Origin of the sequence: Pseudomonas putida, from assembly GCF_028682475.1 — a bacterium.
Lineage (GTDB): Bacteria > Pseudomonadota > Gammaproteobacteria > Pseudomonadales > Pseudomonadaceae > Aquipseudomonas > Aquipseudomonas putida_AG.
In genome coordinates this window covers 1-111,278 of sequence record NZ_JANHLE010000016.1, presented here as the reverse complement: position 1 = coordinate 111,278, position 111,278 = coordinate 1, and the positions used below count along the sequence as shown (strand labels likewise).

The 111,278-nt window shown below is 61.2% G+C and carries 105 protein-coding genes and 2 tRNA genes; 47 read left to right on the top strand and 60 right to left on the bottom strand.

Translation table 11 applies throughout. The features are described 5' to 3' along the window. Positions 1-63: 63 nt before the first annotated feature. The gene (gene betT / locus NPS47_RS15235; RefSeq protein WP_274295693.1) at positions 64-2,064 is read left to right on the top strand and encodes a choline transporter BetT; all 2,001 of its coding nucleotides are present in this window, start codon (positions 64-66) and stop codon (positions 2,062-2,064) included. 99 nt (positions 2,065-2,163) lie between these two features. Here the strand turns inward: betT and tauD are convergent, their stop codons facing one another. Genes tauD through tauA form a run of 4 tightly spaced genes read right to left on the bottom strand, consistent with a single transcriptional unit; the run spans position 2,164 to position 5,637 of the window. Then, positions 2,164-2,997 (bottom strand): taurine dioxygenase, encoded by an 834-nt coding sequence (gene tauD / locus NPS47_RS15230; RefSeq protein WP_274295692.1) that lies wholly within the window; start codon positions 2,995-2,997, stop codon positions 2,164-2,166. Between the two features lie 19 nt (positions 2,998-3,016). Then, positions 3,017-3,856, bottom strand: a complete 840-nt coding sequence (gene tauC, locus NPS47_RS15225) for a taurine ABC transporter permease TauC (protein WP_274295691.1) — start codon at positions 3,854-3,856, stop codon at positions 3,017-3,019. After that, positions 3,853-4,647 (bottom strand): taurine ABC transporter ATP-binding subunit, encoded by a 795-nt coding sequence (gene tauB / locus NPS47_RS15220; protein ID WP_274295690.1) that lies wholly within the window; start codon positions 4,645-4,647, stop codon positions 3,853-3,855. Before tauB ends, tauC begins: the two co-directional genes overlap by 4 nt. Positions 4,648-4,659: 12 nt before the next feature. Next, complete coding sequence (tauA, locus tag NPS47_RS15215) at positions 4,660-5,637, bottom strand: taurine ABC transporter substrate-binding protein (protein WP_038605585.1); 978 nt, start codon at positions 5,635-5,637, stop codon at positions 4,660-4,662. 518 nt (positions 5,638-6,155) lie between these two features. Between tauA and NPS47_RS15210 the strand changes: the two genes are divergently transcribed. The 8 genes from NPS47_RS15210 (at position 6,156) to NPS47_RS15175 (ending at position 13,199) form a co-directional block, all read left to right on the top strand. Further along, complete coding sequence (locus tag NPS47_RS15210; RefSeq protein ID WP_274295689.1) at positions 6,156-7,493, top strand: OprD family porin; 1,338 nt, start codon at positions 6,156-6,158, stop codon at positions 7,491-7,493. A 158-nt stretch (positions 7,494-7,651) separates the two neighbouring features. After that, positions 7,652-8,290 (top strand): peroxiredoxin, encoded by a 639-nt coding sequence (locus NPS47_RS15205; RefSeq protein WP_274295688.1) that lies wholly within the window; start codon positions 7,652-7,654, stop codon positions 8,288-8,290. A 201-nt stretch (positions 8,291-8,491) separates the two neighbouring features. Continuing rightward, positions 8,492-9,085: an NADPH-dependent FMN reductase gene (ssuE, locus tag NPS47_RS15200; protein ID WP_274295687.1), complete on the top strand. Its 594-nt coding sequence runs from the start codon at positions 8,492-8,494 to the stop codon at positions 9,083-9,085. Positions 9,086-9,178: 93 nt separating this feature from the next. Next, a complete protein-coding gene (locus tag NPS47_RS15195) occupies positions 9,179-10,144 on the top strand; it encodes a sulfonate ABC transporter substrate-binding protein (protein ID WP_274295686.1) in 966 nt (321 codons plus the stop codon). A gap of 58 nt (positions 10,145-10,202) precedes the next feature. After that, positions 10,203-11,351 (top strand): FMNH2-dependent alkanesulfonate monooxygenase, encoded by a 1,149-nt coding sequence (ssuD, locus tag NPS47_RS15190; protein ID WP_274295685.1) that lies wholly within the window; start codon positions 10,203-10,205, stop codon positions 11,349-11,351. Positions 11,352-11,361: 10 nt separating this feature from the next. After that, positions 11,362-12,156, top strand: coding sequence for an aliphatic sulfonate ABC transporter permease SsuC (ssuC, locus tag NPS47_RS15185; protein ID WP_274295684.1), 795 nt, complete (start codon positions 11,362-11,364; stop codon positions 12,154-12,156). After that, positions 12,153-12,965, top strand: a complete 813-nt coding sequence (ssuB, locus tag NPS47_RS15180; protein ID WP_274295683.1) for an aliphatic sulfonates ABC transporter ATP-binding protein — start codon at positions 12,153-12,155, stop codon at positions 12,963-12,965. The genes ssuC and ssuB overlap by 4 nt, the downstream gene beginning before the upstream one ends. Positions 12,966-12,983: 18 nt before the next feature. Beyond that, complete coding sequence (locus NPS47_RS15175) at positions 12,984-13,199, top strand: TOBE domain-containing protein (protein WP_010221227.1); 216 nt, start codon at positions 12,984-12,986, stop codon at positions 13,197-13,199. 46 nt (positions 13,200-13,245) lie between these two features. On the opposite strand, the gene NPS47_RS15170 is transcribed toward NPS47_RS15175, so the two are convergent. The 5 genes from NPS47_RS15170 to NPS47_RS15150 all read right to left on the bottom strand — a co-directional run bounded on the left by NPS47_RS15170 (position 13,246) and on the right by NPS47_RS15150 (position 23,913). Next, a complete protein-coding gene (locus NPS47_RS15170; RefSeq protein WP_274295682.1) occupies positions 13,246-18,747 on the bottom strand; it encodes a hypothetical protein in 5,502 nt (1,833 codons plus the stop codon). Between the two features lie 87 nt (positions 18,748-18,834). After that, positions 18,835-19,470 carry a TetR/AcrR family transcriptional regulator gene (locus tag NPS47_RS15165; protein WP_274295681.1) on the bottom strand — a complete coding sequence of 212 codons (636 nt, stop codon included), beginning with the start codon at positions 19,468-19,470 and terminating at the stop codon, positions 18,835-18,837. Position 19,471: 1 nt separating this feature from the next. Next, positions 19,472-21,058 (bottom strand): glutamate--cysteine ligase, encoded by a 1,587-nt coding sequence (gene gshA, locus NPS47_RS15160; protein ID WP_274295680.1) that lies wholly within the window; start codon positions 21,056-21,058, stop codon positions 19,472-19,474. 153 nt (positions 21,059-21,211) lie between these two features. After that, positions 21,212-21,595, bottom strand: coding sequence for a PaaI family thioesterase (locus NPS47_RS15155; protein ID WP_274295679.1), 384 nt, complete (start codon positions 21,593-21,595; stop codon positions 21,212-21,214). Further along, the gene (locus NPS47_RS15150; RefSeq protein ID WP_274295678.1) at positions 21,595-23,913 is read right to left on the bottom strand and encodes a Tex family protein; all 2,319 of its coding nucleotides are present in this window, start codon (positions 23,911-23,913) and stop codon (positions 21,595-21,597) included. Before NPS47_RS15150 ends, NPS47_RS15155 begins: the two co-directional genes overlap by 1 nt. A 240-nt stretch (positions 23,914-24,153) precedes the next feature. Here NPS47_RS15150 and ompR point away from each other — a divergent pair, with 240 nt between their 5' ends. Together ompR and NPS47_RS15140 are read left to right on the top strand one after the other, a co-directional pair. Further along, positions 24,154-24,894 (top strand): two-component system response regulator OmpR, encoded by a 741-nt coding sequence (gene ompR / locus NPS47_RS15145; RefSeq protein ID WP_045180947.1) that lies wholly within the window; start codon positions 24,154-24,156, stop codon positions 24,892-24,894. Positions 24,895-25,021: 127 nt separating this feature from the next. After that, positions 25,022-26,335 (top strand): ATP-binding protein, encoded by a 1,314-nt coding sequence (locus tag NPS47_RS15140; RefSeq protein WP_274295677.1) that lies wholly within the window; start codon positions 25,022-25,024, stop codon positions 26,333-26,335. Here NPS47_RS15140 and rimK read toward each other — a convergent pair. Then, positions 26,332-27,237: a 30S ribosomal protein S6--L-glutamate ligase gene (rimK, locus tag NPS47_RS15135; RefSeq protein ID WP_038605625.1), complete on the bottom strand. Its 906-nt coding sequence runs from the start codon at positions 27,235-27,237 to the stop codon at positions 26,332-26,334. The two genes, NPS47_RS15140 and rimK, sit on opposite strands and share 4 nt — an antisense overlap. Next, positions 27,234-27,716: an ATP-dependent zinc protease family protein gene (locus NPS47_RS15130; RefSeq protein ID WP_107025861.1), complete on the bottom strand. Its 483-nt coding sequence runs from the start codon at positions 27,714-27,716 to the stop codon at positions 27,234-27,236. The genes rimK and NPS47_RS15130 overlap by 4 nt, the downstream gene beginning before the upstream one ends. 141 nt (positions 27,717-27,857) lie before the next feature. Between NPS47_RS15130 and NPS47_RS15125 the strand changes: the two genes are divergently transcribed. The 3 genes from NPS47_RS15125 to NPS47_RS15115 all read left to right on the top strand — a co-directional run bounded on the left by NPS47_RS15125 (position 27,858) and on the right by NPS47_RS15115 (position 30,945). Further along, entirely contained in the window at positions 27,858-28,259 is a 402-nt protein-coding gene (locus tag NPS47_RS15125; RefSeq protein WP_274295676.1) for an RNA-binding S4 domain-containing protein, read from the top strand. 62 nt (positions 28,260-28,321) lie between these two features. Then, positions 28,322-29,224, top strand: a complete 903-nt coding sequence (hslO, locus tag NPS47_RS15120; RefSeq protein ID WP_274295675.1) for an Hsp33 family molecular chaperone HslO — start codon at positions 28,322-28,324, stop codon at positions 29,222-29,224. 179 nt (positions 29,225-29,403) lie between these two features. Then, positions 29,404-30,945, top strand: a complete 1,542-nt coding sequence (locus NPS47_RS15115) for a phosphoenolpyruvate carboxykinase (RefSeq protein ID WP_274295674.1) — start codon at positions 29,404-29,406, stop codon at positions 30,943-30,945. 255 nt (positions 30,946-31,200) lie between these two features. On the opposite strand, the gene NPS47_RS15110 is transcribed toward NPS47_RS15115, so the two are convergent. Next, positions 31,201-31,644, bottom strand: coding sequence for a hypothetical protein (locus NPS47_RS15110; RefSeq protein WP_274295673.1), 444 nt, complete (start codon positions 31,642-31,644; stop codon positions 31,201-31,203). Positions 31,645-31,768: 124 nt separating this feature from the next. On the opposite strand from NPS47_RS15110, the gene NPS47_RS15105 reads away from it, so the two are divergent. After that, the gene (locus tag NPS47_RS15105; RefSeq protein ID WP_274295672.1) at positions 31,769-32,197 is read left to right on the top strand and encodes an acyl-CoA thioesterase; all 429 of its coding nucleotides are present in this window, start codon (positions 31,769-31,771) and stop codon (positions 32,195-32,197) included. Positions 32,198-32,206: 9 nt separating this feature from the next. Here NPS47_RS15105 and NPS47_RS15100 read toward each other — a convergent pair whose 3' ends face one another. From NPS47_RS15100 to NPS47_RS15075, 6 genes are all read right to left on the bottom strand, one after another. After that, positions 32,207-32,863, bottom strand: a complete 657-nt coding sequence (locus NPS47_RS15100; RefSeq protein ID WP_274295671.1) for a response regulator — start codon at positions 32,861-32,863, stop codon at positions 32,207-32,209. 118 nt (positions 32,864-32,981) lie between these two features. Beyond that, a complete protein-coding gene (locus NPS47_RS15095; RefSeq protein ID WP_274295670.1) occupies positions 32,982-33,797 on the bottom strand; it encodes a CheR family methyltransferase in 816 nt (271 codons plus the stop codon). 289 nt (positions 33,798-34,086) lie between these two features. Then, positions 34,087-34,563 carry a glycine zipper domain-containing protein gene (locus tag NPS47_RS15090; RefSeq protein WP_274295669.1) on the bottom strand — a complete coding sequence of 159 codons (477 nt, stop codon included), beginning with the start codon at positions 34,561-34,563 and terminating at the stop codon, positions 34,087-34,089. Between the two features lie 211 nt (positions 34,564-34,774). Continuing rightward, positions 34,775-37,111: an FdhF/YdeP family oxidoreductase gene (locus NPS47_RS15085; protein WP_274295668.1), complete on the bottom strand. Its 2,337-nt coding sequence runs from the start codon at positions 37,109-37,111 to the stop codon at positions 34,775-34,777. 2 nt (positions 37,112-37,113) lie between these two features. Continuing rightward, positions 37,114-37,944, bottom strand: coding sequence for a formate dehydrogenase accessory sulfurtransferase FdhD (gene fdhD, locus NPS47_RS15080; protein ID WP_274295667.1), 831 nt, complete (start codon positions 37,942-37,944; stop codon positions 37,114-37,116). A 92-nt stretch (positions 37,945-38,036) separates the two neighbouring features. Further along, positions 38,037-38,924 (bottom strand): LysR family transcriptional regulator, encoded by an 888-nt coding sequence (locus tag NPS47_RS15075; protein WP_038605654.1) that lies wholly within the window; start codon positions 38,922-38,924, stop codon positions 38,037-38,039. An 84-nt stretch (positions 38,925-39,008) separates the two neighbouring features. Here NPS47_RS15075 and lysM point away from each other — a divergent pair, with 84 nt between their 5' ends. Continuing rightward, positions 39,009-39,449 (top strand): peptidoglycan-binding protein LysM, encoded by a 441-nt coding sequence (gene lysM / locus NPS47_RS15070; protein ID WP_274295666.1) that lies wholly within the window; start codon positions 39,009-39,011, stop codon positions 39,447-39,449. Here the strand turns inward: lysM and yrfG are convergent, their stop codons facing one another. Beyond that, positions 39,450-40,112, bottom strand: coding sequence for a GMP/IMP nucleotidase (yrfG, locus tag NPS47_RS15065; RefSeq protein WP_274295665.1), 663 nt, complete (start codon positions 40,110-40,112; stop codon positions 39,450-39,452). Between the two features lie 80 nt (positions 40,113-40,192). On the opposite strand from yrfG, the gene nudE reads away from it, so the two are divergent. Beyond that, positions 40,193-40,759 (top strand): ADP compounds hydrolase NudE, encoded by a 567-nt coding sequence (nudE, locus tag NPS47_RS15060; protein ID WP_157190814.1) that lies wholly within the window; start codon positions 40,193-40,195, stop codon positions 40,757-40,759. Continuing rightward, complete coding sequence (cysQ, locus tag NPS47_RS15055) at positions 40,756-41,583, top strand: 3'(2'),5'-bisphosphate nucleotidase CysQ (RefSeq protein WP_274295664.1); 828 nt, start codon at positions 40,756-40,758, stop codon at positions 41,581-41,583. The genes nudE and cysQ overlap by 4 nt, the downstream gene beginning before the upstream one ends. Here cysQ and NPS47_RS15050 read toward each other — a convergent pair. From NPS47_RS15050 to rfbB, 7 genes are read right to left on the bottom strand one after another with little or no spacing between them, the layout of a single operon-like run. After that, positions 41,572-42,027 carry a YiiD C-terminal domain-containing protein gene (locus tag NPS47_RS15050; RefSeq protein ID WP_274295663.1) on the bottom strand — a complete coding sequence of 152 codons (456 nt, stop codon included), beginning with the start codon at positions 42,025-42,027 and terminating at the stop codon, positions 41,572-41,574. The two genes, cysQ and NPS47_RS15050, sit on opposite strands and share 12 nt — an antisense overlap. After that, on the bottom strand, positions 42,027-43,436 hold the full coding sequence (locus NPS47_RS15045; RefSeq protein ID WP_274295662.1) for a sigma-54-dependent transcriptional regulator: 1,410 nt from the start codon (positions 43,434-43,436) through the stop codon (positions 42,027-42,029). Before NPS47_RS15045 ends, NPS47_RS15050 begins: the two co-directional genes overlap by 1 nt. Beyond that, positions 43,433-45,247, bottom strand: a complete 1,815-nt coding sequence (locus NPS47_RS15040) for a sensor histidine kinase (protein WP_274295661.1) — start codon at positions 45,245-45,247, stop codon at positions 43,433-43,435. Before NPS47_RS15040 ends, NPS47_RS15045 begins: the two co-directional genes overlap by 4 nt. 35 nt (positions 45,248-45,282) lie before the next feature. Further along, positions 45,283-46,143 (bottom strand): dTDP-4-dehydrorhamnose reductase, encoded by an 861-nt coding sequence (gene rfbD / locus NPS47_RS15035; protein ID WP_274295709.1) that lies wholly within the window; start codon positions 46,141-46,143, stop codon positions 45,283-45,285. 11 nt (positions 46,144-46,154) lie between these two features. Then, a complete protein-coding gene (rfbC, locus tag NPS47_RS15030; protein WP_274295660.1) occupies positions 46,155-46,700 on the bottom strand; it encodes a dTDP-4-dehydrorhamnose 3,5-epimerase in 546 nt (181 codons plus the stop codon). After that, positions 46,700-47,572: a glucose-1-phosphate thymidylyltransferase RfbA gene (rfbA, locus tag NPS47_RS15025; protein WP_274295659.1), complete on the bottom strand. Its 873-nt coding sequence runs from the start codon at positions 47,570-47,572 to the stop codon at positions 46,700-46,702. Before rfbA ends, rfbC begins: the two co-directional genes overlap by 1 nt. Continuing rightward, on the bottom strand, positions 47,569-48,651 hold the full coding sequence (gene rfbB / locus NPS47_RS15020) for a dTDP-glucose 4,6-dehydratase (protein ID WP_274295658.1): 1,083 nt from the start codon (positions 48,649-48,651) through the stop codon (positions 47,569-47,571). Before rfbB ends, rfbA begins: the two co-directional genes overlap by 4 nt. 190 nt (positions 48,652-48,841) lie before the next feature. Between rfbB and NPS47_RS15015 the strand changes: the two genes are divergently transcribed. The 4 genes from NPS47_RS15015 to NPS47_RS15000 all read left to right on the top strand — a co-directional run bounded on the left by NPS47_RS15015 (position 48,842) and on the right by NPS47_RS15000 (position 54,353). Further along, positions 48,842-51,748 (top strand): aminotransferase, encoded by a 2,907-nt coding sequence (locus NPS47_RS15015; protein WP_274295657.1) that lies wholly within the window; start codon positions 48,842-48,844, stop codon positions 51,746-51,748. A gap of 184 nt (positions 51,749-51,932) precedes the next feature. After that, the gene (gene aguB / locus NPS47_RS15010) at positions 51,933-52,811 is read left to right on the top strand and encodes an N-carbamoylputrescine amidase (RefSeq protein ID WP_274295656.1); all 879 of its coding nucleotides are present in this window, start codon (positions 51,933-51,935) and stop codon (positions 52,809-52,811) included. A gap of 60 nt (positions 52,812-52,871) precedes the next feature. Then, a complete protein-coding gene (gene aguA, locus NPS47_RS15005; RefSeq protein WP_274295655.1) occupies positions 52,872-53,978 on the top strand; it encodes an agmatine deiminase in 1,107 nt (368 codons plus the stop codon). 183 nt (positions 53,979-54,161) lie between these two features. Further along, complete coding sequence (locus NPS47_RS15000; RefSeq protein ID WP_274295654.1) at positions 54,162-54,353, top strand: hypothetical protein; 192 nt, start codon at positions 54,162-54,164, stop codon at positions 54,351-54,353. 12 nt (positions 54,354-54,365) lie between these two features. On the opposite strand, the gene NPS47_RS14995 is transcribed toward NPS47_RS15000, so the two are convergent. Further along, positions 54,366-56,450: a TonB-dependent receptor gene (locus NPS47_RS14995; protein ID WP_274295653.1), complete on the bottom strand. Its 2,085-nt coding sequence runs from the start codon at positions 56,448-56,450 to the stop codon at positions 54,366-54,368. Positions 56,451-56,837: 387 nt separating this feature from the next. On the opposite strand from NPS47_RS14995, the gene NPS47_RS14990 reads away from it, so the two are divergent. Next, the gene (locus NPS47_RS14990) at positions 56,838-58,130 is read left to right on the top strand and encodes an OprD family porin (protein ID WP_274295652.1); all 1,293 of its coding nucleotides are present in this window, start codon (positions 56,838-56,840) and stop codon (positions 58,128-58,130) included. A gap of 29 nt (positions 58,131-58,159) precedes the next feature. Here the strand turns inward: NPS47_RS14990 and NPS47_RS14985 are convergent, their stop codons facing one another. Beyond that, positions 58,160-59,824 (bottom strand): FMN-binding glutamate synthase family protein, encoded by a 1,665-nt coding sequence (locus tag NPS47_RS14985; RefSeq protein ID WP_274295651.1) that lies wholly within the window; start codon positions 59,822-59,824, stop codon positions 58,160-58,162. A gap of 222 nt (positions 59,825-60,046) precedes the next feature. Here NPS47_RS14985 and NPS47_RS14980 point away from each other — a divergent pair, with 222 nt between their 5' ends. Next, positions 60,047-61,237, top strand: coding sequence for an MFS transporter (locus NPS47_RS14980; protein ID WP_274295650.1), 1,191 nt, complete (start codon positions 60,047-60,049; stop codon positions 61,235-61,237). Between the two features lie 4 nt (positions 61,238-61,241). On the opposite strand, the gene NPS47_RS14975 is transcribed toward NPS47_RS14980, so the two are convergent. Continuing rightward, positions 61,242-62,393 (bottom strand): lysozyme inhibitor LprI family protein, encoded by a 1,152-nt coding sequence (locus NPS47_RS14975; protein ID WP_274295649.1) that lies wholly within the window; start codon positions 62,391-62,393, stop codon positions 61,242-61,244. A 174-nt stretch (positions 62,394-62,567) separates the two neighbouring features. Here NPS47_RS14975 and rfaD point away from each other — a divergent pair, with 174 nt between their 5' ends. The 3 genes from rfaD (at position 62,568) to NPS47_RS14960 (ending at position 64,191) form a co-directional block, all read left to right on the top strand. After that, entirely contained in the window at positions 62,568-63,581 is a 1,014-nt protein-coding gene (gene rfaD / locus NPS47_RS14970) for an ADP-glyceromanno-heptose 6-epimerase (RefSeq protein WP_274295648.1), read from the top strand. Between the two features lie 90 nt (positions 63,582-63,671). Then, on the top strand, positions 63,672-63,911 hold the full coding sequence (locus tag NPS47_RS14965) for a type II toxin-antitoxin system RelB/DinJ family antitoxin (protein WP_038605715.1): 240 nt from the start codon (positions 63,672-63,674) through the stop codon (positions 63,909-63,911). After that, positions 63,901-64,191 (top strand): type II toxin-antitoxin system RelE family toxin, encoded by a 291-nt coding sequence (locus NPS47_RS14960; protein WP_274295647.1) that lies wholly within the window; start codon positions 63,901-63,903, stop codon positions 64,189-64,191. Before NPS47_RS14965 ends, NPS47_RS14960 begins: the two co-directional genes overlap by 11 nt. 107 nt (positions 64,192-64,298) lie before the next feature. On the opposite strand, the gene NPS47_RS14955 is transcribed toward NPS47_RS14960, so the two are convergent. The 7 genes from NPS47_RS14955 to NPS47_RS14925 form a co-directional block, all read right to left on the bottom strand. After that, the gene (locus tag NPS47_RS14955; RefSeq protein ID WP_274295646.1) at positions 64,299-65,099 is read right to left on the bottom strand and encodes a TylF/MycF/NovP-related O-methyltransferase; all 801 of its coding nucleotides are present in this window, start codon (positions 65,097-65,099) and stop codon (positions 64,299-64,301) included. Positions 65,100-65,120: 21 nt separating this feature from the next. After that, positions 65,121-65,861, bottom strand: a complete 741-nt coding sequence (locus tag NPS47_RS14950; protein WP_274295645.1) for a phytanoyl-CoA dioxygenase family protein — start codon at positions 65,859-65,861, stop codon at positions 65,121-65,123. 433 nt (positions 65,862-66,294) lie between these two features. Continuing rightward, a tRNA-Thr gene (locus NPS47_RS14945) sits at positions 66,295-66,370 on the bottom strand. Positions 66,371-66,467: 97 nt separating this feature from the next. Then, positions 66,468-66,710: a hypothetical protein gene (locus tag NPS47_RS14940; RefSeq protein WP_274295644.1), complete on the bottom strand. Its 243-nt coding sequence runs from the start codon at positions 66,708-66,710 to the stop codon at positions 66,468-66,470. 24 nt (positions 66,711-66,734) lie between these two features. Further along, positions 66,735-67,115, bottom strand: a complete 381-nt coding sequence (locus NPS47_RS14935) for a hypothetical protein (RefSeq protein WP_274295643.1) — start codon at positions 67,113-67,115, stop codon at positions 66,735-66,737. 18 nt (positions 67,116-67,133) lie between these two features. Beyond that, the gene (locus NPS47_RS14930) at positions 67,134-67,340 is read right to left on the bottom strand and encodes a helix-turn-helix domain-containing protein (RefSeq protein ID WP_038605723.1); all 207 of its coding nucleotides are present in this window, start codon (positions 67,338-67,340) and stop codon (positions 67,134-67,136) included. 9 nt (positions 67,341-67,349) lie between these two features. Continuing rightward, positions 67,350-67,928, bottom strand: coding sequence for a hypothetical protein (locus NPS47_RS14925; RefSeq protein ID WP_274295642.1), 579 nt, complete (start codon positions 67,926-67,928; stop codon positions 67,350-67,352). A 477-nt stretch (positions 67,929-68,405) separates the two neighbouring features. On the opposite strand from NPS47_RS14925, the gene NPS47_RS14920 reads away from it, so the two are divergent. Both NPS47_RS14920 and mdtI read left to right on the top strand, forming a co-directional pair. Beyond that, positions 68,406-68,765 carry an SMR family transporter gene (locus NPS47_RS14920; protein WP_274295641.1) on the top strand — a complete coding sequence of 120 codons (360 nt, stop codon included), beginning with the start codon at positions 68,406-68,408 and terminating at the stop codon, positions 68,763-68,765. Then, positions 68,759-69,088, top strand: a complete 330-nt coding sequence (mdtI, locus tag NPS47_RS14915) for a multidrug/spermidine efflux SMR transporter subunit MdtI (RefSeq protein WP_274295640.1) — start codon at positions 68,759-68,761, stop codon at positions 69,086-69,088. The genes NPS47_RS14920 and mdtI overlap by 7 nt, the downstream gene beginning before the upstream one ends. A gap of 239 nt (positions 69,089-69,327) precedes the next feature. On the opposite strand, the gene NPS47_RS14910 is transcribed toward mdtI, so the two are convergent. From NPS47_RS14910 to NPS47_RS14890, 5 genes are read right to left on the bottom strand one after another with little or no spacing between them, the layout of a single operon-like run. After that, positions 69,328-70,548 (bottom strand): methyltransferase, encoded by a 1,221-nt coding sequence (locus NPS47_RS14910; protein WP_274295639.1) that lies wholly within the window; start codon positions 70,546-70,548, stop codon positions 69,328-69,330. 45 nt (positions 70,549-70,593) lie between these two features. After that, complete coding sequence (locus NPS47_RS14905) at positions 70,594-71,283, bottom strand: ABC transporter permease (protein ID WP_274295638.1); 690 nt, start codon at positions 71,281-71,283, stop codon at positions 70,594-70,596. Continuing rightward, positions 71,280-71,975 carry an ABC transporter permease gene (locus NPS47_RS14900; protein ID WP_274295637.1) on the bottom strand — a complete coding sequence of 232 codons (696 nt, stop codon included), beginning with the start codon at positions 71,973-71,975 and terminating at the stop codon, positions 71,280-71,282. Before NPS47_RS14900 ends, NPS47_RS14905 begins: the two co-directional genes overlap by 4 nt. Before the next feature lie 57 nt (positions 71,976-72,032). After that, positions 72,033-72,794 carry an ABC transporter substrate-binding protein gene (locus tag NPS47_RS14895; RefSeq protein ID WP_274295636.1) on the bottom strand — a complete coding sequence of 254 codons (762 nt, stop codon included), beginning with the start codon at positions 72,792-72,794 and terminating at the stop codon, positions 72,033-72,035. A 13-nt stretch (positions 72,795-72,807) separates the two neighbouring features. Further along, a complete protein-coding gene (locus NPS47_RS14890; protein ID WP_274295635.1) occupies positions 72,808-73,581 on the bottom strand; it encodes an ABC transporter ATP-binding protein in 774 nt (257 codons plus the stop codon). Positions 73,582-74,190: 609 nt separating this feature from the next. Between NPS47_RS14890 and gabP the strand changes: the two genes are divergently transcribed. After that, positions 74,191-75,585: a GABA permease gene (gabP, locus tag NPS47_RS14885; RefSeq protein WP_274295634.1), complete on the top strand. Its 1,395-nt coding sequence runs from the start codon at positions 74,191-74,193 to the stop codon at positions 75,583-75,585. 61 nt (positions 75,586-75,646) lie between these two features. Here the strand turns inward: gabP and NPS47_RS14880 are convergent, their stop codons facing one another. After that, entirely contained in the window at positions 75,647-76,087 is a 441-nt protein-coding gene (locus NPS47_RS14880) for a hypothetical protein (protein ID WP_274295633.1), read from the bottom strand. Between the two features lie 79 nt (positions 76,088-76,166). After that, the gene (gene ppk2, locus NPS47_RS14875) at positions 76,167-77,165 is read right to left on the bottom strand and encodes a polyphosphate kinase 2 (RefSeq protein WP_274295632.1); all 999 of its coding nucleotides are present in this window, start codon (positions 77,163-77,165) and stop codon (positions 76,167-76,169) included. A gap of 262 nt (positions 77,166-77,427) precedes the next feature. Between ppk2 and NPS47_RS14870 the strand changes: the two genes are divergently transcribed. Continuing rightward, positions 77,428-77,646, top strand: coding sequence for a hypothetical protein (locus NPS47_RS14870; protein ID WP_274295631.1), 219 nt, complete (start codon positions 77,428-77,430; stop codon positions 77,644-77,646). Between the two features lie 103 nt (positions 77,647-77,749). On the opposite strand, the gene NPS47_RS14865 is transcribed toward NPS47_RS14870, so the two are convergent. The 4 genes from NPS47_RS14865 to NPS47_RS14850 all read right to left on the bottom strand — a co-directional run bounded on the left by NPS47_RS14865 (position 77,750) and on the right by NPS47_RS14850 (position 81,502). Further along, positions 77,750-77,825, bottom strand: a tRNA-Phe gene (locus NPS47_RS14865). A 91-nt stretch (positions 77,826-77,916) separates the two neighbouring features. Continuing rightward, positions 77,917-78,189: an oxidative damage protection protein gene (locus NPS47_RS14860; protein ID WP_038605754.1), complete on the bottom strand. Its 273-nt coding sequence runs from the start codon at positions 78,187-78,189 to the stop codon at positions 77,917-77,919. Continuing rightward, positions 78,189-79,253 (bottom strand): A/G-specific adenine glycosylase, encoded by a 1,065-nt coding sequence (gene mutY / locus NPS47_RS14855; protein WP_274295630.1) that lies wholly within the window; start codon positions 79,251-79,253, stop codon positions 78,189-78,191. The genes NPS47_RS14860 and mutY overlap by 1 nt, the downstream gene beginning before the upstream one ends. Continuing rightward, positions 79,250-81,502, bottom strand: a complete 2,253-nt coding sequence (locus tag NPS47_RS14850; RefSeq protein WP_274295629.1) for an AsmA family protein — start codon at positions 81,500-81,502, stop codon at positions 79,250-79,252. Before NPS47_RS14850 ends, mutY begins: the two co-directional genes overlap by 4 nt. 358 nt (positions 81,503-81,860) lie before the next feature. On the opposite strand from NPS47_RS14850, the gene NPS47_RS14845 reads away from it, so the two are divergent. The 6 genes from NPS47_RS14845 (at position 81,861) to hisF (ending at position 86,716) form a co-directional block, all read left to right on the top strand. Then, positions 81,861-83,522: an OFA family MFS transporter gene (locus NPS47_RS14845; RefSeq protein WP_274295628.1), complete on the top strand. Its 1,662-nt coding sequence runs from the start codon at positions 81,861-81,863 to the stop codon at positions 83,520-83,522. A gap of 141 nt (positions 83,523-83,663) precedes the next feature. Then, on the top strand, positions 83,664-84,257 hold the full coding sequence (gene hisB / locus NPS47_RS14840) for an imidazoleglycerol-phosphate dehydratase HisB (RefSeq protein WP_028942262.1): 594 nt from the start codon (positions 83,664-83,666) through the stop codon (positions 84,255-84,257). Beyond that, entirely contained in the window at positions 84,257-84,895 is a 639-nt protein-coding gene (hisH, locus tag NPS47_RS14835; protein ID WP_274295627.1) for an imidazole glycerol phosphate synthase subunit HisH, read from the top strand. Before hisB ends, hisH begins: the two co-directional genes overlap by 1 nt. Continuing rightward, positions 84,895-85,155 carry a DUF2164 domain-containing protein gene (locus tag NPS47_RS14830; protein ID WP_274295626.1) on the top strand — a complete coding sequence of 87 codons (261 nt, stop codon included), beginning with the start codon at positions 84,895-84,897 and terminating at the stop codon, positions 85,153-85,155. The genes hisH and NPS47_RS14830 overlap by 1 nt, the downstream gene beginning before the upstream one ends. Positions 85,156-85,197: 42 nt before the next feature. Further along, the gene (hisA, locus tag NPS47_RS14825; protein ID WP_007921811.1) at positions 85,198-85,935 is read left to right on the top strand and encodes a 1-(5-phosphoribosyl)-5-[(5-phosphoribosylamino)methylideneamino]imidazole-4-carboxamide isomerase; all 738 of its coding nucleotides are present in this window, start codon (positions 85,198-85,200) and stop codon (positions 85,933-85,935) included. A gap of 10 nt (positions 85,936-85,945) precedes the next feature. Further along, entirely contained in the window at positions 85,946-86,716 is a 771-nt protein-coding gene (hisF, locus tag NPS47_RS14820; RefSeq protein WP_038605774.1) for an imidazole glycerol phosphate synthase subunit HisF, read from the top strand. An 81-nt stretch (positions 86,717-86,797) separates the two neighbouring features. Here the strand turns inward: hisF and choV are convergent, their stop codons facing one another. The 3 genes from choV to NPS47_RS14805 all read right to left on the bottom strand — a co-directional run bounded on the left by choV (position 86,798) and on the right by NPS47_RS14805 (position 89,835). Further along, complete coding sequence (gene choV, locus NPS47_RS14815) at positions 86,798-87,976, bottom strand: choline ABC transporter ATP-binding protein (protein WP_274295625.1); 1,179 nt, start codon at positions 87,974-87,976, stop codon at positions 86,798-86,800. After that, positions 87,973-88,821 carry a choline ABC transporter permease subunit gene (choW, locus tag NPS47_RS14810; protein WP_274295708.1) on the bottom strand — a complete coding sequence of 283 codons (849 nt, stop codon included), beginning with the start codon at positions 88,819-88,821 and terminating at the stop codon, positions 87,973-87,975. Before choW ends, choV begins: the two co-directional genes overlap by 4 nt. A gap of 66 nt (positions 88,822-88,887) precedes the next feature. After that, positions 88,888-89,835 carry a choline ABC transporter substrate-binding protein gene (locus NPS47_RS14805; protein ID WP_274295624.1) on the bottom strand — a complete coding sequence of 316 codons (948 nt, stop codon included), beginning with the start codon at positions 89,833-89,835 and terminating at the stop codon, positions 88,888-88,890. Between the two features lie 451 nt (positions 89,836-90,286). On the opposite strand from NPS47_RS14805, the gene NPS47_RS14800 reads away from it, so the two are divergent. After that, entirely contained in the window at positions 90,287-91,663 is a 1,377-nt protein-coding gene (locus tag NPS47_RS14800) for an L-serine ammonia-lyase (RefSeq protein WP_274295623.1), read from the top strand. Positions 91,664-92,054: 391 nt separating this feature from the next. Continuing rightward, entirely contained in the window at positions 92,055-93,158 is a 1,104-nt protein-coding gene (locus NPS47_RS14795; RefSeq protein WP_107025303.1) for a GlxA family transcriptional regulator, read from the top strand. A gap of 65 nt (positions 93,159-93,223) precedes the next feature. On the opposite strand, the gene NPS47_RS14790 is transcribed toward NPS47_RS14795, so the two are convergent. The 5 genes from NPS47_RS14790 to choX all read right to left on the bottom strand — a co-directional run bounded on the left by NPS47_RS14790 (position 93,224) and on the right by choX (position 96,958). After that, positions 93,224-93,478 carry a hypothetical protein gene (locus tag NPS47_RS14790; protein ID WP_274295622.1) on the bottom strand — a complete coding sequence of 85 codons (255 nt, stop codon included), beginning with the start codon at positions 93,476-93,478 and terminating at the stop codon, positions 93,224-93,226. 124 nt (positions 93,479-93,602) lie between these two features. Beyond that, positions 93,603-94,073 carry a thioesterase family protein gene (locus tag NPS47_RS14785; RefSeq protein WP_274295621.1) on the bottom strand — a complete coding sequence of 157 codons (471 nt, stop codon included), beginning with the start codon at positions 94,071-94,073 and terminating at the stop codon, positions 93,603-93,605. Between the two features lie 13 nt (positions 94,074-94,086). Then, complete coding sequence (locus tag NPS47_RS14780) at positions 94,087-95,052, bottom strand: L-carnitine dehydrogenase (protein ID WP_274295620.1); 966 nt, start codon at positions 95,050-95,052, stop codon at positions 94,087-94,089. A 15-nt stretch (positions 95,053-95,067) separates the two neighbouring features. Beyond that, complete coding sequence (locus NPS47_RS14775) at positions 95,068-95,952, bottom strand: 3-keto-5-aminohexanoate cleavage protein (protein ID WP_274295619.1); 885 nt, start codon at positions 95,950-95,952, stop codon at positions 95,068-95,070. A 61-nt stretch (positions 95,953-96,013) separates the two neighbouring features. Beyond that, positions 96,014-96,958 (bottom strand): choline ABC transporter substrate-binding protein, encoded by a 945-nt coding sequence (choX, locus tag NPS47_RS14770; protein ID WP_274295618.1) that lies wholly within the window; start codon positions 96,956-96,958, stop codon positions 96,014-96,016. A gap of 171 nt (positions 96,959-97,129) precedes the next feature. Here choX and NPS47_RS14765 point away from each other — a divergent pair, with 171 nt between their 5' ends. Further along, positions 97,130-98,095, top strand: a complete 966-nt coding sequence (locus NPS47_RS14765; RefSeq protein ID WP_274295617.1) for a GlxA family transcriptional regulator — start codon at positions 97,130-97,132, stop codon at positions 98,093-98,095. Between the two features lie 5 nt (positions 98,096-98,100). Here the strand turns inward: NPS47_RS14765 and NPS47_RS14760 are convergent, their stop codons facing one another. The 3 genes from NPS47_RS14760 to NPS47_RS14750 are packed head-to-tail and all read right to left on the bottom strand — an operon-like array spanning position 98,101 to position 99,873. Then, positions 98,101-99,039: an FRG domain-containing protein gene (locus NPS47_RS14760; protein ID WP_274295616.1), complete on the bottom strand. Its 939-nt coding sequence runs from the start codon at positions 99,037-99,039 to the stop codon at positions 98,101-98,103. After that, entirely contained in the window at positions 99,036-99,458 is a 423-nt protein-coding gene (locus NPS47_RS14755; RefSeq protein WP_274295615.1) for a DUF3010 family protein, read from the bottom strand. Before NPS47_RS14755 ends, NPS47_RS14760 begins: the two co-directional genes overlap by 4 nt. A 7-nt stretch (positions 99,459-99,465) precedes the next feature. Further along, positions 99,466-99,873, bottom strand: a complete 408-nt coding sequence (locus NPS47_RS14750; RefSeq protein ID WP_274295614.1) for a lysozyme inhibitor LprI family protein — start codon at positions 99,871-99,873, stop codon at positions 99,466-99,468. Between the two features lie 243 nt (positions 99,874-100,116). Here NPS47_RS14750 and NPS47_RS14745 point away from each other — a divergent pair, with 243 nt between their 5' ends. The 6 genes from NPS47_RS14745 to NPS47_RS14720 all read left to right on the top strand — a co-directional run bounded on the left by NPS47_RS14745 (position 100,117) and on the right by NPS47_RS14720 (position 107,890). Next, complete coding sequence (locus NPS47_RS14745; RefSeq protein ID WP_274295613.1) at positions 100,117-101,094, top strand: dipeptidase; 978 nt, start codon at positions 100,117-100,119, stop codon at positions 101,092-101,094. A 75-nt stretch (positions 101,095-101,169) separates the two neighbouring features. After that, the gene (locus tag NPS47_RS14740) at positions 101,170-101,700 is read left to right on the top strand and encodes a DUF5943 domain-containing protein (protein WP_274295612.1); all 531 of its coding nucleotides are present in this window, start codon (positions 101,170-101,172) and stop codon (positions 101,698-101,700) included. 15 nt (positions 101,701-101,715) lie between these two features. Continuing rightward, complete coding sequence (gene dgcA / locus NPS47_RS14735; RefSeq protein ID WP_274295611.1) at positions 101,716-103,776, top strand: dimethylglycine demethylation protein DgcA; 2,061 nt, start codon at positions 101,716-101,718, stop codon at positions 103,774-103,776. 155 nt (positions 103,777-103,931) lie between these two features. After that, positions 103,932-105,881 carry a dimethylglycine demethylation protein DgcB gene (dgcB, locus tag NPS47_RS14730; RefSeq protein ID WP_274295610.1) on the top strand — a complete coding sequence of 650 codons (1,950 nt, stop codon included), beginning with the start codon at positions 103,932-103,934 and terminating at the stop codon, positions 105,879-105,881. Continuing rightward, on the top strand, positions 105,881-107,104 hold the full coding sequence (locus NPS47_RS14725) for an electron transfer flavoprotein subunit alpha/FixB family protein (protein WP_274295609.1): 1,224 nt from the start codon (positions 105,881-105,883) through the stop codon (positions 107,102-107,104). The genes dgcB and NPS47_RS14725 overlap by 1 nt, the downstream gene beginning before the upstream one ends. Positions 107,105-107,119: 15 nt before the next feature. Further along, positions 107,120-107,890, top strand: a complete 771-nt coding sequence (locus tag NPS47_RS14720) for an electron transfer flavoprotein subunit beta (protein ID WP_274295608.1) — start codon at positions 107,120-107,122, stop codon at positions 107,888-107,890. A 641-nt stretch (positions 107,891-108,531) separates the two neighbouring features. Here the strand turns inward: NPS47_RS14720 and gbcA are convergent. Next, positions 108,532-109,824 carry a glycine-betaine demethylase subunit GbcA gene (gbcA, locus tag NPS47_RS14715; RefSeq protein ID WP_274295607.1) on the bottom strand — a complete coding sequence of 431 codons (1,293 nt, stop codon included), beginning with the start codon at positions 109,822-109,824 and terminating at the stop codon, positions 108,532-108,534. A 144-nt stretch (positions 109,825-109,968) separates the two neighbouring features. Further along, positions 109,969-110,112: a hypothetical protein gene (locus NPS47_RS14710; RefSeq protein WP_274295606.1), complete on the bottom strand. Its 144-nt coding sequence runs from the start codon at positions 110,110-110,112 to the stop codon at positions 109,969-109,971. On the opposite strand from NPS47_RS14710, the gene gbcB reads away from it, so the two are divergent. After that, entirely contained in the window at positions 110,111-111,208 is a 1,098-nt protein-coding gene (gbcB, locus tag NPS47_RS14705) for a glycine-betaine demethylase subunit GbcB (RefSeq protein ID WP_274295605.1), read from the top strand. The genes NPS47_RS14710 and gbcB overlap by 2 nt on opposite strands. The last annotated feature ends 70 nt before the right edge of the window (positions 111,209-111,278 follow it).

Below are 111,278 nucleotides of genomic sequence, written 5' to 3'. Positions count from 1 at the left end.
AGGAAACCCTTTGCTGAACCCGTTCAATCCAAGCCTTTCCCCTCATCTCGAGGTGCACGTTTAATGGGTGCGCCGAGTTCCTCAACCAGCGGCAAGATCCGCATGAATCCGCCGGTTTTCTATTTCGCGGCGAGCTTTATCCTCATTTTCGGACTGGTGGTCATCAGCAATCCGCAAGCGGCCGGTGAATGGTTGCTGGCGGCGCAGAACTGGGCGGCCAATACGGTCGGCTGGTACTACATGCTGGCAATGACGCTGTACCTGGTCTTCGTGGTGGTCACCGCCTTGTCCGGCTACGGCAAGATCAAGCTCGGTGCCGACCACGACGAACCCGAGTTCAGCTACCTGTCGTGGGCCGGCATGCTGTTCGCCGCCGGTATCAGCATTACCCTGTTCTTCTTTTGCGTCTCCGAACCCTTGACCCACATGCTCCAGCCGCCCCAGGGGGAAGCCGGAACGGTCGAGGCCGGGCGTCAGGCGATGCAGTTGCTGTTCCTGCATTGGGGCCTGCATGGCTGGGGCGTGTTCGCCTTCGTCGGTATGGCCCTGGCCTATTTCGCCTATCGCCACAACCTGCCGCTGGCCCTGCGTTCGGCGCTGTACCCGCTGATCGGCAAGCGCATCAACGGGCCGATCGGTTATGCGGTGGATGGCTTCGGCATCATCGCCACGGTGTTCGGCCTGGGTGCCGACATGGGCTTTGGCGTGTTGCACCTGAACTCGGGCCTGGATTACTTGTTCGGCATCCCGCATACGCAATGGGTGCAGGTAGCGCTGATCACTTTGATGATGGGCGCGGCGGTTGCAGTTGCCGTGGCCGGGGTCGAGAAGGGCGTGCGGGTGATGTCCGACATCAACATGTTCCTGGCCTGCGCGCTGCTGCTGTTCGTGCTGTTCGCCGGGCCTACCCAGCACCTGTTCAATACCCTGATCCAGAACCTGGGCGATTACCTTGGCGCGTTGCCGAGGAAGAGTTTCGACGTCTATGCCTATAACGAAGCCCGGGACTGGCTGGGTGGCTGGACCGTGTTCTACTGGGCCTGGTGGATTGCCTGGGCGCCCTTTGTCGGGCTGTTCATCGCGCGGATTTCGCGTGGCCGCACCATTCGTGAGTTCGTCTTCGGCGTGCTGCTGATCCCGCTGGGTTTCACCCTGGCGTGGATGTCGATCTTCGGTAACAGTGCAATGACCCAGGTGCTCGATCACGGCATGACTGCGTTGGGCCAGTCGGCCATCGATAACCCGTCGATGACCCTCTACCTGTTGCTGGAAACCTATCCCTGGAGCAAGGCGGTCATTGCCGTCACGGTGTTCATCAGCTTTGTGTTCTTCGTCACCTCGGCCGACTCGGGCACCGTGGTGTTGTCGACCTTGTCCGCCCGTGGCGGCAACGCCGACGAAGACGGGCCGAACTGGTTGCGGGTGTTCTGGGGGGCGATGACTGCCCTGGTGACCATCGGCCTGCTGTTCGCCGGCAGCATTGACTCATTGAAATCGGCGGTGGTACTGACCTCGCTGCCGTTCTCGGTGATTCTGCTGGCAATGATGTGGGGCCTGCACAAGGCGTTCTACCTGGAGTCGCAGCGCCAGATCGCGCAGATGCATTCGCTGGCGCCGTTCGCCAATTCGCGGCGTGGCCGTGGAGGCTGGCGTCAGCGTTTGAGCCAGGCGGTGCATTTTCCTTCGCGCGACGAGGTCTACCGGTTCATGGATGACGTGGTGCGCCCGGCGATTGCCGAGGTGACCGAGGTGTTCGTCGAGAAGGGCCTGAACGTCATTACCCAGGAAGACCCGAGCCATGACAACGTCAGTCTGAAGATTGGCCATGGCGAGGAGCAGCCGTTCATCTATCAGGTGCAGATGCGTGGCTACTTCACACCGTCATTTGCCTTGGGCGGGCTGGGTACCCAGGAGTTGAAGAACCGTCGTTACTATCGGGCCGAGGTGCATCTGAGCGAAGGCAGCCAGGACTATGACCTGGTGGGCTACAGCAAGGAGCAGATCATCAACGACATCCTCGATCAGTACGAACGGCATATGCAGTTTTTGCATCTGGTGCGTTAAGCCTGCTGGCCTCATCGCCGGCAATGCCGGCTCCCACACTTGCTCGGTGTATGCCGCCCTGTGGGAGCCGGCCTTGCCGGCGATAGCCGCGCCGCCGACTCAGAACGGCGCATCCCCGAGAATCGTCGCCCGGTGCATCACCCGCCGCTGCGGCCGGTAGTCATCCACCGCGTAATGCTGAGTCACGCGGTTGTCCCAGAAGGCCACGTCGTTCTCCTGCCAGCGCCAGCGAATGGTGAACTCCGGCCGCGTGGCATGGGCGAACAGCAATTTCAGGACCGCCTCGCTTTCCGCTTCGCTCAGCTCATTGATCCGTGTGGTGAACCCCTCATTGACGAACAGCGACTTGCGCCCGCTGACCGGGTGCGTGCGGATCACCGGGTGCGACAGCGGCGGGTTGCTGCGCCGGGTCGCTTCCCAGCGTTGCAGGTCTTCGGGCGTGGTACCAAAGCGCTCCAGCGGGAAAGACTTGGTGAAGTCATGGGTCGCGGTCAAGCCGTCGAGCAGCTGCTTGAGCGGTGCCGACAACGCTTCGAACGCGGCGATACCGCTGGCCCACAAGGTGTCGCCACCGTAGGTTGGCAGTTGCTTGGCGCTGAGCACCGCACCCAATGCCGGGGTCGGCAGGAAGGTCACGTCGGTGTGCCAGATGGCGTTGTCGCGCACGTCGGTCACGGCGGTGTCGAGCACCAGCACCTGCGGGGTTTGCGGCACGTTGGGGTAGATCGGGTGGATATGCAGATCGCCAAAGCGCGCGGCGAATTCAGCCTGCTGTTGTGGGGTGATCGGCTGGTCGCGGAAGAACAGCACCTGATGCTTGAGCAGGGCCTGCTCGATGGTGTCGCGTTGTTCGTCGTTGATCGCGCGGCTCAGGTCGACACCGCTGATCTGTGCGCCGAGTGCAGTGCTCAGCGGAGTAATGGTCAGGCTCATGATTGTTCTCGACTCGTCTTCAATGACTCTGGCCGTGCCAGGGCACCAGTTTGCGCTGCAGGGCGCGCAGCCCCATTTCCAGAGCAAAGGCGATCAGCGCGATCACCAGAATGCCCAGCACCACCACATCGGTGACCAGGAACTGCGCCGCCGACTGAACCATGAAGCCCAGGCCACTGGTGGCGGCGATCAGCTCGGCAGCGACCAGGGTCGACCAGCCCACACCGAGGCCGATGCGTACCCCGGTGAGGATGTCGGGTAGGGCACTGGGCAGGATGACGTGGCGGATCAGCTGGGCCCGCGTGGCACCCAGCGATTGCGCCGCGCGCAGTTTGGTCGGGTCGACCGTGCGTACGCCGGTGGCGGTGGCGATGGCAATCGGGGCGAAGATCGCCAGGTAGATCAGCAGCACCTTCGACAACTCGCCAATGCCACACCAGATCACGATCAGCGGCAGGTAGGCCAGGGGCGGAATAGGGCGGTAGAACTCGATCAGCGGATCGAGAATGCCGCGAGCAATTCGGTTGTGGCCGATGGCGATACCGATCGGAATCGCTGTGACAATCGCCGCGGCCAGCGCCAGACCGATGCGTCCCAGGCTCGCGCCCAGGTGTTGCCACAGGGTTGAATCCATATAGCCCTGGGTCAGCAGCAACCAGGCTTTGGCCAGCACCGCTTCAGGGGACGGCAGGAACAGCGGTTCGATCCACTCGGCGGCGGTCACCGCCCACCACAGCAGGAGCAGGGTGGCCAGGGTCAGGCCGCTGATCCAGCGGGTGCTCAGGTTGCGACGCGGCTTGGCAACCGGCGCTGACGGGCTGGTGTGTTTGGCCGTGACCGGCAATTCCAGGCTGCTCATGCGAACTCCTGCCGCACCGCGGCGCTGCGTTGAGAAAACACCCGGCTCAGCACATGTTCGCGGGTTTCGATAAATCGCGGGTCGGACTTGATCGCCCTGGCCGACTCGCCGGCGGCATAACGCTGACCGAAATCCAGCTGCAGACGTTCGACGATCTGCCCGGGGTTGGGCGCCAGGAGGATCAGGTCGGTGGCGAGGAACACCGCTTCTTCGATGTCGTGGGTGATCAGGAACACAGGTTTGGCTGTGCGTTGCCAGACCTGCAGGAGCAATTCCTGCATCTGTTCGCGGGTAAAGGCATCGAGGGCACCGAATGGCTCGTCCATCAGCAGCACCCGTGGATCGGCGGCCAGGGCGCGGGCCAGGCCAACACGTTGCTTCTGGCCACCGGACAATTGCCAGATACGCCGCGCACCGAAATCGGCCAGATCAACCAGCGCCAGCATTTCCCGGGCCTTGTGCTCACGCTCGGGGCGCGGCACGCCCGCCAGCTCCAGGCCGAAGGCGACGTTGGCCAGGACATCCTGCCAGGGCAGCAGGGCATCGTCCTGAAACACCACGCCGCGCTCGGCGCTCGGGCCTTGCACCGGGACACTGTCGAGAGTGATGCGCCCGGCGCTGGGCGTTACGAATCCGGCAATCAGGTTGAGCAGCGAGGTCTTGCCGCTGCCCGACGGGCCGAGGGCCACCAGCAACTGCTGTGGGCCCAGGCTCAGGTTGATATCGGCCAGCACCGGTTCGGCTGCGCCGGGGTACTGTGCGCTGATGCGCTCCAGTTCAAGCAATGCCATGACAAGCTCCGATCAGTTGGCGATGAACTTGGCGCTGACGTACGGCGCGTAGTCCGGCAGTACCGCTTCGACCTTGCCCTGTTCCTTGAGGAAGGTGGCGGTGTCGGTGATGGCCTGGGTGGTCGGCGCACCGAGGGCGGCAATCTGGTCGGCCGCCAGCGGGAACACGTTGCCTTGCAGCAGGGCTGGAATGTCCGTGGCTTTGGCGCCGGAGAGCTTGACCAGTTTGTCGACGTTGCTTTGATTGGCCAGCCAGGCTTGTGGGTCTTTGCGGTAGTCGGCGTAGGCATCGAGGGTGACTTTGGCGAAGGCCTTGACGATTTCCGGGTGCTTGGCGGCAAAGTCCTTGCGCACGATCCAGGCATCGAAGGTTGGTGCGCCTTTCTCGGCCAGCTCGCCGGAGGTGATCAGCACCTTGCCGTTTTCCTTGGCCACACCCAGGGCCGGATCCCAGACGTAAGTGGCGTCAATGTCACCGCGCTTCCAGGCGGCAATGATCGCCGGTGGCGCCAGGTTGAGGATCTGTACCTTGGCCGGGTCGATGTTCCACTGTTTAAGTGCGGCGAGCAGGCTGTAATGGCCGGTGGAAACGAAAGGCACGGCGATCTTCTTGCCGATCAGGTCTTGCGGCGAATTGATCCCGGCGCCTTCGCGCGCCACCAAGGCCTCAGCGGCGCCGATCTGGGTAGCGATCAGGAAGGTTTCCACCGGCAGTTTGCGGGTTGCGGCAGCGGCTAGCGGGCTGGAACCTAGGTAGCCGATCTGCACATCGCCCGAGGCCACGGCGGTGATGACATCGGCGCCACTGTCGAACTTGCGCCAGTCGATGCTGGCCTTGCTGGCTTTTTCATAGTCGCCGTTGACCTGGGCGACTTTCGCCGGATCGACGGTGGTCTGGTAGGCAACGGTCAGGTCGGCCGCCTGAGCGAACCAGCTGGCGCCAGCCAGGGTCAGGGCGGCGAACAGGCGCAGCGGAGCATGCAGGGTCATGGTGAACTCCTAGTCAGGCGAGTAGTGGGGGACAATGGTCGGAAGACTAGATGATCTAAGAAACTTAAAATAAATAACTTTTTAGCATTAGCTTAGGAGCCAATCGCTTTAAGCTTTCGGGCTTGCCTGTGAGAGCGGGCTTGCCCCGCGATGACAGAAATCAAGGTAATCACCAGGGCAAAACGAAATGATGGGTGAATGTGTGAGGCAAGGCGGTCTAAATAGTTATTGATTAATAACCTTTAGGAATTAGCTTGGATGCCGATAGCGTCCGTGGAGAAAATTTCGGTGCATATTCCGTAATAATCTGAAAAATTACGAAATAAGTCTTTTTGGATTTATAGGATTGTCATTATCCTTGACCCCAAGGGCTGGCGCATTAGACCAAAGTCGTGAAACGAACAGTTACGATTGACTTGACGGTCACCCTTTGGTGCTAATCGCCAATCGACGTCGAGCGGGGCAATAGATCCTGCCGTAAGCGACACACAAGAATTAGAAACGTAGAGGAGCAAAACATGTACAAGTCGACCTTGGCACTCGCCGTGGCCGTAGGGGTTCTGGCCCAGCAGGCAAATGCCGCCGGTTTCGTTGAAGACAGCAAGCTGTCGCTCAGTTCGCGGACCATGTATTTCAACAACGATAACCGTGACGGTGCTAACGATAACCGTGAGTCTGGTCAGGGCTTCAAGCTCGACTACATCTCGGGTTTCACTGACGGTACCGTAGGTTTCGGTGTCGATGCCCAAGCGCTGTGGGGTATTCACCTGGATGGCGGTAAAGGCCACCACCCGGATAACAGCAGTTTCTTCCCAAGCGACACCGATAAGTCGGCTGAGAGCCAGTGGGGTCGTTTTGGTGCCAACGCCAAAGCGCGTTTCTCCAAGACCGAAGTCCACTTCGGTAGCGCTCTGGCACCTAACCTGCCGATCCTGGTGTCCAACGATGGCCGTCTGCTGCCGCAAACGTTTGAAGGCGGCACTATTCAGACGAAAGAAATCGACAACCTGACCCTCAATGCCGGTCAACTGACCCACGCCATGGGGCGTGCGTCGAGCAACCGTACGGGTCTGTCCGTCTCCGGTGCAACTCAGGACAGCAACAAGTTCCAGTTCGCCGGTGGCGACTGGAAGGTCACCAAAGACCTGACTTTGCAGTACTACTACTCGAACCTGGAAGACTTCTACAAGCAGCACTTCCTGGGCCTGGTTCACGTCTATCCGATCGCCGAAGACCAGTCGTTCAAGACTGACCTGCGCTACTTCGACAGCAGCAGCGATGGCAAGAACGGTCAGACCGGTTATGCCTTCGACAACAACAAAGGTTTTGCCAAGAACAAGGGCGAGGTCGACAACAAGACCTGGAGCGCCATGTTCACTTATACCCTTGGCGGCCATGCTTTCCTGCTGGGTCACCAGCAGATCGGTGATGACGGTGGTTTTGTCTGGGCGAACCAAGGCGGTGTGACTAAAGACGGTACTAGCAACACAGGCACCGAAGGTAACGCTGGCGCCAGCTTCTACCTGTTCACCGACAGCATGATCAACCAGTTCGCCAAAGCCGGTGAGAACACCACCTTCGGGCAATACTCCTATGACTTCGCACGCCTGGGCGTACCGGGTCTGAAGACCTCGGTTTCCTACTTGCGCGGCGATGACATCAAGAGCGCCAAGAACGGCAGCAGCTATCACGAATGGGAACGCGATGCTCGCATCGACTACGTCATTCAGGAAGGCACCCTCAAAGGCCTGGGCGCCAGCCTGCGTCACGGCGTGTACCGCGGTGCTGGTAACGAAGCCAGTGCTGACCAGGATCAGACCCGCCTGATCTTCAACTACACTTACAGCTTCATGTAAGTCCGGTTGAAACAAGAAGCCTCGCTCGATGCGAGGCTTTTTTATGCCTGCTGTTTTATAGGCTTAAAAGTTATAAATAAATCAATATTTATTCTTTTTGTTTTTATCCCAGTGCAGGCACAGTAATCCCATAACGAACCCAGCCAAGGAGCCGCACCATGAGCCTCAGACTCGGCGACATCGCCCCCGACTTCGAACAGGAATCCAGCGAAGGCAAGATCCGCTTCCATGAATGGCTGGGCAACAGCTGGGGCGTGCTGTTCTCGCACCCAGCCGACTTCACCCCGGTGTGCACCACCGAACTGGGCTTTACCGCCAAACTCAGAGAGCAGTTCGCCGAACGTGGGGTCAAGGCCATTGCCCTGTCGGTGGACCCGGTGGACTCGCATCACCGCTGGATCGAAGACATCAACGAAACCCAGAACACTATCGTTAACTTCCCGATCCTGGCCGATGCCGACCGCAAGGTTTCCGACCTCTACGACCTGATTCATCCCAATGCCAGCGACACCCTGACGGTTCGCTCCCTGTTCGTTATCGACCCGAACAAGAAGATCCGTCTGACCATTACTTACCCGGCCAGTACCGGGCGTAATTTCCACGAGATTCTGCGGGTGATCGACTCGTTGCAGCTGACCGACAACCACAAGGTTGCCACCCCGGCCAACTGGCAGGACGGTGACGAGGTGGTGATCGTGCCGTCGCTCAAGGATGAGGACGAAATCAAGCAACGCTTTCCGAAGGGGTACCGGGCGGTCAAGCCGTACCTGCGCCTGACCCCGCAACCCAATCGCTGATCATTAGCCATAGCAGGGATTTTGGGCCGTTTCGACGGCCCTTTTTTTACTGGGCGTCTGTGAAATTTGCATAGACAATAAAGGAATAAACAAATGAAAAAATATGATTTATTGATATATGTATCGAGCTGTTAAGGTCACTGCATTCCAGCGAGAACTCAAACTCGCGGCCTTCTAGAACACGATCAAGGATGCGCTCCAATGCTGGTTGTTTCTCTCGGTGGTAGTCCCAGTCTGCGTTCACGCTCCGGTGTGCTGCTCGAGCGCAGCCGCCAGTGGCTGCAAGGCCAGGGCGTGGAAGTAGTGACTTTCCAGGTGCGCGACTTTCCAGCCGAAGACCTGCTGCACGCGCGTTTCGACAGTCCCCGGGTGCAGCACTTTGTGCAACTGGTAGAGCAGGCCGACGGCCTGGTGGTGGCGACGCCGGTCTACAAGGCGTCGTTTGCCGGGGCCTTGAAAACCCTGCTCGACCTGCTGCCTGAGCGCGCCCTGAGCCACAAGGTGGTGTTGCCCATCGCCACCGGTGGCAGCATCGCCCACATGCTAGCGGTGGATTACGCACTCAAGCCGGTGCTGTCTGCACTCAAGGCCCAGGAAACCCTGCAAGGGATTTTCGCCGATGACAGCCAGATCACTTACGGCGAAGGCAATGCCGCCGCACAACTGACGCCGGTTCTGGAACAGCGTCTGAACGAATCGCTTGAACTGTTTCACAGTGCCCTGGCACGCCGACCGAAACCGGTCGCGCCCGGTGTACTGAATGAGCGTCTGCTCAGTGCGCGCTGGAGCATCTGAGCCGCACTACCCGATTTTCTGCAATTCCCACCTTACTCGCCCGCCAACGGGCAAGCAGGTGCAGCCTGAACCCAACAGCAAAAGGAGAGCGCTATGCGCACTGTCATTTTGCGTCGTGGTCTGGTCGCTCTGTTTGCTGCGGCTGTGTCCTTCGGCGCCATTACTCAAGCTCAGGCCGAAAGCCTGCGTATCGGTTATCAGAAATACGGCACTCTGGTGCTGCTCAAGGCCAAGGGCTCGCTGGAGAAGCGTCTGGCAGCCCAGGGCGTTCAGGTGCAATGGACGGAATTCCCCGGTGGCCCGCAGTTGCTTGAGGGTTTGAACGTCGGCTCCATTGACTTTGGCGTTACCGGCGAAACTCCGCCAGTGTTCGCCCAGGCTGCCGGCGCCGACCTGCTATACGTGGCCTATGAGCCGCCCGCGCCGCACAGCGAAGCGATCCTGGTGCCCAAGGGCTCGCCGATCCAGTCGGTCAAGGAGCTCAAGGGCAAGAAAGTCGCGCTGAACAAGGGCTCCAACGTGCACTACCTGCTGGTGCGCGCGCTGGAAGATGCCGGCCTCAAATACACCGATATCCAGCCGGTATTCCTGCCGCCTGCCGATGCTCGTGCCGCCTTCGAGCGTGGCAGTGTCGATGCCTGGGTGATCTGGGACCCCTATCAGGCCGCTGCCGAGCAGCAGCTGCAGGCCCGTACCCTGCGTGACGGCAAAGGCATCGTCGACAACCACCAGTTCTACCTGGCGACCAAACCCTACGCGCAGCAGCACCCGGAAGTGATCAACACCCTGGTCGAGGAAGTGCGCGCCGTCGGCGAGTGGTCCAAAGCCAACCCGCAGGAGGTCACCGACCAGGTCGCACCGCTGCTTGGCCTGCCGGCCGACATCACCCTGACCTCGGTCAAACGCCAGGGCTACGGTGCCCACTTCCTGACCCCGGACGTGGTCAGCGCCCAGCAGAAAATCGCCGACACCTTCCACACGCTCAAGCTGATTCCCAAGCCGCTGAGCATCAAGGATGTGATCTGGACTCCCCCGGCCAAGGTCGCCACTGCGCCTTGACGATTCGCCTGTGCCGGGGCGCGGTCCCGGCTTGCGTTCCCCTTAGGAGACAACTCCAATGAGCCTCAATGTTTTCTGGTTTCTTCCCACCCACGGCGACGGCCACTACCTGGGCACCTCGGAAGGTGCGCGTGCCGTCGATCACGGTTACCTGCAGCAGATTGCCCAGGCTGCCGACCGTCTGGGCTTTGGCGGTGTGTTGATCCCGACCGGACGTTCCTGCGAGGACTCCTGGCTGGTCGCCGCGTCGCTGATTCCAGTGACTCAGCGTCTGAAGTTCCTGGTCGCCCTGCGTCCGGGCATCATTTCGCCGACGGTGGCGGCACGCCAGGCGGCAACCCTGGACCGGCTCTCCGGCGGCCGGGCGTTGTTCAATCTGGTAACCGGTGGCGATCCGGAAGAGCTTTCCGGTGACGGCCTGTTCCTCAGTCACGAAGAGCGCTATCAGGCCTCGGTTGAATTCACCTGCATCTGGCGTCGGGTGCTGGAAGGCGAAACCGTCGATTACGACGGCCAGCACATCCAGGTCAAAGGCGCCAAACTGCTCTATCCGCCGATCCAGCAACCACGTCCACCGCTGTACTTTGGCGGTTCTTCGGAGGCCGCACAGGATCTGGCGGCCGAGCAGGTCGAGCTGTACCTGACCTGGGGCGAACCACCGGCCGCGGTTGCCGAGAAGATCGAACAGGTTCGTGCCAAGGCCGCCAAGCAAGGCCGGAGCGTGCGCTTCGGTATTCGTCTGCATGTGATTGTGCGCGAGACCAACGCCGAAGCCTGGCAGGCTGCCGACCGCCTGATTGCGCACCTGGACGACGACACCATTGCCCGCGCCCAGGCGTCGCTGGCGCGCTTCGACTCGGTGGGTCAACAACGCATGGCCGCACTGCACGGCGGCAGCCGTGACAACCTGGAAGTCAGCCCCAACCTCTGGGCCGGCGTCGGTCTGGTGCGTGGCGGTGCCGGCACTGCGCTGGTGGGCGATGGCCCGACCGTGGCAGAACGGGTCAAGGAATATGCCGCACTGGGAATCGATACCTTCATCTTCTCCGGTTATCCACACCTGGAAGAATCCTACCGGGTGGCCGAGCTGTTGTTCCCGCACCTGGATGTGCAGCGCCCGGAGCTGCCGAAAAGCGCTGGCTACGTGAGCCCGTTTGGCGAGATGGTCGCCAACGACATCCTGCCCAAATCCGCAGCACAGCGCTGAGGACCTGGCCATGAGTCGTGCATCCACTCCCTGGCCGCAGCGCCTGGCGCCCTGGGCGCTGCCGCTGCTGCTGTTGGCGGTCTGGCAAGTGGCAGTCAGCGTCGGCTGGCTGTCGACGCGCATCCTGCCGGCACCGAGCGCGGTGTTCAGCGCCGGGGTCGAACTGCTGCGCAGCGGTGAAATCTGGACCCACCTGGCAATCAGTGGCTGGCGCGCCGCGCTGGGCTTTCTGATCGGTGGCGCAATCGGTCTGGCCCTGGGCTTTATCACCGGTCTGTCGAAATGGGGCGAACGCCTGCTCGACAGCTCGGTGCAGATGATCCGCAACGTCCCGCACCTGGCGCTGATCCCGCTGGTGATCCTGTGGTTCGGTATCGATGAGTCGGCGAAGATTTTCCTCGTCGCCCTCGGCACTCTGTTCCCGATTTACCTCAATACCTACCACGGCATTCGCAACGTCGATCCGGCGCTGGTGGAAATGGCGCGCAGCTATGGCTTGTCCGGTTTCGAGCTGTTTCGCCAGGTGATTCTGCCCGGCGCCTTGCCTTCGATCCTGGTCGGTGTGCGCTTCGCCCTGGGCTTCATGTGGCTGACCCTGATCGTTGCCGAAACCATTTCCGCCAACGCCGGCATCGGCTACCTGGCGATGAATGCCCGTGAGTTCCTGCAGACCGACGTGGTGGTCCTGGCGATTGTGCTGTATGCCGTGCTCGGCAAGCTTGCCGACCTGGCAGCGCGGGGCCTTGAGCGGGTCTGGCTGCGCTGGCACCCGGCCTATCAACCGACGCGGGGAGAGGGCACATGACCATCCTCAAAGAAGCACCGGCGCGGCTGTTGCGCGGCATACCGCTGGCCGCCAACAACCTGCGGAAAACCTTTGGCCCGCGCCAGGTGCTGCGTGACATCGATCTGCATATCCCTGCCGGCCAGTTCGTCGCCATCGTCGGGCGCAGTGGCTGCGGAAAAAGCACGCTGTTGCGCTTGCTCGCGGGGCTCGACCAACCCAGCGGCGGCGAGTTGCTGGCAGGCTCGGCGCCGTTGAGCGAGGCGCGCGAGGACACCCGCCTGATGTTCCAGGAAGCGCGGCTGCTGCCCTGGAAGAAGGTGATCGACAACGTCGGCCTGGGTTTGTCCGGCAACTGGCGGCCACAGGCGTTGCAAGCCCTGGAGGCGGTCGGTCTGGCCGAGCGCGCCAATGAATGGCCGGCAGCGCTGTCTGGCGGGCAGAAGCAGCGGGTGGCCCTGGCGCGTGCGCTGATCCACCAGCCGCGTCTGTTGTTGCTCGACGAACCGCTGGGCGCACTGGATGCCCTGACCCGCATCGAGATGCAGCAACTGATCGAACGGCTCTGGCGTGAGCATGGTTTCACCGTCTTGCTGGTGACCCACGATGTCAGCGAAGCGGTCGCGGTCGCCGACCGGGTGATCCTCATCGAAGACGGTGAAGTGGGCCTGGACCTGATTGTCGACCTGCCACGCCCCCGTGTACGTGGCTCCCATCGCCTGGCGGCGCTGGAAACCGAAGTTCTCAACCGCGTGCTCTCGGTGCCGGGTGCACCGCCTGAGCCGGAACCCGTAGCACCTTTGCCAACGCAGCTGCGTTGGGCTCATTGACCTGAAGGAAGCAAGCACATGACCATCAAAGCGATCAACGTACGCAACCAGTTCAAAGGCACCGTGAAGGAAATCCTCGAAGGTCCGGTACTGTCGGAAATCGACGTGCAGACGGCCTCAGGCATCGTCACTTCGGTGATCACCACCCGTTCGGTGCGAGAGCTGGAGCTGACCATCGGTAGTGAGGTGATTGCCTTCGTCAAATCCACCGAAGTGTCTATTGCCAAGCTGTAACGACCGACGCCCGGGCCATGCGCTGGTCCGGGCGTGATCATTCACGTCACCCAGGGTTCGGTCGCAGGCCGCCGAACAGCGCAGTGGCCTGGCTTTCCGTGATCGGGCCGCGCCATGCACCGCTGCCTTGATTCACCTCACTGGCCAGCTTCAGGTGACCTGCTTCAAGGCGGGCGAAGCCTTTGCCTGGCGTGTTCTTGAAGTGAAAGTGGGCATACCACAGCGGTGTACCGGTGGAGCGGTCGTCTATACGGTATTCCTCCAGGTACTCGATGGGGTTGCCCTGCTTGTTTCTGGCCGGCTCCAGCGTCCGTGACCAGTGGATATCCACCTGTTCCTGTGTATGCAGGTACTGTAGATGGCTGATGCCAGGCTGCTGGCTGGCCTTTATCTGCTCGATGCGCAGTTGCCGGCCGAAGGTGGTCAGTTCATCGGCTGCCTGCTCAAGGCGTTGCACCAGTGTCTGCAGGGCGTCGGTGAGGTCATCCGCGCTTTTGCGCACGATGTCCTGCGCCAGGTCCCTGAGCGTGGCGGCATAACCTTGCGCCAGATCCTCCAGGTCCGCAGGCAACATGTTCAGCCCTTTGTACTGCTGCAGTTTGGAGCGCTGGCCGGGAACATCCGCCAGGCGTTTGTTGGCGCTGGCCACCAATGACGTCAGCGGGCCAGAGGGCGCGGCGGACGCCGTACGTGCCGGTTGCCATTTGCCGTTCGGGGCGCGGGTGTAGCTGGTATGGGTCTCGCTGTTGACCGTGCGGTTGACCACCATTGTGGGTTGGCCATCGACGGAAATTTCATGGCCGATCAGGAGCTGCTGGTCGACTGTTTCGAACAGACGCGGCCTGCTTCGACCTCGGTTGCCGGCAATTTTTTTGCTCGGTGAGGAGGCGCTAAGCGCCCCATCGACTTCATTGATCAGGCTGGCCAGTTCCTGGCGCATCTGCCGGGTCGTTTCGGCGGTAAAAAAGTCAGGAAAGATGTCCTGCCAACTGAGCATGTGGTTAACGAATCGCTGATAGCGCTGTTTGAGCTGCAGCAAGAAGCGGTGAGTCTCTGCGCGGCTGAGCCCGGCGGCGGCCAGATCGCCATGACTGAACAAGGCGCTGCGCAACTCCAGGACCTCTCTGTTCACCCTGCGCAGCATCAGCAGGAAGTCATAACTTTCAACGCTCGGTGGCTTGAAGATGCCAGCTGCCAGGGAGGATAGGCGCACTATCCGATAGCCGTGCGGGTCCAGCGGCATGTCGAGGGCGGCGATGTCCTGGTCGTAGATGGTCAGGTTATTTCTCTGCAGGCGATTGCGGATATGGCCGATGCGGCGGACCTCCGCTTCCAGCCGTCCCAAGGCCGCGGTCAGTTCCTCATGTATGCGTTGCAATTGCCTCAGATGCTCCAAAGGGTTGTTTGTGATCTCATCGAACGTCTGGAGGAGCCGATCCAGGTCGTGAAAGCAATTGTGCATCTGTGTACGACGTCGCTGAAGCAGCTTCGGGTGCTGCCTGCCTAAGTTGATACCCAGGTCGTCGTAGATGGCTCGGTACTGCGCAGGGCGCACTTGCGAGCGGATCGTGTGCAGGCGGTCCAGGCTTTGCTCATGGAAGGTCACAAACGCCTGAAGTTGGTCTGTTGCTTCCTGCAGGGCCCGTTTGATGGTTGCCGGATCAGCAGGTGTGCCTCTGGTGCGGTCCGCACGAAAGCCATGCGCCCGGTTAAGCGCGTCTGTGGTCAACTGCAGTCGGGCTTGTTGGGCCAGACGGCCGGTATCGATGCTGCTTACCACCTCCACAGGTGACAGGCGTGCGGGCTGGGGGCGGAGGTAGCCACGCAAGGTCTGCCAGCCTCGGTTATATAGCGTGCCCAGGTAAGCGCCGCCGCCAGCCAGACCATTGTCGATGATTCGCCCGCTCAAACTGCCATGGGTTTGCCAGTGTCCTGTTTCGCTGAGTTTCACCGGTTGCTTGTAAGTACGGGCGTGGGTGCCTTTGAGCCGCCAGGTACGATAAGTTTCGTCCCACTCGACCTGGAAGTACCGCCCGTGTCGGACGATGTAATCCGACAGGCTTTCGGCATGCTGAACGACGCCCGTGCCATAGGCTGCCGGATGATCCACCCAGCGGCCTGCCGGCGCCTCGGCTTCATAGCCGATGAAAGGATCTGACGGGCTGCGGCGCGTCACGGTGGCAAGTGGGATACCTGTCGAGAGCGTGCGTTGTCGGGTGCTTGTGCGGGCTACGGCATTGCTGTTGGCAGCCAGGGAGCCGGGTGTCAGGTCGAGGAGGGCGTCTACCATTGACAGGAACACGCTGTTCAGGTGTTCGATACCTTCACGGGCGTCTCCCCTCAGGAAGGCTTCCACACTCGCATTCGCCGCATTCCAGCCATCATAGAGGGCGATGGTCGTACCGACTAACGGCACCAGACTCATCGCCATCTTGATGTAGTCGTACACACGGCCGTGGCGGATGGCTGCTTGCTCAAGGAACAGGTCGCGCTGGCTTCGGGAAGAAGTTCGATTCTCCACGATCAGCTGGCCCATCTGCAGGTTGGCCTGAAACTGGGCCCATGGTTCCTGGCGTCTTGAACCGAGACCGATGAAACCGGTGTATTTCTGCAGAACGGCAGTGTTGATGTAGCTGAGGTGGTCGCTAGCGTCGCCTTCCAGTGGCAGGCTGGCGAGGTAGCTGCGCATTGCTTCGGTGTAGGCCATTTCTTCCAGCGCCCGACACGCATTCTCTGTGCTGTCGTACTGGCTGATGACCTGTTCGTTGGGAGCATCGGGCAGCAACAGCAGAACAGGGCCAGTCTCCGCCTGCAGTACACAGACACCAGACAGGTCGACCCTGTTGCTCGAACCGTCCGCTGCCACGCCAGGCATCAACTCCAGTGTGAAGTAGTCGATGGTCGTGGTCAGGGCAGTGTCCTGCTGTTCCTGACAAAAGCGCTCGAGCAGGTGCTGGCCTTCCTCGTCGAGGTTCGCCGAGCGGCTCAGATTGATGATCGACAACTGCTGCTCAAACGGTGCACGCAGTGTCTCCTGGCGCAACTGCGCTGCCCATTGCGACCCATCCGTCAGCCCTTTGAAGGCGTCGACTATCTGCCGTTCGTAAGCCCCGGCCAGGTCCAGCTCTTTCACCAGGTTGGCGATATAGCTGAGAGTCAGTTGCTGACGCATTTGTGCAGGCGTGTTGTCGCCGAACAGGATGCGGGCGTTCCCCAGGCGCATCGTCAGGTCTTCATCCAGGGCCCACAGCAGGAACTTCTCCAAGGGCACATCGCTGCGCTCCGGGCTGAACGCTACGACTAGCTTGTATGCGTTGGCCATACCGGACTCGGGTAAGGGGACCCTTTGTTTGAAGGTGCGGTCAGCGATATCGAGGGTGATGTCAGGCAACGTCGGCACGCTGAATGACTGGCGCAAACGCTCATGCAGTTTGTTGCGGGCAAACAGGCCGCGTTCGGGCAAGTCTCGTTGCAACAGTCGGCTGGAACTCAACATGGCGACGCGAAGCGCCTCGAAGGCTGCGGCCAGCTGCGCACGCTGGGCATCATCCAGGTGGGTCAGCGATTGCATTTTGGTATGGATGTGCGCGGTGCGGTTTCTTTGCGCAAGCCGTTCGAAAGCCTGAACCCTCGCCTGGTTAGTGCTGATTGCCAGATTTTGCTGCAGCGTCTGCAGTGCCGAGGAAGCCGTGCGGGTGAACAGCGCCAATTGCGTCTGTGTCAGATAATCGAAGACATGCGTGGTGATGGGCACCATGACGATAGACGGCACCTCAGTCGTCTCGTCGAGGTGTTTGAGCAGCGCTTGTGCATCCTGTGGCCAGGCGCTTTCGAGCAGGGTTTCCGGCCAGGCACCATAGAGCGTCTTGAGCAGCGCGTTGTTCAACTGGGTCTGATCGGCGAAAACGCTCAGCCCGCCAAAATGGCCAGACTTGTGGAGCAGCCATGCGCTGTCAAACGCTTCGCTGTCATCCTCGGGTGTTGCCCGAACGGCCAGATAGCCCGTCAATGCCCAGGATCGCTCACCGATGACCAGCTTCACTGCATTGGCCACGACCGGACGTTGCAGGCTCGGCTCGGGTCTCTCGATAAGGTGTTCGACCCACGCCAGGCGAGACGGCGCCAGATCACCGAGCAGATGCTGGAAGCGTGCCTCCAGTAACAGATCCTGGGCGAAGTGCTGGCTAAGCTGTTCGAAACGGCTGGTTTCGCCGTATGTCTGCCCCCAGGTTTCTGAATCCAGACTGTCGGGGAGGTCGGTCAGCAGTTTCTGCAGCGCCTCGGTCTGGTTGTCCAGCAGTGACTGGCGTTGCCGCAGTCCGGTCATTTTCGCCGATGTCGGGTCGACTTCATCGCCCAGATAGTCAGCCAGAAGCTTCTCCTGTCGTTCGATCCTCTGTTTGCGCCAGCCCAGCGGCAGGCGCTCGTCGAGTGAGTCGAAGTGGAGCTCTTCGGCGGCCAGGGTGTCGTCCGCGCTGACCAGAAGGTCCAGCTGCTCCTTGAGCTGTTCGGGCAGCTCCTCCTTCGGGTGTATGCCACGTCTGGTTTCCCAGGCTTCGAGGGGCGACCAGTCCAGCGGGTCGGTGGCGCTTTCCCGGGCGGCCTGCAGAAGATACTTCTCGGTCAGGCGGTCGCTTTCTTCCAGCGCACTGTCCAGCAGCCCGGCGAGACCATCGACAGCCATATCCCGAACGTCAACGAAGGACGTATCAGCCTCACGATCAAGGGGTGTTGCCAGGTATGGCCAGAGCAATTGACGATGTTCGTATGACCAACGCAGCAGTGCCGCCTGGTTCTGGAACGAGCGAATGGGGTTGTTGGCCGCGGGTCTATAGAGTAGCCACGGTGCGTCGTCAGCCTGAGGCTTGACCAGCAATGCTGTTGGACATAACTCGGCCGGGTCGCCCGGGTGGTTCCAGAACAGCTGGGCATACTGGCTGCTGCTGTCCAGCTGGCCCAGCCGCGACGCCTTTTCACTGATACGGTCAAGTCCGTAGTTGAGCTCGATCGTGCTGCGCAAATGCTCACCCAGGTGCCGTTGCGTGTAGGCCCTGCGTGATACCGCATGGCCTGGCATGCGAACGTCCCAGTAAGCAGCACGGCTATCGGCGAGCAGCGAGAGCAGTAGCGGATTGAGTGCCCGTACCCAGTCCCGGCCTGTCCAGGCTGCATACCTTGAGTCGTGCGCCAGCCCCCAGGTCGACCATTCGACAAAGGGGTTGGCAAATACCGCGCTGGAAAGCACGCGGGCGGCGAAACTCAGCAACGTCGCCTGGCTGTCGCCGGCATACAGGCCGCATGCTTCGGGATCGACCTGCAGGTTTTCTTGCAGGTGGTTTCGCAGTGTTGTGCGTAGGCGGGGGGCCTGCTCCAGCACAGCGTGCAGCGCCTTGACTGCTTGCTGGCGCTGTTGCTCGGCGTTGCGCAAGGCGTTACCACGGCCCGCGGCTATCCAGCTGTCGGCGGGAATAGTGACAAGGGGAACGCTGTCGCCGATGTCGATGTCGATGTAGGAAGCGTCATCGCTAGGGGGAAGGTTTTCCGTCATGATCATGATCTCTGAAAAGGTGAGCCCTCGAAGGGGGGGCTCATTTCAGCGGTCAATTCATGATCACCTGCGGTACATGTTGCTAGGTCAGCAAGCGTTTCGCTTTGCTAGATAGGGTGGCAGGTACAGCCCCAGATACGCATCGAACACGCGCATGCCTTCTTCAGCCATGCGCGGGGTAATCTGGCCATGCAACTGCACCGAACGGGCATAGACCCGATCCCCCAGCTCCATGGCCAGGGCAAAGACATCGACATCGTCCGGTAGCACCGGCAGCTGGAAGTGCTGGGCGAACAGCTTGTGCATCAAGTCGCCCAGTTCGATGTCGTGCTGGCGGTCGGCCTGGGTCACCTCGCTCAGACCGTGCTGGGCGAGGATCAACTGACGGGCTGCGGCATCCTGGTTGTAGATGCTCAGCATGCGCTGCTCGACCAGGCGCGAGAGGTCGTGCCAGGTGTTCAGCGTGCTGGCTTCAATCGGCTCGGCCAGGCAGGCCCGGAACGCGCCATGGACATCGGCGGTCAGGGCCTCGAGCAAGGCCGGGACACTGGCGAAAAAGTGATACACCGAGGACGGCGGGATTTGCGCCCGCTCGGCGACACTGTAGATCGACAGGCTGGCCACGCCTTCGCTAGCCAGCAGGGTGCGTGCCGCCTCAAGGATCGAGTCGATCCGCGCCTGGCTGGCGGCGCGGGGTTTGCGTGTGGAGACAGTCCGGCTCATGTCAGTTGCTGATCGCCAGAATGCTGGCCTGATAAGCGCTGACGAACAGGTCGAAGTCGCCCCTGTCCTCTTCACGCTCAAGCCTGGCCTGGGCCTCCAGGGATTCGCGCGCCGCCGTTTCGAAGCGCTGCTGCTCGTCTGCCGGCAGGTTTTCTGCGCGGAAGAACTCGGCATGCGCCTGGCTCTGGCGCAAGGCAAAGCGGCTGAAGCTTTCCTTGTGTTGAGTCATGCTCGCCAACACCTGAGCCGACGGCGTCAGGGACGGGTCGCTGACCTTGGCCTTCTGCAGTTCAAGAGACTTGGCGTGTTCATCGCTGTCCAGGCTGCGGTCGAGCAGCGCGGCTAACGGTGCAATTCGCTCCAGCAGCTCATTGGCCCACTCCTTGAGTTCCACCGGCTTGCCGTGGCGTTGCAGCATCAGGCCCGGACGGCGGCCTTCCTTGACCACACTGAGGAAGTTGCCCGTGCAGTTGCCGCATTCCAGGTAACCCAGCAGCGGGCTGTCTTCCAGCGCGCAGAACAGCAGGAAGGCATCAAGGAAGCGCGACTCTGGCAAATCGATGCCGGTCGGCAGGAACGGGTTGATGTCCAGGCAGCGCACTTCAACGTACTGGATACCGCGGGCCATCAGCGCCTGGATCGGCCGCTCGCCGCTGTAGGTCACGCGCTTGGGACGGATGTTGGAGTAGTACTCGTTTTCGATCTGCAGGATATTGGTATTGAGCTGTACCCATTCGCCATCCTTGTGCGTGCCGATTTCCACATAGGGCGCATACGGCGTGGCGACGGCCTTGCGCAGGCTGTCGGTATAGCTGTTCAGATCGTTGTAGCAAGGTGTCAGGCCGGCCTGGGCGTTGCTCTGGTAACCCAGGTCGCTCATGCGCAGGCTGGTGGCGTACGGCAGGTACAGCGTATCGGCGTCGAACTGTTCGAGCTGATGCGGGCGGCCGCGCAGGAAACCGGCATCCAGCGCCGGCGAGGCGCCGAACAGGTACATCAGCAACCAGCTGTATCGGCGGAAGTTACGGATCAGGGCGATGTAGGCCGCCGACTGATACGCGCGGTCATCGAGATTGCTGCCTTCAGCACTGCGCAGCAGCGGCCAGAGTTTCTCTGGCAGCGAGAAATTGTAGTGAATCCCGGCAATGCACTGCATGGTGCGGCCGTAACGCAGGGCCAGGCCCTTGCGATAGACATACTTGAGCTGACCGATGTTGGAGTCGCCATACCAGGCAATCGGAATGTCTTCCTCGGCCGGCAGCGGGCAGGGCATCGACGGGCTCCACAGGTATTCGCTACCCAGCTTGGAGTAGGCGAAGCGGTGGATGTTCTCCAGGCTTTCGAGGGTCTGCGCGGGGTCGGCCAGGGCTGGGGTGATGAACTCCAGCAGCGACTCCGAGTAGTCCGTGGTGATCTGCTCGTGGGTCAACGCCGCGCCCAGAGCCTCGGGATGCGGGGTCTGTGCCAGGCGACCGTCCTCGGTCACACGCAAGCATTCGCGCTCGATGCCGTGCAGGCACTGCTTGAGCAGGGAGAGGTTGTCGCCTTGGCCGAGCAGGCTCAGGCGGCGGTTGAGAAGTTCGCTCAAGATGGATTCCTTCACGCGTCAGTCGCCCCAATATGGGGGTGGATATGACGGTCTACAAGGGTGGACAGAGGAACTGGCGTTGTCGCCTGGTGTTGGCCGGCTTGCGGCAGTGCCTGCGCTCTGCCGAAAGTATCGCAATTTGGCCGTTTGCGGCTAGAGGACGACGAACGTTCCCTGCGCTTTTGCCACCAGCTTGTCGCCCTGAAGTACATCGGCGTCGACCACCAGGGTGCGCCGCCCGGCATGCAGCACCCGGGCGATACACTGCACTTCACCTTCGCTGACGGCGCGCAGGTAGTTGATCTTGCATTCCAGGGTCACGCTTTGCTGATCGAAACCATGGGCGCTGGAACAAGCCAGGCCCATGGCGGTATCGACCAGGCTGAAGATCGCCCCGCCATGCAGCTTGCCGCCGCGGTTGCGCAAATGCGGCTCCAGTTCCAGGGTCATTTCAGCAACGCCCGCTTCCAGGCGTTGCAGACGGCAGCCAAGCAACTGGCTGAAGGCGCTGAGGACAACGTCCGGTGGCAGCTCCATCACTTCTTCTTCAGTTGCTTGGCATTGGCAAACAGCGCGGCCATGGCGTTGTTGCTCGGCGCCGGCGTCTCCTTGGCGCGAGGTGCAGCGCTCTGCTGGCGCGGTGCCGAACCCGGACGGCTGCCACGGGCGCCATCGATCTTCTCGCCCGGGGTGTCGCTCATGCGCATCGACAGGCCGACGCGTTTACGCGGGATGTCGACTTCCATGACCTTGACCTTGACCACGTCGCCGGCCTTGACCGCTTCACGCGGGTCCTTGATGAACTTCTCCGACAGCGCCGAAATGTGCACCAGACCGTCCTGGTGTACGCCGATGTCGACGAAGGCACCGAAGTTGGTCACGTTGGTCACCACGCCTTCGAGGATCATCCCCAGTTGCAGGTCCTTGAGGTCCTCGACGCCTTCCTGGAATTCAGCGGTCTTGAACTCGGGACGCGGGTCGCGGCCGGGTTTGTCCAGTTCCTGCAGGATGTCGGTGACGGTCGGCAGGCCGAAGGTTTCGTCGGTGAATTTCTTCGCGTCCAGACGCTTGAGGAAACCGCTGTCGCCGATCAGCGAACGGATGTCGCGGTCGGTTTCGGCGGCAATGCGTTGTACCAGCGGGTAGGCCTCAGGGTGCACCGCCGAGGCGTCCAGCGGGTTGTCGCCGTTCATCACGCGCAGGAAGCCGGCAGCCTGTTCGAAGGTTTTTTCGCCCAGACGGCTGACTTTCTTCAACGCTGCACGGGTTTTGAACGCGCCGTTGGCGTCGCGGTGGCTGACGATGTTCTGTGCCAGGGTGCTGTTGAGGCCGGAGATCCGCGCCAGCAGCGCCACCGAGGCGGTGTTGACGTCGACACCGACGGCGTTCACGCAGTCCTCGACCACGGCGTCCAGGCCGCGCGCCAGCTTGAGCTGGGAAACGTCATGCTGGTACTGGCCGACACCGATGGACTTCGGATCGATCTTCACCAGTTCGGCCAGCGGGTCCTGCAGGCGCCGGGCAATCGACACGGCGCCACGGATCGACACGTCGAGGTCGGGGAATTCGCGGGCCGCCAGCTCCGAGGCCGAGTACACCGAAGCACCGGCTTCAGAGACCATGATCTTGGTCATTTTCAGTGCTGGATACTTTTTGATCAGCTCGGCAGCCAGTTTGTCGGTTTCACGGCTGGCGGTACCGTTGCCGATGGCGATGAGTTCCACCGAGTGCTTGGCGCACAGGGCGGCGAGTACGGCGATGGTCTGGTCCCACTGGTTTTTCGGCACGTGCGGGTAGACCGTGGCGGTGTCGAGCAGCTTGCCGGTGGCATCGACCACCGCCACCTTGCAGCCGGTACGCAGGCCCGGGTCGAGGCCCAGGGTGGCACGCGGGCCAGCCGGAGCGGCCAGCAGCAGGTCGTGCAGGTTGTGGGCGAAGACGTTGATCGCCTCACCTTCGGCATTGTCGCGCAACTCGCCGAACAGGTCGGTTTCCAGGTGGCTGTAGAGCTTGACCTTCCAGGTCCAGCGCACCACTTCGCCGAGCCACTTGTCCGCCGGGCGATTGTGGTTCTGCAGGCCGAAACGCTCGGCAATCATCATTTCGCAGGGGTGCAGGGTGCCCGGCAGCTCTTCGCCGACTTTCAGCGAGGCGGCCAGGACGCCTTCGTTGCGGCCACGGAAAATCGCCAGGGCGCGGTGCGACGGCACGCTCCTGAGCAGCTCGTCGTGTTCGAAATAGTCGCGGAACTTGGCCCCTTCCTCTTCCTTGCCGGCCACCAGGCGGGCGCTGAGCACGGCTTCCTGCTTGAGGAAGCTGCGCAGCTTGTCGAGCAGGCTGGCGTCTTCGGCGAAGCGCTCCATGAGGATGTACTTGGCGCCTTCGAGGGCGGCCTTGACGTCGGCAACGCCTTTTTCGGCGTCGACAAAGCGCGCGGCTTCGGCTTCAGGGCTCAGCTGCGGGTCGTTCAACAGACCATCGGCCAGCTCGCCCAGGCCGGCTTCCAGGGCGATCTGGCCCTTGGTGCGGCGCTTTTGCTTGTACGGCAGGTAGAGGTCTTCAAGACGGGTCTTGGTGTCGGCCAGCTTGATCTCGCGGGCCAGCTCCGGGGTCAGCTTGCCTTGCTCTTCAATGCTGGCCAGGATGCTGGCGCGGCGGTCGTCCAGTTCGCGCAGGTAGCGCAGGCGTTCTTCCAGATGCCGCAGTTGGGTGTCATCCAGGCTGCCGGTCACTTCTTTACGGTAACGGGCGATAAAAGGCACCGTCGAGCCTTCATCCAGCAGGGCCACGGCCGCCTCGACCTGTTGTGGGCGGACACCGAGTTCCTCGGCGATGCGGCTGTTGATGCTGTCCATAAAACCACCTGACAAATTGTGAAAACAAAGGCCGCGGGCGGGCGCCATGGGGCGCTCGGAGCAATGCGGCGCTGGCTGAAAGCGGCGCATTATACCCAGCGCGCCGGGCTTGCGGTGATAGCAGCGCGCCAGCTCGCGACCAGGCAGAACTGGCGCCCCGGGAAAAATCTGCTAACAATGCACACGGCACGGCCAATGGCGGCTAAGCCATAATGCGTGCCGAGATTAGAGGAGTTATTCATGAGCAGCACTGCCCAAACCGCTGAAGGCGAAAAAATTCTCATCGTCGATGACGACCCAGGCTTGAGCAGCCTGCTGGAACGTTTCTTCACCAGCAAGGGCTATCGCGCCCGTGCAGTACCGAACACCGAACAGATGGACCGCCTGCTGGCCCGTGAGGTTTTCAACCTGGTGGTCCTCGATCTGATGCTGCCTGGCGAGGATGGCCTGACTGCCTGCCGGCGCCTGCGCGCCGCCAACAACCAGATCCCGATCATCATGCTCACCGCCAAGGGCGACGAGCTGAGCCGCATCAAGGGCCTGGAGCTGGGTGCCGATGACTACCTGGCCAAACCCTTCAACCCCGATGAACTGATGGCACGGGTCAAAGCCGTTCTGCGTCGCCAGGCCCCTGCAGTGCCGGGTGCCCCGGGCAGCGAAGACGAGACCGTCACCTTCGGCGACTATGAGTTGTCGCTGGCAACTCGTGAGCTCAAGCGCGGTGAAGAAGTGCACATGCTCACCACCGGTGAGTTTGCCGTACTCAAGGCACTGGTCATGCATGCGCGCGAGCCGCTGACCCGCGACAAGCTGATGAACCTGGCCCGGGGCCGCGAGTGGGATGCCCTGGAGCGTTCCATCGACGTACAGATTTCCCGCTTGCGCCGCATGATCGAACCCGATCCGTCGAAGCCGCGTTATATCCAGACCGTCTGGGGCGTTGGCTACGTGTTTGTTCCGGATGGCAATGCCAGCAAGTGATGTTTCGAATGTAGGAGCCAGTCACTGCAAGCAGGGCGGACCTTCGGGTTGCCCTGTTTTTGCGTGTGCCGAGATCCGCAAAGCCTGCGAGCCATGCTCGTTCCTGCAAAGTGTGTAGCCGTTGTCGATGAAAACGCCCCTGTGGTTCCCGCAAAGCTTCTTCGCCCGCACCCTCTGGCTGGTGCTGATCGTCGTGCTGTTTTCCAAGGCCCTGACCCTGGTTTACCTGCTGATGAACGAAGACGTGCTGGTCGATCGTCAGTACAGCCACGGGGTGGCCCTTACCCTGCGTGCCTATTGGGCCGCCGATGAGTCCGACCGCGACAAGATCGCTGAAGCGGCAGGGCTGATCCGCGTGGTCGGCTCCGGTGTTCCGGAAGGCGAGCAGCACTGGCCGTACAGTGAAATCTACCAGCGCCAGATGCAGGCCGAGCTTGGCGCTGATACCGAGGTACGCCTGCGCATCCATGCGCCACCGGCGTTATGGGTGAGGGCGCCGAGCCTGGGTGATGGCTGGTTGAAGGTGCCGCTGTATCCGCATCCGCTGCGCGGCCAGAAAATCTGGAGCGTGCTCGGCTGGTTCCTGGCTATTGGTCTGTTGTCCACGGCGTCGGCCTGGATCTTTGTCCGCCAGCTCAACCAGCCGCTCAAGCGTCTGGTGTTTGCCGCCCGGCAGCTGGGCCAGGGGCGCAGTGTGCGCTTGCCGGTCAGCGATACGCCCAGCGAGATGACCGAGGTATACCGGGCCTTCAACCAGATGGCCGAAGATGTCGAGCAGGCTGGGCGGGAGCGGGAACTGATGCTGGCCGGGGTGTCCCACGATTTGCGTACGCCGCTGACCCGGTTGCGACTGTCGTTGTCGATGTTGGCTAATGAGAGCGACCTTACGGACGACATGGTGCGTGACATCGAAGACATGGACGCCATCCTCGACCAGTTCCTCGCCTTCATTCGTGACGGCCGTGACGAGCCGGTGGAAGAGGTTGACCTGAGCGATCTGGTGCGCGAAGTGGTCGCGCCGTTCAACCAGCCAGAAGAGCGGGTGCGCCTGTGCCTTGAGCCGATTCCGCCGTTCCCGCTGCGCCGGGTGTCGCTCAAGCGCATGCTCAACAACCTGATTGGCAACGCTCTGTATCACGCCGGCAAAGGGGTTGAAGTGGCAGCTTACGTATCGGGTGACAGCAGTGCGCCTTACGTGGTGCTCAGCGTTCTGGACCGCGGGGCGGGCATCGATCCGAACGAGCTGGAAGGCATCTTCAACCCGTTCATTCGTGGTGACCGTGCCCGCAGCGGCAAGGGCACGGGGCTGGGGCTGGCGATCGTCAAGCGTATCGCCGCCCAGCATGGCGGCAATGTCGAGCTGCGCAACCGCTCCGGCGGCGGCCTGGAAGCCCGGGTGCGCCTGCCGTTGGGGCTGTTGCTGCCGCGTGATGCGGTCTAGCCCTTACCCTTGGTGCGGGTCAGGTTTGGCCCGCCATTCTTCTCCAGATGCTCGATGATCATCCCGGCAACATCCTTGGCGGTGGTGACTTCGATGCCCTCAAGCCCAGGCGAAGAGTTCACTTCCATCACCAGCGGGCCGTGATTGGAGCGCAGGATATCCACCCCGGCTACGCTCAGGCCCATGACCTTGGCCGCACGAATGGCGGTCATGCGCTCTTCCGGGGTGATCTTGATCAGGCTGGCGCTACCGCCGCGATGCAGGTTGGAGCGGAACTCGCCGGGTTTGGCCTGGCGCTTCATCGAGGCAATCACCTTGTCGCCGACCACGAAGCAACGGATGTCGGCACCGCCGGCCTCCTTGATGTATTCCTGGACCATGATGTTCTGCTTCAGGCCCATGAACGCCTCGATCACCGACTCGGCAGCCTTGGTGGTTTCGCACAGGACCACGCCGATACCTTGAGTGCCTTCGAGCACCTTGATCACCAGTGGTGCGCCATTGACCATCTGGATCAGGTCGGGGATATCGTCGGGCGAGTGGGCGAAGCCGGTGACTGGCAGGCCGATGCCACGCCGTGACAGCAGTTGCAGCGAACGCAGCTTGTCACGCGAACGGGCAATCGCCACCGACTCGTTAAGCGGGAACACACCCATCATTTCGAACTGACGCAGCACCGCGCAGCCATAGAAAGTCACCGAGGCGCCGATGCGCGGGATCACCGCATCAAAGCCTTCCAGGGGCTTGCCGCGGTAGTGGATCTGCGGCTTGTGGCTGGCGATGTTCATGTAGGCGCGCAGGGTATCGATCACAACCATCTCATGGCCTCGTGCAGTACCGGCTTCAACCAGACGACGAGTGGAATACAGACGCGGGTTTCGCGACAGCACGGCGATCTTCATGCAACACCTGTGGAAGGAGAAATAGTGGCCGGGAATGCCGGCTTGTCCTGAACGTACTTGAGGCCCGGATTGACCACCAACTGGCCATGGATCAGGGCTTTGGAACCGAGCAACAGGCGATAACGCATGGCCTTGCGGCAGGCCAGGGTGAATTCCACTTCCCAGACCCGGTCACCCAGCGCCAGCGGTGTACGGATCACGTAGCGAATTTGCGCCTGGCCATTGGAGCTCTTGATGGTCTTCATTGTCACCAGCGGTGCTTCGCAGCGCCGGTGACGCAGCTGCACGACCGAACCCAGGTGCGCATTGAAGCGCACCCAGGGTTCGCCGTTGCGCTCGAAAGGCTCGACCTCGGTGGCGTGCAGGCTCGAGGTGCTGGCGCCGGTGTCGATCTTGGCGCGCAGGCCCGCCACACCGAGGTCGGGCAAGGCTACCCACTCGCGCAGGCCAATCACAGTCAAATGGTCAAATGTCTTCAAATTGCTCAACCAGCATAAAAAGTCGCAAGGCCGGAACCGGTGTGCGCGACAGGTCGGTGAACTGTAAGCACGCCGCGGTTTTTTTGCATCCGTCAGATACGGTAGTACAGTTCCGTTTACGAAATTAAGCGGGGAAATGTCATGGCACAAAAGCCGGAAGAGGACGATAAGGTCCGCTTGGACAAATGGCTATGGGCAGCGCGCTTCTACAAGACCCGGGCGCTGGCCAAGGCGGCCATCGAAAGCGGCAAGGTGCACTGTCGCGGCGAACGCTGCAAGCCGGGCAAAGAGCCGCGGATCGGCGATGAATTCGTCTTGCGCACCGGCTTCGATGAGCGCACGGTGGTGGTCCGGGCGCTGTCTGTGGTGCGCCGTGGCGCCCCCGAAGCCCAGGCGCTGTATGAGGAAACCGCCGAGAGTATCGCGCGGCGCGAGAAAGCGGCCGCCTTGCGCAAGGCTGGCGCACTGGGGGTGACGACCGATGGTCGGCCAACCAAGAAACAACGGCGCCAGCTTCACCAGCTTCACGACAGCGCCGGTTAACGGGCGCGGGGCGCACTGATAAACTAGGCGCCATTAACTCATTTACGCGAAAACCCGAACCCATGTCTGAATTGCCGGATACCGATTACACCCAACGCTTCCTCTTCGACGACCGCGATGTCCGCGGTGAAATGGTCGGGCTGGAGCGCAGCTATGCCGAAGTGCTGGCCAAGCATCCGTACCCGCAGCCAGTCGCACAGCTGCTCGGTGAGCTGATGGCGGCTGCCGCGCTGCTGGTCGGGACGCTGAAGTTCGATGGCTTGCTGATCCTTCAGGCCCAGTCGAGCGGGCCGGTGCCCCTGCTGGCCATCGAATGCACCAGCGAGCACGAAATCCGCGGCCTGGCACGCTATGTGGCCGAGCAGATCAAGGATGAAGCAACCCTCGCCGACCTGATGCCTGGCGGGCACCTGGTCCTGACCATCATTCCGGTCAACGGTCAGCGCTACCAGGGTACCGTGGAGCTGGACGGCAAGGATCTGTCGGAATGTTTTACCAACTATTTCGTCATGTCCCAGCAGATCAACACCTGCATTTCCCTCACCGCCGATGGCATCCGAGCCCGCGGCCTGCTGGTTCAGCAACTGCCTGCCGACCGCCAGAAGGATATCGAGGAACGTGAGGAAAGCTGGAACCACGTGAAGGCGCTGGCCAACACGCTGAAAGCCGAGGAACTGCTCGGCCTGGATAACGAAACCGTACTGCATCGTCTGTATCACGAAGATGCGGTACGCCTGTTCGATATCCAGCCCCTGCATTTCCGCTGCAGTTGCTCGCGTGAGCGCTCTGGTAATGCCCTGGTCAGCCTGGGCAAACCTGATGCGCTGGCGCTGGTCGAAGAGCATGGCGGCAAGATCGAAGTCGATTGCCAGTTCTGTAACCAGAGCTACCTATTCGATGCAGCCGATATCGAGCAATTGTTCGCCGGTGGCGGTGTGGACACGCCGTCAGATACTCGGCACTAAAACGTTTCACTACAGGTAAATCTCCTGTCTAACGCCGGAAACTCGCCGTTCTGACAGGAGGGCCCTACTTTTTTTGGGCGTTTCTGGCATAATCCGGCCACTTTTTTCGCTGTAGTAGTTTTCAAAGCTCTACTACAAAACGTTTGGAGCACTCGGCCGCAGGCCGGATGGGGAATCTCATGACGCAAGCCAACAACACCGTGTACACCGACCTGAGCGTCGATGAGCTGGTAAAAGAAGCGCTGAACCGCGGTGAAGGCGAGCTGGCCGATACTGGCGCGCTGGTCGTGAAAACCGGTCATCGTACCGGTCGTTCGCCGGTTGACCGTTTCATCGTCGAAGAGCCGTCCACTCAGGATGCCATCGCCTGGGGCCCGATCAACCGCAAGTTCCCGGCCGACAAGTTCGATGCCCTGTGGGACCGCGTTGAGGCCTTCAACAACGCTCAAGAGCACTTCGTTTCCTCCGTTCACGTAGGTGCCTCGGCCGAGCACTACCTGCCGGTGAAGATGACCACCCAGACTGCCTGGCAGAACCTGTTCGGTCGTTGCCTGTTCATCAATCCGGCCCAGTACAACCCTGCTGGCCGTGATGAGTGGCAAGTGCTCAACGTTGCCAACTTCGAGTGCGTGCCAGAGCGTGACGGCACCAACTCCGACGGTTGCGTGATCATCAACTTCGCCCAGAAGAAAGTGCTGATCGCCGGCATGCGTTACGCCGGTGAAATGAAGAAAGCCATGTTCTCGGTGCAGAACTTCCTGCTGCCAGCTGCCGACGTGCTGCCAATGCACTGCGCTGCCAACATCGGCGAAGCAGGCGATGTCACCCTGTTCTTCGGTCTGTCGGGCACCGGCAAAACCACCCTGTCGGCTGACGAAAGCCGTTACCTGATCGGTGACGACGAGCACGGTTGGGGCGAAGGCGTGGTGTTCAACATCGAAGGCGGTTGCTATGCCAAGTGCATCGACCTGTCGGAGAAGAACGAGCCGGTCATCTGGAAAGCCATCAAGCACGGTGCGGTGCTGGAAAACGTCGTGATCGACGACGCCAAGCACGCCGACTACGCCGATGTCAGCCTGACCCAGAACAGCCGCGCTGCCTACCCGCTGGAGCACGTTGCCAAGCGTTCCGAGAAGAACCTCGGCGGCGAGCCTAACGCTGTGATCTTCCTGACCTGCGACCTGACCGGCGTACTGCCGCCCGTGTCGATCCTCAGCGAAGAGCAAGCGGCCTACCACTTCCTCTCGGGCTACACCGCGCTGGTCGGTTCCACCGAGATGGGTTCGGGCAGCGGCATCAAGTCGACCTTCTCCACCTGCTTCGGCGCACCGTTCTTCCCGCGTCCGGCTGGCGAGTACGCTGAACTGCTGATCAAGCGTATCCGTGGTTTCGGTTCCAAGGTCTACCTGGTCAACACCGGCTGGACCGGTGGTGGCTACGGCGTCGGCAAGCGCTTCAACATCCCGACCACCCGTGCGGTGATCGCAGCGATCCAGAGCAGCGCACTGGTCGGTGCCGAGACCGAGCACCTGGACATCATCAACCTGGACGTGCCAAAAGCCGTTCCTGGCGTCGATACCGTTCTGCTCAACCCACGCAACACCTGGGCTGACCAAGCCGCCTACGATGAAGCAGCCAAGGCCCTGGCCAACCTGTTCATCGACAACTTCAAGAAATTTGAAGTGTCCGACGCCATCAAGGCCGCTGGCCCACAGCTGTAAGCTGATGCCGGTGTGACACAAAAAGCCGCCCCCAAGGGCGGCTTTTTGTTGTCTGTGGGAGCGGGCTTGCCCCGCGATTGCAGGCGGTCAGCTGCATTGCTTCGCGGGGCAAGCCCGCTCCCACCGAGAGTGTGGCACTGTGACTGATGGCAACCTAAAAGTAAGGAGCACCAATGCTCCCCGCCATTCCCTTCGCAATATGCTCCATGATTCGTTCCCGATCTTTTAACGCCAGAACTCGCCACACCAGGCGCATTAGTGAGAACGGGCTTTGAGCGCTGCCCTGCGAGCGGCAAACAGGCGGCGAGCCTCTTCGTCTTCAACTACCGGCGTCGGGTCCTGCAGACTGGCTTCGACCTGCGACCTGAACCAGGCTTCATAGGCCGCTGCCTCGTGAGCGAGCTTCAGTGCTTGCGCGCGATCAGGGCGCTGATAGGTCTTGAGCATGTTGGGGTCGTAGCCGGAGGTGTCGACCTTGAAGTACTCGATACCCAATCCTTGCAGATAACTGACCAGTGTCTCGAGTTTCTTGAACAACCGAATGTTGCCGCTGCGTTGTGCGGTCAGGATGTGTTCCTGATCATTGATGGAAACCTGCACTGCCCAACCGCCCGGTTGCCCGACGATATGTGTTGCATTGATAGCGCCGCTGCCCGCCAATTGGCTGAGGCTCGAGTGGTCAACGTGGTGAGTCGGCATAGGGGAATGTCTCTGTTTCATTCGGTGAGCCCATGCTATGCGATCTATAGTTGATTGCGACTATAGGACTTCTGATGTGATTGTGGGAAGCTTCTTCGATCCGTATCAGCAGCACAGGCCAGCCATGACCGATACCCCTCAACGCCACGACTATCCCCACCTGCAACCCATCCTCACGCGCTGGCAGGACAGCGACCTCAACGGCCATATCGCCGGTGCCACGGTGTACAGCTACTTTGACACCACTATCCAGGCATTCCTCCAGCAGCAGGGCGGTCTGGACCCGCAGGAGGGAGAGGTACTGGGTTTTGTGGTCAGCTCGGCCGCGGACTTTTTCGCCTTGCCGGCATTCCCCGACACCCTTGAAGTCGGACTGCGGGTAGCACGCCTGGCCGGTAGTTCGGTGGAGTATCAGTTGGCTTTGTTCCGGGTCGGCGAGGCGCAACCCTGCGCGGCGGGCAAGGTGGTCCAGGTGTTCGTCGAGCGCGCCTCGGGGCGGCCAGTGCCGTTGCCGGCCGAGTTGCAGGCAGCGCTACTGAGCTTGCAAGGCTGAGGCGCACGCTCAGTCGTTCAGGCAAATGATGCCTTCACGTACCGCAAACAGGACCAGGCCCGGCACATCATGAATCTGCAGGCGATGCATGATCTGTGAGCGGTGCGCCTCGATGGTTTTCACGCTCAGGCCCAGACCGTCGGCAATCGAGCGGGTGCTTTCGCCACGGGCGATGAGCCGCAGGATTTCCAGCTGACGGGTGGTCAGCTGCATGGCGTTGTTTGCCGACATGCGCTTGCGGCTGTGTTTGACGGCCTGGCCGATGACCATCGGTAGTACCGCCGAAGACAGGTACTGACCACCATTCTTCAAGGCCTGCAACGCCTGCTCCAGTTCTTGCACGGTAGCACTTTTGAGCAGAAAGCCATGGGCGCCGAGTTGCAGGCAACGCATGACGAAATCCAGTTCCGAACGTGACGAGAGCATCAGCACGTGGCAGGTTGGTGCGCGCAAATACAACTCGCGCAGAATCTGCTCACTGTCCAGGGTGTCGGCCGTCATGGCGAGAACGATGACATCGGGCTTGAGCCTTTCCGCCAGGGTGACAGCGGTCATGGCATCACCTGCGTCACCGATTACGGCGTATTGTTTTTTTTGTTCGAGCAACGCGCGCAGGCCGGCTCGAAAGAGCGGCGAGTCGTCGGCAAGTAGGATTCGGCAAAGCATGGGTTCGAGCCTGTTTCGCAAGTGTTGGGAGGCGGCAGGTGTGCTCGGTCCGTATGAGCGCTGCCGCGACGGCGCGTGATCAGTGTCGAAGGTCTGCCGCCGGTGTCGGCAGCGCAGCTCAACATAGGTGCTCGAACACCGAGGGCAGTATCGGCCGTAATGGCAGATCAAGCCCGTGAATGCTTTCGCTGTGGCCGATCAACAGCAGCCCGCCCGGGCGCAGTCGGGCCAGCAGGCGCTCGACCACCCGCTGCTTGTCATCCTGACTGAAACAGCTCAGCAGATTACGCAGCAATATCGCATCGAACACGCCAAGGTCATCAGGCAATGCCTGGATCAGATTGATTTGCCGCAAGCTGACACGCTCACGCAGGGCGGACTGTATTTGCAGGCGCCCGGCCATTTCGCCAACGCCACACTGGCAGTATCGCTGCAGCCAGCCCTGTGGAAAGTAACGAGCCTGGGCGATGTCGTAGATGCCCTCGCGGGCAAGTCCGAGCATGCCAGGGCTCATGTCGCTGGCGAGGATGCGCCAGTTGTCGTTGGCGGCGTGCTCGCTGGCGACCATGGCCAGGCTGTAGGCCTCTTCGCCAGACGCGCAGGCGGCGCTCCACAGGCGCGCAGGAGCGGGGTGCTCGGCAAGCCAGTGGGCAAGGAACTCGAAATGCCGGTGCTCACGGAAGAAATAGGTCTCTTTGGCGACCAGCAGTTCGACCACACGCTGGCGCTCGGCATGCTGTTCCGGCAGCGTGAGCAGGTGCAGGTAGTCGGCGAAAGTCGCCAACTGACAGTGGCGCAGGCGCCGGGCCAGGCGGGCTGCAATGACCACGCGGCGGTCCGCTGACAGAACCACGCCCGAAGCCTGTTCGACCAGTGATTGCAGCTCCAGGAACTGTATTTCGTTGAGCGCGGGTAAGCGTTTGCCGGCCGGCATATCAGCCTCTGCGGGCAATGAGCCGTCGGGTCGGCGTTGCAGAATCGATGCGCATTCCCTGCGTCCATTGGCTGATTGGGGAATGATCGATGATAGCTACTGGCTATTACTGGCAGAATCGGGGTGTCCCCTAAGGCCATAGACAGGGTAGGGGTAATAGGGCGCTGTGGGGCTTTGCTGAGTCAGCGGGAGATTTGCCTGAACGGCTTGAGCGGTAACGCGGATGGAACGCTCGAAGTCCCTGTCGGTGAGGGCAGGGACTAAGAGATTGGCTTAAGCCCAGGCACGCTTAGCGGTGGCGCCAGTGCTTCTTGTGCTTGCGATGACCATAGTGGTGGCCACGGTCGTGGTAGTAACGACGGTCGTCGTAGCCACGTCGGCTATGGCGATAATCTTCCTCGTCCGCTTCTTTGCCCATGTAGTTACCCAGCGCACCGCCGGCACCACCGCCTGCGGCGGCACCCATGTAGCCACCCGTAGTGCCGCCCACGCTGCGGCCGATTGCGTTACCGCCCGCTGCGCCCAAGGCGCCACCGATGGCCGCTTCACCACGGCTGTGCTTGTTCGCACCGACCGCACTGCCTGCCGCACCGCCAAGGCCCGCGCCGATCGTTGAGCCAGTGCTGCCGCCGATGGAATTACCGACCACTGAGCCCAGTACCCCACCCAATGCGCCGCCGATACCGGCTTCGGTGGTGCCACCTGCTGAGGCAACGCCACTGAGCAGGCCGAGAGACAACAACAGAATCGAGGAGTACTTCATCAAGAAAGCCTCATAGGGATGACGAGGCGATCCTGAGGCTGGCGAAGGGGGCTGGCAACGGAAATCCGACGAGTAACACGACTTGTACACAATTCGCTAAGTTACTGTTTTCACTGTGAAACTTTCTTGATTTTACGCTGTCTGAGCTTACTTGAGACAAGGCCCCGGCATCGCTGCCAGGGCCTTTTTTTTGATTCTCGAATAGAGAATGCGGTCAGAGGATGCGGGCGTTGTCGCTGGCGGCGTGCAGTTTGATCGCGACAAACTTCGAGGTCGGGGTATGGCTGCCATCACCGACACTTTCCAGCGGTACCAGCGGATTGACTTCCGGGTAGTAGGCCGCCGCCTGACCTGCCGGGATATCAAAAGCCAGCAGGGTGAAGCCCTTGACCCGACGTTCGCGGCCATCGCTCCAGAGTGAAACGATATCGGCCTTTTGCCCGGGATGAAAGCCCAGGCGGATGATGTCGGCCTCGTTGGCGAACAGCACGTTGCGCTGACCCTTGACCCCCCGGTAGCGGTCGTCGAGGCCATAGATGGTGGTGTTGTACTGATCGTGGGAGCGCATCGACTGCATGATCAGGTCCGGCACTTGGCCGGTCGCGCGCACGCACTCGTGCAGCAGGTCATCCGGCAGTCCGTTGGCTTTGAAGTTGGCCCGGCCGCTGGCGGTCTTCCATTGCCGTTGCCCGGCGCTGTTGCCCAGATAGAACCCGCCAGGGTGCTCCAGGCGCTGGTTGAAGTTGTCGAAGCCGGGAATGGTATCGCTGATCAAATCACGAATACGCCCGTAGTCGGCCACCAGCCAGTGCCAGTCCACCGGCTTGGCGCTGAGCGTGGCAGCGGCAATCCCGGCAACCACCGCAGGCTCCGAGCGCATCTGCCGTGACAGTGGCTGCAGCTGGCCGTTGGAGGCATGCACCATGCTGAACGAGTCCTCCACCGTGACCGCCTGCGGACCGGTGCTTTGCAGGTCGATGTCGGTGCGGCCCAGGCACGGCAGGATCAGTGCCTGCTTACCGTGAACCAGGTGGCTGCGGTTGAGCTTGGTGCTGATCTGCACGGTCAGCTCGCAGCTGCGCAGGGCCTGGGCGGTGCGTTCGGTGTCGGGTGTGGCCTGGGCAAAGTTGCCGCCAAGGCCGATGAACACCTTGGCTTGACCGGTGAGCATGGCGCCAATCGCTTCCACGGTGTTGTGGCCGTTGTGGCGTGGCACCTTGAAGCTGAAGCGACGCTCCAGGGCATCGAGCAGGGCCACTGGCGGGCGTTCGTTGATGCCCATGGTCCGGTCGCCCTGGACGTTGCTGTGGCCGCGCACCGGGCACAGGCCGGCACCGGGAACGCCGAGGTTGCCACGCAGCAGCATCAGGTTGGCGATTTCCTGGATGGTCGCCACCGAGTGGCGGTGCTGGGTGATGCCCATGGCCCAGCACATGATGACTTTGCCGGCTTTGCAGTACATCCGCGCGGCCTGTTCGATATCGGCCAGGCTCAGCCCGGACTGGGTCTCGATCTGGGCCCAGGAGGTGTTATCCACCGCCTGCAGATACTCGTGCACGCCTTGGGTGTGCTGATTGAGGAAGTCATGATCGAAGATCGCCGGGGCGTTGCTGGCCAGGGCTTCGCGCTCCCACTGCAAGAGGAACTTGGCCATGCCGCGCAACAGCGCCATGTCGCCGCCCAGTGCCGGGCGGAAGTACGCGGTGTTGGTTGGACGATCGCCGTTGGTGAGCATTTCCAGTGGATGTTGTGGGTGCTGGAAACGCTCCAGGCCGCGTTCCTTGAGGGGGTTGATACACACCACCTGGGCGCCGCGTTTGACTGCCTCACGCAGCGGTTCAAGCATGCGCGGGTGATTGGTGCCGGGGTTCTGGCCCCAGACGAAAATCGCATCGGCGTGCTCGAAATCGTCAAACGTCACCGTGCCTTTGCCGACCCCGACACTCTGGCCCAGGGCCACGCCACTGGCTTCGTGGCACATGTTCGAGCAGTCCGGAAAGTTGTTGGTGCCGTAGGCGCGCACGAACAGCTGGTACAGATACGCCGCCTCGTTACTGGCCCGGCCCGAGGTGTAGAACTCGGCCTGGTCGGGGCTGGCAAGGTTTTGCAGGTGGCTGGCGATCAGGGCGAAAGCCGCGTCCCAGTCGATCGGGCGGTAGCGGTCGGTGCTTGGCTCGTAGACCATCGGTTCGGTCAGCCGCCCCTGGTATTCGAGCCAGTAATCACTCTGGGCCAGTAGCGAGGTGACGCTGTGACGGGCAAAAAACGCCGCATCGACGCGGCGCTTGGTCGCTTCCCAGTTCACCGCTTTGGCGCCGTTCTCGCAGAACTTGACCATGCCGCTTTCCGGCGAATCGCCCCAGGCGCAGCCGGGGCAGTCGAAGCCGCCATTCTGGTTGGTCTTGAGCAGGGCGCGGATATTCTTCAGCGCATTGTCGCTGCCGATCCAGGCCTGGGCCACACTGCGCAGCGCGCCCCAACCGCCAGCAGCGCCGAGGTAGGGCTTGTAACGCGGGACGGGCTTCTGATCGGCTTGGTGATGCAGACTCACGGTCAATTCTCCAGCACGGGGCTGAACACCCGTGGCGCACTGTGTTTGGGCAGATGGATCAGGTTGAGGTTGTGGCGGCGCGCCCATTGCAGGGCCAGGCCGGTGGGCGACGACAGGCTGACCAGGGTCTGGATGCCGGCGCGCAGGACTTTCTGGATCAGTTCCAGGCTGCAGCGGCTGGTGACAATCGCCAGTCCGCCGTCGAGGCTGATGTGCTGGCGCAGCAAGGCGCCGATCAGCTTGTCCAGAGCGTTGTGGCGGCCAATGTCTTCGCGGCCCAGCAGCAGTTCACCCTGATTGTTCATGAACAGTGCCGCGTGCACCGCACCGCAGTGCTGGCCGAGCGGCTGGAAAGCATCGATGCGCTGGCGCAGACCATCGAGCCAGTGCGCAGGCGGCAGCGGGGCGCCAGGCAACACCTTGAGTTCCGGTAGGGCCTGTTCCAGGGCTTCGACCCCGCACAGACCGCAGCCACTGGTGCCGGCCAACTGGCGGCGCTGGTCTTTCAGGTTCCAGAAGGCGCGGCTGGCGATTTCCACTTCCGCGCTGATCGCCGACCCCCGGCCGGTGAGCTTGAGGTCATAGATGTCGTCGGGCGAAGTGATGATGCCGCTGCCGAGGCTGAAACCGACGATAAAGTCTTCAAGGTCGGTCGGGCTCACCAGCATGACCGCCTGGTTGATGCCGTTGTAGGCAATGCCCAGGGCGACTTCTTCGGCCAGTGGTGTGCTGGCCTGGCTGGCATCGGTCAGGTGGCTGTAGTCATAGCGGTTGCTGGCCGCGGGCGCAGTCAGGGGGGCGGACGCCGCGCAGGCCGGAGGTGTTGTGCTCATTAGAGATACCGGCGGCTGGTCTGGTTTAAGCCTAGGCTTGCGCTCGGGTATCGTCTAATCGCTAATGCTGATGCCTTGATAGACGGCGTCGATCAGGCACCGCTTTGCAAGGCTTGAAATTCAGCCAGGCAGGCTTCGGCCAGGGCCGAGCGTGGCGCCGTACGCCGCATGATCAGGCCCAGTGGCGCGAGGGTACTGGCCTGCTCGATCGGTTGCAGGCGCAGCCGTTCGGTGAGGACTTCAAGGCCTGCCGCCAGCGGCATGATCGCGCAACACAAACCACCGCCGACCGCCTGCACCAGCTGATGGACGGCATCGGTCTGCAGCAGCAAGCGCGGCTCCAGCCCCCGGCTGTGAAAGTTGTGATCGATCGACTGGCGAAAGTGCATGCCGGCGGTCAGCAGGCCCAGCGGCAGTTCGGTCAATGCCTGCCAGCTTAAGGGCTGTTCGTCGAAGCGAAAATGATCTGGGTCATACAACAAGCCCATGCGGGTTTCGCCCAGAGGCAGGGACAGAAAGCGCTCGTGGTCCAGGCGTTCGAGGTAGGACACGCCCAGGTCCAGACGATTGCTGGTCAGCTGTTCAAGGATCTGTTCGGAGCTCAGCGCGCTGAGTTCGAAGTTCAGGTCCGGGTGGTGCTGGTGCAGGCGTTGCAGCAAGGGCAACGGATCGAAACTCGACAGCGGCACCACGCCCAGGCGCAGGTTACCGACCAGATGGCCACGGCAGGCAGCGGCTTCGGCGTGCAGGCCATCGTAAGCAGCAATCACCGTACGCGCCCAGGCCAGTACCCGCTCGCCCTGGGCAGTGAAGCCTTCGAAGCGCTGGCCACGGTTGACCAGGGCCAGGTCCAGCTCCTGCTCCAGATTGCGCAGGCGCATGGACAGGGTCGGTTGGGTTACATGGCAGCGGGCGGCGGCTTGGCCGAAGTGGCGGGTTTCATCCAGGGCGATGAGGAATTTGAGTTGTTTGATGTCCATCGTCGCTCCGTGGCGCAAAGCAGGCGAAGCATTCTAACCTGTCCTAGACTCCAGGCTCCGAGATTCATCACCAAGGAGAGCGGTATGAGCATTTTCAGTTTCATCAAAGAAGCCGGTGAGAAAATCATCGACCTGCTGACCCCAGGTAATGCCAATGCCAGCGAGCAGTTGCAGAAGCACGTGGAAGCGGTTGGCCTCGGCAACCCGAACATCAAGGCCACGGTCGATGGCGACAAGGTGACCGTCACCGGAGAAGTGGCCAGCCAGGAAGAAAAGGAGAAGATCCTGCTGGCGCTGGGCAACATTGCCGGCGTGGCGACCGTGGATGATCAGATCACGGTGACCGGGCCGGTCGTCGCCGCTGCGCGTTTTGTGGTCGTGAAGAAGGGCGATACCCTCAGCGCGATTTCGCTGGCGGTGTATGGCAACGCCAATCTGTACAACAAGATCTTTGAAGCCAACAAGCCGATGCTCAAACACCCGGACAAGATCTATCCGGGCCAGTCGCTGCGCATTCCCGAGTAATCACAAGCCTTCGAGTAACGCCCGGTAGTCTTCGACCGCCGCGAACTCCTCGGTATCCCGTGGCCCTTTGCGGCTATCCGGCTGGCGCACCGCAAGCAGGTGCGCCACGCCGAAATCACGGGCGCTGCGCAGGATCGGCAAGGTGTCATCGATAAACAGGCTGCGTTCAGGCATGAAGTTGATATCGGCCTGCAAAGCCTCCCAGAACTGCGGGTTTTCCTTGGGATAACCGTAGTCATGCGAGCTGATCAGGCGTTCGAAGTAGGGCGCAAGTTCCACCCGCTCCAGTTTCGTTGACAGCGAGTCGCGGTGGGCGTTGGTGATCAGGATCACCCGCTTGCCGGCCTGCTTGATGGCCTGGAGGAAGGTGTCCGCGTCCGGGCGCAAGGCGATCAAATGAGCGGTTTCCAGCTTCAGTTCGCGCACCGGCAGATTCAGCTCGCGGCTCCAGAAATCCAGGCAGTACCAGTTCAGCGAGCCGGCGTGCTGTTCGAACAAGGGCTGCATTTCCAGTTCGGCCATCGTCCGGCTGATACCGTGCAGCTCGGCATAGCGCTGGGGCAGGTGTTCGAGCCAGAAATGGTTGTCGTAGTGCAGGTCCAGCAGGGTACCGTCCATATCCAGGAGTACGGTGTCGATGGTGGACCAGGCTAAAACGGGCATATGAAATTCTCGGACAGTCAGGGCAGCGGTGGCCGGGCAAGCCACGGTATAGTAACCCGTTCACGCCCAGGAGCCGCCCCATGCGCCAGAAACCCACCGTCCTTTCCCGCGAAATTGTCGCCAGCAGCCGTCTGTTTCGGGTCGAAGCTGTGCAATTGCGTTTTGCCAATGGTAACGAGCGCACCTATGAGCGTCTGGTGGGGCGCGGTAACGGTTATGGTGCGGTGATGGTCGTGGCGATGCTCGATGCCGAGCACGCGGTGCTGGTGGAAGAGTATTGCGGCGGTACCGACGAGTACGAGCTGTCTTTGCCCAAGGGCTTGATCGAGCCCGGCGAAGATGTGCTGGCGGCGGCGGACCGCGAGCTCAAGGAGGAAGCGGGCTTTGGTGCACGTCAGCTCGAGCACCTGACCGAGCTGTCGCTGTCGCCGGGCTACATGAGCCAGAAGATCCAGGTGGTATTGGCCACTGATCTTTACGAAGAGCGCCTGGAAGGCGATGAGCCTGAGCCGATGCGCGTCGACAAGATCAACCTGCGCGAGCTTTCAGCGCTGGCCCAGCATCCGCAGTTTTCCGAAGGCCGTGCGCTGGCGGCGCTGTACCTGGTGCGTGACCTGCTGACGCAGCGTGGGGTGTTCAGCGCATGAATGACCAGCAACTGATGCAACAAGTGGTCGGCTTGGCACGCGAGGCGGGCAAGGCCATCCTGCCGTTCTGGCGTGCCGATGTCGCGGTAACGGCGAAGGCCGATGATTCACCGGTGACCGCTGCTGACATGGCGGCCCATGAAGTCATTGCCAAGGGCCTGCACGCCTTGGCCCCGGAGATTCCGGTGCTGTCTGAAGAAGACTGCAATATTCCCTTGGGTGAGCGTCAGCAGTGGCAGCGCTGGTGGCTGGTGGATCCGCTCGACGGCACCAAGGAGTTCATCGCCGGGACTGAAGAGTTCACCGTCAATATCGCCCTGATCGAGCAGGGGCGCGTGGTGTTTGGCGTGGTGGCGATTCCTACTAATGGTCGCTGCTACTACGGCGGCCAGGGCATGGGGGCCTGGCTTGAAAAAGTACAGGGCGCGGCTGAAACCATCCAGGTGCGCACCGCTCCGCCTGCGGGTGAACGCTTTACCGTGGTTGCCAGCCGTCGACACACCAGCCCTACGCAAGAAGCCCTGCTGGCCGGTCTAAGTACAGCGGTCGGTGAGCTTGAGCTTGCCAATATCGGCAGCTCGCTGAAGTTCTGCCTGTTGGCCGAAGGGGCGGCCGACTGCTATCCGCGTCTGGCGCCGACGTCCCAGTGGGATACTGCGGCGGCCCAGGGCGTACTGGAGGGGGCTGGCGGCGAAGTGCTCGACCTCGATGGCCAGGCCTTTGCCTACCCGCCGCGCGAGTCGTTGCTCAATCCTTTCTTCCTCGCCTTGCCAGCCGCCGCGCCGTGGCGCGGCAAGCTGCTGCAACTGGCTTCAACGATGTAGCACGTACTGGCCGCTGAACAGCACGGCGGCCTCATCGCTGCCGGCATTGCTGACCCGGGTGTGCAGGTTCAGGCGCGCCCGGCCGCGACGCTGGTAGGTGGCGATGAAGCGCTCCCAGACTTTCTCCTCCGGCGCTGCGCAGACAGCGATAGCCGCCCCCGTCACCGGCAGCGGATAGCTGATCTGTCCTTCCTGAATGACGATATGGCCATCGTCGATGCCCACCTCGCGCAGACGCAGGTGCAACCAGCCCCAGCCGACCAGCACCGCCGCGCAGTACAGGCTGCCGCCGAACATGGTGCTCTTGTGGTTGACGTTGGCGGCCAGTGGCAACTGCAGGCGCAGTTGCTGGTGCTGCCAGTCGAGCACCTGCAAGCCCATTTCGCGGGTCAGCGGAATGTCGCCGTGCAGCACCGATTCCAGGTAGTGGCTGTCTGTGGCCATCAGCGGTTGTCCTCCATCTCGTCAGGGCTGCTGTTGCTGTCGGCGAAGCTCAGGCCATGCTTGCGCAGTTTGTCGTGCAAGGTCTTGCGTGGGATGCCGAGCGCTTCGGCCAGGCTGCGCATGGAACTGTGCGGCTGGGCCAGTTCGGCGGCGATCAGCGAGCGTTCGAACTGCTCGACCTGGTCGCTGAGGTTGCCGCTGGTTGCCGTGAGCGGTTGGGCGTGGGCCGGCACCGGGGCTTCGCCGTCGAGCGCCAGTTCCAGCCCGAGGGCGAAGCGTTCGGCGGCATTTTGCAGTTCACGTACGTTGCCTGGCCAGTTGTGACGCAACAACAGCGCGCGCTGTGCCGGCTGCAAGCTGTGCGCTGGCAGACCGTGGCGCTCGCTCGCGGCATCGGCGAAATGCTGGAACAACACCAGAATGTCGTCGCCACGTTCACGCAGCGGCGGAATGCGCAGCGGCGCGACGTTCAGGCGGTAGTACAGGTCGGCGCGGAAGCGGCCCTGATCGGCGGCCTGGCGCAGGTCTTCCTTGGTGGCGGCGATGATGCGGATGTCCAGCGGGATCTGCTGGTTACCGCCCAGGCGCTCGACCACGCGTTCCTGCAGCAGACGCAGCAGCTTGACCTGCACGTCCAGGCTCATGCTCTCGATCTCGTCGAGGAACAGCGTTCCGCCATTGGCAAACTCGAACTTGCCGATCCGGCGTTTCTGCGCCCCGGTGAACGCCCCCGGCTCGTGGCCGAACAGTTCGCTTTCGACCACCGACTCGGCCAGGGCCCCGGCATTGATCGCCACGAACGGGCCGTCGCGACGGCTCGACAGGTCATGCAGGGCACGGGCGACCACTTCTTTACCGGCACCAGTCTCGCCAAGGATCAGCACGTCGGCGCGGGTTCCGGCCAGGGCGCCAATCTGCTCACGCAGGCGCAGCATCGGCGCCGAATGGCCAACCAGGCGGGTACTCAGTTGCTGGCGGTCACTCAGGGCCAGGCGCAGGCTGCGGTTGTCCAGCACCAGGCGGCGCAGGGCCAGGGCGCGGCGCACGCTGTCGAGCAGGGCGTCACTGGCGAACGGCTTTTCGAGAAAATCATAGGCCCCGGCACGCATGGCCTGTACCGCCAGCGGCACATCGCCATGGCCGGTGATCAGCAACACCGGCAGCTCCGGGTCCTGGGCGCGCACCTGTTGCAACAGCTGCAGACCATCAATGCCGGGCATGCGGATATCGCTGACCAGCACGCCGGGCCAGTCCTGTTCGATGCGTCCGGCCAGGTTCTGGGCATCGCTCAGCGACAGGACGTTGAGGCCGGCAAGATCCAGGGTCTGGCTCAGGGCTTGGCGCAGGTGCGGGTCGTCGTCGACCAGAATTACCTGTACGCGGCTGTCGATGCGCGGCTCGGTCGTCATGCCGATGGGTCCTCCGAAGTTTGCAGGTTGGCGCCGGGCTTGGCCACGCGCAGTTGCAGGGTAAGCAGGGCACCCCCTTCCGGGTGGTTGCCGAGCACTAATTCGCCGCCCAGCGCACGCATCAAGGTATCGCAGATCGCCAGGCCCAGGCCAAGCCCCTGGGTACGTGTCTTGGTGGTGAAAAACGGCTCGCGCGCACGGGCCAGCGCTTCGCTGGTAAAACCCGGGCCGTTGTCGCGAATGTACAGGTAGACGTTGCCGTCGCGCTGTTCGGCACTGAGCATGAGTCTGCGCGGGTTGGCTTTTTCGGTCAGGGCGTCGAGGGCGTTGGCCAGCAGGTTGCCCAGCACCTGGCGCAGGCGGGTTTCTCCGGCCTGGACCCACAGCGTCGCGTCCGGCAGGTCGCGCACCAGCTCCACCGCCATGGCACGCCGACGCTTGGCCAGCAGGGCCAGGGCGTCGTCCAGCGCCGGTTGCAGGGCCACGCTTTCCGGCGCATGCCGGTCGCGGCGGGCGAAGGCGCGCAGGTGGGCAATGATCGAGGCCATGCGTCCGGTCAGTTCACTGATCAGCTTGAGGTTGCTGCGGGCATCGTCGGTGCGCTGGTGATCGAGCAGGATCTCGGCATTTTCGGCATAGCTGCGGATCGCCGCCAAGGGCTGGTTGAGCTCGTGGCTGATACTCGCCGACATGGTCCCCAGCACCGACAGCTTGCCGGCCTGGACCAGTTCGTCCTGGGCGCGCACCAGTTCCTGCTGGGCCTGCTCGCGTTCCAGTACCTCGTCTTTCAGGCGGCTGTTGAGCCCTTCCAGATCGGCGGTGCGTTCAATCACGCGCTTCTCCAGTTCCTGGCGTGCATGGGCCTCGAAGTCGATGCGGTCCATGTAATGACGTCGGCGTTGCATCATCAGGCCCAGCAACAGCATCAGTACCAGCAGGGCGGCGGTGCCGATGGCGACCACGGTGTTCACCGAACGGTCGATCAGGGTTCGCGGGGCGAGGATACTGACCTGCCAGCCGGTTTCCTCAATGGCCTGGGTCTGGATCAACCAGGCCTCTTGATTGAGGTTCAGTGGCTGCGGGGCCTGGGTCGGGTAGGGCTGGATGGCGGCAATCGCCTCGCCTTCGGCAGCGCTCAGCGGCCGGGTGGCACGAAAGCGCCAGTCTGGACGTGAAGTGAGGATCACCACGCCGTTATGGTCGGTCAGCAGCAACTGCTCGGGGGTTTTGCCCCACAGGGTTTCGGTGTGGTCCAGATCGACCTTGACCACCAATACGCCGATGATCTGCTTGCCGTCGCGCACCGCAGCGGCGAAGAAGTAACCGCGTTTGGCCGAGGTCGTGCCCTGGCCAAAGAAGCGCCCCAGGCGTCCTGCGACAGCATCGGTGTAATAAGGGCGGAAGGCGAAATTGCGGCCGATGAAGCTGTCGTGCTTGTCCCAGTTGGAGGCCGCCAGGGTATTGCCCCGGGCGTCCATCAGGTACATGACTTCGGCACCGGTCTGAGTGGCGATGTCCTTGAGCAGACGGTTGGCGTTGGTCAGGGTTTCCAGGCGCAGGGGATCGGCCAGCACCGCACGCAGGGCCGGCAGGTCGCCAAGGATCTGCGGCAGCGTTTCATAGCGGTGCAGGGTGCCCAGCAGGTTGGCGACATACAGGTCCAGGGTCTGGCGGTTTTGTCCGGCCAGTTCGCCTTGGTAATAGTGTTTGGCCAGGTGCTGCAAGGGCCAGAGCAAGGGCGCCAGGCACACCGCCAGCAATGCCAGGCTACGCCATCGAGGGCGGCGGGGAAGTGGTGGAATCTTGGTCATGGTAACTGCGCCAGAATGATCTGGCGCATTATGCGCTACTTCAGGCAGTCGATCAGCGCTTGCTGCCAGTGTGGCTGGCTGACCTGCCACTCGCGTTGCAGGCGGCTGCAATCGAGGCGCGAGTTGAGCGGACGACGGGCCGGGGTCGGGTACTCGCTTGAAGGAATCGGTAGCAGCTCGGCGCAGGGTAGTCCCTGGGCCTTGAGTTGCTCGCCGATGGCCTGGGCAAAACCGAACCAGGAAGTTTCACCCTGCGCAGTCAGGTGATAGGTGCCCCAGGCACCGGCCTGGCCGGCCAGCCAGCGTTCGATCAAGGCCCGGGTGCTCTGGGCAATGGTACCCGCCCAGGTCGGCGCGCCGATCTGATCGGCGACGATGCGCAGTTCCGGCTTTTCCTGCAGCAGGCGCTGCATGGTCAGCAGGAAATTACTCCCGTGGCGTGAATACACCCAACTGGTGCGCAGGATCAGGTGTTCACCGCCAACAGCGCCAATGGCCTGTTCGCCGGCCAGCTTGCTGCGCCCGTAGACCCCCAGTGGATTGGGCGCATCGTCTTCGGTGTAAGGGCTGTCCTTGCTGCCATCGAACACGTAGTCGGTGGAGTAGTGGATCAACGGGATGCCCAGTTTCCGGGCTTCCTCGGCGAAGATGCCTGGCGCCTGGGCATTGATCGCAAACGCCAGTTCCGGTTCGCTTTCGGCCTGATCCACCGCAGTGTGAGCGGCGGCGTTGATGATCAGGTCGGGCTTGAGCGTCTGCACCCGCGCGCGGATGCCTTCGGGGTGAGCCAGGTCGAGCTGATCACGACCCAGGACGTGCAACTGGCCAAGACCGCCCAGGTGCTGTTGCAGCTCCCGGGATACCTGGCCGTGCTGGCCGCTGATGAGGATATTCAGTCGGCGTGCGGTCATGGCAGCAGGTCCAGCTCTTTCAGCGATTTTCCGGCTTGGTCCTTGACGGACAACTGCGGTGCTTCAGTCAGCTGCCAGTCGATGGCCAGGTCTGGATCATCCCAACGAATGCAGCGTTCAGCTGCCGGGTTGTAGTAGTCGGTGGTTTTGTAGAGAAACTCGGCGCTGTCGCTCAACACCACGAATCCGTGAGCAAAACCTTCTGGTACCCAAAGCTGGCGGTGATTGTCGCCAGACAGCCTTACCCCGACCCACTGCCCGAAGTGTGGGGAACTGCGGCGGACATCGACAGCGACATCCAGCACTTCACCGTGGATCACGCGAACCAGCTTGCCTTGGGTATTTTCCACTTGATAGTGCAAGCCACGCAGTACGCCTTTCTGCGACCTGGAGTGGTTGTCCTGGACAAAGGTGGTGCTGACGCCGGTTTGCGCTTCGAACACCTTGGCGTTGAAACTCTCGTAGAAAAAGCCGCGGCTATCACCGAATACCTTCGGCTCGATGATCAGTACACCCGGCAGATCAGTAGTAATTACGTTCATTAATCTTCTTCAGCCAAGGCGTAGAGGTATTGTCCATAGCCGGTCTTGCCGAATGCCTTGGCACGTTCCAGCAAGTGTGGGCGATCGATCCAGCCTTGCTGGAACGCGATCTCTTCAAGGCAGGCAACCTTCAAGCCTTGGCGATGTTCGATGGTCTGCACGTACTGCGAGGCTTCCAGCAGGCTGTCGTGGGTACCGGTATCGAGCCAGGCAAAGCCGCGACCGAAACGCTCCACACGCAGATCGCCGCGTTGCAGGTAGGCGTTGTTGACGTCGGTGATTTCCAGCTCGCCGCGTGGCGACGGTTTGACCTGCTTGGCGATCTTCACCACATCGTTGTCATAGAAGTACAGACCGGTCACCGCATAGGGGGACTTGGGTTTGGCGGGTTTCTCTTCGATCGACAGCGCGCGGCCGTGTTGGTCGAAGTCGACCACACCGAAGCGCTCCGGATCCTTGACCAGATAGCCGAACACCGTGGCACCAGACGGCTGCTTGATGGCGCGCAACAGCTGTTCGCTGAAGCCCTGGCCGTGGAAGATGTTGTCACCCAGGATCAGGCAGACCGAATCGTCGCCAATGAACTCCTCGCCGATCAGGAACGCCTGGGCCAGGCCGTCGGGAGAAGGCTGTTCGGCGTAGCTCAGCTTGATACCGAACTGGCTGCCGTCGCCCAGCAGCTGTTTGTATTGGGGCAAGTCATAGGGGGTGGAAATCAGCAGGATTTCGCGGATGCCGGCCAGCATCAGCACCGAGATCGGGTAGTAGATCATCGGCTTGTCATAGATCGGCAGCAGTTGTTTGGAAACCCCCAGGGTGATGGGGTGCAGGCGGGTGCCGGAGCCTCCGGCCAGAACGATACCTTTGGTCATGCAATAAGATCCTTGAAGTTGCTGGCGCCCAGGCGTTGGCCTTGATAACTACCGTCTTGAACCCGCTGGCACCATTCCAGGTTGTCCAGGTACCACTGCACAGTCTTGCGCAGGCCGGTCTCGAATGTCTCTTTGGGGACCCAACCCAGTTCACGTTCGATCTTGCTGGCGTCGATGGCGTAACGCTGGTCGTGGCCGGGGCGATCCTGAACGTAAGTAATCAGGTCGGCATAGTTGGTAACGCCTGCAGGACGCTGTGGTGCGAGCTCTTCGAGCAAGGCGCAGATGCCGCGGACCACATCGATGTTCTTCTGCTCGTTGTGGCCACCGATGTTGTAGGTCTCACCGACTTCGCCTTCAGTGACCACCTTGAACAGGGCGCGGGCATGGTCCTCGACGAACAGCCAGTCACGTACCTGCAGGCCATTGCCATAAACAGGCAACGGCTTGCCGGCCAACGCATTGAGAATCACCAGCGGAATCAGTTTTTCCGGGAAATGGAACGGTCCGTAATTGTTCGAACAGTTGGTGATCAGTACCGGCAGGCCATAGGTACGGTGCCAGGCGCGGACCAGATGGTCGGATGCCGCCTTGCTCGCGGAGTAGGGCGAGCTTGGCGCATAAGGTGTGGTTTCGGTGAACAGGTCATCGACGCCATGCAGGTCGCCATACACTTCATCGGTGGAAATGTGATGGAAGCGCAACGCTGCACGCTCCTGCGCTGGCAGTGTCAGCCAGTAGGCGCGCGTCGCTTCCAGCAGGCTGTAGGTACCGACGATGTTGGTCTGAATGAAGTCCGACGGTCCATCGATCGAGCGGTCGACGTGCGACTCTGCCGCCAGATGCATGATCGCATGGGGCTTGAAACGCTCAAGTAGCGCGCTGACGGTTGCCTGGTCGGCAATATCGGCCTGGACGAATTCATAGCGGGTATTGGTCGCGATGCTGGTGAGCGATTCCAGATTGCCGGCATAGGTCAGTTTGTCGAGGTTGAGGACCTCGTGCTCAGTGGCGCTGATCAGGTGGCGAATCAGGGCTGAGCCAATAAAACCGGCACCGCCGGTTATGAGTATGCGCATATCCAGTGACCTTTGAAGAATCCTATGATGATCTGCTCAAGCCTAGCTTGCGGGCAAACCGGTGCAAGGCAGTTACGCCGCTACGGCAGGGTACTGCGGTACACCTCGTTGTTCATCGCTTTTTCCTCGCCGTACTTGCTTATCGGCAAAAGCGGTGGCGATATAAGCAGCAAAAAAATGAGGTCTTACCATGCCGCTCAGCACCTTGCTCCACCGCTCCAGCCAGCCTTGTCCCGACGTCAGCGAGCAGCAAGCACTGCGGGTGTTGCAGGAGCACTATGGGCTCAGTGGCTCATTGCAACCTTTGGGTAGTCAGCAAGACCTGAACTTTCGTGTCGATAGCGCCCAGGGGCGCTATGTGCTGAAAATCTGCCACGGCGATTATACCGTTGCCGAACTGGAAGCCCAGCACGCAGCGCTGAGCTACTTGCTCGACCGTGGTTTGCCGGTGCCCGCCGTGATCGCGGCAGGGTCCAGTGAGCAACTGCTGGCGCTGGATCTGGACGGCCAGCCCCTGCGTGTACGCCTGCTCGACTACATCGAAGGGGAGTCGCTGACCCGCCTGAAGTACATGGCCCCGCAGCTGATCGCTGAGCTGGGCAGGCTCTGCGCACGGATCGACCTGGCGCTGGCCGGCTTCACTCACCCAGGACTTGAGCGCACGCTGCAATGGGACCCTCGGCATGCCCCGGCGCTGATCGCCCATCTGTCGCCGGTACTCAGCGACGGGCCGCGCAAGGCGCAGCTGCTAGCGGCCACAGCCAAGGCCGAGCAACGCTTGCAACCCTTGGTTGAGCAGTTGCCGATGCAGGCTGTGCATCTGGACATCACCGATGACAACGCCGTCTGGCAACGGGACGAGCAGCGGCAATGGCAGTTGCAGGGGGTCATCGATTTCGGTGATCTGCTGCACACCTGGCGAATTGCCGACCTGTCGGTAACCTGCGCGGCCTTGCTTCATCATGCCGAGGGCGATCCGCTGCGCATCCTGCCTGCCGTCCAGGCCTACCATGCACTCAACCCACTGACTGAGGCCGAGCTCAAGGCCCTCTGGCCGCTGATCGTTGCCCGCGCGGCAGTGCTGGTGCTCAGCAGTGAGCAGCAATTGAGCGTCGATCCGGGCAACGGCTACATACGTGACAACCTGAGTCACGAATGGGAAATTTTCGATGTCGCGACCAGCGTACCGTTCGAACTGATGGAAGCGGCGATTGTGCAGGTCGCCGGTTTCGATCTGCCGGCCTTGGCGCTGCAAGCCAGCCAGCTGCTGCCTGGCTTGCCAGCCAGCAGCGTCAGCGCCGTGGACCTGGGGGTATTGAGCAGTCACTTCCAGGCGGGCAACTGGGAGCAACCCGGAATCGACCAGCAGCTGTTGCGCGCGCAGGCCGGTGCACACGGTGCCGCCTGTTCGCTGTACGGTCAGTATCGTCTGTCGCAAACCCATATCGACAACCCGCAAGAACCGCGCACCTTTGCTTTGCACGTCGAGCTGCAAGTGGCGGCGACTACCGAGGTGCAAGCGCCTTGGGCCGGGGTCTGGGTGCAAACGGCAGAGGGCCAGGGCTGCCTCAAGGGCGAGCAGTGCAGCCTGTGGTTGCGCGGGCTGAAGGATGCGCCTGACTCGGGCACGCACCTTAACCAGGGGCAACGTCTGGGACAGACTGACGGCGTCTTGCGGATCCAGCTGTGCCGTGTCGCGGATCTGTATCCGCCGTCTTTCGTTGTGCCTTCGCGGGCTGCTGCGTGGCAGGCGCTGTGTCCGTCGCCGCAAGCAGTGCTGGGGTTCGCCTGTGAGGCCGAGCCGCTGGTCGATGCGCAGCAATTGCTGGAACGCCGCGACGCCAGCTTTGCCCGCTCGCAGAAGCACTATTACGAGCAGCCGCCGCATATCGAACGCGGCTGGCGCAATTACCTGATCGACATGCAGGGGCGCTCGTACCTGGACATGCTCAACAATGTCGCGGTACTCGGCCACGGTCATCCACGCATGGCCAGCGAAGCGGCGCGGCAATGGTCGCTGGTCAACACCAACTCACGCTTCCATTACGCAGCCATCGCCGAGTTCTCCGAGCGTTTGCTGGAGCTGGCGCCTGATTCCATGGACCGGGTGTTCCTGGTCAACAGCGGCACCGAAGCCAACGACCTGGCGATTCGCCTGGCCTGGGCCTACAGCGGTGGCCGCGACATGCTCAGCGTGCTGGAGGCCTATCACGGCTGGTCGGTGGCCACCGACGCGATTTCCACCTCGATTGCCGACAACCCCCAGGCCCTGAGCACCCGGCCTGACTGGGTACACCCGGTGATTGCGCCGAACACTTACCGTGGTGCCTATCGCGGCGAAGACAGTAGCGCTGACTACCTGCGCGATGTGGAGGCCAAGCTTGAGGCGCTGGCTGGCGAACAGCGCCAGCTGGCCGGCTTCATCTGTGAGCCGGTGTATGGCAATGCCGGCGGCATCTCCCTGCCAACGGGTTATCTGCAGCAGGCGTATGCCAAAGTCCGGGCCGCTGGCGGTGTATGCATCGCCGATGAGGTACAGGTCGGCTACGGCCGTCTTGGCGAGTATTTCTGGGGCTTCGAGCAGCAGGGCGTGGTGCCGGACATCATCACCATGGCCAAAGGCATGGGCAACGGCCAGCCCTTGGGGGTGGTGATCACCCGTCGGGAGATTGCCGAAGCGCTGGAGGCCGAGGGTTATTTCTTCTCCTCGGCCGGCGGCAGTCCGGTCAGTTGCCGGATCGGCATTGCCGTGCTCGATGTCATGAAGGAAGAGGGCTTGTGGGACAACGCCCGTGACGTCGGCCGGTATTTCAAGGCGCGTCTGCAGGCCTTGGTCGATAAACATCCGCTTGCCGGTGCCGTGCATGGTTCGGGCTTCTACCTGGGGCTTGAGCTGGTCCGCGACCGCAACACCCTGGAGCCGGCCAGCGCAGAAACCACCACCCTGTGCAACCGCCTGCGTGACCTTGGGATTTTCATGCAGCCCACTGGCGACTACCTGAACATCCTCAAGATCAAACCGCCGATGTGCACGACCCGTGAAAGCGTGGACTTCTTCGTCGACAGCATCGACAGGGTGCTGACAGAAGAGCTCTAGCGCGTGGGCTGACAGCCGCTTAAGCCGATTCTTATCGGTTTAAGCGGCTTTTTTGTGCCTGAATATTTTGATTGCTGGCTTTTAAAGTCGATATTTATCGGATATAAAGTCGGCCATCACCCAGCAATCTGTCTTTGGTCGTCTGCACCGTCAGCCGGCCCAGCCATCCTTCGAAGAGGTTTTCATGAGCCGCACCGTTACCGTCGCCGCCACCCAGATGGCGTGTTCCTGGGATCGCCAGGACAACCTGGCCACCGCCGAAAAGCTGGTCCGCGAAGCCGCGGCCAAGGGCGCGCAGATCATCCTGATCCAGGAACTGTTCGAAACCCCGTACTTCTGCCAGAAGCCGAACCCGGACTATCTGCAGTTGGCTACTCCGGTTGAAACCAATGCCGCGATCGAGCATTTCCAGGCACTGGCCAAAGAGCTGCAGGTAGTGCTGCCGGTCAGCTTCTTCGAACTGGCCGGACGCGCGCGTTTCAACAGCATTGCGATCATCGATGCCGACGGCAGCAACCTTGGGGTGTACCGCAAGACCCACATCCCGGACGGCCCTGGCTACCACGAAAAGTATTACTTCAACCCGGGCGACACCGGTTTCAAGGTCTGGCAGACCCGTTACGCCAAGATCGGCGTCGGCATCTGCTGGGACCAGTGGTTCCCGGAGTGCGCCCGCAGCATGGCGCTGCTCGGCGCCGAAGTACTGTTCTACCCGACCGCCATCGGCAGCGAGCCGCATGACAAGACCATCTCCTCGCGTGACCACTGGCAGCGTGTGCAGCAGGGCCATGCCGGTGCCAACCTGATGCCGCTGATCGCCAGCAACCGTATCGGCACCGAAGAACAGGACGGCTACGACATCACCTTCTACGGCTCCTCGTTCATCGCCAACCAGTTCGGTGAGAAAGTCCAGGAGCTCAACGAGACCGAAGAGGGTGTGCTGGTGCATACTTTCGACCTCGACAAACTGGAGCACATCCGCAGCGCCTGGGGCACGTTCCGTGACCGCCGTCCGAACCTGTACGGCCCGGTCAAGACCCTCGATGGCGCGCTGGAATCCTGATCGTTCAATGAACTCGACGCAGGCCTCGATGCCTGCGCCGGACACTGCAAAGGTTTACTCATGAAGACCCTGACCAGCACCCCACGCGCCGACGGCTTCTACATGCCAGCCGAATGGGCGCCGCAAACCCAGGTATGGATGGTCTGGCCCGAGCGTCCGGACAACTGGCGCCTGGGCGGCAAACCGGTACAGGCCGCACACGTGACGCTGGCCCAGGCCATCGCCCGTTTCCAGCCGGTGACCGTGGCCGTTTCTGCCGCCCAGTACGACAACGCCCGTGCCCGTCTGGACGCGCCGAACATCCGTGTGGTGGAAATCAGCAACGACGACGCCTGGGTACGTGACACCGGGCCGACCTTCGTCATCAACAACAGCGGCGAAGTACGCGGCGTCGACTGGGGCTTCAATGCCTGGGGCGGCTTCGAGGGCGGGCTGTACGCGCCGTGGAACCGTGACGAGCAAGTGGCCAGCAAAGTCCTCGAGATGGAACGCTGCCCGCGTTACCACACCGAAGGCTTCGTGCTCGAGGGCGGTTCGATTCACGTCGATGGTGAAGGCACCCTGATCACCACCGAAGAATGCCTGCTCAACCACAACCGCAACCCGCACCTCAATCGTGAGCAGATCGAAGCGGTACTGCGTGATCACCTGGCGGTGGACACCATCATCTGGCTGCCCGATGGCCTGTACAACGACGAAACCGATGGCCACGTCGACAACTTCTGTTGTTACGTGCGCCCAGGTGAAGTGTTACTGGCCTGGACAGATGATCCGCAAGACTCCAACTACGCGCGTTGCCATGCGGCACTGGAAGTGCTGCAAAACAGCCGTGATGCCAAAGGGCGTGCGATTACCGTACACAAAATGCCTATCCCGGGACCGCTGTTCGCCACTGAAGAAGAGTGCGCGGGCGTCGATCCGGTGGCCGGTAGCCAGGAGCGTAACCCGTCGGTTCGCCTGGCCGGATCTTACGTCAACTTCCTGATCGTCAACGGCGGCATCATTGCGCCGAGCTTCGACGACCCGGCAGATGCCGAGGCTAGAGCGATTCTGGCTCGCGTCTTCCCGGAGCACGAAGTGGTGATGATCCCGGGGCGTGAGATGCTTTTGGGGGGCGGCAACATTCACTGCCTGACCCAGCAGCAGCCGGCACCGTTCAAGGGCTAAGTTTGCGGCCATAAAAAAACCCGTCTTCGGACGGGTTTTTTTATGGGCTGACGATAATCGGTGCGTGGTTTTGGCACACCTCTTGTATTTGTTTTGCATTGTATTTCAAACGGATAGGGCAGCGTTTTTCTGTCACAAAGTTTGAGTAGTTTGCCGCTCACGGCCCTGGGAGTACGTGTCGAAATGAATGCAGCAAGTGAGCCGGCTTTGCCCTCATCAACAGTGAATCACGAGTCGCTCAAGCGAGTGGCGCGATGGTTGAAGCACCATGGAGCCATCAGGGGCAGGAAGTCCGATCCACGGCGTGCATTGCTTGCACGTTATCCAGCAGGCTTGATCACCGAGGCAGAGCTTGAAGCCCTGCTCGGTAGCTGATGGGTAGGGGCATTAGAAGCTGTAAGTACCGGTAACTACCAGGCTGCGCGGGTCACCAAACTGGATCTGCGCGGCGCTGGTTGCCGAGCTGTAATAGGTCTTGTCGGCAATGTTGTTCAACGCCGCACGCAGGTCCCAGTCCTTGGTACGGAAGCCGGCCAGGGCGTCCCAGCGGCCGTAGCCTGGCAGCACGGCAGTGTTCTGGTTGTCGGCGTAACGTTCGCCGACCAGAGTCAGACCGGTCTCGCCGTACCAGCCCATTTCCGGTTTCCAGGTGACGAACAGGCTGCCGTTGCGTTTGGCGACGTCATTGACCCGATTGCCTTCCTGACCGTTGTTGTCCTCGACAATGATTGCATCCTGAAAACCGACACCGCCCCGTACATACCAATTGCCAACGATGTTGCCGGTAGCCGTCAGCTCCACGCCGCGCGAGCGCTGCAGGCCGGTCATCAGGGTGACGCTCGGATCGTTCGGGTCGCTCGTGCGGCGGTTGTAGAGCTCTAGCTCATAGATGGCCAGGGTGGTGCTCAGACGCTCGTCGAGCCAGTCGCTCTTGACCCCGATTTCTTTCTGGCGGGTCTCTTCGGGGCTGGTTTCATTGGTGTTGCCAGCAGCACCCGGGGTGATACCGATCAGACCGCCGCCCACTGGCGAGAAGGTCTTGCTCCAGGAGGCGTAGAAGGAGTGCTCTTGCCACGGTGAGTAGACAACACCCAAGCGAGGGCTGGTGCTGTTGCTGTCCTGTTTCTCGGTAATGTCTTTGAGCTTGTTGGTGGTCTCTACCTCGAACTGGTCAAAGCGCACACCGGCCAGAATCTGCCATTGATCGTTCAGGCGCAGTTGGTCCTGGATGTACAGGCCTCGGCTATCGACCACGGTGTGGTTGTTGCTCGAAGGCACCATCAGGCCGTTGTACTGCGCGTTACGGTCGGGGTTGTCCAGGTCTACGCTCGGCACCGCAGCGGCGGCTTTGTACAGCAGCGGGTCACGACGCTGATTGCCGAACTCCAGGCCGGTCAGCAGCGTGTGCTGCATGCCGAAGGTGTCGAAGTTGCCTTCCAGCTCGAGGTTGTTGAACAGGTTGCGGGTGTTGAGGTCTTGCTGCCAGCGTTGACGGATGACCTGGTTGGTCTTGGCGTTGTAGCCGGTCTGGTAGGTGTTGTCGAAGTCGCTGTTGAGCTTGAACAGGCCCAGGGTGTGGCGTACCTGCCAGTTTTCATTGAGCTGGTAGTTCAGACGCGAGCGCAGCGATTGCGCCTTGTCGTCGATGAAATCGCGCTGGGTGTCGCCGTAGGTGGTGTCGCGGCTGACATCGGCCGGGCGGCCATTGACGCTGGGGATGCCGCGATCAGGGGTACGGTTGTAGCGGCTGTACTCGTACTGCACCAGCCAGTTGAGATCCGGGGTCAGCTGCCAGCTCATGGACGGGGCGAACAGCTGGCGGCTGCCGTCGATGCCGTCGCGGAAACTGTTGTTGTCCTGGTTGCCCATGTTCAGGCGCAGGCTGATGTTGTCCGACGGATCGGCACTGAGGTCGGCGTACAGGCTGCGCAGGTCTTCGCTGCCGCCCTGGGCTTCAATGGTCGAGCGCCGGCCGGCTTCCGGCATTTTGCTCACGCGGTTGACGATCCCGCCTTGGCTGCCGCGTCCGTACAGCACCGCAGCCGGGCCCTTGAGCACTTCGACGCGCTCGATGTTATGCAGGTCGCGCACGTACTGGCTATCGTCGCGGATACCGTCCAGATAGAAGTCGTTGCTGGCATCGAAGCCGCGGATGCGCACGCTGTCGAAACGGGTGTCGGCACCGTTGCTGACGTTGGGGATGCCGCTCAACGCCTTGCCCAGATCGCTGGTGCCGTAGTCCAGGACGTTACTGGTTTTCACCGAGTCGATAGCCTGGGGAACGTAGCGGGCCGGCGTGGAAGTACGGGTAGCGGTACTGACTTCCTTGACCCGGGGATCATCACGGTCACGATCGCTTTCAGCGGTTACCGAGACTTCCGGCAGGGTGGTGGTGGCGGCCAGCGCCAATCCGGAGCTGAGAAACAGGGAGACACCCAGGGTCAAGGGTGACAGGCGGCAAGGGGCAGGCATCAAGAACATCCGAAGGGGGTTGAGTACTAGAGAACGGGGGGATGGAAATTTTGCGCGGATGGTAATGCTTGCCATTTACTTGCGGTAATCGTTTCTCATTTGCTCTTGTGATTTTATATTTCAAATTATTTCAAGTGCGCTGAATGGCTGTGATTCAACGTAATCATCAAGGCAATTTCACGATTTTTTGACATGCTGATCCGCACACGGATAGGATTCGGTCAACGCCTGTAGGCCCATAGGCCAAGAGTCCAGAATAAAAGGCCCGCTGCGATCACTCGCAGGCGGGCTTTTCATTTTCTGACCCGCGAGCGTCAACCCACGCAGGGGGCGTGGTTTTTGGCGTAGGCCGCAGAGCGTATTTGACTACGTAATAAGGAAAATAAAATGTTGAAAACCAGGATCAGCCTGATCGCGCTGGGGCTTATGGCGGCGACTCAGGCTTCGGCCAATGACCAGGCCTCTGCAAAGGGCTTCATCGAAGACAGCAGCGCCAGCCTTTTGCTACGCAACGCGTTCATCAACCGCGACAAGAAGCACGACACCCAGGACCAGCGCGAATGGGGCCAGGCCTTCATCGGCAAGTTCTCCTCCGGCTTCACCCAGGGCAACGTCGGTGTCGGTGTGGATGCATTCGGACTGTACGCTGTGCGTCTGGACGGCGGTAAAGGTCATAACGGCGGTGCCGGTATCGACTTCTTCAAGCCGGCTGATGGCGATTCGCCGAGCAACCCGCAGAACTCCCCACACAACCTCGCCCGTGGCGGCGCGGCGGTCAAATTCCGTGTCTCCAACACTGTGCTGAAGTACGGCGACCAGATGCCGGAACTGCCAGTGCTGCAGTACGACGACGGCCGTCTGCTGCCAGAGAGCTACACCGGTACCCTGATCACCTCCAAGGAAATCCAGGGCCTGGAACTGAACGCCGGTCGCTTCACCCAGGAAGCGCGTAAAAGTGCTGAAGGCCGTGACAGCGGTGGCCTGAAGTCGATCAACGTGTTCGGCGGTAGCTACAAGTTCACCGAGAACCTGTCGGCTTCCCTGTACGGCTCCGACGTCGAAGACGTGCTGAAGAAGCAGTACCTGGGCGTCAACTACGTTCACCCGCTCGCGTCTGACCAGTCGCTGACCCTGGACTTCAACGGCTACAAGACCAAACTGGATCGCGAGTTTGCCACTGACGACCGTCGTGACAACACCATCTGGAGCCTGGCGGCCACTTACGGTTTCGGCGCGCACTCGGTGACCGTCGCGCACCAGCGCAGCACCGGTAACACCGGCTACAACTACGGCTTCTACCAGAACGCCGGTGGCGTGGGTGACGGTGGTTCGACCATCTACCTGGCCAACTCCTACTGGTCTGACTTCAACAACGAAGACGAGCGTTCCTGGCAGCTGGCCTATGGTCTGGACTTCGGCGCCTTCGGCGTACCGGGCCTGACCTACAAAGTGGCTTACGTGCGTGGTGACCACATCAACACCCGTGGCTTCGGCGAAGGTGAAGAGCGCGAGATCTTCAACCAGTTCAAATACGTCGTTCAGGAAGGTGCTGCCAAGGACCTGTCCATCAAACTGCGTAGCTCGTTCCTGCGTACCGACACCAGCATGCGTCAGGCTGAACTCAACGACGACGGTAACGAAGTCCGCGTGTTCATCGAGTACCCGATCAGCATTCTCTGATTGCTGTTTGCGTCTCCAGCAACCCCGGCCTAGGCCGGGGTTGTTGCTTTATGGCGCAGCACTGGCTTGATTGCCGGCGCCTCACCCGTCTCTGGTTCGAAACTGTCACTGCGGGCCATCCGCCACATCCGCGCATAGAACTCACTGCTGATCGAGCCGCTGAGCAACTCACCGGGCTTGAGGAACACATGCAGCTGGGAAAACAGCTGGATTTCGCTGGCGCTGATGCGCCGGACCAGGTGTTTGGGCTTGAGCTGCGACGGATGCTCCAGGCCTGCGGCAGCGAGCATCTCGGCGAGGGCATGCAGGGTGTTGCGGTGAAAGCTGTAGACCCGCTCGGCCTTGTCCGGCACCACCAGTGCACGTTGTCGCAACGGGTCCTGGGTGGCCACCCCGGTGGGGCATTTGTTGGTGTGGCAGCTCTGCGACTGGATGCAGCCAATGGCGAACATGAAGCCACGCGCCGAGTTGACCCAGTCCGCGCCGATGGCCAGGACGCTGGCAATATCGAAGGCACTGACGATCTTGCCACCCGCACCAATGCGCACCTTGTCGCGCAGGTTCAGACCGACCAGGGTGTTGTGTACGAACATCAGCCCTTCACGCATCGGCACGCCGATGTTGTCGCTGAACTCACGCGGTGCGGCGCCGGTGCCGCCTTCCTTGCCGTCGACGACGATGAAATCCGGAACAATGCCGGTCACCAGCATGGCCTTGGCGATGCCCATGAATTCCCAGGGGTGGCCCAGGCAGAACTTGAAGCCCACCGGTTTGCCACCCGACAACTCGCGCAACTGCGCAATGAACTGCAACAGCTCGATCGGCGTGCGAAAGGCACTGTGCGCTGCCGGTGAGATGCAGTCTTCACCCACCATCACCCCACGGGTAGCGGCGATTTCGCTGCTGACCTTATGCCCGGGCAGAATTCCGCCATGTCCTGGCTTGGCACCCTGACTCAGCTTGATTTCGATCATCTTCACCTGCGGGTCGCGGGCCTGCTCGGCGAAGCGTTCGGGGTCGAAGTGGCCAGCGGCGGTGCGGCAGCCAAAATAGCCACTGCCGATTTCCCAGATCAGGTCGCCGCCGTGCTCACGGTGATACGGGCTGATACTGCCTTCCCCGGTGTCGTGGGCGAAGCGGCCGCGCTTGGCCCCTTGGTTGAGCGCGGCAATGGCGTTGGCGCTGAGGGCGCCGAAGCTCATCGCCGAGATGTTGAAGATCGAGGCGGAGTAGGGCTGGCGACACTGCGGGCCACCAATGGTGATACGAAACGAGGCGGGATCGGGGGTGCCCGCTGGCAGCATCGAATGGCTGATGAACTCGAAACCGGGGCGGTACACATCATTGAGCGTGCCGAAAGCCTTCTCGGCGCTTTCATTCTTGGCCCGGGCGTAGACCAGCGAGCGCTGCGCGCGCGAGAACGGCAGCTTGTCGTCATCGCCCTCAAGCAAGTACTGGCGAATTTCCGGGCGGATGGTTTCGATCAGGTAACGGATGTTGCCCAGAATCGGATAGTTGCGCCGTACCGCATGGTGGCTTTGACGCAGGTCATTCAGGCCAACCAGGCTGAGCAGGGCGCAGATCAGGGTGAAGGGCCAGAGCCAGGCATGGTTCGCCAGAAAGGGTAGGCTGATGCAGGTGAGGAGCAGGCAGCCGGCCAGACAGGCGTAGCGGCTGGGAAGCGAAGCTTTCATGAATCTTCCACTGATATGAGAGATCCTGCCAAGGATAGGGCAAGCGCCCGGGCGGAAAACCCGTGAAATCAGTAAAAGACTTTTATCCCCGGCGTGCTTGCAAGGCCGGCCTCGGCGGGTTAGTTCGCTGCCTGCTGAACCTGACTCCGGCACTTGCATAACTGCCGCTTGCCGCCCCCGTGCTACAAGGAATTTCCAGTATTTGCCAAGTGAAGCCACACCATGCCCGCTACCCGCGCAGCACCCACGGCACAGGGCTTCGGCCTGCTGTGCCTGGCCAGTTACCTGCTGTCGTTGTCCTACGGTTCGACTTTTTTGCTGTCGCTGTTGGTCAGCAGCCGCGGTGGTAACGAACAGGACGCCGGGCAGATCATTTCGCTGGCCATGCTCAGTACCGTGGTCGCCGTGCTGGGCAGTGGCCACCTGGCCGATCGCCTGGGTTCGGCGCGGGCCATCGCGCTCTCGGCATTGTGCCTGGTGACGGCATGCCTGGGCTTTGCCCTGGTGCCTGGCACCGGCAGCGGGCTGATGGTGTGCGGCCTGATCCTCGGCCTAGGCTGGGGAGCGTTCTACACCCTGGGGCCGATCCTGGTCAGTGAACGGGTCGATGCCCAGCGGCGCACGCACAGTTTTGCCCTGCTCTCGGGCAGCATGATGAGTGGCATCGGCTCCGGGCCGCTGGTCGGCAAGCTGGCCAGCGTTTTCGATCTGCCGGTACAGACGGCGTTCTACACCGCAGCCCTGGCCGCGCTGTGCGGTTTGCTGATCTTCAAGCATCTGGCGCGACTGCCACGCCCGGCTTCGAGCCCGGTCAGCATCAGTCGCCGCGCCGGTATCGAAGTGCTGAGCTCCAAGTCGCGCTGGCCGATTCTCATGGTCGGCCTGGGCGGTGCGATCTTTGGTGGCCTGGGCAGCTTCCAGACGTCCTACGCGGCGGGGCGCGGCCTGGACTACTCGTTGTTTTTCATCGGCTTCATGAGCGCGGCGATCAGTTGCCGGTTGCTGATCGCCGGCTGGGTGGTCAAGCGCGATGCCTATCGGGCGTCGTGCCTGCTGTCGGGCTTTATCGTCCTGGCGGTGCTGGCCTTGGGGTGGGGCGTACAGGGCAATCTCAGTTACTTGCTGGCGGCGGCGTTGTTGGGCGTCGGCTATGGCCTGAATTATTCGGTAATCAATGGCCTGGCGGCGAACCAGGCGCCGCCCGGGTACACCCCGCAGGCCCTGCTGCTGTTCAGCCTGGCGTACTTTCTCGGGGTGTTCGGCTTTCCCTGGCTGGCGGGCCACCTGATTGTCAGCAAGGGTACCGAGGCGATGATGATCAGCCTGCTGGTTGTGGCCTTGATCAACTGGGCGATCAGCGTCGGCCGCCTGTATGGGCGCCGACGCGCGGTGGCACTGTCGGCGCTGGGCTGAGCCATTACTGCCCGGGGGCGATAGCGAACATCAGCTTGTCGCCTTCGAGGTACACGATGGCTTCGTGGCCCAGAACATCCACCGGAACAGCCGAAATCGCTTCATGCTCGGGAACGATCTTTTCAAGCGTCTTGTTCAGTAGATCAACACGCCAGACACAGGCAAAGTCGCCGCTGTTGTCGAAGTACAGCACCGGCCGGGTTTCGTTCCACACCGGATTGACCAGGCTCCAGCCTTTATCGTTCTTGTCCATTACCTGGTCGTAAGCGTTCGAGTCGTACTCGTAGGGGTAGTACAGCCGCAGGTGGTAGTTTTCGACGTTCAGGTCATTGGCGATTCGCGCCTTGGAAAAGCGTTTGCTCCCGGACTCGGCGGAAAACAGCTGCGTTGAAGGTTGTGGCTCTGCCTTGGAGCCCAAGGTGTAGGCCATGCTTTGCTCGGCTTCGCCCTTCACGCGATGACGGTAGTAGAACACCCCATCGATGATGCCGGCAAAGCGCTCGCCCTGATCATTGGCGCCGATCTTGTTCCAGCCGCTGAAACGGATGTCACGGACAATCGGGTGAAGGCCTGGGCGGGCGTCGGAGTACTCATACAGCGAGCCGAAGTAGCGGCGCTCATAGCTATTGCCAGGGCTGCGGATGGTCTGGTCCAGGTGCTCGCCAACAAAAATCACCACGTTGAGCACGCCGTCCACGGTTGCCACGTCAACCACCTGGGCATAGTCGACACCCTTGACCTGCGCGAAGGTGGCCAAGGCAAAGCGTTGCCAGGCTGCATCCTCGATCTGCAGGTAGGGTTGTTGGTCCTGTGAAGGCTTTAGCGCAGGTGTCTCGGCTTGCGAGTTGGCCGGCACCGGTGTGAGCCGTGAAATCTGTTGATCGTAAGCCTCCTCAATGCACGGGACCGCCGCGCAGCGATTGCGAACCTCGCGCAGCCATTGCCGTTCCAGCTCACGGAAAATCTTCAGGTGTTGCAGCGGACGATAGTGCTCATTGAGCAGATCATCCTTGGCTGACAGTGAAGGGGTGGTGCAGATGGCAGTTTCCACCAGCGATCTGGCTTTACTGCAATCGAAACTGGCGGCAAAGGTCGAGGGGCTGGCCAGGCAGGCAATTACGAAGGCCGCAGGTAGCAAGCGTGAAAAGGCTTTCATCAGACATCCATGTGCACAGAAGCGGGTGAGGGATGATAAGGCAGAGCCTACAGTCACGGCAAAATCATGGCCTGACGAGCGTCACGGCTATTCGCGATTTTATTGATCCTGGTTAATTTTTGTACAAATCCATTGCCTAGACTAGCGGCTCAGCACCCTTACAGGGGATATGGCATGACGATTATCGTGACCGGCGCCGCCGGGTTTATCGGTAGCAATCTGGTACAGGCCCTCAACCAGCGTGGCGAAACCGAGATCATTGCTGTGGATGATCTGACCGATGGCGACAAGTTTCGCAACCTGGCCGACAGCGAGATTGCTGACTACCTGGACAAGGACGACTTCCTTGAGCGCTTTGCCCGCGGCCAGTTCGGCAAGGTCCGCGCCGTGTTGCACCAGGGCGCCTGCTCCAGCACCGTCGAAGGCGACGGACGTTTCATGATGGACAACAACTACCGCTTCAGCCGCGACCTGCTCGAAGCTGCCCAAGGGCTGCGGGTGCCGTTGCTGTATGCCTCGTCGGCGGCGGTGTATGGCGCCGGGCAGGACTTTCGCGAACAGCGCGAAGCTGAGCGGCCATTGAACGTTTACGGCTACTCCAAGTTTCTCTTCGACCAGCGCGTGCGCAGGCAATTGCCTGCAGCGCGTAGCCAGATCGTCGGCCTGCGTTATTTCAACGTCTACGGCCCGCATGAAGAGCACAAAGGCGCGATGGCATCGGTGGCCTTGCACTGCTTCAACCAGTACCAGGCCCATGGCAAGGTCAGCCTGTTCGGCAGTTACGGTGATTACCCAAGTGGTGGGCACCTGCGTGATTTCGTCTCGGTGGAAGACGTGGTCAAGGTCAACCTGTTCTTCCTTGAGCGTCCGCAGCTCAGCGGTATCTTCAATGTCGGCAGCGGCCGCGCCCAGCCGTTCAATGACGTGGCGCTGGCGGTGATTAACCGTCTGCGTGAACAGCAGGATCAACCGCCGTTGTCACTGGAGATGGCTTTGCTCGAAGGCATCCTCGAGTACAGCGAATTTCCCGAGCACCTGCGTGGCAAGTACCAGTGCTACACCTGCGCCGATCTTGAGCGTTTGCGCGCTGTGGGCTATCAGGTGCCGACGTTGACGGTTGAGCAGGGTGTGGCGCGTTACTGTGATTGGTTGCAGGGGCTCGAAAGCCCGCCGCCTGCTTTCGCATGACGCTCCGTCGGTATGTCTACAGGCGCGCTTGCTCATAGAGTCGCTTTAGGCCAATGTACAGACTAATGTCATTACAGTGAGGCCGGTGCCATGGCATCTATCAACGTACGTATCGACGACGATCTCAAAGCGCGTGCATACCGCGAACTTGAAAAGCTGGGTGTCACGCCTTCCGAACTGATGCGCCAAGCGCTGCAGTACGTAGCAGAGCGCGGCCAGTTGCCTTTCAAGCCAGTGCTGATGACAGAGGATGATGAGGCCCTGCTCGCCACAGTACGCGAACGTCTTGCTGCACCTCAGCGGGTAAAGGTTTCGCTGGATGACCTATAGCCTTGAGTTTGATGCACGAGCGCTGAAGGAATGGCACAAGCTGGGAGACACCGTTCGCCAGCAGCTCAAGAAAAAGCTGGTTTCGGTTTTGCTCAACCCACGGGTTGAAGCGAACCGGCTGCATAGCTTGCCCGATTGCTACAAGATCAAGCTGCGTAGCAGTGGCTATCGGCTGGTCTACCAGGTGATTGACCTGGAGGTCGTGGTGTTTGTGGTTGCTGTGGATAAACGAGAGCGGGAGCAGGTTTATCGGAAGGCGGTTGAACGGTTGGGGGATTGAGCCTAGGAACTCATGAACACGGCGTTACTAAAACACAAACAAAAAAGGCCCACCTTGCGGTGAGCCTCTTTTTACTGCAGGCCCGCAAAGAGCCCGCTCAACCACGGTCACTCTTTGATGCAGTAGGCCGTCGGCGTCAGGCACCAAGGGAACTTGCGCAAGGTGACCTTGATGTTGCGCGACTTGACGAACTCATCGAACGCCGTCGCCTCGCCACCCCATGGCGGCAGGCCGTACTCGTCGAACACCACCACGCCGCCCGGCACCACCAGGTCCCAGAGCTTTTCCAGGGTGTACAGCGTCGGCTCGTACAGGTCCAGGTCGAAGTGCAGCAGGTTGATGCGCAGGCCAGGCGTGGCCTCCAGGAAAGGCCCCAGGGTGTCCTGGACCCGCCCCTTGATCAGCCGCGAGCGCTCCCGAGCGAGGATGTTGTCTTCATTGAACAGCCGGGTCAGGGCGAAGATCTCGCCCTCGACCGACTCGGCCGACCAGCCGCCGGACTTCTTGTCGGCCTGCAGATCGTTGACCGCCACGCCATCCTTGCTGTTGAAGTCGGACAGGCCTTCGAACGAGTCGAAGCCATAGACTTTCTTGGAGGTGTCGGTGGGCGCGAAGATCTCCAGGAACTTGTGGAAGGTGAAGAACGACACGCCACGCGAAACGCCGAGCTCGACGATGCTCCCCGGCAGGTCCACGGTCATCTTGAACAGTTCGAAATGAGCCAGGAAACGCGTCATCAGGATCCGCTTGGTGTACACCGGCCAATGCGTCAGCGTGTGCAGCGTACCGTGCGGATACTGGGTTTGAATGTCTTCCAGTTCGTTCCAGAACTTTTTGTCTTTGTCAGACTGCACCCCGTACATCTGTTCGAGGGGTGCGTCATGCGGGGTTAGATCCCAGATCGCCATAGACCACCTTTACTTTGAAAACTACAACGAAGAAACCACGTTGGGTTTGAACGCATGGCTGATGAATTCTGCATTGCCGAAGTCGGCAATTCTGATTTGGATGGTGAACCGCGAGTGCTGCGCGGATGCGACCGGCCGTGACTTGTGCAGCGTGTTGAACTTGAACAGCACCACATCGCCCGGGCAGCACAGCCCTTCGATGGACTGCGCGTGCGCCTGCGGAATCGCCTCGTCCAGCAGCACCGAGTCGGCATAGGTGACATAGGTGTCGCCGGGCCGGGTCCGGTACAGCCGCCCCTGGGTATGCCGATGGGAGATCAGGTCCAGGCCGCCGGTGTGCTGGTTCACCGCCGTCAGTGGCACCCAGGCCACCAGCGATTGCGGCGAACACACCGAAAACCAGTAGTCCTGATGCCAGTCGAACAGGAAACGGTCTTCACCGAACGAGTCGATGCGGCAATTGATATCGATGATCGCCGGTGACGCCACGTCGCCATGCCGACGGGCCAACGCCAGCAGCTCGGGGGAACTGGCCAGGCTCATAACCGAAGGCAGACGCTTGAAGGCGTTATATAGCAGCCCGCCCAGTGCCCGGTCATGCGCCTTGAAATGGTTCCAGGCCGCGTCCAGCGAGGCGAAGGACTGGCCCGCCAACTGGGCGGCGACGTCGAGCAGTTCCGTTTCGATAGCTGAGATGTAAGGCTGGGGAATGGCGTTCGAAAAAATCTCGAAACCATCCGAATCAAGCGAAAAAGCACTCATAAGGCCCCTGCGACTTCCTGGACAAGCGACTCTCTGCGCCGCCTCGTTTCTTCAGCGTTGGGCCTACAGGCGATGGGCCATGGGCCATCGAGCTGGCGGCAGCGCGTTGACTAGCTTATCGTCAGGCCTGGCGAAAGCTTGAGCGCGGCGCTCGCCCCCTGCCAGGGCGGGGCCACCTTAGAGTAATTCGCCCAGCCAAGGCTGCTTGCGATCTAGAGCAGTACTCCGCACAGGCGTCCCAATCCTGTATCGCTGACGTGCAGCGACGGCTGCTTGTTCGTGCGGCTTTTCACGTTGAGCCAGGTGCTGGGCATCCATTGGGGCTGCTTTGCAGCCCATCGCCGGCAATGCCAGCTCCCACAGGGGATTTTGGTGTTTATACGGCACAAACAAAAAAGGCCCACCTTGCGGTGAGCCTCTTTTTTACTGCGTATGGTGCCGGCACCAGGAATCGAACCCGGGACCTACTGATTACAAGTCAGTTGCTCTACCATCTGAGCTATACCGGCACAGGGGCGTCATTATAGCGATCAGTTTGCGTCTGTAAACTACTTCTGCAAGATTCCTTGCGATGCCCGTTTTCCACAGGCATCGCAAGCGATTTTCTTACCAGCCGCGGTGCAATGTCGTGGCGTCGGGTTCGGCTTTGCTCGGGTCGAACAACATCGGTTTGTGATCGTGGCAACCACGCTTGTTGCAGTGCCTGTAGGGCTGGGCCGGCAGGCCGTTGTCGCCCAGGACCTGCATCTTTGGCATCTCCCAGCCAGCGTCCGGCGTGTAGCTTGAGCTGCTGCAACCGGCCAGGGTCAGGATGAAGGTGAGCAAGGCGAGTGAGCTGAGTGTGTTCACAGTGAATTCCGTTTTCCGAAGGTTTCAGTCTTTGCTGAGGATGCGCTGGATGGTGCCGCCGCAAGCCTGGTAGCAGCTGTCGTAGTCGTTGCCACAACTGAAGCTCGAGCCACTGCTGTACGGGTAGCTGGGGTAGTAGCAGCTGTTGCGTGCGTCTTTTTTGCTCTTGCCGGCCTGGCAGTATTGGTAGCTTCTGAGGTTGGCCTGATACAGGGCCTGCTCGCTGTTCTCTTGCAGGCGGGCCATCTGTTTGCAGTGGTTGCGTTCGCTGGCGCAGCTGTTGATGCAGTTCATGCCCATCGCGCTGGGCGGTGGCGAATATCTATAGGTGTAGCTGGGGCCGCAGCCGCCGAGCAGGGCGACAGCCAGGAGCAGCGCAACGCGCCACTTGAGGGAATTGCTCACGAGTTACCACTTCCTTGATCATTCCTCGCTGAACTCCAGCAGATCACCTGGCTGGCAGTTCAACGCGCGACAGAGTTTCTCCAGGGTTTCGATCTTGAAACCCTTGATCTTGCCGTTTTTCAGCAACGACAGGTTCGCTTCCGTAATTCCGATAATTTCGGCCAGATCCTTGGAACGGATCTTGTTTTTGGCCATGACCACGTCGAGGCGGATGATTATCGGCATAGGGGGAAGCTAGACATAACAGTTGTGTTCATCGCTGATGGTTTTGGCGTCACGCATGAGGAGCGAAAAGGCGCAGAGCAATATGCCTTTCATGATCTCGTAAACCGCCACGGATGATACACCGATCGATACGCTGAAGCTTCTTTCCCCGGCCGGCAGGTCGATGGCGAAGGCCAGGCCCTGAAGGGTGCCGATCAGCGGCCAGAGCAGCGGGGTGCAGATGCACAGCAGGCCTACCCACCACAGCAGCTTGATGTTCGACGCGGTCCAGGTCTGGCCTTTGGACAGGCGCATGAAGAACAGCCCGGTGAAGAACAGCGCCAGCACCGAGAGGCTGCTGGGGATCAGTTCAAGGGCCAGGACCAGGCTCAGGGCCAGGGTCGAAGGTTGATGGTCGGGTGCCAGCAGCAGTGGCATCTGATCGCCATAGCTTTGCAGGTAGGCGCTTTGCATCTGGGCCTTGTCGAATACCCAGAGCAGCAAGTTGCCGCCAAATTCGGCGATGGCGGTTGTCCAGGTGAGGAGGGCGGCGAATGCGCCGATCACTCGAAGGCGCGAGCGCGCATAGGCCACTGTTTTACTGTTCATGGATTGCCTCCGTTCGGGGTTGAGCGGTGGGCATTATTTTCTAGAAATTATCGTAATACAATAATTAATTATTGTATTTGTGGGTGTGCGGCGTTTTGACTCATCGCGGGGCAAGCCCGCTCCCACAGATATCCCCGGTGGGAGCGGGCTTGCCCCGCGATGCTTTCAAGAGTGAAAAGTATAATTTACGAACCTTTCTGCAGCCTTTAAGGGCTTTCACCTGAATACGTACTCAAAGACGCGAAATTTAATTAGTCATTTTCTATCGATTTGACTTTAACGATGCCTTGAGCTAATTTGTTGTTCATTATGTTGAACACTAAAGCGTTTCTGCTCCCCACCTCTCGTCTGGCCTCCCGTGAAAACCACTGGACCGGCGGTCTCTAGCGCCTCCCCCGACAAACAGCTTTTTCTCTCTTTTTGTCTGTAGCCGTCGCCGTTTGTGCGCCGGATTTGTGTCGCCCGTGGGAGGGCATCATGCGTTCCTGGATTTATCTGTTTATCGCTATCACCGCTGAGGTGATCGGCACTGCGTCGATGAAATTCGCCGCCACTGAACACCCGGTTCTTGGCCATGGCTTGATGTACGCCATGATCGGTCTGTCGTACTTCTTCCTGGCCCTGGCAGTAAAACGCGTGCCGGTCGGCGTGGCTTACGCGCTGTGGGAAGGGATCGGCATCGTGCTGATTACCCTGATCAGCGTTACCTGGCTGGGTGAGAGCCTCGGCCTGCTCAAGGCGGCGGGCCTGGGTGTGATGATCGCCGGTATCCTGCTGATCAAGGCCGGTACCCGCCCGGCAGCTGCCGAGCGCAACATGGAGGCCCTGCCATGCTAAGCATGAACTGGATGCCTTTCGCCTGGTTGGGTGTGGCAATCGTGCTGGAAGTCATTGCCAACCTGTTGCTCAAATACTCCGACGGCTTCCGCAAGCGTGGCCTGGGGATTCTGTCGATTCTCTGTGTGCTGGCGGCCTTTACCGCGCTGGCGCAGGCTGTTCGCGATATTGAACTGTCGCTGGCTTATGCCATTTGGGGCGGCTTCGGCATCCTCGCCACTGTGGCGATGGGTTGGGCACTGTTTGGTCAGCGTCTGGCCGGTCGCGGCTGGTTGGGCCTGGTGCTGTTGCTGGCCGGTATGAGCCTGCTGAAACTGGCCTGATTTGCCTGCTTAGAGCAAATCGCTAAAGCGCTTATGCACAAAGCACGTACCAGCCAGGCCGTACGTGCGTCGGAGCGACGCAGGCCGTTGGTCTTTGCGCAAATGGCTGTTTTTGCTGGCGATAAGCCGCTGGATAAAAAACCACCAATCAACGAAAGCGCTTGGATCCAAGGATTTTCAGGGCTTTTTCAAAAGGTTGCCCACAGACTTATCCACAGGCTGCGCACAGCTGGCAGCGGCTATTGGCGTTCGGCCAGAAGCATCAGATTGCGCGGTGTCAGCGGTTGCTGGCAAAACACTCCCAATTGCACCCGGTAGCCTTGCTCCTGCAAGTACAAGCCGCGGTCCAGCACCAGCCACAGTTCCAGCGGGCGACGGAACAGATTGCGCACTAGCTCGAGGTTGCGCACCTCGGTCAGGCGCTGCCAGCCCCTGGCCTGCAATGCCTCCCAATCGGGGGCGTGATCGATCCGCAGGTCTTTGAGGGCCGCCAGGTCCCGGCAGTAGTCGGCGAACGGTTTGTGCAGCCAGCTGACCGGCAATGACGGTGTCGGCAAGTACTCATCCAGACCTCGCAACTCACGCTGCAGCAGGTCGAATCCCAGGCGTCTGGCCATCGACTCGTCGCGCTGACGGCGTACCCGCGCGCCAGCGGTGACGGTTTCGCTCAGGGGCAGGCCCAGATCATCAATCGACAGCTGCAAGCCTGAAGCAACGGCGGCAGTGGACAGTGGCTGATACTGCGCTGCCTGGATGCGGTTGTAGCAGCACGGGGCAATGGCCAGCTGACGGCAGCCCTGACGGCTGGCCAGTTGCATCAGGCGGACATGCAGGTCGCCGCAGGCGTGCAGGGCCACAACCGTATGGGCGCTGCTCAGGTGACGGTCGGCATCGTCGGCCAGCACGTCCTGCAGCAGGTGCTGGCTGGGCAGGCCGTGATGCTGACTGAGCTGCTGGCCTGCCGCGACCAGTGCCGCGTCGTATTCCAGGCAGGTCAGGTGTTGCCTGTCGGCTTGCAGCAGACGCCGTCCGAGGTGGCCTTTGCCCGAGCACCAGTCGAGCCAGTGTTGCGGTGGGCGGGCAAAACCCAGATGGCTGGCAAACGCTTCGATCTGCTGCCACTTGCGCCCGGGCACATCGACATTCAGGCGGTGGCTCGCAGAAGGCAGCGCAACTGTGGATAACTCCCCCACTTCTGCCAATTCAACAGCCTGGCGCGCCAGCTGTGGAAAAGGCGCGGGTGCCTGCAGTTGCTCGGGAAGGTTGTGCGCCGCTTCCGCCTCACTCAACGACCGTTGCCGCAACCAGCTGGCCAGGGCTGGGTGCTCGGTCTCCCAGGGTAGCTGCAGCTGGGTGAAGGGGCGTGGCCGCCACAGCGCCTGGTGCTCGCACAGGAAGTCGTCCAGGGCCTGGAAGCGGCTGAGCAACTGGTCATTTTCGAGCGGGCGGGCAGTGGTCATGGGCAGGTACGAAAACGGGGCTGTAATCAGCCCCGTTATACAGGATCAGCGACCCTGGCAGGCGTCGACGCGCAGCCAGCGTTCAAGTTGCTTGAACGCTTGCACCAGCAGGAACGAGATCAACAGATAGAACAGGCCCGCGGCGAAGAAGATCTCCACCGGCAGATAGGTACGGGCGATGATCGTCCGCGCCATGCCGGTCAGTTCCAGCAGTGTCACGGTACTGGCCAGGGCGCTGGCCTTGAGCATGAGGATCACTTCGTTGCTGTAGGCGGGCAGACCGATCCGCGCTGCGCGCGGCAGCATGATGTAGAACAGCGCCTTGGCCCTGGACATGCCCAGGGCCCGCGCCGCTTCGATTTCACCGCGTGGTATGGCCTGCAGCGCGCCGCGCAGGATCTCGGCGATGTAGGCGGCGGTGTGCAGGGTCATGGTCAGCACCGTGCACCAGAACGGATCGCGCAAGTAGGGCCACAACGCACTGTCACGGACTGCGTCGAACTGGGCCAGGCCGTAGTACACCAGAAACAGCTGAACCAGCAGCGGCGTGCCGCGGAAGAAGAAGATGTAGCCGTAGGGCAGCGCGCGCACGTACCAGTGACGAGAAGAGCGGGCGATACCTAGCGGAATGGCCAGGATCAGGCCGGCAATCACGGCGATGGCGACCAGTTCCAGGGTCAGTGTGGCGCCCTGGGCCAGGCGTGGCAGCCATTTGATGATGACTTCCCAGTTCATTGGTTAGGCCTCACGAAGCCGCGTGCGGCACGTTTTTCCATGAAGTGCATGCCGATCATGGCAAGGATGGTCAGGCCCAGGTAGATCACCGCAGCGACCATATAAAAGGTGAAGGGCTGCTTGCTTACCGTCACGGCGATCTGTGAATGTTTCATGATCTCTTCCAGGCCGATCACCGATACCAGCGCGGTGTCCTTCATCAGAATCATGAACAGGTTGCCCAGGCCGGGGAGGGCGATGCGCCACATCTGCGGCAGGATCAGCTTGGAAAAAATCCGTCCTTTCGAAAGCCCCAGGGCCAGGCCCGCTTCACGGTGGCCCTTGGGGATGGCCAGGATCGCACCACGGAAGACCTCCGTGGCATACGCGCCGAAGCACAGGCCCAGAGCGATTACGCCCGCAGCAAAGGCGTTGAGCTCAAGGCCGGGAATATTCAGGGCTTCGCCAAGCCGGTTCATCAGGCTGACGGTGCCAAAGTAAATCAACAACACCCAGAGCAGTTCGGGCACGCCACGAACCAGCGTGGAGTAGAAGCCACCCAGCCAGCGCAGGGGTTTGTACGGCGAAGTCTTGGCCAGGGCGCCAAGCAGCCCCAGCACCAGCCCCAGACATAGGGCCGACAACGCGAGTTTGACGGTCATCAGCGTCCCGGCCACCAGGGCCGGACCGAATCCGTAGAGATCAATATTCATGGGCAGGTTTGTTCAAAGGACCGGCATCGCCCTCAGGGCAATGCCGGTCGGGGCGAATCAATAGATGCTGAACGGGAAGTACTTGTTGTTGATCTTCTCGTAGGTGCCGTCGGCAACGATTTCTTTCAGGGCGGCGTTCAGCTTGTTGCGCAGTTCGTTGTCGCCTTTGCGCACAGCGATGCCGACCTTGTCGCTTTCGTTCACCGGCTCGCCTTTGAACTCGTAGTTCTCGCCGGCTTTAGACTTGAGCCAGTCGTAGTTGGCGTACTTGTCGGCCAGCAGGGCGTCGACGCGGCCGGAGGTCAGGTCCAGGTAGGCGTTTTCCTGGGTGTCGTAGAGGCTGACCTTGAACTTGCCGTCCATGCCGCCGTGGTCGTCCAGCCAGATCGCGGCCTGGGTGGCGCGCTGGGTGCCGAGGGTCTTGCCGACCAGCGAGGCGTCGTCAGTCTTGAAATCGACTTTTTTTGGCGCGATGAACTGCTGCTTGTTCGAGTAGTACGGGTCGGTGAAGTCCACGGCCTGCTTGCGCTCGTCGGTGATCGACAGCGACGAGACGATGAAGTCGAACTTCTTGGCGTTCAGGGCCGGGATGATGCCGTCCCAGTCGGAGGTGACCACTTCGCACTCGACTTTCATCTTGGCGCACAGGGCGTCACCGATGTCTTTGTCGAAGCCGACGACCTGGCCGCTGGCATCCTTGTTGTTGAACGGCGGGTAAGCCGCCTCGATGCCCATCTTCAGTTTCTCGGCAGCCATGGCATTGGCCGAGAACACCAGCGTGGCGGCAGCGGCCAGGAGGAATTTCTTATAGGTCTGCATGCGTGTTGCTCCGTTAGCGGTTGCTGGACATGAATTGTTTACAACGCGCCGAGTTCGGGTTTTCAAAAACCTGCTGCGGCGTTCCCTGCTCTTCGACCAGCCCTTGGTGCAGGAAGACGACTTCACTGGACACCTGACGGGCGAAGCCCATTTCGTGCGTAACCAGTAGCATGGTACGGCCTTCTTCGGCGAGGGCGCGGATAACGTTCAACACTTCCTGGACCATTTCCGGATCCAGCGCCGAGGTCGGCTCGTCGAACAGGATGACCTTGGGCTTCATTGCCAGGGTACGGGCAATAGCGGCGCGCTGCTGCTGGCCACCGGAGAGTTCGGCCGGGTAGGCGTGGCGCTTGTTGTGGATACCGACCTTGTTGAGCAGGGCCTCGGCATGCTCGATGGCTTCGGCCTTGCTCTGGCCCAGCACGCGGCGTGGCGCCTCGATGATGTTGTCGAGGATGCTCATGTGCGGCCACAGATTGAAATTCTGGAACACAAAGCCGATCTCGCTGCGCAGGCGATTGATCTGCTTGTTGTCGGCAGCCACCAGTTCGCCGTTTTTCGCGGCCTTGAGCCGGAGTTCTTCACCGGCCACCAGGATCTGGCCCTGGTGCGGGTTCTCCAGCAGGTTGATGCAGCGCAGCAGAGTGGACTTGCCGGAGCCGGAGGATCCCAGGATCGAGATCACGTCGCCATCGCGTGCGGTCAGCGAGATGCCCTTGAGGATCTCCTGATCGCCGTAGCGTTTGTGCAGGTTGCGGATTTCCAGCGCGGGCGTGGCCTCAGCCATGTGCGGTCCTCATGTGTTCTGGTGCGCTCCTGCTGTTGGCGGCCTTCTTGGCGAGCGCCAAGCTAGCATAGCGGCCGAATGACAGCCAACAAGGTCGGGAGGGGCAAGCAGTTGCCAGGTGGGCGAGTGTCGCATCGCTGCAGCGGACTGTCGCGCGGATGACCACTTGCCCTCGTTTCCAGGGCCGGAGCCTTGATGAAAAAAGGCGCGATGGTGCCATTTTTGGCCAGTGCTGGGAAGTCGTTTCTGACCTAGCGCACAGCTTCGGGCGGTGAATCGCGGCTTTGGTTGTACCTGAAGGTTGCGCCTTCTGGTTTCTTCGATGGGCGTGAGGTGTTACCGCTGGACGATTTTGGTGCTCCTGGGGCATTTGTAAGTGGGTATTTCAGTAATCGTGGTTTTCCGAGGGTTTTTGAGGGTCTTTCGGTCAGCTTCTGGCAGAAAGGCCTGTAAGCCTTGTTTGACGGGGCTGTGAGATATTTCGAACGAACGGTCATCGTGCTGGCGCGGATATTGCCTTATGCATCGGCAACAGGATGTAGCACTCTTTTTATCCAAGGCGCGCCTCAAGTCGCAGGATCAAAACGCAATTCTTGCAAAGGTAGTTTTATGAGCGGTACGCACAATTCCAATGACCTCGCTCAGGGGCTCAAACAACGGCATGTCACCATGCTGTCCATTGCTGGTGTGATCGGTGCCGGCCTGTTCGTCGGTTCCGGCCATGCCATCGCCGCTGCCGGCCCGGCTGTTTTGCTGGCCTATGCCGCCGCCGGTACCCTGGTGGTGCTGGTCATGCGCATGCTCGGGGAGATGGCCGTCGCCTCGCCCGACACGGGCTCCTTCTCTACTTATGCCGACAAGGCCATCGGCCACTGGGCCGGTTTTACCATTGGCTGGCTGTACTGGTGGTTCTGGGTCCTGGTGATCCCGCTGGAGGCCAACGCCGCAGCGGCCATCCTGCATGCCTGGTTCCCTGATGTCGGCATCTGGGTGTTTAGCCTGGTCATTACCCTGCTGCTGACCGCAACCAACCTGTTCAGCGTGAAGAACTACGGCGAGTTCGAGTTCTGGTTCGCCCTGCTCAAGGTTATCGCCATCATCGGCTTCATTGTTCTGGGTGTGGCGGCAGTCTTTGGTTTCCTGCCTAACAGCCAGGTCAGCGGCGTCAGCCACCTGTTCGACACCCAGGGCTTCATGCCTAACGGTCTGGGCGCAGTGCTGGCAGCCATGCTGACCACCATGTTCTCGTTCATGGGTACCGAAATCGTCACGATTGCAGCCGCCGAATCCAAGGATCCGGGCAAGCAGATCTCCAAGGCCACCAACTCGGTGATCTGGCGGATCTTTCTGTTCTACCTCGTGTCGATCTTCCTGGTCGTGGCGCTGGTGCCGTGGAACAGCAGCGAGCTGGCAGAAGTCGGTTCCTACCAGACCGTGCTGAACCTGATGGGCATCCCTAACGCCAAGCTGATCGTCGACATCGTTGTGTTGATCGCGGTAACCAGCTGCCTGAACTCGGCGCTGTACACCTCCTCGCGCATGCTCTTCTCCCTGAGCAAGCGTGGTGACGCACCGGCCGTGGCCCAGCGCACCACCTCCAGCGGTACCCCGTACGTTGCGGTGGTGCTGTCGACTGCAGCGGCGTTCCTGACTGTGGCTGCCAACTACGTGGCACCTGCCGCGGTGTTCGAGTTCCTGCTGGCCAGCTCCGGCGCCATTGCCTTGCTGGTGTATCTGGTGATTGCCATCTCGCAACTGCGCATGCGCCGTCAGCGCATGGCGCGTGGCGAGAAGATCGCGTTCAAGATGTGGCTGTTCCCGGGCCTGACCTGGGCGACCATCTTCTTCATCGTTGCCATTCTCACCGTGATGCTGGTGCGTCCGGATCACCGTATCGAGATCATCGCGACCGGCTTGCTGTCGATTGCCGTGGTTGCGGCTGGCCTGCTGGTGGCGCGAAAGCGCAAGGCCGAGGCGGCTGGACGTGCGGTGCTGAACAACTGATTCAGTGCTGTTGAAATGAAAAGGCCGCGATCTTTACCGATCGCGGCCTTTTTGTTTGTGCTCAGCCAAACTTCTTCTGTTGCTGCTTGGCCACCGCTTCCGAGGCCGAGATGTAGGCTTCCTGGAACTCGTCGCTCTCCAGCCAGGCCATGGTGGTGTCCTCGTCAGCCCCGTCCAGCCATTTGCGGTAGGCGGTGAAGACCATGACGATGTAGTCGGTGGCGTGCTCTTCCTTGTGGCCTTTGAGTACCAGGGCCAGCAGAGGATCGACCAGGAACACCGAGATCAAGGCCACCAGGCCACCTTCCTGGGCTTGTTTCATCTTGTCGAACAGGGCGCTGTAGCTGCCCGAGTTCATCGCCTTGTCGAACACCTGCTCGACGCTGGCGCTGGAGCTTTCGCCGGAGCTTTTGACCGCCTGGCCGCTGCGCACCATGCGGTTCTCGCGAGCCTTGGTGGCGGCGCGCTTGGCGCGTTTCTGCTGTTTGCTGTTGGAGGCCATCGGTGAATCCTGAGTCGAAAAATTTTGCGTATTGAAGCCTAGTTGGCAAAGAAACCCAAGTGCCGCCGACGGCCATCGCTCAGGCGGGCTGTACCAGCTCGCCACGGTCTTCCTCGACCAGTACCCGTGCCGCACGCGCAACCAGCAGCGGATCGGGCTGGTGGGCCACGCCCAGGTCCTTGCCCGGGTAGTCGAGCGAATGCAGGAAGTGGCGAATGCAGTTGATCCGCGCGCGCTTCTTGTCGTCGGACTTGATCACCGTCCAGGGCGCATCGGCCGTGTCGGTATGGAAGAACATCGCCTCTTTGGCGGTGGTGTACTCATCCCACTTGTCCAGCGACTTGATGTCGATGGGCGAGAGTTTCCAGTGCTTGAGCGGGTCGTCACGGCGCGAGATGAAGCGGCGCAGCTGTTCTTCGCGGTTGACCGAGAACCAGTATTTGAACAGCAGGATGCCGCTGTTGCAGAGCATGCGCTCCAGGTCAGGCGCCTGGCGCATGAACTCCAGGTATTGCAGGGGCGAGCAGAAATCCATCACCCGCTCGACACCGGCGCGGTTGTACCAGGAGCGGTCGAAGAAGACCATTTCACCGGCAGTGGGCAGATGCTGGACGTAGCGCTGGAAGTACCACTGGCCCTTTTCCTGCTCGGAGGGCTTCTCCAGGGCGACGATCCGCGCGCCACGCGGGTTCAGGTGCTCCATGAAGCGTTTGATGGTGCCGCCTTTGCCGGCCGCGTCGCGGCCTTCGAACAGCACGACGATGCGCTGGCCGGTTTCCTTGGCCCAGCTTTGCACCTTGAGCAGCTCGATCTGCAGCTCGTGCTTGGCCTTTTCGTACTCTGCACGGCGCATGCGGTTGCGGTAGGGGTAGCTGACAGGCAGCTTTGCGTTGGTGCTGTCTTCGTTGGAGCCGCGTGGGGCGGAGGCGACTTTCAGGGCGGCAGGTTGCTGGCTGATGCCGCTGATAGATGTATCGCTGGTGGGCTTGTTGCGAACTTGGCGGTGTTTGCGCAAGGGCGTGGTGCTGGGTGTTGATTTGGGGGGAGGGGAAAGTAGAAGGGTTGGTTCATCGCTCATGAGGGTATTGCTCGATCGATTGGATTTCTGTTCCTCATCCTAGGCTTCACGGGTAGAGGACCAATTGATGCTGATCAAGCGCTATCGATTGGGTATCGGTACCCCTTCCTGCTGAAGCCCGGTTCGTAAGCTGCGTAGGTTGGCCTTGGGTCACTTGCGAGCTGTCATTCGAGCATCGATCTCGCATGGTGTTGGCAGGTGGCACGGAAGCGATTCGAAACCCAATGTCGATACGCGATTACGCGTAGTCAGGAGAAAAACCATGAAGCACTACTTCTGCGTCACTCTGTTCGGTAATGACGAGGACGGCAGCCTTTTTTTCATTACAGGTTTCGCGAGCGGTGACGAGCAGATCATCACCAAGGCGGATATTCAGTCGATTTTGGATTCATCCAAGGAGCATGGTGACTTTAAACTACAGGGGATTTCCTACATGGGGTACATGACGGAGGAGCAGTTCGAGAGTCGAAGCGCGGCGTAGGTCGATAGTGATATCTCTGTCGCAGGTCTGGGGTTGAAGGTGTGGTGCAAAATCCCAGGCATAAAAAAACCCTGGATCATCTGATCCAGGGTTTCGGTATTAGTGGTGCCCAGAGACGGAATCGAACCGCCGACACGGGGATTTTCAATCCCCTGCTCTACCGACTGAGCTATCTGGGCAACGGGGCGCATTAAAAGGCTTTTTCGGATTTACGTCAACGACTTTTTGAAAATTTTTTAAATTAATTCCGTCGCTTACGATTTTCCGGGGTTATTCGGCCGGTGGAACGTAGCCTTCGGCCTTTTCGAATTCCTGACCGGAGAAGAACTTGTCCATCTCGCCCTGGAGGAATTTGCGGTCCTCGGCGTTCATCATGTTCAGGCGCTTCTCGTTGATCAGCATGGTCTGCTCTTTCTGCCAGTCGGCCCAGGCCTTCTGCGAGATGTGCTCGTAGATGTCCTGGCCCTTGGCGCCCGGGTACGGTGGACGCTCCAGGCCTGGCAATTGTTCTTTGTACTTGCGGCACATTACGGTGCGGGTCATCACGACTCTCCTGCAATCAAAACGTCGGCCGCGCGTTTCAGCAGCTTTTTCACCGGGGCAGCAAGGCCCAGGCGCGGCGGGGTGGCGAGGTTATACCAGAGCCAGTCGGCCTCGGCCACGTGGGCCCGGGAGTCATCGACCCGGACCAGCCAGGGTTCGATGGCCAGCTGGAAATGGCTGAAGGTGTGCGTCAGGCCGTCCAGCGCCTGGCGGGTGGCAAGGTGCAGGCCGTGTTGGTCGGCCAGATCGTCGAGCTGTTCCAGGTTGTCCAGCTCCGGCAGGCTCCACAAACCGCCCCAGAGCCCTGTGGACGGGCGCCGGTAAAGCAGGATGGCACCTTCGCCGTTGGCCAGCAGCGGCATCAGCGTGCGCCGCTGTGGCAGCGCCTTGCGCGGTTTGGGGATCGGGTAGCGAATCTCCTGGCCGAGCATGTGCGCTTCGCAGCCGAGCTTGAGCGGGCACAGCAGACAGCTGGGCTTGCTGCGGGTACACAGGGTGGCGCCGAGGTCCATCATCGCCTGGGTGTAGTTATTGACCCGGGTATGAGGGGTAAAGCGTTCGGCATTGGCCCACAGGGCTTTGGCCACCTTCGGCTCGCCCGGATAGCCTTCCTGGGCGGTGTAGCGGGCCAGCACGCGCTTGACGTTGCCGTCGAGGATCGGCGCGCGCAGGCCCATGCTGATGCTGGCAATGGCGCCGGCGGTGGACAGGCCGATGCCGGGCAGCTCGGTGAGTTTTTCGACATCGCGGGGGAATTCGCCGCGGTACTGCTCGACGACGATCTTCGCGGTTTTCTGCAGGTTGCGCGCCCGGGTGTAGTAACCCAGGCCTGTCCACAGGTGCAGCACTTCGTCTTCAGGGGCTTCGGCCAGGGCCTGCACTGTTGGCAATGCCGCCATGAAGCGCTCGAAGTAATTGAGCACGGTGCTGACCTGGGTCTGCTGCAACATGATTTCCGAAACCCACACCCGATAAGGCGTGATGCCCTGTTGCCAGGGCAGGTCATGACGGCCGTTACGGTCGTACCACTCCAGCACGGCGCTGGAAAACTGCTCAGGGCTCATCGCTTGAACAACCCCTTGAGTGCATCCTTGAGTTCCGGGCTGACCTTGTCACCGAGCTTCTCGTCGATCTTGTCACTGAGTTTTTCGCTGACTTTGTCGCCCGCCAGTTTGGCGGCGACTTTGCCCAGCGCGTCTTTGTCCAGGCGGCAGGCTTTGGCGCCCAGCTCCAGCGGGCCACGGCAGCGCAGCGGCAGTTCGAGGCCGACATAGCGCTCGCCGACCTGGCAGGCCGGATCGGGCATGTCGCGTTTGTCGCCTTCGACGATCACGCCGACCCGGTAGTCCATGCCCAGCACGCGCAGGTCGAGGTCGCCGTGGCCGTTGACGCTCAGGCCGGGAATGCGCGCCTTGAGGTCAGGGTTGCTGGCCACGCCATTGCGCAGCACCAGGCTGCCTTTGAGCTCCTGGAAGGGCGTGTCCTTGCCACGCGGTTCGCTGCTCAGGGTCTTGCGGTTGAGGGTGGCGATGGCCTGGCAGAGCTGTTGTTCAAGGTTGGCGTTGACCAGGATGCCGTCGTTGATGACAAAGCTGGCGTTGCCATTGAGGGTGTCGATCAGCGCCTTCTGGCTGTTGCCGGTGGCGGTCAGGTCGCTGTTCAGGGTCAGCAGGCCTTTGACCGGCGGGGTTTCGGTCTGGCTCTTGATGAAGTGCTCGACCGGCACCCGGTTGACCTTGGTGATGAGGCCGATCTGCGGGACGGCCGGGCGCACATCCAGGGTGCCCCTGGTTTCAAAGTCGCCGTCATAAAGGCCGCCGCGCAGGGTTTCCAGGGTGATCAGACCGCCTTGGCCCTGAGTCTTGAGGTGGGCGTTTTCGATCGGCAGTTTTTCCAGGGTCAGCAGGCCGAAGCTCAGGTCAGCCTGCAGGTCGAGCTGGCGCAGGCGATCGACCGGCAACAGTTTGTCGTTGCTCCAGGCCACCTGGGTCGGGGCGTCGGGCAGCGGCGTGTTACCGGCACTGGCCAGGGCGCTTTGCTCCTTGCTCTTGACCTCGGCCTGGCGCGCCGCCGTGGCGCTGGCTGCGGCTTCGCTCTTGGCCGGCATATAGCGGTCGGCGTCGAACTTGTCGGCCTTCAACTGGATGCGCAGGGCCTGTTTGGCGAAGTCCTCGACCGCCAGACGACCGCTGAAGGCGCTGCCATCGAGTTTTACGGCCAGGTCTTCCAGGGCCAGGCTGTTGGGGCTGCCTTGCAGGCGGCTGACCATTTCGAAGCTGTTCAGTGCGCTGACGTCAGTGGTGGCCGGCAACGCAATGCCAATGCTGTCGAGGAAGGTGCGCAGGTTGAGCTGGGCGATGGACAGGCCACCGGTCAGTTGCGGGGTTTTGTCCAGGTCACGCAGGTTCAGCTCGCCCAGGGCGCGCAACTGGTTGGCCGAGAGTTTCAGGCCGTTCCATTCGGCGACGTTGGCCGCCAGGTCGACCAGCAACTGGCCCTGGGCAGCGAAGGTCAGGGGCTTGCCCTGCAGGGGCTCGCCGGAGGCTTCGCCGCTGAGTTTCATGTCTTCGAACTGGTAGCGCTTGAGGCGGCGGTCGAAACGCAGCTCGCCGTTGAGTTCCGTGCGGGCTTTGAGTACCGGCTGCCCGACGCTGACAAACGCGGTCATTTTCAGCGGGATGTTCACCCCTTCGTGTACCGCGCCGGTGCTCAGCTGGATGCTTTCGGCGCCAAAGGTCTGGCCGCTGCGGGCATCGCTGTACTGAACCCGGGCGTTGTTCACGGTCAGGCTGTCGATATCCAGCTTGACCGGCCGCTCGTTGCTGTCGCTCTTGCTCTGGGCTTTGGCCGTGGCTTCGTCAGCGGGTGCCGGGGTAGCGCCGTCGGCAGGGGCTGCGGCGGCGGTTGGCAATGGCTTGCCGATGTCTTCCCAGTTGCCGTGGCCGTGCTCGTCGCGGCTCAGGCTGAGGTTCAGGCCTTCGACGCGCACGTCGCTCATCTGCACTTCACGGCGCAACAATGGCAGGACGCGCACTGAAAGGCCGAGCATCTGCAGGTCGGCAAACGGCACTTTCGGGTTGTTCAGGGTGGCGATGCTGGCTTCATGCAGCTCCAGACCCAGCCAGGGGAACAGGCTCCAGCCGATATCGCCATTGAGTGTCAGCTCGACGTGGGCTTTATCGCGCGCCAGCTGGCGAATCTCGTCTTTGTAGTCGTTGGGATCGAAGAGGTGGGTCAGGGCAAATCCCAGAGCCACAATGATCAGCAACAGCCCGAGAAGCACCAGCCCCAGGATTTTGCCGAACGCTTTCATGGGCGAGTCCTTGTAGTTCGATTCTAAAATTTAGCCGCAGAGTATAGCGCTGCGCTTGGCGTCGCTGGCGATGCGCAAGGATTACTGCGGATTTCTCCTACAGCGCTGGCCTGATTTGCTCAGGACTTCGACCGCGATGGGGATGACAGTTCCTTGTGCACAGCAATCAGCTGCTGAACAAAAGACGGTATCAGATTGCTTTCAAAGGCAGAGGCTAATGCTACTCTTGCGCCGCTCACAGGCCCTTGTGCGGCGATTTGTCGCGTTTTACAGGGCAATTGTGCCAAAAAACGATCAGTTGCCTATGGGCCAAGGTCGTGAGCCGTGAGCTGACCATCTCTACGCGGGGAACACAATAATGAACAGCAGCATCACGGCAGGCACGCTAACCAGCAGCCCTGGTTTTCTGTCCAAAGAGCGGATCATCGCCGCGCCTGGTTTCAACCGCTGGCTGGTGCCACCGGCGGCGCTGGCGATTCACCTGTGCATTGGCATGGCCTATGGTTTTTCGGTGTTCTGGTTGCCGCTGTCGCAGGCCCTTGGTATTACCGCGCCGGTCGCCTGTGCACCGGACATGAGCTTTTTCGCCCGCCTGTTCAGTGCCGAGTGTGACTGGCAGATTTCGATGCTGAGCTGGATCTATACCCTGTTCTTTGTGTTCCTCGGTTGCTCCGCCGCTATCTGGGGTGGCTGGCTTGAGCACGCCGGGCCGCGCAAGGCCGGGGTGGTTTCGGCGCTGTGCTGGTGCGGTGGTCTGCTGATTTCGGCGTTCGGCATCTATACCCACCAGCTCTGGCTGATGTGGCTGGGCTCGGGCGTGATCGGTGGTATCGGCCTGGGTCTGGGCTATATCTCGCCGGTTTCGACCCTGATCAAGTGGTTCCCCGACAAGCGCGGCATGGCTACCGGCATGGCGATCATGGGCTTTGGCGGCGGTGCCATGGTTGGAGCGCCGCTGGCGGCAGCGCTGATGAACCACTTCGCCAGCCCTGAAGGCGTAGGCGTCTGGCAGAGCTTCGTGGTGATGGCGGTGATCTACTTCGTGTTCATGATCGGCGGTGCCTTGGCCTATCGCGTGCCGCCTACCGGCTGGAAGCCTGAAGGCTGGAGCGCACCGTTGAAGAAAGCCAGCAATGCGATGATCACTCATCGTCACGTGCATGTGAGCGTCGCGTGGAAAACGCCACAGTTTGTGCTGATCTGGCTGGTGCTTTGCCTGAACGTATCGGCGGGCATCGGTATTCTGGGCATGGCCTCACCCCTGCTGCAGGAAGTGTTCGCCGGCAAATTGCTTGGTAATGACCTGAGCTTCAGCGAGCTCAATACCGCGCAACTGGCGCAAATTGCCGCCATCGCGGCCGGGTTCACCGGGCTTTTGAGCCTGTTCAACATTGGCGGGCGGTTTTTCTGGGCTTCGTTCTCCGACTATATCGGGCGCAAGAACACCTATTTTGCCTTCTTCGCCCTGGGTGTTGCCCTGTATGCGCTGGTGCCGAACATGGGGCATCTGGGCAATATCGCCCTGTTCGTGGCAGCGTTCTGCATCATCCTGTCGATGTACGGCGGCGGTTTCGCTACTGTGCCAGCCTATCTGGCCGACCTGTTCGGCACGCAGATGGTCGGCGCCATTCATGGTCGCCTTCTGACCGCCTGGGCTGCTGCCGGCGTGCTGGGGCCAGTGCTGATTACCTACCTGCGTGAATACCAATTGGCGCTGGGTGTGGAGCGTGCGGCCGTGTATGACATCACCCTGTACATCCTGGCCGGCCTGCTGGTGCTGGGGTTTGTCTGCAATACATTGGTACGCCCGGTGGCCGACAAGTACTTCATGACCGATGCGCAACTGGCGGCCGAACAGGCGCTGGGCCATGACCAGAGCAACGGTAATGCCCGGGTGCTGGAGTGGCACGCAGCGCCGGGTAGCCTGCCGTTGGTGGTGGCTGCCTGGCTGGTGGTGGGGATTCCGCTGGCCTGGGGTATCTGGGTGACACTGCAAAAAACCGCAGTGCTGTTCAACTGACCCCTCTGTTCTGATTGGAAGTTGCAGAAAATCATCATGTGGCAGGTAAATCCCCTGCCACATGTCATCTTCGTTTCATGCCACGCGCTTCTAGGCCTATAATGATCGCCTTTTTCGCCCAATGATTTTGCGGAGCTGGTGATGGTCGAACGTAAGGCTTCCGTCGAGCGCAATACTCTGGAGACCCAGATCAAGGCCTCGATCAACCTGGATGGCAGCGGCAAGGCCCGATTTGATATCGGCGTGCCTTTCCTTGAACACATGCTCGACCAAATCGCCCGACATGGGTTGATTGATCTGGACATCGAGTGCAAGGGCGACCTGCATATCGACGATCACCATACCGTCGAAGACGTCGGTATCACCCTCGGCCAGGCCTTCAATCAGGCCATCGGCGACAAGAAGGGCATCCGCCGCTACGGCCATGCCTATGTGCCGCTGGATGAAGCCCTGTCGCGTGTGGTCATCGACTTCTCCGGCCGTCCCGGCCTGCAGATGCACGTACCCTACACCCGCGCCTCGGTGGGCGGTTTCGATGTCGACCTGTTCCAGGAATTCTTCCAGGGCTTCGTCAACCACGCCAACGTCACCCTGCACATCGACAACCTGCGTGGGCACAACACCCACCACCAGATCGAGACGGTGTTCAAGGCGTTCGGCCGCGCGCTGCGCATGGCCATCGAGCTGGACGAGCGCATGGCCGGGCAGATGCCATCGACCAAGGGTTGCCTGTAATGCAGACAGTTGCCGTTATCGACTATGGCATGGGCAATCTGCACTCGGTGGCCAAGGCCCTGGAGCACGTCGGCGCCGGCAAGGTGCTGATCACCAGCGATGCTGCGGTGATCCGCGAGGCTGATCGTGTGGTGTTCCCGGGTGTCGGCGCGATTCGCGACTGCATGGCCGAGATTCGCCGCCTGGGCTTCGACAGCCTGGTGCGTGAAGTCAGCCAGGACCGTCCGTTCCTCGGCATTTGCGTCGGCATGCAGGCGCTGCTTGATCACAGCGAAGAGAACGACGGTGTCGACTGCATCGGCCTGTTCCCGGGCCAGGTGAAGTTCTTCGGCAAAGACCTGCACGAAGACGGCGAGCACCTCAAGGTGCCGCACATGGGCTGGAACGAAGTCACCCAGGCCATCGAGCACCCGCTGTGGCACAACATCCCTGACCTGGCGCGTTTCTACTTCGTCCACAGCTACTACATCACCGCGGCCAAGGCCGTGCAGGTGGTGGGTCGCGGTCACTATGGCGTCGATTTCGCCGCCGCGCTGGCCGAAGGTTCGCGTTTTGCCGTGCAGTTCCATCCGGAGAAGAGCCATACCCATGGCCTGCAGCTGCTGCAGAACTTCGCCGCCTGGGACGGCCGCTGGTAATGAGCAAGTCCAGGACCAAGGCACCGATTCTCACCCTCGCCGCGGAACAGGAACGTGAAGCGCTGGATGTTCTCAAGCGCTTTCTCGAAGACCGTTTCGAGCTGCAACTGGGGTCGTTCGAGGTCGCCGAGGTGCTGGACCTGTTTACCAAAGAGATTGCCCCGCACTACTACAACAGGGCGATTTTCGATGTGCAGAACCACCTCAAGGAACGGTTCGAAAGCATTGAAAGCGACCTGTGGGCGCTCGAGAAGAACTGACTTCCCGGGCATCACTGTTTACCGAATAGACAGGTTTTGCAGATGCTGATTATCCCCGCTATCGATCTCAAGGACGGTGCTTGCGTACGCCTGCGCCAAGGCCGCATGGAAGATTCCACGGTTTTCTCCGACGACCCGGTGAGCATGGCCGCCAAGTGGGTCGAGGGCGGCTGCCGCCGTCTGCATCTGGTTGACCTCAACGGCGCCTTCGAAGGCCAGCCGGTCAACGGCGAAGTGGTTACCGCGATTGCCAAGCGCTACCCGAACCTGCCGATCCAGATCGGTGGCGGCATCCGTTCGTTGGAAACCATCGAGCATTACGTCAAGGCCGGCGTCAGCTACGTGATCATCGGCACCAAGGCGGTTAAAGAGCCGGAGTTCGTCGCCGAAGCCTGCCGCGCGTTCCCGGGCAAAGTGATTGTCGGCCTCGACGCCAAAGACGGCTTCGTTGCCACCGACGGCTGGGCTGAAGTCAGCTCGGTGCAGGTCATCGACCTGGCCAAGCGTTTCGAAGCTGACGGCGTCTCGGCCATCGTCTACACCGACATCGCCAAAGACGGCATGATGCAAGGCTGCAACGTGCCTTTCACCGCAGCTCTGGCCGCCGCCACCAAGATTCCGGTCATCGCCTCCGGCGGTATCCACAACCTCGGTGACATCAAGGCCCTGCTCGACGCCAAGGCGCCAGGCATCATCGGTGCGATCACCGGCCGCGCCATCTACGAAGGCACCCTGGATGTCGCCGAGGCACAAGCCTTCTGCGACAGCTACCAAGGCTGAGGACTCCGACATGGCACTGGCCAAGCGCATCATCCCTTGCCTGGACGTGGACAACGGCCGTGTGGTCAAGGGCGTCAAGTTCGAGAACATCCGCGATGCCGGTGATCCGGTCGAGATCGCCCGGCGCTACGATGAGCAGGGCGCTGACGAAATCACCTTCCTCGACATCACCGCCAGCGTCGATGGCCGTGACACCACCCTGCATACCGTCGAGCGCATGGCCAGTCAGGTGTTCATCCCGCTGACCGTGGGCGGCGGCGTGCGTACCGTGCAGGACATCCGCAACCTGCTCAATGCCGGTGCCGACAAGGTCTCGATCAACACTGCCGCAGTGTTCAACCCGGAGTTCGTTGGCGAGGCTGCCGCGCACTTTGGTTCGCAGTGCATCGTGGTTGCCATCGACGCCAAGAAGGTCTCCGGCCCGGGCGAAACCCCGCGCTGGGAAATCTTCACCCACGGCGGTCGCAAGCCGACTGGCCTGGACGCGGTGGAGTGGGCGAAGAAGATGGAAGGCCTGGGTGCCGGTGAGATCCTGCTGACCAGCATGGATCAGGACGGCATGAAGAACGGCTTTGACCTGGGCGTAACCCGGGCCATCAGCGATGCCCTGGGGATTCCGGTGATTGCGTCCGGTGGTGTGGGCAACCTGCAGCACCTGGCCGACGGGATTCTTGAAGGTCATGCCAGCGCAGTGCTGGCGGCGAGCATCTTCCACTTTGGCGAGTACACGGTGCCAGAGGCCAAGGCGTTCATGGCCAAGCAGGGGATCGTCGTTCGTTGATGCTCCTCTATCGCGGGGCACGCCCGCTCCCACCGGGATTTAGGTGATCCCTGTGGGAGCGGGCTTGCCCCGCGATAGCATTCACCCCAGATTCTTGCCCAGCAGCGCGTGATACAGCTCGCTGTCACCGAGAATACCCACCACGGTATTACCCTCCTGCAGCACCAGTTTGTTACCGGTCTGATAGCGAATCTGCAGTGCTTCACGCATACCGATGCTGGCACTGACCAAGGTTGGCTTGCGGGCTAACTCCTCTACCGCTTCCCCCGGTGCCCAGTTCTGCAGGTCCATCCCCGTAGCACCCTGACGCGCGCCCTTGATGGTGTTGCCTTCGGCCAGGTCCAGCCACGAGTCACCACCCGGATCGATGCACACCGAACCGTTGATGCGCTTGCACTTGTCCAGGGTGCGCATCAGGCTGCGACCACACAGGACGTTGAGCGGGTTGGTATGGGCGACGAAGGTCCGTACATATTCGTCGGCCGGGTTGAGGACGATCTCTTCGGGCTTGCTGTACTGGATGATCTTGCCGTCTTTCATGATGGCGATGCGGCTGCCCAGTTTCAGTGCTTCGTCCAGGTCGTGGCTGACGAAGACGATGGTCTTGCTCAGCTTGCGCTGCAGCTCCAGCAGCTCGTCCTGCAGGCCCTGACGGATCAGCGGGTCGAGAGCGGAGAAGGGTTCGTCCATCAGCAGGATGTCGGCGTCCATGGCCAGCGCACGGGCCAGACCGACGCGTTGCTGCATGCCGCCTGAGAGTTCATCGGGCTTCTTGTTGCGCCATTGCGTCAGGCCGACCAGTTCGAGTTTCTCGTCGACCAGCTTGCGCCGCTCTTTCTCCGGGCGCCCCTGCATTTCCAGGCCGAAGCTGATGTTCTCGCGCACCGTCAGCCAGGGCATCAGGGCGAACTTCTGGAACACCATGGCGATGCGCTTGGTGCGCATCATCTTCAGTTCCGCCGGGGTGCAATGGGCGATGTCGATATGCGAGCCTTCGTGCTCGACGAACAATTTGCCGCGGCTGACCGTGTTAAGACCGTTGATGCAGCGCAGCAAGCTCGACTTGCCGGAACCGGACAGGCCCATCAGCACGCAGATTTCGCCTTTGTTGATATCCAGGTTGGCCTTTTCCACGCCGACTACCAACCCGGTTTTTTTCAGGATCTGCTCCCGCGAAAGGCCTTGGTCTAGCAGGCTGAGGGCCTCACGCGGTCGGCTGGAGAAGATAACGTCTACATCTTCGAAGCGAATAATGCTCATGCTTCACTCCTTACCGCTACGTCGGGTTGTTTGCAGATACGGTCGAGCATGATCGCCAGCAGTACGATCGCCAGACCCGCTTCGAAGCCCAAGGCAATATCGGCAGTGTTCAGTGCGTTGACTACAGGTTTGCCCAGACCATCGGCGCCCACCAAGGCGGCAATCACCACCATCGACAGCGACAGCATGATGCATTGGGTGACGCCAGCAGCGATGCTCGGCATGGCGTGGGGCAGTTCGATGCGCGACAGCAACTGGCGGCGTGAGCAGCCGAACGCTTTACCGGCATCGAGCAGTTCCTGGGGCACATCACAGATACCCAGGTAGGTCAGGCGGATCGGTGCGGCGATGGCGAACACCACCGTCGAGATCAGCCCGGGGACCACGCCCAGACCGAACAGGGTCAGGGTCGGGATCAGGTACACGAAGGTGGGGACCGTCTGCATCAGGTCGAGGACCGGGCGCATGGCGGTGTAGAACAGCGGTTTGTGCGCGGCGAGGATGCCCAGCGGTACGCCGATGGCCACGCAGACCAGGGTGGCGAACAGCACCTGGGCCAGGGTTTCCATGGTTTCCTGCCAATAACCGAGGTTGAGGATCAGCAGAAATGACAGCACGCAGAAAACGGTCAGCGCCCATTTGCGCTGGATCAGGTGCGCGATCACTGCAATCAGGCCGATCAGGACGAAGGGATTGAACCAGGTCAGTGCCCCGGTTACACCGTGGATCATGTATTCCAGTGCCGCAGCGAAAGCATCGAAGTAGTTGGCGCCGTGTTGCGTCAACCATTCAACGAAGCCTGCGATGTACTGGCCCAGAGGGAGTTTTTCATCGATCAGCATGATAGCGAGCGTCCACCTGCAAAAAATTGAAGACAGCCTGCGGCGGGGCCAGCCCGCCGCAGGCAGTGCTTACTGCGTGAGTTTGGCCTTGACCGCCTCCAGGCCCGGTTTGCCGTCAACGGTGGTAACCCCTGCCAGCCAGGTATCGAGTACCTGAGGGTTGTTTTTCAGCCAGGCTTTGGCGGCTGCGTCGGGTTTCATCTTGTCGTCCAGGACGTTGCCCATCAGGGTGCTTTCCATGTCCAGGGTGAAGGACAGGTTTTTCAGCAACTGGCCGACGTTGCTGCATTCCTGCGCATAACCCTTGCGGGTATTGGTGAGCACGGTGGCTTTGCCGTATTCGGGGCCGAAGAAATCATCGCCGCCGTCGAGGTACTTCATCTTGAAACGGGTGTTCATCGGGTGCGGTTCCCAGCCCAGGAACACCACCGCGGTGTCGCGGCGCTGGGCCCGTTCAACCTGCGAGAGCATGCCGGCTTCGCTGGACTCGACCACCTTGAAACCGGCGTCTTTCAGGCCGAAGGCGTTCTTGTCGATCATGCTCTGGATGGTGCGGTTGCCGTCGTTGCCCGGTTCGATGCCATAGATCTTGCCGTCCAGTTCCTTCTTGAACTTGGCAATGTCGGCGAAGTTCTTCAGGCCTTTGTCATACAGGGCCTGCGGCACGGCCAGGGTGTACTTGGCGTTTTCCAGGTTGGCCCGCACGGTTTCCACCGTACCGGCATCCCGGTACTGCTTGATGTCGTTTTCCATGGTCGGCATCCAGTTGCCGAGGAACACATCCATATTCTTGCCGTCGGCCAGCGACTTGTAGGTCACCGGCACCGAAATCATGGTGGTCTTGGTTTTGTAGCCCAGCGATTGCAGGACTACGCTGGTCACCGCGGTGGTCACGGTGATATCGGTCCAGCCGACATCGGAGAAGTTGACGGTATGACACTGCTCGGGCTCGGCGGCCTGGGCCAGCAGCGGCACACTCAGTAGCGCGGTCAGCAATAGCGAGGGTGAACCTTTCATGCGATGGACTCCTGATGTTTTTTCTCGGATGTCCCACGGGACCGCCGTGCTTTATGGTTTGCATTCGGTCGGGCCGGACTATCGGGCGATAGCGGGACAGGTGCCGTGCAATCGAGTCGATACCGATCATCTAACAGCGAAAATCAAACGCCTACAGGGTGCGTCGTATCCAGTACAGACAGGGTCGCATCCAGTGTCGATGAGGTCGTTTACAGATTTTTATCAGCCCGTAAACGCGGTTTTGCAGGTTCTGCACCGCAAAAAAACGGCGCAGAAACGCTCGTGACAGCTGGCGGCGTTGCTGGGCAAGAACGCGTCGGTTGTAGACGTCAGAAGTCCGCTCAAAAGCCTGATGATGCGCGAATTCGGCGGATTGCCGCCTATTTAGCGTAGCAGTTGCAACGCCCTTGGCCTGGCTTGGGGGTGGCTGCTCAATCAGGAGGTAGGTGGCATGGCCATCAGTGTGTTCGACCTGTTCAAGATTGGCGTCGGCCCGTCCAGCTCTCATACCGTCGGGCCCATGCGGGCCGCGGCGTTATTCGTCCAGGGCCTGCGTGAACGCGGTGAGCTCGAGCAGGTGCGCCGCATCGAGGTGCGCCTGTACGGTTCGTTGTCGGCGACGGGTATCGGTCACGGCAGCGACAATGCGGTGATCATGGGTCTGATGGGCGAATGGCCGGACGCCATCGACCCGGCGCAAATCGGCCTGCGCATCGCTGCACTGCGCGAAACAGACACTTTGCTGCTTGATGGCCGGCTGGAAGTCGGCTTTATCTGGGCGCGCGACATGCTGCTGCTCGACGAGAACCTGCCTTATCACCCCAACGCCATGACCCTGATCGCTGAAGGCGCGGCGGGCGAGCTGCATCGCGATACCTATTACTCGGTCGGCGGCGGCTTTGTGGTGGATGCGGCGCAGGCTGCCAGTGGTGTGCTGGATGCCGATAACACCGTGCTCCCCTACGATTTCAACAGCGCTGTAGAACTGCTGGAGCTGTGCAAGAAAAACGACCTGCGCGTGTCGCAACTGATGCTGGAAAACGAGAAGGTCTGGCGTAGCGAAGCGGAGATTCGCGCCGGCTTGCTCAAGCTCTGGCAGGCCATGCAGGCCTGTGTCGAAAACGGTCTGAAATATGAAGGGATTCTGCCTGGCGGGCTGAATGTGAAGCGTCGGGCGGCCAAGCTCTATCGCAGCCTGCAGGAGCTGAACAAACCCAATGTGATCGGCTCGACCTTGAGCGCCATGGAGTGGGTCAACCTCTACGCCCTGGCGGTCAATGAGGAAAACGCCGCCGGTGGGCGCATGGTCACGGCACCGACCAATGGCGCGGCAGGGATCATTCCGGCAGTGCTGCATTACTACATGCGCTTTAGCGACGAGGTCAGCGAAGCCTGCGTGGTCGATTTCTTCCTGGCGGCGGCAGCGGTGGGCATCCTGTGCAAGAAGAACGCATCGATATCCGGTGCCGAGGTGGGCTGCCAGGGCGAGGTCGGTTCGGCCTGTGCGATGGCCGCGGCGGGCCTTGCCGAAGTACTCGGTGCGACCCCGGCACAGCTGGAAAACGCCGCGGAAATCGGCCTTGAACATAACCTCGGACTCACTTGCGACCCGGTTGGTGGGCTAGTCCAGGTGCCATGCATCGAGCGCAATGCCATCGCTGCGGTGAAGGCGATCAATGCCGCGCAGATGGCGCTGCGCGGTGACGGCGAACACTTCATCTCGCTCGACCGGGTGATCCGCACCATGCGCGACACCGGCGCCGACATGCACGACAAATACAAGGAGACCTCGCGCGGTGGTCTGGCGGTCAACGCCATTGAGTGTTAACCCGGCCTGCGCCGTTTATGCTCATGCGTGCCACCTTTTAGCGCAGCACTTGATACCTCCTCGATAAACGCCTGTCACCCCGGTCATTGGCGCCTGGGGTGACACTCGCCGATGTCGTTTCTGAGCATCCTTCCCACAAGTGCTACCGAATTGCTCATGTTTCCTACGCAGCGGCGCTAGCACGGTCCTTCGCGTTTAAAACCCGCTTTCGCAACAAAGGCCAGTTAGACGCTGCGCGACGTCGCTTTTGGGTTTTATTGAATGCCCATTCAATTTCAGGCATGGCATTTGCGTTGTGATTGGCAAAGCCCCTGCATCCGAAACGGGGCCATGACAAAAAAAGCCCGTGCCTGCCTGAGGCGCACCCTGCATTGTGTGAGGAGATACCGCGATGACGTCGTACAACTCCGGGACCCCAACCCAGAACCGCACACCCCAATCCATCGGCTTCCTGCTGCTGGATAACTTCACGCTTATCTCCCTGGCCTCTGCAGTCGAACCGCTGCGCATGGCCAACCAGCTGTCCGGCCGTGAGCTGTACCGCTGGAGCACCTTGAGTGTGGATGGTGGTCAGGTGTGGGCCAGCGACGGCTTGCAGATCACGCCCGATGCAGCCATGCACAAGGCGCCGCCCCTGGACACCGTGATTGTCTGCGGCGGTATTGGCATTCAGCGTACCGTGACCCGCGAGCACGTGACCTGGCTACAGAGCCAGGCGCGTCAGTCGCGCCGTCTGGGGGCGGTGTGCACCGGCAGCTGGGCGCTGGCGTGCGCCGGTCTGCTCGACGGTTTCGATTGCAGCGTGCACTGGGAATGCCTGGCGGCGATGCAAGAAGCTTTCCCGCGGGTGAGCATGAGTACCCGGCTGTTCACCCTCGACCGTAACCGCTTTACCAGCTCCGGTGGTACCGCGCCGCTGGACATGATGCTGCACCTGATCAGCCGCGATCATGGTCGCGAGCTGTCGGCCGCGATCTCCGAGATGTTCGTCTACGAGCGCATCCGCAACGAGCAGGATCACCAGCGCGTGCCGCTCAAGCACATGCTCGGCACCAATCAGCCGAAGCTGCAGGAAATCGTCGCGCTGATGGAAGCCAACCTGGAAGAGCCGATCGACCTCGACGAACTGGCGGTGTATGTGTCGGTATCGCGCCGCCAGCTTGAGCGCCTGTTCCAGAAGTACCTGCACTGCTCGCCGTCGCGCTACTACCTGAAGCTGCGCCTGATTCGCGCCCGGCAACTGCTCAAGCAGACGCCGATGTCGATCATCGAGGTGGCCTCGGTGTGCGGTTTTGTCTCCACGCCGCACTTCTCCAAGTGCTATCGCGAGTACTTCGGTATTCCGCCGCGTGATGAGCGTGTGGGTTCCAATACCGCGCAACAAGTGGCGATGATGCCGATTCCACAGGCGTTGGTGCTGTCGCCGCTGGCGGGGCCGATGTCGGCGCTGAGCCAGGCGCGTAATGAGTCGACGTTTGCCAGTGTGAGGCTCTAGGCCAGGTTGGATTCATCGCGGGGCAAGCCCGCTCCCACAGGGAGCGGGCTTGCCCCGCGATGCTTTCAGCGATTCTGGAATTGCGCCAACGCCGGCAAAAGCTGCTTTTCGATCGCCTGACGCACAGCGGGCAGGATGGTCGCATTGCCGGTGTACATTTGCTCGACCATGCCCTTCAGGGCTTTGGCCCGCGGTTCGCTCAAGCCGCGGACTGCGTACTCGCAGGCCTGTTCGGCGCTGGCGTCGCTCGGCATCTCGAAACCCAGGGCACGCAACTGCCCCAGCAGGTCGTCTTGATCAATCAAATCCGCATGCATCATGGCTGTTGTCCTTGTTTGCAGGTGTGATCGTCAGTCGATTCTGTGGGCAGCGGTGCAGGGCGGCAAGGGCAGAATGTCGCAATGGCTGCTTTACCTAAGAACAGGTCGTTTTCGGGTAAGGCTTTCAGCCTGGCAACCCAATCAGCCGCCCAACAAACTCGGCCGCTGGCAGATCAATCTGCTCATCAACAATCCCCTGCAAACGCTCCACCACCCCCGGCGCAAACGGCGCCGAGCGCGGCCCGGCGAGGTCCACATGCAGCAGCATCTGCTCACTGGCCGCCAACGCCTCGGCAAAGCCTTCACGGTGCAGGCTGTGATACAGGTGCAGGCGCTTGCGATCAAAGCCGATGACCTGGGTTTGCACCCAGACATCGGTACCCAGTTTCACCTCATGCAGGTAGTTCAGGTGACACTCCAGGGTAAACAGCGAGTTGCCGCTGGCGCTGCGGTTGTCGCTATCCAGGCCGATGCGGTCCATGAACGCATCGGTGGCGTAACTGAAAATCAGCAAGTAAAAGGCATCGCGCAGATGCCCGTTGTAGTCGACCCAGTCCGCCTGGACTGGGGTTTGGTAGGTGATCAATGCGGGCATCCGAGGGCTCCGGTCAGTCGCTGAAGGCCATGCCGTGCTTGGCCTTGGTGGTTTTTACCGCCTCCAGCACGGCCAGCAGGCAATCATCACGATAGCGCTCCAGCGAACTGATGCTGCGTTCACCCAGCTGTTCGCTGGTGCCTTCGACCACAGCGTCGATCAAGCCATCAGTCAGCTCCGGCGCCGGCAGGTAGGTCCATGGCAGTTGTAGCGCCGGGCCGAACTGCGCCATGAAGTGACGCATGCCGGCATCGCCACCGGCCAGGGTGTAGGTGAGAAAGGTGCCCATGAACGACCAGCGCAAACCGGCGCCAAAGCGGATGGCATCGTCGATCTCGCCGGTGGTCGCCACGCCGTCGTTGACCAGGTGCAGGGCTTCGCGCCACAGCGCTTCGAGCAGGCGGTCGGCGATAAAGCCGGGGACTTCCTTGCGTACATGCAGCGGCCGCATGCCCAAGGCGCTATAGACCGTTTTGGCCGCCTCGATGGCTTCAGGTGCGGTCTTGTTGCTGCCGACGATTTCCACCAGCGGCAACAGGTACACCGGGTTGAATGGGTGGCCGACCACACAGCGTTCAGGATGGGTTGCCGATTCGTAGAACTCACTGGGCAAAAGGCCCGAAGTACTGGAACCGATCAGTGCGTTAGGCTTGGCCGCCGCGCTGATCTTGCTGTGCAGGTCGAGCTTGAGGTCGAGGCGCTCGGGGGCGCTCTCCTGGATGAAGTCGGCATCGCGCACGCACTCCTCGATGGTTGCGACGAAGCGCAGGCGATCCTGTGCCGCACCGGGCGCCAGGCCCTGTTTTTCCAGGGCCGACCAGGCTTTGGCGATACGTTGGCGCAGCGCCGCTTCAGCGCCGGGCGCCGGGTCCCAGGCCACTACATCGAGGCCGTGGGCCAGGGCGCGGGCGACCCAGCCGCTGCCGATCACGCCACTGCCCAGGGCTGCAAAGGTCTTGATCTCGGTAATAAAACTCATCATTAACTCCTGCAATCAGCGACGGCTCAGGTTCATTTTCGCGCGGCCTTCAGCAGGGGTAAGCACCCGTGCGCCGAGGCGGCTGAGGATTTCCGTGGCGCGTTCGACCAATTGGCCGTTGCTGGCCAATACGCCTTTGTCCAGGTACAGGTTGTCCTCCAGGCCTACACGCACGTTGCCGCCGAGCAGCACCGCCTGCGCAGCCATGGGCATCTGCATGCGGCCAATACCGAAGCCAGCCCAGGTCACGCCCGCAGGCAGGTTGTCGACCATGGCTTTCATGGTGGTGGTGTCGGCCGGCGCGCCCCAGGGAATGCCCAGGCACAGCTGGAACAGTGGGTCGTCGAGCAAACCTTCCTTGATCATCTGTTTGGCGAACCACAGGTGGCCGGTGTCGAAGATTTCCAGCTCGGCTTTGACCCCCAGTTCGGTGATGCGCTTGGCGCCGGCACGCAATTGGGCCGGGGTGGAAACATAGATGCTGTTGCCGTCGCCGAAGTTGAGGGTGCCGCAGTCCAGGGTGCAGATCTCTGGTAACAGTGCCTCGACATGCGCCAGGCGCTCCAGCGCGCCGATCAGGTCGGTGCCCGCGCCGAACTCTAGCGGTGTTTCGCCTGGGCCGATTTCCAGGTCGCCGCCCATACCGGCAGTGAGGTTGACGATGATGTCCACATCGGCTTCGCGGATGCGTTCCATCACTTCGCGGTACAGCGCGACATCGCGGCTGAAGCGGCCGGTTTGCGGGTCGCGGACGTGGCAGTGGACTACCGTGGCACCGGCTTTGGCTGCTTCCACGGCGGCTGCGGCGATCTGTTTGGGGGTGACGGGGACCAGGTGGCTCTTGCTGGCGGTGTCACCGGCGCCGGTCAGGGCGCAGGTGATGATGACGTCGTGGTTCATGGGCGGTTTCCTTCGGGCGTGTTGGGGCCATCGCGGGCAAGGCCCGCTCCCACAGGGGCTGTCAGTTGGCAGTCAGCTTGAGGTTTTCAGCAGCAGGCTTGCCGTCGAAGGTGGTCACCCCTTCAAGCCACCGCGCCTTGTCCTCGGGGTGGTCCTTGAGCCACTGCCGGGCGGATGCCAGCGCGTCCTTGTGCTCGAGCAGCGGTTGCATCATGCGGCTCTCGTCTTCAGCGCTGAATTTCAGGTTGCTCAGTAGCCGGTTGGCATTCGGGCAACGCTCGGCGTAATCCGGTGCGGTAACCGTCCACACCGTGGCGCGGCCTTCGTCCGGGCCGAGGGCGTCTTCGCTGCCGCTGAGGTAGGCCATGTCGATGTTGACGTTCATCGGGTGCGGCGCCCAGCCGAAGAACACCACGGCCTCATTGCGTCGCACAGCACGGTCGACGGCGGCGAGCATCCCGGCCTCGCTGGATTCGACCAGCTGGAATTTGCCCAGACCGAACTGGTTCTTGCTGATCATCGCCTTGATCTGGGTGTTGGCGCCGGAGCCGGGTTCGATACCGTAGATCTTGCCGCCCAGCTCCTTTTCAAACCTGGCGATGTCGGCGAAGGTTTTCAGGCCCTTGTCGGCCAGGTACTTGGGTACGGCGAGGGTGGCGCGGGCGTCGTTGAGGCTGGGTTGATCAAGGACCTTGACCTGTTTGGCGTCGATGAAGGGGGTGATGGTCTGGGTCATGATCGGGTTCCAGTAGCCGAGGAACATGTCCAGACGCTGGTCACGAATACCGGCGAAGATGATCTGTTGCGAGGCACTGGTCTGCTTGGTCTTGTAGCCGAGGCCGTCGAGCAGCACCTGGGTCATGGCGCTGGTGGCCATCACGTCGGTCCAGTTGACCACGCCAAGGCGCACGTTCTTGCAAACGGCCGGTTCGGCGGCCACTACGTTGGTGCTGAGGATTGCGGTACCGACGAGCATCAGTAGGCTACGGCTGATCAATCTGTTCATGGTGGCTCCTCCAGCGGCAGTTCTAATTGTTATAGGGGGAGGCCTCTGCGGGCCGTGCTGATCAAACTACGCGCACCGCAACGGCAAAATACGCACCCTGGCGACCAGCACTTGCACAGGGGCGACCTGCAGGGTATTAACCGCAGACCCGTGGCCGTCGAGTCGTTCGCTATGCCCCAGGATTTCTACTTTCTGTTGCTCCCCGGTTTTTCCGCGATCGGCTTTATCTCGGCGATCGAGCCGCTGCGGGTGGCCAACCGCTTTCGCGGCGGGTTGTACCGCTGGCAGGTGTTGAGCATAGAGGGCGGGGCGGTGCAGGCCAGCAATGGCATGTCGGTCAACGCCGATGGCGCGCTGCAGCCGCTGGGCAAAGGTGCCACCCTGCTGGTGGTGGCCGGGTTCGAGCCGCTGGGCAGCTTCAGTCCGGCGCTGCAGCACTGGCTGCGCAAGCTCGATCACGACGGTGTGGTGCTTGGCGGTATCGACACAGGTACGGTGGTTCTGGCCGAAGCCGGTCTGCTCGATGGCCACCGGGTGACCCTGCACTGGGAGGCGCTGGAGGCGTTCAAGGAATCTTATCCACAGCTGCAGGCGACGCAGGAGCTGTTCGAGGTCGATCGACGGCGCATCACCTCGGCCGGGGGTACGGCATCGATTGACCTGATGCTCGATCTGATCGCCCAGGCTCACGGCCCAGAGCTGGCGATCCAGGTGTCCGAACAGTTCGTACTCGGGCGCATTCGCCCACGCCAGGATCACCAGCGCATGCAGATCGCCTCACGCTACGGCATCAGCAACAAGAAACTGGTGCAGGTGATCGGCGAAATGGAGCGCAACACCGAGCAACCGCTCAACACCCTGGTGCTGGCCGGGTCGGTGCAGGTGACCCGGCGTCAGCTGGAGCGCCTGTTCCGCTTGTACCTGCACGACACCCCCAGCGGCTTCTACCTGCGCCTGCGCCTGGACAAGGCGCGGCAACTGCTGCGCCAGACCGACATGAGCGTGCTGGAGGTGAGTATTGCCTGCGGTTTCGAGTCGGCCTCGTACTTTACCCGCTGCTACCGGGCGCGCTTTGAGCGTTGTCCACGGGAGGACCGTATACCCCTTAGAGGGATGAACCTACAGGCTGAGGGGTGATCGATTCACAAGGGTTCGAAAAGCTCGGCGAGGCGTTTTTCGTATTGGTCCTTTTCACGCTGTTTTATCCGTTCTGCGATTTCAACCAGCGACTTGTCGCCGGCCGCTTTTGGATAAATCGACTTCTTGGTGACGTTTTGGTGCTTGAGGGCCTTTTTCATGCCCTGTAAAGCATTCAGAGGAATCAAAATTTTAGTGATATGCGGGCGGAGTACGTTGTAATAGTCCAGATGGTGGACCATTCGGCCGTGCAAACTGAAGCATCCATGCTGAGCTTTGATTCGTTCAGTCATATGTGGAGCGTATAGACAGACAGGATGGTCCAGCGGGTGCCGGGTATTCATTGGATCAAGGAACTGTTGGTAGCGTTCTGCATCTTTCTGGAAATCAAGAACGGTCGGATGAAAGTGGGCTTCGTTGTTGATAGCTACAGGGTCTATTACAAACACCGCTGCCGAAGAGGAGCGCCCGGAGCAATCATCGTCTGCGGATGAATGGTTTGCAGCTTTCCCACTCTTGGGCTTGGCTGCATGAGTGGCGAAAAAAAGCGCAACCAGTGGGCATTTCGACCAGTCTAGTAAGCGTGTAGGCAAACCGTAGTGTTGCGCGATGAACATCCACTCAAAGTCATTTTCCGGTTTTTCCGTCAGATAAGGATTAGCCTCATTTTTGAATGCAGAGAGCATGTCCTCCGCATTCACACCGGCAACGACACAACTCTCAGAAATTTTTGGTTGCCCTTTTTTTACCCGTTCTCCCTTCCAGTCGGTGATCGGTGTCAGATCGCGCAGGGCACCTGGTGTGAGAGCGTAGTTAGAACAGGAGTGTCCTCGGAACCACAACTCTCCCGGTGACTGCTTCTTCAGCTCTGTAATGATGGAATGAAATGCCTCATAGGTTTCAGCGTGAAAGTGCTTCATGTCTTCAGAGGGGCGCGAGCTCATGCGTGGCGCTTGAGCAACACCGCACAAGCGCTCTTGAAGGCTTCGTGCTGGTATTTGTTCAACGACGCGGGCAGCTCGATATTGTGTTTCTTGGCCTGGGCACTGACGGTTTGCGGTGAAACCAGTTCCACTTCGCAGTTGTCCAGCAACTGCAGCACGCCTTCAATCTTGAAGGTGGTCGGGCCGCCGGCGAAGTCGCCTTTCTTGCTGCGCTTCTTGATCGCCAGGTGGCTGATGCCGTGTTCAGCGATGAACTGCCGGGCCTGGCTGGCGAAGGCTTTGACGTTGTCTGCCTGCTCGTCGTCTTCCAGAGCGATCTTTTTCGTCGCCAGGGCAACATGCACCGGGCTTGCGCCGTCCAGCGCGGCGACAGCGAGCAGCGCTTCGCTGCCTTTGATTTCAATTCCGCAGATTTTCATGCTGTTCTCAATCGGAGTTTTGCAGACCCAGGGTCTGCAGGTATTCGGAGCGGTCGTCGCTACGTTGTGCCAGGCAGGTGTTCTGGGCGGCGTCGAAGGCTTTGCCGGGCGCCTGGTCGAAGGTCTCGACCTTGCAGTCGGCGTCGCGCAGCTGTTTCCAGAGGGTTTCGGCGTCGTTCAGGCGTTTGCTCAATTCGGCGATCTTCGTGCCTTGACCGGCGTACTGCTCTTTGATGCGATCCAGCAGATCGGTAAACGCGGCGTTGAGCTCACGTTCGGCGGTGGTGCGGCTGAACAGGGCGCAGTCGTAGTTCTGCTGGTCGGTTTCGACGTTGTCGCACGGCGTACTGTCTTCCTCACTGGCGTGGGCACCAAAGGCCAGCGCGGCCAGAACCAGCCAAACCATCGATTTCATTCAATCATCCTCCCCGGGGAACATGGGCACCGATTCTCGCTCAGTGCCGCAGCAAAGAACAGGGTAGTCGCTAGCCCGTCACCCTCCGAATGAAACTTGCGATAGCCCTTTGTCGCGGTTTGACGCTTTCGGCAATTCCCCTGTCGTTTTTGCATCTTAGCGACCTGGCCCCTAGGCATATGCTGGCCCCAAAGCGCCGGCAGACGATTCGGCGCAGGTAATGCCAATAAAGGGGACAGCCTGATGAGCCCAGCCGAATTACACGCCGACAGCATCGTTATCGACGGGCTGATCATTGCCAAATGGAACCGCGAGCTGTTCGAAGACATGCGCAAGGGCGGCCTGACTGCTGCCAACTGCACGGTGTCGGTCTGGGAAGGCTTCCAGGCCACGGTCAACAACATTGCCGCCAGCCAGAAACTGATTCGCGACAACGCCGACCTGGTCATGCCGGTGCGTACCACCGCCGACATCCGCAAGGCCAAGGAGCTGGGTAAAACCGGCATCCTCTTCGGCTTCCAGAACGCCCACGCCTATGAAGACCAGATCGGCTATGTCGAGGTGTTCAAGCAGCTCGGCGTCGGCATCGTGCAGATGTGCTACAACACCCAGAACCTGGTCGGCACCGGCTGCTACGAGCGCGACGGCGGCCTGTCGGGCTTCGGTCGGGAAATCGTCGTGGAAATGAACCGCGTCGGCGTCATGTGCGACCTGTCCCATGTCGGTTCCAAGACCTCCGAAGAAGTCATTCTCGAATCGAAAAAGCCGGTGTGCTATTCCCACTGCCTGCCTTCCGGGCTCAAGGAGCACCCGCGCAACAAGTCCGATGAAGAACTCAAGTTCATTGCCGACCACGGCGGTTTTGTTGGCGTGACCATGTTCGCGCCGTTCCTGGCCAAAGGCATCGACTCGACCATCGACGACTACGCCGAAGCCATCGAATACACCATGAACATCGTCGGCGAAGACGCCATCGGTATCGGCACCGACTTCACCCAGGGCCATGGCCAGGACTTCTTCGAGTACCTGACCCACGACAAGGGCTACGCCCGGCGCCTGACCAATTTCGGCAAGATCATCAACCCGCTGGGCATCCGCACCGTGGGCGAGTTCCCCAACCTCACCGAAACCCTGCTCAAGCGCGGCCATAGCGAGCGCGTGGTGCGCAAGATCATGGGTGAAAACTGGGTCAACGTCCTCAAAGACGTTTGGGGCGAATAAGCCGCCAGTAACCGTCTTCCGACCCCTGCCACCGGCGCAGGGGCAGCCAACCAAATTTTCTGGAGTTGAGTTTCCATGGCCAAGATCGCCCCGCAATTGCCTATCGAAGTCGACAGCGAGACCGGTGTCTGGACCAGCGATGCCCTGCCGATGCTCTACGTACCGCGGCATTTTTTCGTCAACAACCACATGGGCATCGAGGAAGTGCTGGGCGCTGAAGCCTATGCCGAGATCCTCTACAAGGCCGGCTACAAATCCGCCTGGCACTGGTGCGAGAAGGAAGCCGAATGCCACGGCCTGGAAGGCGTGGCGGTGTTCGAGCACTACATGAAGCGCCTGTCGCAACGCGGCTGGGGCCTGTTCAAGATCCAGGACATCGACCTGGAAAAAGGCACCGCCAGCGTCAAGCTCGAACACTCGGCATTCGTCTATGTGTACGGCAAGGTCGGGCGCAAGGTCGACTACATGTTCACCGGCTGGTTCGCCGGGGCCATGGACCAGATTCTTGCCGCCCGCGGCAGCTCCATGCGTACGGTCGCCGAGCAGGTCTACGGCGGTTCGGAAGAAGGCCACGACGACGGCCTGTTCATCGTCAAGCCGCTGTAAGTCGAGGATCTCGTCATGGCTTTCGAAGCAATGTTCCAGCCGATCCAGATCGGCAAACTGACCATCCGCAACCGCGTATTGAGCACTGCGCACGCTGAGGTCTACGCCACCGACGGCGGCATGACCACCGCGCGCTACATCAAATACTACGAGGAGAAAGCCAAGGGCGGCCTGGGCCTGGCGATCTGTGGCGGCTCCTCGGTGGTGGCCATCGACAGCCCGCAGGAATGGTGGGCCTCGGTGAACCTGTCCACCGACCGCATCATCCCGCACTTCCAGAACCTGGCCGACGCCATGCACAAGCACGGCGCCAAGATCATGATCCAGATTACCCACATGGGGCGGCGCTCGCGCTGGGACGGCTTCAACTGGCCGACCCTGATGTCGCCCTCGGGTATTCGTGAACCGGTGCACCGCGCGACCTGCAAGACCATCGAGCCGGAGGAGATCTGGCGGGTGATCGGCAACTACGCGCAAGCCGCGCGCCGGGCCAAAGAAGGCGGCCTGGACGGCGTCGAGTTGTCGGCCGTGCACCAGCACATGATCGACCAGTTCTGGAGCCCGCGGGTCAACAAGCGTACCGACGAATGGGGCGGCAGCTTCGAAGGGCGGATGAAGTTCGGCCTGGAAGTGCTCAAGGCCGTGCGTGCCGAAGTCGGCCCGGATTTCTGCGTCGGCATGCGTATCTGTGGTGACGAATTCCATCCCGATGGCCTCAGCCACGAGGACATGAAGGAAATCGCCAGGTACTACGACGCCACCGGCATGCTCGACTTCTTCGGGGTGATCGGTTCGGGCTGCGATACCCACAACACCCTGGCCAACGTTATCCCCAACATGAGTTATCCACCGGAGCCGTTCCTGCACCTGGCGGCCGGGATCAAGGAAGTGGTCAAGGTTCCGGTGCTGCACGCGCAGAACATCAAGGACCCGAACCAGGCCACGCGCATTCTCGAAGGCGGCTATGTCGACATGGTCGGCATGACCCGCGCGCACATCGCCGACCCGCACCTGATCGCCAAGATCAAGATGGGCCAGGTCGACCAGATCAAACAGTGCGTCGGTGCCAACTACTGCATCGACCGCCAGTACCAGGGCCTGGATGTGCTGTGCATCCAGAACGCCGCGACTTCCCGTGAATACATGGGCGTGCCGCACATCATCGAAAAAACCACCGGGCCCAAGCGCAAGGTGGTGGTGGTTGGCGCAGGCCCAGCGGGGATGGAAGCGGCGCGGGTCTCGGCCGAGCGTGGTCATGACGTCACCCTGTTCGAGAAGAAGGACGCTATCGGCGGGCAGATCAGCATCGCCGCCAAGGCACCGCAACGCGATCAGATTGCCGGTATCACCCGCTGGTACCAGCTTGAGCTGGCGCGCCTGAAGGTCGACCTGCGCCTGGGCACCGCTGCCGATATCGACACCATCAAGGACCTGCGTCCAGATGTGATCGTGCTGGCGGTGGGCGGTCATCCGTTCCTCGAGCAGAACGAGCACTGGGGCGCCGCCGAAGGGCTGGTGGTCAGCAGCTGGGACGTGCTCGACGGCAAGGTGGCGCCGGGCAAGAACGTGCTGGTCTACGACACCATTTGCGAATTCACCGGGATGTCGGTGGCCGACTTCCTTGCCGACAAAGGCAGCCAGGTCGAGATCGTCACCGACGACATCAAGCCGGGCGTGGCCATTGGTGGTACCTCGTTCCCGACCTACTACCGCAGCATGTACCCCAAGGAAGTGATCATGACCGGCGATCTTGCGCTGGAGAAGGTCTACCGCGAGGGCGACAAGCTGGTGGCGGTGCTGGAGAACGAATACACCGGCGCCAAAGAGGAGCGGGTGGTCGACCTAGTGGTGATCGAGAACGGCGTGCGGCCGGACGAAGCGCTCTACTACGGGCTCAAGGAAGGTTCGCGCAACAAGGGCCAGATCGATGTCGAGGCGTTGTTCGCGATCCAGCCGCAGCCGATCCTCAGTCAATCGGGCGAAGGCTACCTGCTGTATCGCATCGGTGACTGCGTGGCCCAGCGCAACACCCATGCGGCGATCTACGACGCCTTGCGCCTGTGCAAGGATTTCTGATCGCACAAGGCTTGCAACTACCCCTGTGGGAGCCGGCATTGCCGGCGATGGGATCAGCGCAATGTCTGTTGTTGCGCGGTGTTTGCATCGCTGGCAACGCCAGCTCCCACAGTGATCCCCTGGCAAGGCACTGAGGTGCCTTTTGGGAGCTTCCCATGTTGAACACCCTGATCCCCATCCTGCTGTTCGCCGCCCTGGGCCTTGCCGTCCTCGGCGCGCTGCGACGTGTGCGGATGTGGCGCCAAGGCCGGCCATCCAAGGTCGACCTGCTCGGCGGCCTGCTGGCCATGCCGCGGCGCTATATGGTCGACCTGCACCACGTGGTCGCCCGCGACAAATACATGGCCAACAGCCACGTCGCCACCGCCGGGGGCTTTGTGCTGGCAGCGGTGCTGGCGATCCTGGTGCATGGCTTCGGCCTGCATAACAAGATCCTCGGCTATGCCTTGCTGCTGGCCACGGTGCTGATGTTTGCCGGTGCGCTGTTCGTCTACAAACGCCGGCTCAATCCACCTTCGCGGCTGTCGAAAGGGCCGTGGATGCGTCTGCCGAAAAGCCTGCTGGTGTTCGCCGCCAGCTTCTTTGTCGCGACCTTGCCGGTGGCTGGCATCTTGCCGGAAGGTTTCGGTGGCTGGCTGCTGGTGGCCTTGCTCGGTCTTGGTGTGCTCTGGGGTGTGTCCGAGCTGTTCTTAGGCATGACCTGGGGCGGGCCGATGAAGCACGCCTTTGCCGGCGCCCTGCACCTGGCCTGGCACCGCCGCGCCGAGCGTTTCGACGGTGGCCGTTCCACCGGCCTCAAACCGCTGGACCTGGAAGATCCGCAGGCATTGCTGGGCGTTGAGAAACCCAAGGATTTCACCTGGAACCAGTTGCTCGGCTTCGACGCCTGCGTGCAGTGCGGCAAGTGCGAAGCTGCCTGCCCGGCCTTTGCCGCCGGACAGCCGCTGAACCCGAAAAAACTCATCCAGGACATGGTCGTCGGCCTGGCCGGTGGTACCGATGCCAGGTTCGCTGGCAGCCCGTACCCCGGCAAGCCCATCGGCGAGCATGGCGGCAACCCGCACCAGCCTATCGTCAACGGCCTGGTCGATGCCGAAACCCTGTGGTCCTGCACCACCTGCCGCGCCTGCGTGGAGGAGTGCCCGATGATGATCGAGCACGTCGATGCCATCGTCGACATGCGCCGCCACCTGACCCTGGAAAAAGGCGCCACGCCAAACAAGGGCGCCGAGGTACTGGACAACCTGATCGCCACCGACAACCCGGGTGGCTTCGCCCCGGGCGGGCGGATGAATTGGGCTGCGGACCTCAACCTGAACCTGCTCGGCGAGACCAAGAGCACAGACGTGCTGTTCTGGGTCGGCGACGGCGCCTTCGACATGCGCAACCAGCGCACCCTGCGCGCCTTCGTCAAAGTGCTGAAAGCGGCCCAGGTGGACTTTGCCGTGCTCGGTCTTGAAGAGCGCGACAGTGGTGATGTGGCCCGGCGCCTGGGCGATGAAGCAACCTTCCAGCAACTGGCCAGACGCAATATCCAGACCATGGCCAAGTACAGCTTCAAGCGCATCGTCACCTGCGATCCGCACAGCTTCCATGTGCTCAAGAACGAATATGGCGCCTTCGGTGGTGAATATCGGGTGCAACACCACAGCACCTACATCGCCGAACTGATCGGCGCCGGCGCGCTGAACCTGGGGCAACACAAGGGTGGCAGCGTCACCTATCACGACCCGTGCTACCTGGGCCGTTACAACGGTGAGTACGAGGCGCCGCGTGAGGTATTGCGGGCCCTGGGCATCGAAGTGAAGGAAATGCAGCGTTCGGGCTTCCGCTCGCGTTGCTGCGGCGGTGGCGGCGGTGCGCCGATCACCGACATTCCCGGCAAGCAGCGGATTCCCGACATGCGCATGGACGATATCCGCGAGACCGCCGCCGAGCTGGTTGCCGTGGGTTGTCCACAGTGCACGGCAATGCTCGAAGGGGTGGTCGAACCGCGCCCAATGATCAAGGACCTGGCCGAGCTGGTCGCCGATGCCCTGCTCGAAGAACAGGCCCCGGCGAGTAAACCTGCCCCGGCAAAGCGTGAACCTGCGGAGGTGCACTGATGAGCGACATTATCCGCCGTGACCCGCGCGCCGAGTGGATTGCCCGCAACCGCCTGCATCCGCTGCACGCGGCCATGCAACAGGGCCAGCAGCACAGCTGGATGGGCCCCAACGGCATCCTTCGCAAGAATCCCCATGGTGTCGGCTTTATCGGCCCCAACGGCATCAAACGCATCGACCGCAGTGGCGCCCAGCAAGGCACCAGCAACAAGCGCAGTGCCGCGGCGGTGGTGGAGTTGCCACTGCACCAGGTGCTGCAGCCGGCGTTTTACATCGCCGTGGTCCCGGACATGGTCGGTGGCCGCCTGGGCAGCCACGACCGCGATCTGCTCGGCCTGGCTCACAGCCTGGCCGGCAGTGACGGCGCGGTGCTGGCCGTGGTGTTTGGTGAACACAAGGAAAACAACTTTTCCACAGCCGGTGTCGATCGCTTGCTGGTCATCGAAGGTGACGAATTCGACGGTTATGCACCGGAGCAATTGGTGCAGGGCCTGCGCGCTGTGGATAACCAGTTCAGCCCGCGTCACTGGCTGCTGCCCGACAGCCGCAGCGGTGGCGGCGAACTGGGTCGGCGTTTTGCCGCAGCGATCAATGAGCGCCCGGCTACGCGCGTCTGGCAGGTTAAAGACGGGCAATGCAGCGGTCGCGCCGGTGCTGGCCAGCAGGACCTGATTCGCGGTCTGCCACGCTTGATCCTGGCGGCAGCCGAGTGCGCCGAGCCCGTCAGTGAAACCCGTCACGAAGCCTTGCCTGAGCAGTTATCCACAAATGTGGCGCGCAGCCTGCCACGTATCGAAGACCTCGGCCCGGTGGCCGTGGACCCGGCTGCGATTGCCATGGCCGAAGCCGAGTTCATTGTTTCCGGCGGCAACGGGGTCAAGGACTGGGAGCTGTTCCACCGCGCCACCGTGGCCCTCGGCGCCACCGAGGGGGCGTCGCGGGTGGCGGTGGATGACGGCTTCATGCCGCGTAATCGTCAGGTCGGTGCCACCGGCACCTGGGTGACCGCACGGGTCTATGTCGCTGTGGGTATCTCCGGGGCGATCCAGCACCTGCAGGGCATTGGCGCCTGCGACAAGGTGGTGGCGATCAACATGGACCCTGGCTGCGACATGATCAAACGTGCCGATCTGTCGGTGATTGGCGACAGCGCCGCGATCCTTCAGGCGCTGATCGAGGCTGTGGAAAACTATCGCAACGACGCCAAGCGCGACGCGGCATAAGGGCAGGGGACAACTATGAACACCAAGGTCATCAGTCTGGTTTCGATCGGTGCCCACCCCAGCTCCGGCCGCACCCGGCGTGCCGAGCAGGACGCAAGGGCAGTGGAGCTGGGCCTTCAACTGGCTGGGGATGACTTGCAGGTGCTGCATGCCGGCGATCCTCAGGAGCCGGCGTTGCGCGCCTACCTGGGCATGGGCCTGGAACAGCTGGATGTACTTGAACAACCGCCCGGCGCCGATGCCCTGGGGGTACTGGGGGATTACCTGCGTGATGCCGGGGCCCATCTGGTGCTGACCGGTAGCCAGGCGGAAACCGGCGAAGGTTCGGGCATGCTGCCGTTCCTGCTGGCCGAGCGCCTGGGTTGGCCACTGGTAGTGGGTCTGGCCGAGGTGGAATCTATCCACAATGGCGTAGCCCAGGTGCTGCAGGCGCTGCCGCGAGGCCAGCGGCGCCGCCTCAAGGTGCGCTTGCCGTTGCTGGCCACTGTGGATAACGCCGCACCCAAGCCACGCCAAAGCGCTTTTGGCCCGGCCCGGCGTGGTGTGTTGGCCGCCCGCCAGGTACAGATTGTCGAAGACGAGTTATTCACCAGCGCCGAACTGCAACCGGCCAAACCGCGGCCCAAGCGCTTGAAAGTGATCAAGGCCAAGAGCGGTGCCGACCGCATGAAAGCGGCCACGGCCAAGGCCAGTGGCGGCGGTGGACAAGTGCTCAAGGATGTCAGCCCGCAAGCGGGTGCCGAGGCCATCCTCAAATTGCTGGTGGAAGAGGGTGTGCTGCGCTGATCAGTTGCTCACAAAGTCTGTTGGCCGATCTGTGGATAAAGTGTTTGTGTATGGCTGCAGGGCACGCATGGCGTGCCTTTCGGCGTTATGGTCAAAAAATGATCAAGCTAAGTGACGGATTTTTCGGGGTTTTCTCTCACAGCCTGGGTTGATATTGCCCACAATCGCTGTTGGCGGGTCTGTGGATAATATGTTTGCCCATGGCTGAGAGGCCCGTGTGGCAAGGGCTGCATTCGATTGATCAAAAAACACACAATAGCTGCCTTTATGGCCTACAGAGCCCCGCAAATCTGCTGTCTGAAGCCTTATCCACAAGCGTTTTCAACTGCCGGGACTTTTGCACACAAAGTCTGTTGGCGTCTCTGTGGATAAGGTGTTTGCCTTCCGCTGTGAGCCTTGTATTTAAAGGGTTACAGAGAATTGATCAATTAATGATCAATATTTTTTATGCGCAAAAACAACGACTTGCCCACATTAGCTGTGGGCTGTCCTGTGGATAAAGTGTTTGCTGTATGGACGGGGCCAGCAGGGCCGGGGGATTGCGCGGGGTGGTTAATAGTTGAACAGCATCGCGGGGCAAGCCCGCTCCCACCGGTTTTCACCATCCCCCGGTGAGAGCGGGCTTGCCCCGCGATCAGACTTTACTGCACAGCCACACCCTTGAGATAAGGCGCAGGCGCCGCCCCCAGATTGCTCAGCAAGCGCTCGCTGTACCAATCAACGAAGTTCACCACCCCGAACTCATAGGTCTTGGAGTACGGCCCAGGCTGATACGCCGTGGAGTTGATCCCGCGCTGGTTCTCTTCGGCCAGGCGCCGGTCCTGGTCGTTGGTGGCATCCCACACCTGACGCATGCGCTCGGGGTCGTAATCCACACCCTCGACCGCGTCCTTGTGCACCAGCCACTTGGTGGTGACCATGGTTTCCTGGGCGCTGATCGGCCACACGGTGAAAACGATCATGTGATCGCCCATGCAGTGGTTCCACGAGTGCGGCAGGTGCAGGATGCGCATCGAACCGAGGTCCGGGTTCTTGATCCGGCCCATCAGCTTCTGGCAGCCCTGCTTGCCGTCCAGGGTCATCGACACCGTACCCTTGAGCAGCGGCATGCGCACGATGCGGTTGCGCAGGCCGAAGCTGGCGTGGGCGTACGGAATCTTCTCGGCGTCCCAGGCCGCAGCCGAGGCCGCCACGTGATCCTTGAAGGCCTGGTCGGCACGCGGGTCGGTGACGTCGTCCCACTCCAGCAGGGTTTTCAGCAGTTCCGGGTGCGAACCGCTGCAGTGGTAGCACTCGCGGTTGTTTTCCAGCACCAGCTTCCAGTTGGCCTTTTCCATCAAGGTGGTTTGCACCGCCACCTTGGTGTTTTCCATGTCGTAGGGCTCCATGTAGTGAGCCAGGGTGGCGAGGAAGTCGTCGATGGCGGGTGGGTTCTCGGCCAGGCTGATGAAGATATAGCCGCCTGCGGTCTTCACATTGACCGGCTTGAGCCCGTACTGCTTCATATCGAAGTCGGCGCCCATCTCGGTGCCGGCGAACAGCAGGCGGCCATCGAGCTCGTAGGTCCACTGGTGGTAATGGCAGACCAGCTTGGCCACTTTGCCCTTGTCGCTGGTGCACAGCCGCGAACCGCGGTGACGACAGACGTTGTGGAAGGCATGCACTTGACCTTCGGCACCGCGCACCACGAGGATCGGGTTCTTGCCGATCTGCAGGGTGAGGAAGTTGCCCTTGGCCGGGATTTCACAGGTCATCCCGGCGATCAGCCATTCCTTCTGGAAGATTTCTTCCATATCGATCTGGAACAGGCGTTCGTCGCAATAGAACGGCTGTGGCAGCGAGTAGGTCCGCTCGCGGCTCTGCAGCATCTCGGCAGTCGCCTTGCGCGCAGGTTCCAGTGGATCGCCCAGACTCAAAGTTGCGGTGACGTCCATCGTTCAGGTCCTCATGGCCAGTGCTTGTGGCCGGTGAAAGTGGCTAATCATTGTTATCGCGACGCAAGGCTGAATAACAGCAGGATCATGTGCGATGGAGTGTGCGTTCGAAGCCGCCGCGAACCATATCCATGGGCGACATGATCAGATCCGTTTCCGACGCGCCAGCCCTTGTGGCAGGGGGCTGGTCGCGATAAGCACGCCGATGTCGCGGATAGGAAAGTGTCCGCCGTGCAGCTTGAGCAGAATCGCAAGCATCAGGCCGCAGTCGGCCGTGGAGACGAGCATGTCCAATTTCCTCAATCCGGTCAGCACCCAGACCTGGGCCAACGGCCGCCATATCGTCCGTTGCGTCAAGGTGATCCAGGAAACCTGGGATGTGCGCACCTTCTGCTTCATGGCCGACCAGCCGATCATGTTCTTCTTCAAGCCCGGGCAGTTCGTGACCCTGGAGCTGGAGATCGACGGCGAGCCGATCATGCGCTCGTACACCATCTCCAGCTCGCCTTCGGTGCCGTACAGCTTCTCGGTGACGATCAAGCGGGTGCCGGGTGGCAAGGTCTCCAACTGGCTGCACGACACCCTGCACGAAGGCCAGGAGCTGGCCGTGCATGGCCCGGTCGGGCTGTTCAACGCCATGGACTTCCCCAGCCCCAAGGTGCTGTACCTCAGTGGTGGCGTCGGCATCACCCCGGTGATGTCCATGGCCCGCTGGTTCTACGACACCAACGGCAATGTCGACATGGTGTTTGTGCACAGCGCGCGCTCGCCGAAAGACATCATCTATCACCGCGAGCTGGAGCACATGGCGTCGCGGATCGATAACTTCAGCCTGCACATCATTTGTGAGAAGCACGGCCTGGGCGAGCCCTGGGCGGGCTATCGCGGCTACCTGAACCAGAAGCTGATGGAGTTGATTGCCCCGGACTACATGGAACGGGAAATCTTCTGCTGCGGTCCGACGCCGTACATGCATGCGGTCAAGCGCCTGCTCGAAGGCAGCGGTTATGACATGAGCCGCTATCACGAGGAGTCGTTCGGTGCGACCCCGGCCGAGGTCAAGGCCGACGCTGTCGAACTTGCCGAGCAAGCGGCCGATGCGCCGGAAGTGGACAATGCCGACCTGCATCAGGTGGAGTTCACCACGGCCGGCAAGAGTATTCGTGTGGCGCCGGGTGAGACCGTGCATGCCGCAGCGGCCAAGCTTGGCCTGATGATTCCCAAAGCCTGCGGCATGGGCATCTGCGGCACCTGCAAGGTGCTCAAGCTGGGCGGCGAGGTGGAGATGGAGCACAACGGCGGCATCACCGATGATGACGTCGCCGAAGGCTATATCCTGTCGTGCTGCAGCGTGCCCAAGGGCGACGTGCGGATCGAGTATTGAGTTGACCGGATTTCGCGGGTGTACAACCGGAGACATCCTTTACACAGTAAACCGGAGACATGGTTTACAC

What these genes read in the sequence shown, in the direction of transcription:
- betT (WP_274295693.1), top strand. Translation starts at nt 64, where the DNA reads ATGGGTGCGCCGAGTTCCTCAACCAGCGGCAAGATCCGCATGAATCCG.
- tauD (WP_274295692.1), bottom strand. Translation starts at nt 2,997, where the DNA reads ATGAGCCTGACCATTACTCCGCTGAGCACTGCACTCGGCGCACAGATC.
- tauC (WP_274295691.1), bottom strand. Translation starts at nt 3,856, where the DNA reads ATGAGCAGCCTGGAATTGCCGGTCACGGCCAAACACACCAGCCCGTCA.
- tauB (WP_274295690.1), bottom strand. Translation starts at nt 4,647, where the DNA reads ATGGCATTGCTTGAACTGGAGCGCATCAGCGCACAGTACCCCGGCGCA.
- tauA (WP_038605585.1), bottom strand. Translation starts at nt 5,637, where the DNA reads ATGACCCTGCATGCTCCGCTGCGCCTGTTCGCCGCCCTGACCCTGGCT.
- NPS47_RS15210 (WP_274295689.1), top strand. Translation starts at nt 6,156, where the DNA reads ATGTACAAGTCGACCTTGGCACTCGCCGTGGCCGTAGGGGTTCTGGCC.
- NPS47_RS15205 (WP_274295688.1), top strand. Translation starts at nt 7,652, where the DNA reads ATGAGCCTCAGACTCGGCGACATCGCCCCCGACTTCGAACAGGAATCC.
- ssuE (WP_274295687.1), top strand. Translation starts at nt 8,492, where the DNA reads ATGCTGGTTGTTTCTCTCGGTGGTAGTCCCAGTCTGCGTTCACGCTCC.
- NPS47_RS15195 (WP_274295686.1), top strand. Translation starts at nt 9,179, where the DNA reads ATGCGCACTGTCATTTTGCGTCGTGGTCTGGTCGCTCTGTTTGCTGCG.
- ssuD (WP_274295685.1), top strand. Translation starts at nt 10,203, where the DNA reads ATGAGCCTCAATGTTTTCTGGTTTCTTCCCACCCACGGCGACGGCCAC.
- ssuC (WP_274295684.1), top strand. Translation starts at nt 11,362, where the DNA reads ATGAGTCGTGCATCCACTCCCTGGCCGCAGCGCCTGGCGCCCTGGGCG.
- ssuB (WP_274295683.1), top strand. Translation starts at nt 12,153, where the DNA reads ATGACCATCCTCAAAGAAGCACCGGCGCGGCTGTTGCGCGGCATACCG.
- NPS47_RS15175 (WP_010221227.1), top strand. Translation starts at nt 12,984, where the DNA reads ATGACCATCAAAGCGATCAACGTACGCAACCAGTTCAAAGGCACCGTG.
- NPS47_RS15170 (WP_274295682.1), bottom strand. Translation starts at nt 18,747, where the DNA reads ATGACGGAAAACCTTCCCCCTAGCGATGACGCTTCCTACATCGACATC.
- NPS47_RS15165 (WP_274295681.1), bottom strand. Translation starts at nt 19,470, where the DNA reads ATGAGCCGGACTGTCTCCACACGCAAACCCCGCGCCGCCAGCCAGGCG.
- NPS47_RS15155 (WP_274295679.1), bottom strand. Translation starts at nt 21,595, where the DNA reads ATGGAGCTGCCACCGGACGTTGTCCTCAGCGCCTTCAGCCAGTTGCTT.
- NPS47_RS15150 (WP_274295678.1), bottom strand. Translation starts at nt 23,913, where the DNA reads ATGGACAGCATCAACAGCCGCATCGCCGAGGAACTCGGTGTCCGCCCA.
- ompR (WP_045180947.1), top strand. Translation starts at nt 24,154, where the DNA reads ATGAGCAGCACTGCCCAAACCGCTGAAGGCGAAAAAATTCTCATCGTC.
- NPS47_RS15140 (WP_274295677.1), top strand. Translation starts at nt 25,022, where the DNA reads ATGAAAACGCCCCTGTGGTTCCCGCAAAGCTTCTTCGCCCGCACCCTC.
- rimK (WP_038605625.1), bottom strand. Translation starts at nt 27,237, where the DNA reads ATGAAGATCGCCGTGCTGTCGCGAAACCCGCGTCTGTATTCCACTCGT.
- NPS47_RS15125 (WP_274295676.1), top strand. Translation starts at nt 27,858, where the DNA reads ATGGCACAAAAGCCGGAAGAGGACGATAAGGTCCGCTTGGACAAATGG.
- hslO (WP_274295675.1), top strand. Translation starts at nt 28,322, where the DNA reads ATGTCTGAATTGCCGGATACCGATTACACCCAACGCTTCCTCTTCGAC.
- NPS47_RS15115 (WP_274295674.1), top strand. Translation starts at nt 29,404, where the DNA reads ATGACGCAAGCCAACAACACCGTGTACACCGACCTGAGCGTCGATGAG.
- NPS47_RS15110 (WP_274295673.1), bottom strand. Translation starts at nt 31,644, where the DNA reads ATGCCGACTCACCACGTTGACCACTCGAGCCTCAGCCAATTGGCGGGC.
- NPS47_RS15105 (WP_274295672.1), top strand. Translation starts at nt 31,769, where the DNA reads ATGACCGATACCCCTCAACGCCACGACTATCCCCACCTGCAACCCATC.
- NPS47_RS15100 (WP_274295671.1), bottom strand. Translation starts at nt 32,863, where the DNA reads ATGCTTTGCCGAATCCTACTTGCCGACGACTCGCCGCTCTTTCGAGCC.
- NPS47_RS15095 (WP_274295670.1), bottom strand. Translation starts at nt 33,797, where the DNA reads ATGCCGGCCGGCAAACGCTTACCCGCGCTCAACGAAATACAGTTCCTG.
- fdhD (WP_274295667.1), bottom strand. Translation starts at nt 37,944, where the DNA reads ATGAGCACAACACCTCCGGCCTGCGCGGCGTCCGCCCCCCTGACTGCG.
- NPS47_RS15075 (WP_038605654.1), bottom strand. Translation starts at nt 38,924, where the DNA reads ATGGACATCAAACAACTCAAATTCCTCATCGCCCTGGATGAAACCCGC.
- lysM (WP_274295666.1), top strand. Translation starts at nt 39,009, where the DNA reads ATGAGCATTTTCAGTTTCATCAAAGAAGCCGGTGAGAAAATCATCGAC.
- yrfG (WP_274295665.1), bottom strand. Translation starts at nt 40,112, where the DNA reads ATGCCCGTTTTAGCCTGGTCCACCATCGACACCGTACTCCTGGATATG.
- nudE (WP_157190814.1), top strand. Translation starts at nt 40,193, where the DNA reads ATGCGCCAGAAACCCACCGTCCTTTCCCGCGAAATTGTCGCCAGCAGC.
- cysQ (WP_274295664.1), top strand. Translation starts at nt 40,756, where the DNA reads ATGAATGACCAGCAACTGATGCAACAAGTGGTCGGCTTGGCACGCGAG.
- NPS47_RS15050 (WP_274295663.1), bottom strand. Translation starts at nt 42,027, where the DNA reads ATGGCCACAGACAGCCACTACCTGGAATCGGTGCTGCACGGCGACATT.
- NPS47_RS15045 (WP_274295662.1), bottom strand. Translation starts at nt 43,436, where the DNA reads ATGACGACCGAGCCGCGCATCGACAGCCGCGTACAGGTAATTCTGGTC.
- NPS47_RS15040 (WP_274295661.1), bottom strand. Translation starts at nt 45,247, where the DNA reads ATGACCAAGATTCCACCACTTCCCCGCCGCCCTCGATGGCGTAGCCTG.
- rfbC (WP_274295660.1), bottom strand. Translation starts at nt 46,700, where the DNA reads ATGAACGTAATTACTACTGATCTGCCGGGTGTACTGATCATCGAGCCG.
- rfbA (WP_274295659.1), bottom strand. Translation starts at nt 47,572, where the DNA reads ATGACCAAAGGTATCGTTCTGGCCGGAGGCTCCGGCACCCGCCTGCAC.
- rfbB (WP_274295658.1), bottom strand. Translation starts at nt 48,651, where the DNA reads ATGCGCATACTCATAACCGGCGGTGCCGGTTTTATTGGCTCAGCCCTG.
- NPS47_RS15015 (WP_274295657.1), top strand. Translation starts at nt 48,842, where the DNA reads ATGCCGCTCAGCACCTTGCTCCACCGCTCCAGCCAGCCTTGTCCCGAC.
- aguB (WP_274295656.1), top strand. Translation starts at nt 51,933, where the DNA reads ATGAGCCGCACCGTTACCGTCGCCGCCACCCAGATGGCGTGTTCCTGG.
- aguA (WP_274295655.1), top strand. Translation starts at nt 52,872, where the DNA reads ATGAAGACCCTGACCAGCACCCCACGCGCCGACGGCTTCTACATGCCA.
- NPS47_RS15000 (WP_274295654.1), top strand. Translation starts at nt 54,162, where the DNA reads ATGAATGCAGCAAGTGAGCCGGCTTTGCCCTCATCAACAGTGAATCAC.
- NPS47_RS14995 (WP_274295653.1), bottom strand. Translation starts at nt 56,450, where the DNA reads ATGCCTGCCCCTTGCCGCCTGTCACCCTTGACCCTGGGTGTCTCCCTG.
- NPS47_RS14990 (WP_274295652.1), top strand. Translation starts at nt 56,838, where the DNA reads ATGTTGAAAACCAGGATCAGCCTGATCGCGCTGGGGCTTATGGCGGCG.
- NPS47_RS14985 (WP_274295651.1), bottom strand. Translation starts at nt 59,824, where the DNA reads ATGAAAGCTTCGCTTCCCAGCCGCTACGCCTGTCTGGCCGGCTGCCTG.
- NPS47_RS14980 (WP_274295650.1), top strand. Translation starts at nt 60,047, where the DNA reads ATGCCCGCTACCCGCGCAGCACCCACGGCACAGGGCTTCGGCCTGCTG.
- NPS47_RS14975 (WP_274295649.1), bottom strand. Translation starts at nt 62,393, where the DNA reads ATGAAAGCCTTTTCACGCTTGCTACCTGCGGCCTTCGTAATTGCCTGC.
- rfaD (WP_274295648.1), top strand. Translation starts at nt 62,568, where the DNA reads ATGACGATTATCGTGACCGGCGCCGCCGGGTTTATCGGTAGCAATCTG.
- NPS47_RS14965 (WP_038605715.1), top strand. Translation starts at nt 63,672, where the DNA reads ATGGCATCTATCAACGTACGTATCGACGACGATCTCAAAGCGCGTGCA.
- NPS47_RS14960 (WP_274295647.1), top strand. Translation starts at nt 63,901, where the DNA reads ATGACCTATAGCCTTGAGTTTGATGCACGAGCGCTGAAGGAATGGCAC.
- NPS47_RS14955 (WP_274295646.1), bottom strand. Translation starts at nt 65,099, where the DNA reads ATGGCGATCTGGGATCTAACCCCGCATGACGCACCCCTCGAACAGATG.
- NPS47_RS14950 (WP_274295645.1), bottom strand. Translation starts at nt 65,861, where the DNA reads ATGAGTGCTTTTTCGCTTGATTCGGATGGTTTCGAGATTTTTTCGAAC.
- NPS47_RS14930 (WP_038605723.1), bottom strand. Translation starts at nt 67,340, where the DNA reads ATGCCGATAATCATCCGCCTCGACGTGGTCATGGCCAAAAACAAGATC.
- NPS47_RS14925 (WP_274295642.1), bottom strand. Translation starts at nt 67,928, where the DNA reads ATGAACAGTAAAACAGTGGCCTATGCGCGCTCGCGCCTTCGAGTGATC.
- NPS47_RS14920 (WP_274295641.1), top strand. Translation starts at nt 68,406, where the DNA reads ATGCGTTCCTGGATTTATCTGTTTATCGCTATCACCGCTGAGGTGATC.
- mdtI (WP_274295640.1), top strand. Translation starts at nt 68,759, where the DNA reads ATGCTAAGCATGAACTGGATGCCTTTCGCCTGGTTGGGTGTGGCAATC.
- NPS47_RS14910 (WP_274295639.1), bottom strand. Translation starts at nt 70,548, where the DNA reads ATGACCACTGCCCGCCCGCTCGAAAATGACCAGTTGCTCAGCCGCTTC.
- NPS47_RS14905 (WP_274295638.1), bottom strand. Translation starts at nt 71,283, where the DNA reads ATGAACTGGGAAGTCATCATCAAATGGCTGCCACGCCTGGCCCAGGGC.
- NPS47_RS14900 (WP_274295637.1), bottom strand. Translation starts at nt 71,975, where the DNA reads ATGAATATTGATCTCTACGGATTCGGTCCGGCCCTGGTGGCCGGGACG.
- NPS47_RS14895 (WP_274295636.1), bottom strand. Translation starts at nt 72,794, where the DNA reads ATGCAGACCTATAAGAAATTCCTCCTGGCCGCTGCCGCCACGCTGGTG.
- NPS47_RS14890 (WP_274295635.1), bottom strand. Translation starts at nt 73,581, where the DNA reads ATGGCTGAGGCCACGCCCGCGCTGGAAATCCGCAACCTGCACAAACGC.
- gabP (WP_274295634.1), top strand. Translation starts at nt 74,191, where the DNA reads ATGAGCGGTACGCACAATTCCAATGACCTCGCTCAGGGGCTCAAACAA.
- NPS47_RS14880 (WP_274295633.1), bottom strand. Translation starts at nt 76,087, where the DNA reads ATGGCCTCCAACAGCAAACAGCAGAAACGCGCCAAGCGCGCCGCCACC.
- ppk2 (WP_274295632.1), bottom strand. Translation starts at nt 77,165, where the DNA reads ATGAGCGATGAACCAACCCTTCTACTTTCCCCTCCCCCCAAATCAACA.
- NPS47_RS14870 (WP_274295631.1), top strand. Translation starts at nt 77,428, where the DNA reads ATGAAGCACTACTTCTGCGTCACTCTGTTCGGTAATGACGAGGACGGC.
- NPS47_RS14860 (WP_038605754.1), bottom strand. Translation starts at nt 78,189, where the DNA reads ATGACCCGCACCGTAATGTGCCGCAAGTACAAAGAACAATTGCCAGGC.
- mutY (WP_274295630.1), bottom strand. Translation starts at nt 79,253, where the DNA reads ATGAGCCCTGAGCAGTTTTCCAGCGCCGTGCTGGAGTGGTACGACCGT.
- NPS47_RS14850 (WP_274295629.1), bottom strand. Translation starts at nt 81,502, where the DNA reads ATGAAAGCGTTCGGCAAAATCCTGGGGCTGGTGCTTCTCGGGCTGTTG.
- NPS47_RS14845 (WP_274295628.1), top strand. Translation starts at nt 81,861, where the DNA reads ATGAACAGCAGCATCACGGCAGGCACGCTAACCAGCAGCCCTGGTTTT.
- hisB (WP_028942262.1), top strand. Translation starts at nt 83,664, where the DNA reads ATGGTCGAACGTAAGGCTTCCGTCGAGCGCAATACTCTGGAGACCCAG.
- hisH (WP_274295627.1), top strand. Translation starts at nt 84,257, where the DNA reads ATGCAGACAGTTGCCGTTATCGACTATGGCATGGGCAATCTGCACTCG.
- NPS47_RS14830 (WP_274295626.1), top strand. Translation starts at nt 84,895, where the DNA reads ATGAGCAAGTCCAGGACCAAGGCACCGATTCTCACCCTCGCCGCGGAA.
- hisA (WP_007921811.1), top strand. Translation starts at nt 85,198, where the DNA reads ATGCTGATTATCCCCGCTATCGATCTCAAGGACGGTGCTTGCGTACGC.
- hisF (WP_038605774.1), top strand. Translation starts at nt 85,946, where the DNA reads ATGGCACTGGCCAAGCGCATCATCCCTTGCCTGGACGTGGACAACGGC.
- choV (WP_274295625.1), bottom strand. Translation starts at nt 87,976, where the DNA reads ATGAGCATTATTCGCTTCGAAGATGTAGACGTTATCTTCTCCAGCCGA.
- NPS47_RS14805 (WP_274295624.1), bottom strand. Translation starts at nt 89,835, where the DNA reads ATGAAAGGTTCACCCTCGCTATTGCTGACCGCGCTACTGAGTGTGCCG.
- NPS47_RS14800 (WP_274295623.1), top strand. Translation starts at nt 90,287, where the DNA reads ATGGCCATCAGTGTGTTCGACCTGTTCAAGATTGGCGTCGGCCCGTCC.
- NPS47_RS14795 (WP_107025303.1), top strand. Translation starts at nt 92,055, where the DNA reads ATGACGTCGTACAACTCCGGGACCCCAACCCAGAACCGCACACCCCAA.
- NPS47_RS14790 (WP_274295622.1), bottom strand. Translation starts at nt 93,478, where the DNA reads ATGATGCATGCGGATTTGATTGATCAAGACGACCTGCTGGGGCAGTTG.
- NPS47_RS14785 (WP_274295621.1), bottom strand. Translation starts at nt 94,073, where the DNA reads ATGCCCGCATTGATCACCTACCAAACCCCAGTCCAGGCGGACTGGGTC.
- NPS47_RS14780 (WP_274295620.1), bottom strand. Translation starts at nt 95,052, where the DNA reads ATGAGTTTTATTACCGAGATCAAGACCTTTGCAGCCCTGGGCAGTGGC.
- NPS47_RS14775 (WP_274295619.1), bottom strand. Translation starts at nt 95,952, where the DNA reads ATGAACCACGACGTCATCATCACCTGCGCCCTGACCGGCGCCGGTGAC.
- choX (WP_274295618.1), bottom strand. Translation starts at nt 96,958, where the DNA reads ATGAACAGATTGATCAGCCGTAGCCTACTGATGCTCGTCGGTACCGCA.
- NPS47_RS14765 (WP_274295617.1), top strand. Translation starts at nt 97,130, where the DNA reads ATGCCCCAGGATTTCTACTTTCTGTTGCTCCCCGGTTTTTCCGCGATC.
- NPS47_RS14760 (WP_274295616.1), bottom strand. Translation starts at nt 99,039, where the DNA reads ATGAGCTCGCGCCCCTCTGAAGACATGAAGCACTTTCACGCTGAAACC.
- NPS47_RS14755 (WP_274295615.1), bottom strand. Translation starts at nt 99,458, where the DNA reads ATGAAAATCTGCGGAATTGAAATCAAAGGCAGCGAAGCGCTGCTCGCT.
- NPS47_RS14750 (WP_274295614.1), bottom strand. Translation starts at nt 99,873, where the DNA reads ATGAAATCGATGGTTTGGCTGGTTCTGGCCGCGCTGGCCTTTGGTGCC.
- NPS47_RS14745 (WP_274295613.1), top strand. Translation starts at nt 100,117, where the DNA reads ATGAGCCCAGCCGAATTACACGCCGACAGCATCGTTATCGACGGGCTG.
- NPS47_RS14740 (WP_274295612.1), top strand. Translation starts at nt 101,170, where the DNA reads ATGGCCAAGATCGCCCCGCAATTGCCTATCGAAGTCGACAGCGAGACC.
- dgcA (WP_274295611.1), top strand. Translation starts at nt 101,716, where the DNA reads ATGGCTTTCGAAGCAATGTTCCAGCCGATCCAGATCGGCAAACTGACC.
- dgcB (WP_274295610.1), top strand. Translation starts at nt 103,932, where the DNA reads ATGTTGAACACCCTGATCCCCATCCTGCTGTTCGCCGCCCTGGGCCTT.
- NPS47_RS14725 (WP_274295609.1), top strand. Translation starts at nt 105,881, where the DNA reads ATGAGCGACATTATCCGCCGTGACCCGCGCGCCGAGTGGATTGCCCGC.
- NPS47_RS14720 (WP_274295608.1), top strand. Translation starts at nt 107,120, where the DNA reads ATGAACACCAAGGTCATCAGTCTGGTTTCGATCGGTGCCCACCCCAGC.
- gbcA (WP_274295607.1), bottom strand. Translation starts at nt 109,824, where the DNA reads ATGGACGTCACCGCAACTTTGAGTCTGGGCGATCCACTGGAACCTGCG.
- gbcB (WP_274295605.1), top strand. Translation starts at nt 110,111, where the DNA reads ATGTCCAATTTCCTCAATCCGGTCAGCACCCAGACCTGGGCCAACGGC.
- NPS47_RS14710 (WP_274295606.1), bottom strand. Translation starts at nt 110,112, where the DNA reads ATGCTCGTCTCCACGGCCGACTGCGGCCTGATGCTTGCGATTCTGCTC.